Source organism: Weizmannia sp. FSL W8-0401, assembly GCF_038009125.1.
Classification (GTDB): Bacteria; Bacillota; Bacilli; order Bacillales; family Bacillaceae_C; genus Weizmannia; species Weizmannia coagulans.
Genome location: NZ_JBBPAG010000001.1, coordinates 2,186,248 through 2,299,358 on the forward strand (window position 1 = coordinate 2,186,248; position 113,111 = coordinate 2,299,358).

Annotated in this window: 102 protein-coding genes, 24 tRNA genes, 3 rRNA genes, 1 other RNA gene, 4 pseudogenes, 1 riboswitch and 1 other annotated feature (2 of these 136 only partly in view); of the genes and pseudogenes, 44 read left to right on the plus strand and 90 right to left on the minus strand. The window is 48.0% G+C overall.

Annotation, left to right across the window (positions count from 1 at the left end):
- From NSU00_RS10670 to NSU00_RS10695, 6 genes are all read right to left on the minus strand, one after another.
- Positions 1-402: the 5' end (the start) of a putative polysaccharide biosynthesis protein gene (locus NSU00_RS10670; protein WP_340703666.1), read on the minus strand. It extends 1,224 nt beyond the left edge of the window; 402 of the gene's 1,626 nt are visible here — the first part of the coding sequence; its start codon is at positions 400-402; the stop codon falls past the left edge of the window.
- 228 nt (positions 403-630) lie between these two features.
- Entirely contained in the window at positions 631-816 is a 186-nt protein-coding gene (locus tag NSU00_RS10675; protein ID WP_013860005.1) for a sporulation protein Cse60, read from the minus strand.
- A 52-nt stretch (positions 817-868) separates the two neighbouring features.
- Entirely contained in the window at positions 869-1,018 is a 150-nt protein-coding gene (locus NSU00_RS10680) for a hypothetical protein (protein WP_019720669.1), read from the minus strand.
- A 125-nt stretch (positions 1,019-1,143) separates the two neighbouring features.
- The gene (gene leuS, locus NSU00_RS10685) at positions 1,144-3,558 is read right to left on the minus strand and encodes a leucine--tRNA ligase (RefSeq protein WP_340703667.1); all 2,415 of its coding nucleotides are present in this window, start codon (positions 3,556-3,558) and stop codon (positions 1,144-1,146) included.
- A gap of 69 nt (positions 3,559-3,627) precedes the next feature.
- Positions 3,628-3,834: a binding site (T-box leader), on the minus strand.
- Positions 3,835-3,888: 54 nt separating this feature from the next.
- Positions 3,889-5,076: an MDR family MFS transporter gene (locus NSU00_RS10690; RefSeq protein ID WP_013860009.1), complete on the minus strand. Its 1,188-nt coding sequence runs from the start codon at positions 5,074-5,076 to the stop codon at positions 3,889-3,891.
- Between the two features lie 330 nt (positions 5,077-5,406).
- Entirely contained in the window at positions 5,407-5,682 is a 276-nt protein-coding gene (locus NSU00_RS10695; protein WP_013860011.1) for a YtzC family protein, read from the minus strand.
- 380 nt (positions 5,683-6,062) lie between these two features.
- Between NSU00_RS10695 and NSU00_RS10700 the strand changes: the two genes are divergently transcribed.
- Positions 6,063-6,635 (plus strand): class I SAM-dependent methyltransferase, encoded by a 573-nt coding sequence (locus NSU00_RS10700; protein WP_061567104.1) that lies wholly within the window; start codon positions 6,063-6,065, stop codon positions 6,633-6,635.
- Between the two features lie 154 nt (positions 6,636-6,789).
- On the opposite strand, the gene NSU00_RS10705 is transcribed toward NSU00_RS10700, so the two are convergent.
- Both NSU00_RS10705 and NSU00_RS10710 read right to left on the minus strand, forming a co-directional pair.
- Positions 6,790-7,884 (minus strand): tetraprenyl-beta-curcumene synthase family protein, encoded by a 1,095-nt coding sequence (locus NSU00_RS10705; RefSeq protein ID WP_340703668.1) that lies wholly within the window; start codon positions 7,882-7,884, stop codon positions 6,790-6,792.
- Between the two features lie 10 nt (positions 7,885-7,894).
- Positions 7,895-8,701: an alpha/beta hydrolase gene (locus tag NSU00_RS10710; protein ID WP_013860014.1), complete on the minus strand. Its 807-nt coding sequence runs from the start codon at positions 8,699-8,701 to the stop codon at positions 7,895-7,897.
- Positions 8,702-8,859: 158 nt separating this feature from the next.
- On the opposite strand from NSU00_RS10710, the gene NSU00_RS10715 reads away from it, so the two are divergent.
- Entirely contained in the window at positions 8,860-9,375 is a 516-nt protein-coding gene (locus NSU00_RS10715) for a gamma carbonic anhydrase (protein ID WP_013860015.1), read from the plus strand.
- A gap of 213 nt (positions 9,376-9,588) precedes the next feature.
- On the opposite strand, the gene asnB is transcribed toward NSU00_RS10715, so the two are convergent.
- Positions 9,589-11,487 carry an asparagine synthase (glutamine-hydrolyzing) gene (gene asnB, locus NSU00_RS10720; RefSeq protein ID WP_340702810.1) on the minus strand — a complete coding sequence of 633 codons (1,899 nt, stop codon included), beginning with the start codon at positions 11,485-11,487 and terminating at the stop codon, positions 9,589-9,591.
- A 425-nt stretch (positions 11,488-11,912) separates the two neighbouring features.
- Entirely contained in the window at positions 11,913-13,124 is a 1,212-nt protein-coding gene (gene metK / locus NSU00_RS10725) for a methionine adenosyltransferase (RefSeq protein ID WP_340703669.1), read from the minus strand.
- A gap of 144 nt (positions 13,125-13,268) precedes the next feature.
- Positions 13,269-13,417, minus strand: a riboswitch (SAM riboswitch).
- Between the two features lie 176 nt (positions 13,418-13,593).
- Here metK and pckA point away from each other — a divergent pair.
- Positions 13,594-15,180: a phosphoenolpyruvate carboxykinase (ATP) gene (pckA, locus tag NSU00_RS10730; protein WP_181980992.1), complete on the plus strand. Its 1,587-nt coding sequence runs from the start codon at positions 13,594-13,596 to the stop codon at positions 15,178-15,180.
- A gap of 18 nt (positions 15,181-15,198) precedes the next feature.
- Here pckA and NSU00_RS10735 read toward each other — a convergent pair whose 3' ends face one another.
- Both NSU00_RS10735 and NSU00_RS10740 read right to left on the minus strand, forming a co-directional pair.
- A complete protein-coding gene (locus NSU00_RS10735; protein ID WP_235962371.1) occupies positions 15,199-15,597 on the minus strand; it encodes a DNA mismatch repair protein MutT in 399 nt (132 codons plus the stop codon).
- Positions 15,598-15,784: 187 nt separating this feature from the next.
- Positions 15,785-15,925 (minus strand): ribbon-helix-helix protein, CopG family, encoded by a 141-nt coding sequence (locus NSU00_RS10740; RefSeq protein ID WP_003352379.1) that lies wholly within the window; start codon positions 15,923-15,925, stop codon positions 15,785-15,787.
- An 87-nt stretch (positions 15,926-16,012) separates the two neighbouring features.
- Between NSU00_RS10740 and NSU00_RS10745 the strand changes: the two are divergent.
- A pseudogene (locus tag NSU00_RS10745) lies at positions 16,013-16,732 on the plus strand (RNA-guided endonuclease TnpB family protein); the annotation flags it as partial.
- A gap of 12 nt (positions 16,733-16,744) precedes the next feature.
- Here NSU00_RS10745 and NSU00_RS10750 read toward each other — a convergent pair.
- Positions 16,745-17,794: an IS630 family transposase gene (locus NSU00_RS10750; protein ID WP_340703670.1), complete on the minus strand. Its 1,050-nt coding sequence runs from the start codon at positions 17,792-17,794 to the stop codon at positions 16,745-16,747.
- Between the two features lie 437 nt (positions 17,795-18,231).
- Here NSU00_RS10750 and NSU00_RS10755 point away from each other — a divergent pair, with 437 nt between their 5' ends.
- Entirely contained in the window at positions 18,232-18,495 is a 264-nt protein-coding gene (locus tag NSU00_RS10755; RefSeq protein ID WP_328221470.1) for a glycerophosphodiester phosphodiesterase family protein, read from the plus strand.
- Between the two features lie 130 nt (positions 18,496-18,625).
- Here the strand turns inward: NSU00_RS10755 and NSU00_RS10760 are convergent.
- Both NSU00_RS10760 and NSU00_RS10765 read right to left on the minus strand, forming a co-directional pair.
- Positions 18,626-19,248 (minus strand): annotated as a pseudogene (locus NSU00_RS10760) (superoxide dismutase); the annotation flags it as partial.
- Between the two features lie 75 nt (positions 19,249-19,323).
- Positions 19,324-19,533 carry a hypothetical protein gene (locus NSU00_RS10765; RefSeq protein WP_340703671.1) on the minus strand — a complete coding sequence of 70 codons (210 nt, stop codon included), beginning with the start codon at positions 19,531-19,533 and terminating at the stop codon, positions 19,324-19,326.
- A 348-nt stretch (positions 19,534-19,881) separates the two neighbouring features.
- On the opposite strand from NSU00_RS10765, the gene NSU00_RS10770 reads away from it, so the two are divergent.
- Positions 19,882-21,150, plus strand: coding sequence for a radical SAM/SPASM domain-containing protein (locus NSU00_RS10770; protein ID WP_235601913.1), 1,269 nt, complete (start codon positions 19,882-19,884; stop codon positions 21,148-21,150).
- 659 nt (positions 21,151-21,809) lie between these two features.
- Here NSU00_RS10770 and ltrA read toward each other — a convergent pair.
- The 3 genes from ltrA to NSU00_RS10785 all read right to left on the minus strand — a co-directional run bounded on the left by ltrA (position 21,810) and on the right by NSU00_RS10785 (position 25,839).
- Positions 21,810-22,697, minus strand: coding sequence for a group II intron reverse transcriptase/maturase (gene ltrA, locus NSU00_RS10775; RefSeq protein ID WP_445684490.1), 888 nt, complete (start codon positions 22,695-22,697; stop codon positions 21,810-21,812).
- A gap of 438 nt (positions 22,698-23,135) precedes the next feature.
- Positions 23,136-24,413, minus strand: a complete 1,278-nt coding sequence (locus NSU00_RS10780; protein WP_340703672.1) for a glycoside hydrolase family 3 N-terminal domain-containing protein — start codon at positions 24,411-24,413, stop codon at positions 23,136-23,138.
- Between the two features lie 19 nt (positions 24,414-24,432).
- Positions 24,433-25,839 (minus strand): zinc ribbon domain-containing protein, encoded by a 1,407-nt coding sequence (locus NSU00_RS10785; protein ID WP_237348345.1) that lies wholly within the window; start codon positions 25,837-25,839, stop codon positions 24,433-24,435.
- Between the two features lie 184 nt (positions 25,840-26,023).
- Between NSU00_RS10785 and NSU00_RS10790 the strand changes: the two genes are divergently transcribed.
- The 4 genes and pseudogenes from NSU00_RS10790 to NSU00_RS10805 form a co-directional block, all read left to right on the plus strand.
- A complete protein-coding gene (locus NSU00_RS10790; RefSeq protein WP_340703673.1) occupies positions 26,024-26,530 on the plus strand; it encodes a zinc ribbon domain-containing protein in 507 nt (168 codons plus the stop codon).
- The gene (locus NSU00_RS10795; RefSeq protein WP_340703674.1) at positions 26,527-28,074 is read left to right on the plus strand and encodes a zinc ribbon domain-containing protein; all 1,548 of its coding nucleotides are present in this window, start codon (positions 26,527-26,529) and stop codon (positions 28,072-28,074) included. Before NSU00_RS10790 ends, NSU00_RS10795 begins: the two co-directional genes overlap by 4 nt.
- Positions 28,075-28,157: 83 nt before the next feature.
- Positions 28,158-29,207 carry an IS630 family transposase gene (locus NSU00_RS10800; RefSeq protein ID WP_340703670.1) on the plus strand — a complete coding sequence of 350 codons (1,050 nt, stop codon included), beginning with the start codon at positions 28,158-28,160 and terminating at the stop codon, positions 29,205-29,207.
- An 11-nt stretch (positions 29,208-29,218) separates the two neighbouring features.
- Positions 29,219-29,620: pseudogene (locus tag NSU00_RS10805) on the plus strand (RNA-guided endonuclease InsQ/TnpB family protein); the annotation flags it as partial.
- A gap of 450 nt (positions 29,621-30,070) precedes the next feature.
- On the opposite strand, the gene NSU00_RS10810 reads toward NSU00_RS10805, so the two are convergent.
- Positions 30,071-31,114 (minus strand): DUF2584 family protein, encoded by a 1,044-nt coding sequence (locus tag NSU00_RS10810; RefSeq protein ID WP_235601649.1) that lies wholly within the window; start codon positions 31,112-31,114, stop codon positions 30,071-30,073.
- A 15-nt stretch (positions 31,115-31,129) separates the two neighbouring features.
- Positions 31,130-31,669: a flavodoxin family protein gene (locus tag NSU00_RS10815; protein ID WP_340703675.1), complete on the minus strand. Its 540-nt coding sequence runs from the start codon at positions 31,667-31,669 to the stop codon at positions 31,130-31,132.
- A gap of 220 nt (positions 31,670-31,889) precedes the next feature.
- Between NSU00_RS10815 and gntK the strand changes: the two genes are divergently transcribed.
- The 4 genes from gntK (at position 31,890) to NSU00_RS10835 (ending at position 36,545) form a co-directional block, all read left to right on the plus strand.
- Positions 31,890-33,425 carry a gluconokinase gene (gene gntK, locus NSU00_RS10820; RefSeq protein WP_340703676.1) on the plus strand — a complete coding sequence of 512 codons (1,536 nt, stop codon included), beginning with the start codon at positions 31,890-31,892 and terminating at the stop codon, positions 33,423-33,425.
- Positions 33,426-33,936: 511 nt separating this feature from the next.
- On the plus strand, positions 33,937-34,944 hold the full coding sequence (locus tag NSU00_RS10825) for an ABC transporter substrate-binding protein (RefSeq protein WP_019720654.1): 1,008 nt from the start codon (positions 33,937-33,939) through the stop codon (positions 34,942-34,944).
- A 37-nt stretch (positions 34,945-34,981) separates the two neighbouring features.
- Entirely contained in the window at positions 34,982-35,752 is a 771-nt protein-coding gene (locus tag NSU00_RS10830) for an ABC transporter ATP-binding protein (RefSeq protein ID WP_013860027.1), read from the plus strand.
- On the plus strand, positions 35,739-36,545 hold the full coding sequence (locus NSU00_RS10835; protein ID WP_340703677.1) for an ABC transporter permease: 807 nt from the start codon (positions 35,739-35,741) through the stop codon (positions 36,543-36,545). The genes NSU00_RS10830 and NSU00_RS10835 overlap by 14 nt, the downstream gene beginning before the upstream one ends.
- 14 nt (positions 36,546-36,559) lie before the next feature.
- Here the strand turns inward: NSU00_RS10835 and ytkD are convergent, their stop codons facing one another.
- Positions 36,560-37,024, minus strand: coding sequence for an RNA deprotection pyrophosphohydrolase (gene ytkD / locus NSU00_RS10840; protein ID WP_340703678.1), 465 nt, complete (start codon positions 37,022-37,024; stop codon positions 36,560-36,562).
- Positions 37,025-37,193: 169 nt separating this feature from the next.
- On the opposite strand from ytkD, the gene NSU00_RS10845 reads away from it, so the two are divergent.
- Complete coding sequence (locus NSU00_RS10845; protein ID WP_013860030.1) at positions 37,194-37,442, plus strand: DUF6154 family protein; 249 nt, start codon at positions 37,194-37,196, stop codon at positions 37,440-37,442.
- A 72-nt stretch (positions 37,443-37,514) separates the two neighbouring features.
- Here NSU00_RS10845 and NSU00_RS10850 read toward each other — a convergent pair whose 3' ends face one another.
- On the minus strand, positions 37,515-37,964 hold the full coding sequence (locus tag NSU00_RS10850; RefSeq protein WP_017551858.1) for a Dps family protein: 450 nt from the start codon (positions 37,962-37,964) through the stop codon (positions 37,515-37,517).
- A 116-nt stretch (positions 37,965-38,080) separates the two neighbouring features.
- Between NSU00_RS10850 and yidD the strand changes: the two genes are divergently transcribed.
- The 4 genes from yidD to NSU00_RS10865 all read left to right on the plus strand — a co-directional run bounded on the left by yidD (position 38,081) and on the right by NSU00_RS10865 (position 39,766).
- Positions 38,081-38,317, plus strand: a complete 237-nt coding sequence (gene yidD / locus NSU00_RS10855; protein ID WP_013860032.1) for a membrane protein insertion efficiency factor YidD — start codon at positions 38,081-38,083, stop codon at positions 38,315-38,317.
- Between the two features lie 30 nt (positions 38,318-38,347).
- Positions 38,348-38,536, plus strand: a complete 189-nt coding sequence (locus tag NSU00_RS16070) for a DUF4021 domain-containing protein (protein WP_155759648.1) — start codon at positions 38,348-38,350, stop codon at positions 38,534-38,536.
- Positions 38,537-38,656: 120 nt separating this feature from the next.
- A complete protein-coding gene (locus NSU00_RS10860) occupies positions 38,657-39,547 on the plus strand; it encodes a metal ABC transporter solute-binding protein, Zn/Mn family (protein ID WP_071451983.1) in 891 nt (296 codons plus the stop codon).
- Between the two features lie 60 nt (positions 39,548-39,607).
- Positions 39,608-39,766, plus strand: coding sequence for a DUF1540 domain-containing protein (locus NSU00_RS10865; protein WP_013860036.1), 159 nt, complete (start codon positions 39,608-39,610; stop codon positions 39,764-39,766).
- A gap of 265 nt (positions 39,767-40,031) precedes the next feature.
- Here the strand turns inward: NSU00_RS10865 and menC are convergent, their stop codons facing one another.
- The 6 genes from menC to NSU00_RS10895 form a co-directional block, all read right to left on the minus strand.
- Positions 40,032-41,135, minus strand: coding sequence for an o-succinylbenzoate synthase (menC, locus tag NSU00_RS10870; protein ID WP_118498333.1), 1,104 nt, complete (start codon positions 41,133-41,135; stop codon positions 40,032-40,034).
- A complete protein-coding gene (locus tag NSU00_RS10875) occupies positions 41,132-42,586 on the minus strand; it encodes an o-succinylbenzoate--CoA ligase (protein ID WP_340702817.1) in 1,455 nt (484 codons plus the stop codon). The genes menC and NSU00_RS10875 overlap by 4 nt, the downstream gene beginning before the upstream one ends.
- Positions 42,587-43,215: 629 nt before the next feature.
- On the minus strand, positions 43,216-44,034 hold the full coding sequence (gene menB, locus NSU00_RS10880; protein WP_013860039.1) for a 1,4-dihydroxy-2-naphthoyl-CoA synthase: 819 nt from the start codon (positions 44,032-44,034) through the stop codon (positions 43,216-43,218).
- Positions 44,035-44,074: 40 nt separating this feature from the next.
- Entirely contained in the window at positions 44,075-44,878 is an 804-nt protein-coding gene (gene menH, locus NSU00_RS10885; protein WP_013860040.1) for a 2-succinyl-6-hydroxy-2,4-cyclohexadiene-1-carboxylate synthase, read from the minus strand.
- Entirely contained in the window at positions 44,875-46,620 is a 1,746-nt protein-coding gene (gene menD / locus NSU00_RS10890) for a 2-succinyl-5-enolpyruvyl-6-hydroxy-3-cyclohexene-1-carboxylic-acid synthase (protein WP_340702818.1), read from the minus strand. The genes menH and menD overlap by 4 nt, the downstream gene beginning before the upstream one ends.
- A gap of 1 nt (position 46,621) precedes the next feature.
- Positions 46,622-47,953 carry an isochorismate synthase gene (locus tag NSU00_RS10895; RefSeq protein WP_019720645.1) on the minus strand — a complete coding sequence of 444 codons (1,332 nt, stop codon included), beginning with the start codon at positions 47,951-47,953 and terminating at the stop codon, positions 46,622-46,624.
- A gap of 500 nt (positions 47,954-48,453) precedes the next feature.
- Between NSU00_RS10895 and NSU00_RS10900 the strand changes: the two genes are divergently transcribed.
- A complete protein-coding gene (locus NSU00_RS10900; protein WP_019720644.1) occupies positions 48,454-49,377 on the plus strand; it encodes a 1,4-dihydroxy-2-naphthoate polyprenyltransferase in 924 nt (307 codons plus the stop codon).
- A gap of 154 nt (positions 49,378-49,531) precedes the next feature.
- Here NSU00_RS10900 and NSU00_RS10905 read toward each other — a convergent pair.
- The 25 genes from NSU00_RS10905 to NSU00_RS11025 all read right to left on the minus strand — a co-directional run bounded on the left by NSU00_RS10905 (position 49,532) and on the right by NSU00_RS11025 (position 58,326).
- Positions 49,532-49,603: transfer RNA gene (locus NSU00_RS10905), tRNA-Glu, on the minus strand.
- 5 nt (positions 49,604-49,608) lie between these two features.
- Positions 49,609-49,700 (minus strand) — tRNA-Ser (locus NSU00_RS10910).
- A 3-nt stretch (positions 49,701-49,703) separates the two neighbouring features.
- Positions 49,704-49,778: transfer RNA gene (locus tag NSU00_RS10915), tRNA-Asn, on the minus strand.
- 5 nt (positions 49,779-49,783) lie between these two features.
- Positions 49,784-49,857, minus strand: a tRNA-Ile gene (locus tag NSU00_RS10920).
- A 4-nt stretch (positions 49,858-49,861) separates the two neighbouring features.
- Positions 49,862-49,935: transfer RNA gene (locus NSU00_RS10925), tRNA-Gly, on the minus strand.
- Between the two features lie 7 nt (positions 49,936-49,942).
- Positions 49,943-50,015, minus strand: a tRNA-His gene (locus tag NSU00_RS10930).
- Between the two features lie 24 nt (positions 50,016-50,039).
- A tRNA-Phe gene (locus NSU00_RS10935) sits at positions 50,040-50,115 on the minus strand.
- Between the two features lie 8 nt (positions 50,116-50,123).
- Positions 50,124-50,196 (minus strand) — tRNA-Asp (locus tag NSU00_RS10940).
- A 2-nt stretch (positions 50,197-50,198) separates the two neighbouring features.
- A tRNA-Met gene (locus NSU00_RS10945) sits at positions 50,199-50,272 on the minus strand.
- Between the two features lie 16 nt (positions 50,273-50,288).
- A tRNA-Ser gene (locus NSU00_RS10950) sits at positions 50,289-50,381 on the minus strand.
- A 24-nt stretch (positions 50,382-50,405) separates the two neighbouring features.
- Positions 50,406-50,482: transfer RNA gene (locus NSU00_RS10955), tRNA-Ile, on the minus strand.
- A gap of 13 nt (positions 50,483-50,495) precedes the next feature.
- Positions 50,496-50,569: transfer RNA gene (locus tag NSU00_RS10960), tRNA-Met, on the minus strand.
- Between the two features lie 15 nt (positions 50,570-50,584).
- A tRNA-Ala gene (locus tag NSU00_RS10965) sits at positions 50,585-50,660 on the minus strand.
- A gap of 16 nt (positions 50,661-50,676) precedes the next feature.
- Positions 50,677-50,753, minus strand: a tRNA-Pro gene (locus NSU00_RS10970).
- Positions 50,754-50,766: 13 nt separating this feature from the next.
- Positions 50,767-50,840 (minus strand) — tRNA-Arg (locus tag NSU00_RS10975).
- Positions 50,841-50,857: 17 nt separating this feature from the next.
- A tRNA-Leu gene (locus tag NSU00_RS10980) sits at positions 50,858-50,943 on the minus strand.
- Positions 50,944-50,952: 9 nt separating this feature from the next.
- Positions 50,953-51,027: transfer RNA gene (locus NSU00_RS10985), tRNA-Gly, on the minus strand.
- Between the two features lie 16 nt (positions 51,028-51,043).
- Positions 51,044-51,125 (minus strand) — tRNA-Leu (locus NSU00_RS10990).
- A 12-nt stretch (positions 51,126-51,137) separates the two neighbouring features.
- Positions 51,138-51,213 (minus strand) — tRNA-Lys (locus tag NSU00_RS10995).
- A gap of 170 nt (positions 51,214-51,383) precedes the next feature.
- Positions 51,384-51,456 (minus strand) — tRNA-Val (locus NSU00_RS11000).
- A gap of 8 nt (positions 51,457-51,464) precedes the next feature.
- Positions 51,465-51,580 (minus strand): 5S ribosomal RNA (rrf, locus tag NSU00_RS11005).
- Positions 51,581-51,793: 213 nt separating this feature from the next.
- Positions 51,794-54,725 (minus strand): 23S ribosomal RNA (locus NSU00_RS11010).
- A gap of 319 nt (positions 54,726-55,044) precedes the next feature.
- Positions 55,045-56,598 (minus strand): 16S ribosomal RNA (locus tag NSU00_RS11015).
- The 16S, 23S and 5S rRNA genes sit together here with 20 tRNA genes alongside, the layout of an rRNA operon.
- A gap of 288 nt (positions 56,599-56,886) precedes the next feature.
- On the minus strand, positions 56,887-57,201 hold the full coding sequence (locus NSU00_RS11020; protein ID WP_237342451.1) for a hypothetical protein: 315 nt from the start codon (positions 57,199-57,201) through the stop codon (positions 56,887-56,889).
- Between the two features lie 219 nt (positions 57,202-57,420).
- Positions 57,421-58,326 (minus strand): DMT family transporter, encoded by a 906-nt coding sequence (locus tag NSU00_RS11025; protein WP_340703679.1) that lies wholly within the window; start codon positions 58,324-58,326, stop codon positions 57,421-57,423.
- A gap of 91 nt (positions 58,327-58,417) precedes the next feature.
- Here NSU00_RS11025 and NSU00_RS11030 point away from each other — a divergent pair, with 91 nt between their 5' ends.
- On the plus strand, positions 58,418-59,107 hold the full coding sequence (locus NSU00_RS11030; protein WP_029142729.1) for an MgtC/SapB family protein: 690 nt from the start codon (positions 58,418-58,420) through the stop codon (positions 59,105-59,107).
- Between the two features lie 135 nt (positions 59,108-59,242).
- On the opposite strand, the gene NSU00_RS11035 is transcribed toward NSU00_RS11030, so the two are convergent.
- The 6 genes from NSU00_RS11035 to NSU00_RS11060 all read right to left on the minus strand — a co-directional run bounded on the left by NSU00_RS11035 (position 59,243) and on the right by NSU00_RS11060 (position 65,209).
- Entirely contained in the window at positions 59,243-60,310 is a 1,068-nt protein-coding gene (locus NSU00_RS11035) for a DUF1646 family protein (protein ID WP_340703680.1), read from the minus strand.
- A 566-nt stretch (positions 60,311-60,876) separates the two neighbouring features.
- Positions 60,877-61,263 carry an MFS transporter gene (locus NSU00_RS11040; protein WP_340703681.1) on the minus strand — a complete coding sequence of 129 codons (387 nt, stop codon included), beginning with the start codon at positions 61,261-61,263 and terminating at the stop codon, positions 60,877-60,879.
- A 303-nt stretch (positions 61,264-61,566) separates the two neighbouring features.
- Positions 61,567-63,978, minus strand: coding sequence for a heavy metal translocating P-type ATPase (locus NSU00_RS11045; protein WP_340703682.1), 2,412 nt, complete (start codon positions 63,976-63,978; stop codon positions 61,567-61,569).
- Positions 63,979-64,071: 93 nt separating this feature from the next.
- Positions 64,072-64,278: a copper chaperone CopZ gene (gene copZ / locus NSU00_RS11050; RefSeq protein ID WP_029142726.1), complete on the minus strand. Its 207-nt coding sequence runs from the start codon at positions 64,276-64,278 to the stop codon at positions 64,072-64,074.
- A gap of 14 nt (positions 64,279-64,292) precedes the next feature.
- Positions 64,293-64,637, minus strand: coding sequence for a metal-sensitive transcriptional regulator (locus NSU00_RS11055; RefSeq protein ID WP_013860052.1), 345 nt, complete (start codon positions 64,635-64,637; stop codon positions 64,293-64,295).
- Positions 64,638-64,798: 161 nt separating this feature from the next.
- Entirely contained in the window at positions 64,799-65,209 is a 411-nt protein-coding gene (locus NSU00_RS11060; protein WP_017551011.1) for an Lrp/AsnC family transcriptional regulator, read from the minus strand.
- 106 nt (positions 65,210-65,315) lie between these two features.
- Here NSU00_RS11060 and NSU00_RS11065 point away from each other — a divergent pair, with 106 nt between their 5' ends.
- From NSU00_RS11065 to NSU00_RS11090, 6 genes are all read left to right on the plus strand, one after another.
- On the plus strand, positions 65,316-65,735 hold the full coding sequence (locus NSU00_RS11065; protein WP_041819301.1) for a carboxymuconolactone decarboxylase family protein: 420 nt from the start codon (positions 65,316-65,318) through the stop codon (positions 65,733-65,735).
- Between the two features lie 27 nt (positions 65,736-65,762).
- Positions 65,763-65,945, plus strand: a complete 183-nt coding sequence (locus tag NSU00_RS11070) for a hypothetical protein (RefSeq protein ID WP_340703683.1) — start codon at positions 65,763-65,765, stop codon at positions 65,943-65,945.
- 70 nt (positions 65,946-66,015) lie between these two features.
- The gene (locus NSU00_RS11075) at positions 66,016-67,203 is read left to right on the plus strand and encodes a M20 family metallopeptidase (RefSeq protein WP_340703684.1); all 1,188 of its coding nucleotides are present in this window, start codon (positions 66,016-66,018) and stop codon (positions 67,201-67,203) included.
- Between the two features lie 60 nt (positions 67,204-67,263).
- Positions 67,264-67,458, plus strand: a complete 195-nt coding sequence (locus tag NSU00_RS11080) for a DUF3311 domain-containing protein (RefSeq protein WP_013860056.1) — start codon at positions 67,264-67,266, stop codon at positions 67,456-67,458.
- A complete protein-coding gene (locus NSU00_RS11085) occupies positions 67,455-68,924 on the plus strand; it encodes a sodium:solute symporter family protein (RefSeq protein WP_019720164.1) in 1,470 nt (489 codons plus the stop codon). Before NSU00_RS11080 ends, NSU00_RS11085 begins: the two co-directional genes overlap by 4 nt.
- Before the next feature lie 151 nt (positions 68,925-69,075).
- Positions 69,076-69,159, plus strand: a tRNA-Leu gene (locus tag NSU00_RS11090).
- Positions 69,160-69,458: 299 nt separating this feature from the next.
- Here NSU00_RS11090 and NSU00_RS11095 read toward each other — a convergent pair.
- The 3 genes from NSU00_RS11095 to NSU00_RS11105 all read right to left on the minus strand — a co-directional run bounded on the left by NSU00_RS11095 (position 69,459) and on the right by NSU00_RS11105 (position 72,164).
- Positions 69,459-69,782 carry a four-helix bundle copper-binding protein gene (locus NSU00_RS11095; protein ID WP_340703685.1) on the minus strand — a complete coding sequence of 108 codons (324 nt, stop codon included), beginning with the start codon at positions 69,780-69,782 and terminating at the stop codon, positions 69,459-69,461.
- Positions 69,783-70,578: 796 nt separating this feature from the next.
- The gene (locus NSU00_RS11100) at positions 70,579-71,232 is read right to left on the minus strand and encodes a YkyA family protein (RefSeq protein WP_029143012.1); all 654 of its coding nucleotides are present in this window, start codon (positions 71,230-71,232) and stop codon (positions 70,579-70,581) included.
- Positions 71,229-72,164, minus strand: coding sequence for a polysaccharide deacetylase family protein (locus NSU00_RS11105; protein WP_029143011.1), 936 nt, complete (start codon positions 72,162-72,164; stop codon positions 71,229-71,231). Before NSU00_RS11105 ends, NSU00_RS11100 begins: the two co-directional genes overlap by 4 nt.
- A 777-nt stretch (positions 72,165-72,941) precedes the next feature.
- On the opposite strand from NSU00_RS11105, the gene NSU00_RS11110 reads away from it, so the two are divergent.
- The 3 genes from NSU00_RS11110 to NSU00_RS11120 all read left to right on the plus strand — a co-directional run bounded on the left by NSU00_RS11110 (position 72,942) and on the right by NSU00_RS11120 (position 74,284).
- Positions 72,942-73,015: transfer RNA gene (locus NSU00_RS11110), tRNA-Pro, on the plus strand.
- Between the two features lie 672 nt (positions 73,016-73,687).
- Positions 73,688-73,795: a YjcZ family sporulation protein gene (locus NSU00_RS11115; protein ID WP_073193886.1), complete on the plus strand. Its 108-nt coding sequence runs from the start codon at positions 73,688-73,690 to the stop codon at positions 73,793-73,795.
- Positions 73,796-74,122: 327 nt separating this feature from the next.
- Positions 74,123-74,284, plus strand: a complete 162-nt coding sequence (locus tag NSU00_RS11120) for a hypothetical protein (protein WP_340702823.1) — start codon at positions 74,123-74,125, stop codon at positions 74,282-74,284.
- 248 nt (positions 74,285-74,532) lie between these two features.
- Here NSU00_RS11120 and NSU00_RS11125 read toward each other — a convergent pair whose 3' ends face one another.
- The 4 genes from NSU00_RS11125 to NSU00_RS11140 all read right to left on the minus strand — a co-directional run bounded on the left by NSU00_RS11125 (position 74,533) and on the right by NSU00_RS11140 (position 75,902).
- Positions 74,533-74,808: a hypothetical protein gene (locus tag NSU00_RS11125; protein ID WP_328192642.1), complete on the minus strand. Its 276-nt coding sequence runs from the start codon at positions 74,806-74,808 to the stop codon at positions 74,533-74,535.
- A gap of 210 nt (positions 74,809-75,018) precedes the next feature.
- Positions 75,019-75,213: non-coding RNA, 6S RNA (gene ssrS, locus NSU00_RS11130), on the minus strand.
- A gap of 46 nt (positions 75,214-75,259) precedes the next feature.
- Complete coding sequence (locus NSU00_RS11135; RefSeq protein WP_029143018.1) at positions 75,260-75,556, minus strand: rhodanese-like domain-containing protein; 297 nt, start codon at positions 75,554-75,556, stop codon at positions 75,260-75,262.
- Between the two features lie 85 nt (positions 75,557-75,641).
- Positions 75,642-75,902, minus strand: coding sequence for a metal-sensitive transcriptional regulator (locus tag NSU00_RS11140; protein ID WP_133537383.1), 261 nt, complete (start codon positions 75,900-75,902; stop codon positions 75,642-75,644).
- Positions 75,903-76,390: 488 nt separating this feature from the next.
- Here NSU00_RS11140 and NSU00_RS11145 point away from each other — a divergent pair, with 488 nt between their 5' ends.
- A complete protein-coding gene (locus tag NSU00_RS11145; RefSeq protein ID WP_061565791.1) occupies positions 76,391-77,173 on the plus strand; it encodes a thermonuclease family protein in 783 nt (260 codons plus the stop codon).
- A gap of 99 nt (positions 77,174-77,272) precedes the next feature.
- Here NSU00_RS11145 and NSU00_RS11150 read toward each other — a convergent pair whose 3' ends face one another.
- The gene (locus NSU00_RS11150) at positions 77,273-77,782 is read right to left on the minus strand and encodes a PTS sugar transporter subunit IIA (protein WP_019721441.1); all 510 of its coding nucleotides are present in this window, start codon (positions 77,780-77,782) and stop codon (positions 77,273-77,275) included.
- Positions 77,783-77,880: 98 nt separating this feature from the next.
- Positions 77,881-78,033 (minus strand): annotated as a pseudogene (locus NSU00_RS11155) (helix-turn-helix domain-containing protein); the annotation flags it as partial.
- 320 nt (positions 78,034-78,353) lie between these two features.
- Here NSU00_RS11155 and NSU00_RS11160 point away from each other — a divergent pair.
- Entirely contained in the window at positions 78,354-79,136 is a 783-nt protein-coding gene (locus tag NSU00_RS11160) for an SDR family oxidoreductase (protein ID WP_340703686.1), read from the plus strand.
- Positions 79,137-79,414: 278 nt separating this feature from the next.
- Here the strand turns inward: NSU00_RS11160 and NSU00_RS11165 are convergent, their stop codons facing one another.
- The 7 genes from NSU00_RS11165 to NSU00_RS11195 form a co-directional block, all read right to left on the minus strand.
- Positions 79,415-79,885, minus strand: coding sequence for a divergent PAP2 family protein (locus NSU00_RS11165; RefSeq protein WP_017554802.1), 471 nt, complete (start codon positions 79,883-79,885; stop codon positions 79,415-79,417).
- A 61-nt stretch (positions 79,886-79,946) separates the two neighbouring features.
- Positions 79,947-81,089: an N-methyl-L-tryptophan oxidase gene (solA, locus tag NSU00_RS11170; protein WP_340703687.1), complete on the minus strand. Its 1,143-nt coding sequence runs from the start codon at positions 81,087-81,089 to the stop codon at positions 79,947-79,949.
- A 75-nt stretch (positions 81,090-81,164) separates the two neighbouring features.
- Positions 81,165-82,331 carry an NAD(P)/FAD-dependent oxidoreductase gene (locus NSU00_RS11175; RefSeq protein WP_340703688.1) on the minus strand — a complete coding sequence of 389 codons (1,167 nt, stop codon included), beginning with the start codon at positions 82,329-82,331 and terminating at the stop codon, positions 81,165-81,167.
- Positions 82,332-82,343: 12 nt separating this feature from the next.
- Positions 82,344-83,813 (minus strand): aldehyde dehydrogenase family protein, encoded by a 1,470-nt coding sequence (locus NSU00_RS11180; protein WP_340703689.1) that lies wholly within the window; start codon positions 83,811-83,813, stop codon positions 82,344-82,346.
- Positions 83,814-83,827: 14 nt separating this feature from the next.
- Complete coding sequence (locus NSU00_RS11185) at positions 83,828-84,757, minus strand: ornithine cyclodeaminase family protein (RefSeq protein ID WP_340703690.1); 930 nt, start codon at positions 84,755-84,757, stop codon at positions 83,828-83,830.
- A 230-nt stretch (positions 84,758-84,987) separates the two neighbouring features.
- A tRNA-Ala gene (locus NSU00_RS11190) sits at positions 84,988-85,060 on the minus strand.
- Between the two features lie 18 nt (positions 85,061-85,078).
- Positions 85,079-85,151: transfer RNA gene (locus NSU00_RS11195), tRNA-Ala, on the minus strand.
- A gap of 165 nt (positions 85,152-85,316) precedes the next feature.
- Here NSU00_RS11195 and NSU00_RS11200 point away from each other — a divergent pair.
- Positions 85,317-86,318 carry a potassium channel family protein gene (locus tag NSU00_RS11200; protein ID WP_017553444.1) on the plus strand — a complete coding sequence of 334 codons (1,002 nt, stop codon included), beginning with the start codon at positions 85,317-85,319 and terminating at the stop codon, positions 86,316-86,318.
- 298 nt (positions 86,319-86,616) lie between these two features.
- Here the strand turns inward: NSU00_RS11200 and NSU00_RS11205 are convergent, their stop codons facing one another.
- The gene (locus NSU00_RS11205; protein WP_013860095.1) at positions 86,617-87,966 is read right to left on the minus strand and encodes a glucose-6-phosphate isomerase; all 1,350 of its coding nucleotides are present in this window, start codon (positions 87,964-87,966) and stop codon (positions 86,617-86,619) included.
- Between the two features lie 156 nt (positions 87,967-88,122).
- Here NSU00_RS11205 and NSU00_RS11210 point away from each other — a divergent pair, with 156 nt between their 5' ends.
- Both NSU00_RS11210 and NSU00_RS11215 read left to right on the plus strand, forming a co-directional pair.
- A complete protein-coding gene (locus NSU00_RS11210; protein WP_013860096.1) occupies positions 88,123-88,353 on the plus strand; it encodes a DUF378 domain-containing protein in 231 nt (76 codons plus the stop codon).
- 141 nt (positions 88,354-88,494) lie between these two features.
- Entirely contained in the window at positions 88,495-88,974 is a 480-nt protein-coding gene (locus NSU00_RS11215; RefSeq protein ID WP_340703691.1) for a GyrI-like domain-containing protein, read from the plus strand.
- A gap of 314 nt (positions 88,975-89,288) precedes the next feature.
- Here the strand turns inward: NSU00_RS11215 and yugI are convergent, their stop codons facing one another.
- Entirely contained in the window at positions 89,289-89,675 is a 387-nt protein-coding gene (gene yugI / locus NSU00_RS11220) for a S1 domain-containing post-transcriptional regulator GSP13 (RefSeq protein ID WP_013860098.1), read from the minus strand.
- Positions 89,676-89,949: 274 nt separating this feature from the next.
- On the opposite strand from yugI, the gene NSU00_RS11225 reads away from it, so the two are divergent.
- Positions 89,950-90,159 (plus strand): helix-turn-helix domain-containing protein, encoded by a 210-nt coding sequence (locus NSU00_RS11225; protein WP_019721420.1) that lies wholly within the window; start codon positions 89,950-89,952, stop codon positions 90,157-90,159.
- 373 nt (positions 90,160-90,532) lie between these two features.
- On the opposite strand, the gene NSU00_RS11230 is transcribed toward NSU00_RS11225, so the two are convergent.
- On the minus strand, positions 90,533-91,564 hold the full coding sequence (locus NSU00_RS11230) for an NADH:flavin oxidoreductase/NADH oxidase (RefSeq protein ID WP_017553439.1): 1,032 nt from the start codon (positions 91,562-91,564) through the stop codon (positions 90,533-90,535).
- Positions 91,565-91,761: 197 nt separating this feature from the next.
- Here NSU00_RS11230 and NSU00_RS11235 point away from each other — a divergent pair, with 197 nt between their 5' ends.
- Positions 91,762-92,619, plus strand: coding sequence for an aldo/keto reductase (locus NSU00_RS11235; protein ID WP_013860101.1), 858 nt, complete (start codon positions 91,762-91,764; stop codon positions 92,617-92,619).
- Positions 92,620-93,002: 383 nt separating this feature from the next.
- Positions 93,003-93,845 carry an aldo/keto reductase gene (locus NSU00_RS11240; RefSeq protein ID WP_013860102.1) on the plus strand — a complete coding sequence of 281 codons (843 nt, stop codon included), beginning with the start codon at positions 93,003-93,005 and terminating at the stop codon, positions 93,843-93,845.
- 196 nt (positions 93,846-94,041) lie between these two features.
- Here NSU00_RS11240 and NSU00_RS11245 read toward each other — a convergent pair whose 3' ends face one another.
- The 3 genes from NSU00_RS11245 to NSU00_RS11255 form a co-directional block, all read right to left on the minus strand.
- The gene (locus NSU00_RS11245; protein WP_340702828.1) at positions 94,042-95,292 is read right to left on the minus strand and encodes a L,D-transpeptidase family protein; all 1,251 of its coding nucleotides are present in this window, start codon (positions 95,290-95,292) and stop codon (positions 94,042-94,044) included.
- A 331-nt stretch (positions 95,293-95,623) separates the two neighbouring features.
- Entirely contained in the window at positions 95,624-95,830 is a 207-nt protein-coding gene (locus NSU00_RS11250; RefSeq protein ID WP_207369070.1) for a hypothetical protein, read from the minus strand.
- Between the two features lie 137 nt (positions 95,831-95,967).
- The gene (locus NSU00_RS11255; protein WP_328013867.1) at positions 95,968-96,567 is read right to left on the minus strand and encodes a peptidylprolyl isomerase; all 600 of its coding nucleotides are present in this window, start codon (positions 96,565-96,567) and stop codon (positions 95,968-95,970) included.
- 134 nt (positions 96,568-96,701) lie between these two features.
- On the opposite strand from NSU00_RS11255, the gene NSU00_RS11260 reads away from it, so the two are divergent.
- Entirely contained in the window at positions 96,702-97,085 is a 384-nt protein-coding gene (locus tag NSU00_RS11260; RefSeq protein ID WP_207369071.1) for a kinase-associated lipoprotein B, read from the plus strand.
- A 617-nt stretch (positions 97,086-97,702) separates the two neighbouring features.
- The gene (locus NSU00_RS11265) at positions 97,703-98,911 is read left to right on the plus strand and encodes an MFS transporter (RefSeq protein WP_207369072.1); all 1,209 of its coding nucleotides are present in this window, start codon (positions 97,703-97,705) and stop codon (positions 98,909-98,911) included.
- Between the two features lie 66 nt (positions 98,912-98,977).
- Here the strand turns inward: NSU00_RS11265 and NSU00_RS11270 are convergent, their stop codons facing one another.
- Positions 98,978-99,364, minus strand: a complete 387-nt coding sequence (locus tag NSU00_RS11270) for a PaaI family thioesterase (RefSeq protein ID WP_013860109.1) — start codon at positions 99,362-99,364, stop codon at positions 98,978-98,980.
- A gap of 90 nt (positions 99,365-99,454) precedes the next feature.
- Between NSU00_RS11270 and NSU00_RS11275 the strand changes: the two genes are divergently transcribed.
- A complete protein-coding gene (locus NSU00_RS11275; RefSeq protein ID WP_340703692.1) occupies positions 99,455-99,826 on the plus strand; it encodes a hypothetical protein in 372 nt (123 codons plus the stop codon).
- Positions 99,827-100,142: 316 nt separating this feature from the next.
- Here NSU00_RS11275 and NSU00_RS11280 read toward each other — a convergent pair whose 3' ends face one another.
- The 4 genes from NSU00_RS11280 to NSU00_RS11295 are packed head-to-tail and all read right to left on the minus strand — an operon-like array spanning position 100,143 to position 104,402.
- On the minus strand, positions 100,143-100,337 hold the full coding sequence (locus NSU00_RS11280) for a hypothetical protein (protein WP_237342387.1): 195 nt from the start codon (positions 100,335-100,337) through the stop codon (positions 100,143-100,145).
- A gap of 60 nt (positions 100,338-100,397) precedes the next feature.
- Entirely contained in the window at positions 100,398-101,519 is a 1,122-nt protein-coding gene (locus NSU00_RS11285) for a GerAB/ArcD/ProY family transporter (protein WP_340703693.1), read from the minus strand.
- Positions 101,520-101,535: 16 nt separating this feature from the next.
- Positions 101,536-102,747: a Ger(x)C family spore germination protein gene (locus NSU00_RS11290; protein WP_340703694.1), complete on the minus strand. Its 1,212-nt coding sequence runs from the start codon at positions 102,745-102,747 to the stop codon at positions 101,536-101,538.
- Positions 102,744-104,402, minus strand: a complete 1,659-nt coding sequence (locus NSU00_RS11295) for a spore germination protein (RefSeq protein WP_340703695.1) — start codon at positions 104,400-104,402, stop codon at positions 102,744-102,746. The genes NSU00_RS11290 and NSU00_RS11295 overlap by 4 nt, the downstream gene beginning before the upstream one ends.
- A gap of 117 nt (positions 104,403-104,519) precedes the next feature.
- Between NSU00_RS11295 and NSU00_RS11300 the strand changes: the two genes are divergently transcribed.
- Positions 104,520-104,747 (plus strand): hypothetical protein, encoded by a 228-nt coding sequence (locus tag NSU00_RS11300; protein ID WP_017552793.1) that lies wholly within the window; start codon positions 104,520-104,522, stop codon positions 104,745-104,747.
- 226 nt (positions 104,748-104,973) lie between these two features.
- On the opposite strand, the gene NSU00_RS11305 is transcribed toward NSU00_RS11300, so the two are convergent.
- From NSU00_RS11305 to NSU00_RS11320, 4 genes are all read right to left on the minus strand, one after another.
- Positions 104,974-106,647, minus strand: coding sequence for a M17 family peptidase N-terminal domain-containing protein (locus NSU00_RS11305; protein ID WP_340702832.1), 1,674 nt, complete (start codon positions 106,645-106,647; stop codon positions 104,974-104,976).
- Positions 106,648-106,721: 74 nt separating this feature from the next.
- Positions 106,722-107,336, minus strand: coding sequence for a 3D domain-containing protein (locus NSU00_RS11310; RefSeq protein ID WP_017552791.1), 615 nt, complete (start codon positions 107,334-107,336; stop codon positions 106,722-106,724).
- 232 nt (positions 107,337-107,568) lie between these two features.
- On the minus strand, positions 107,569-107,886 hold the full coding sequence (locus NSU00_RS11315) for a YuiB family protein (protein WP_013860119.1): 318 nt from the start codon (positions 107,884-107,886) through the stop codon (positions 107,569-107,571).
- 80 nt (positions 107,887-107,966) lie between these two features.
- On the minus strand, positions 107,967-109,187 hold the full coding sequence (locus NSU00_RS11320; RefSeq protein WP_029142469.1) for an NAD(P)/FAD-dependent oxidoreductase: 1,221 nt from the start codon (positions 109,185-109,187) through the stop codon (positions 107,967-107,969).
- A gap of 353 nt (positions 109,188-109,540) precedes the next feature.
- Here NSU00_RS11320 and NSU00_RS11325 point away from each other — a divergent pair, with 353 nt between their 5' ends.
- Positions 109,541-110,536 (plus strand): NAD(P)/FAD-dependent oxidoreductase, encoded by a 996-nt coding sequence (locus NSU00_RS11325; protein WP_019721405.1) that lies wholly within the window; start codon positions 109,541-109,543, stop codon positions 110,534-110,536.
- 1,197 nt (positions 110,537-111,733) lie between these two features.
- On the plus strand, positions 111,734-113,111 hold the 5' portion of the coding sequence (gene istA / locus NSU00_RS11330) for an IS21 family transposase (protein ID WP_340703696.1). Its footprint extends 128 nt past the window's final position; the window shows 1,378 of its 1,506 coding nt (coding positions 1-1,378); it begins with the start codon at positions 111,734-111,736; its stop codon lies beyond the right edge, outside the window.

The window sequence follows — 113,111 nt, forward strand, 5'->3', positions numbered from 1 at the left end:
CCGGATCACCACCGTCACATCGGCTTTTGAGAAAACCTGCGCTTCCTGCTTGCCGGCCATCGCCAAATCCGTAAAATACGGGGCAAAAACATACATCACAAGAAAGCCGGCAATACCGGTCACAATCATTAAATACATGCTCGACCTGAACAGCTTCCGGCTGACCGCATATTCTTCCAGCGCATTGTATTTTGCCACATATTTTGCGACAGCAAGCGGGACGCCTGCCGTGGAAATGCTGATAAAAATATTGTAAGGGACATATCCGAACTGATAGAGTGCCTCCGGTCCCGATCCGCCGATAATCGCATCAAACGGAATCACATAGAATACCCCGAGAATTTTCGAAATGATCGTCCCAAGTGTTAAAATAAACGTGCCGCGCAATAATTTTGAAGACATAAAATCCCTTCCCGCCCGAAATGATCTTCCGGCCGCCCCTGATGCGGACGGGCCTTTTTTCACACACTATAATGTAGTGTACCGCGAACATACCCGCTTGACAATTTTTTTATGAAGAATTTTTTTCGCGGACAGGCGGCGGGATGGATGGCAATTGGGGCTGCAGCTGCCATGGATCATATTTTACAATCGTGTGGACGAAAAAAATCCGGGCCAGGCAACCCCGCTTTATTTATGGTATAAAATCATCGCCGAAAAACAGTAAATCTGGTCGTCGTCCTCCGGCTCCACCATGGCGGCAATATTATATTTGACATCAATGAGCTGGTCTTCGCTGATTTTTTCCAAAAACGTATTCATGCTCTCCTCAAGGTCTTTCTCATGTTCACAATCAAAAAGTTTAACCTGTACCATTGTGGCCCCTCCCTGTTTTATTTATTTCTATTATCTCCAATTTCAGAACATTTTAATCAGGCGCTTCGATTTTTAAAAAATTGATTGTCCAGTAATATAACCATAAGTAAAGCAGCAATGATTTCATTTTTTCTGCCTGAAACAGCGCGCGGGATAAATATGCCAGTCCCGCCCCTGCCAAAAGTGAAAATAAAAGAACCATCTTTTTTCCCCTTTTTTGTGGTTGATAGTCCTAGTTTGCTATTTCACAAACAAATTATGAATTTCACGCATAAAAAATGGGGCTTACGGCCATTTCACCGTAAAGCCCCGTTTTCCGGAAATCCATTAGTTTGCCACAATGTTGACAAGTTTGCCCGGCACGGCAATGATCTTGCGAATCGTTTTTCCTTCCGTAAACTCTTTGATTTTTTCATCCGCAAGCGCGAGTTTTTCCATGTCATCGCGGCTCATGTTGCGGTCGATCTTCACTTTGTTACGGACTTTGCCGTTCACCTGGAGGACAATTTCCACTTCATTGTCGACGAGTTTTGAAGCATCAAAAGAAGGCCATGCTTCATATGTGATCGTGCCGCTGTGGCCGAGTTTTTCCCACAGTTCTTCGGCAATATGCGGGCAAAACGGCGACAGCAGCTTGACGAAGCCTTCCACATACGTTTTCGGTATGACTTCCGCTTTATAGGCATCGTTGATAAACACCATTAATTGCGAAATGGCCGTGTTAAAATGAAGGGCATCGATATCTTCCGTCACTTTTTTGACCGTCAGATGATACGTTTTTTCAAGTGCCGGATTGGCCTTGTCCTGGATTTTTTCTGACAGGCTGCCGTCTTCATTCACAAACAGGCGCCAGATCCTGTCAAGGAAGCGGCGGGAACCGTCAAGGCCGTTTGTCGACCATGGAATCGAAGCATCCAAAGGGCCCATGAACATTTCGTACAGCCTGAGCGTATCTGCCCCGTGCGACTCAAGAATGTCATCCGGATTGACGACATTGCCGCGCGATTTGCTCATCTTTTCATGGTTCTCGCCAAGGATCATGCCCTGGTTGAACAATCTTTGGAATGGCTCTTTCGTCGGCACAACGCCGATATCGTACAAAAATTTATGCCAGAAGCGGGCATACAGCAAGTGAAGCACCGCATGCTCAGCCCCGCCGATGTAAAGGTCAACCGGCAGCCATTTTTTCAGTTTTTCCGGATCGGCAATCGCTTTGCGGTTTTTCGGATCGATGAAACGGAGGAAGTACCAGCAGCTTCCTGCCCATTGCGGCATCGTGTTTGTTTCGCGCCGGCCTTTTTTCCCTGTTTCCGGATCCACAACATTGACCCATTCTTCAACATTTGCAAGCGGTGATTCGCCTGTTCCGCTCGGTTTGATTTCCCTCATTTTCGGAAGTATGAGCGGCAGCTCTTCTTCCGGCACGGCAGTTATGGTCCCGTCTTCCCAGTGGATGACCGGGATCGGCTCGCCCCAGTAACGCTGGCGGCTGAACAGCCAGTCACGCAGGCGGTATGTCACTTTTTTCTGCCCAATCCCTTTTTCTTCAAGCCATTCGATCATGCGTTTAATGGCTGCCTGCTTGCCCAGCCCGTTTAAAAACCCGGAATGGACGTGTTCGCCGTCGCCGGTATAGGCTTCTTTTTCAACATTGCCGCCTGCGACGACTTCTTTTATCGGCAAATTGAATTTGCGGGCAAATTCATAGTCGCGTTCGTCATGGGCCGGCACCGCCATGATTGCGCCTGTCCCGTAGCTCATTAATACATAATCGGCAATCCAGATTGGCATTTTTTCGCCGTTGGCAGGGTTCACGGCATATGCCCCTGTAAATACGCCGGTTTTTTCTTTCGCAAGGTCGGTCCGTTCGAGGTCGCTTTTTGACTGCACCTGGGCAATGTAAGCCTGGACCGCTTCGGCCTGCTCTTTCGTTTTAATTTTATTCACAAGCGGGTGTTCCGGCGCAAGCACGGCGTAGGTCGCCCCGAACAGCGTATCCGGGCGGGTCGTGAAGACGGTGAACGTTTCATTTGTGCCTTCAACCTGGAATGTCACTTCCGCCCCTTCCGAACGGCCGATCCAGTTGCGCTGCATATCCTTAATGCTTTCCGGCCAGTCCAGTTCCTCGAGGTCTTCAAGAAGGCGGTCCGCGTAGGCGGTAATTTTCAGCATCCACTGGCGCATCGGTTTGCGGATGACCGGATGCCCGCCGCGTTCGCTCTTGCCGTCAATGACTTCTTCGTTTGCAAGCACGGTTCCGAGCTCAGGGCACCAGTTGACCGGCACTTCATCAATATAAGCAAGCCCGTTTTTCCACAGCTGCAGAAAAATCCACTGCGTCCATTTATAATATTCCGGATCAGATGTGTTGATTTCCCTGTCCCAATCATAGGAAAACCCGAGCGCTTTGATCTGGCGGCGGAATGTATGGATATTTTGAATCGTGAAAACAGCCGGATCATTGCCGGTATCAATCGCATACTGCTCAGCCGGAAGCCCGAATGCATCCCAGCCCATCGGATGGAGCACATTATACCCTTGCATCCGTTTCGCCCGCGAGATGATGTCGGTCGCCGTATATCCTTCCGGGTGCCCGACGTGGAGGCCCGCCCCCGACGGGTACGGAAACATATCCAGGCAGTAAAATTTTGGTTTATTTTCGTCTTCACCGGCACGGAACGTTTGATGTTCTTCCCAGTAATGCTGCCATTTCTTTTCGATTTTCCGGTGGTCAAAACTCATGACAGACTCCTCCTTTTTTATGTATCGACATTGACAACAAAGCAACACAAAAAACCTCCCATCCCACGAAAAAGGGACGAGAGGGTTCTCCCGCGGTACCACCCAAATTAGTGCAAGCACTCACTTTAAGTCCTTAACGCGGAATACGGCAAATACTAAAACGGGTTCATATTTGCAACTCAAAGGCGAGTTCACGGGGTTCCCTGATTGGCTTGCACCTCCCGCCAATTCTCTTGTTTCAGTGCCGCCGTTACTGCTCCTTGTCAACGTTCTTCTATCGTTTATTCAATTTATATCCTATTTTACAGAAATTCATTCCCGGTTTCAACATTATTTTCCTGCCACCTCAGAATGCGGTTTTTTTGCGAGCGGGCGGTCATACAACAAGGCCAGTAAAAGGGAAACGGCGAGAAAGAAAATGAGCAATCCGAACAATGCCTTCATGCCGAATGCATCTGCGACAAACCCGCCTACAACAGGGCCAATCATTCTGCCGCATGTTGCGACACTGTTAATGATGCCCTGGTAAAACCCTTCCCGCCCTTTCGGCGAAAGCGTATTGGCAACTGCGGGCACAGCCGGCCAGACAAGCATTTCCCCGACCGTTAAAATGCCCATTGCCACTGCAAAACCGGGAAAATGCCCGGCAAAGGCAACGACAGCGAATGACAGCATAAAAATGGCCGTCCCAGCAACAATTTGCTGTTTTACTTCCGGCAAGAACCGCTTTAAAAACGGCAAAAGGAGCGGCTGGCCGAGCACGATGATCGCGCCGTTCAATGTCCAAAGAAAGCTGTACTTGTTCAGCGATATATGAAGCGTCTGCGTATAAGTGGAAATCGTAGCCGTCCATTGCGTGTACGCCGTCCATGCCAGGAAATAAGCAAAGCATAATATGATGAGGGATGCCACTTGCGCCCTTCCTGCACTTTTGGCAGAAACAGCGGCTGCTCCCGCATACCCAGCATGTTTTTCGGCAATATTCCGGTAGCCGAAGATGGCAATCGCCATAAAAACGAGAAAAAGTGCAAGATTCGCTGCAAAAATAAGGTCAATGGAATAAGAGGCAATCACACCGCCCAGCGCGGCACCGAGTGCAACCCCGATGTTGTTGGCGACATAGATGGCATTGAACGCTTTTCTCCCTCCGCCTTTCCAAGCCGCGCCCGCCATTGCAAGGATCGCCGGGCCGATCATGCCGGAACCGAGCCCGATTGCGCCGAGGAAAAATACATAATCCGGCCAAGCGTGGTTCCATGTCAAGCCGGCAAGCGCAACGGCGGAAATCAGGCCGCCAAGCAGCACGGAACGATAACCCCCGATTTTATCATGCAAATAGCCGCCCAAAAGACTGCCGATGACGCTTGTAAAATGATTCAGCATGAGCACGAGCCCGGCGATAAACAGCGATTTGCCGAGATGATCGTGAATATAGATTGAATTTAACGGCCACAAAAAAGAAGCGCCAGTCATATTGACAGCCATGCCAATGACGAGCAGCCACACAGTTTTTGGCAAAATGAATGCCCCCCTGCTAATGAATCGGTCAAAGGAAATTGTAGGGATTTTTCCCGGCAGTTACAAGCATTCTTGCAAAATATAAATATTATGGCAATTCCCGCCCTCTGTTTGCGCCGCCATTTGCATGGAAAGCGGGATAAGGCCCGTGCCTTATCCCGCTTTCATGAATCCGGCCGGCTTTACTTGCTGTTTTTCCCAAGTTGCCGTGCCGAAACCGTTCCCATATTCCCGTTGTTCACGCCGGATTTTGCGCAGGAGTATCTTGCCTGGCTTTTCTGTTTTGCTTATCGGCAATTTTGCTCCCGCAAGCTTCGTTTTTGCCGGCAATTACATGGTCGGTTCATGTTCCTGCAAAATCATCTCGTTTTGCAGCTGCTGAATCACAAGGCGCATACGGTGGAGGCGCTCGCGCTGCTGGGAATTGGCACTGATCGCCAGTTTGCAAAGCTCGTTATAAGCGTCTTCCAGCTCTGTTAACGGCTCCGAAAAATCATAATAGCCGTAGTTTTCCTGGCGGTTGCCTTCCGCAAATTGCTCACGTGCCGATTGAACGGCTTGCTCGCATCGGTTGATACAATTTTCGACTGCTTCCCGTGTGGCCATCACGATTCCCCCTTTATGCTTTGAAGCGTACAAGCTTCATTTGTATGATGCCCCGTGCAGAAAAATTGTTTCCCCTGCGCATTGGGAGTTTCTTCCGGACAGCAATTCCGAATCCGCCCACCTTTGCACCTGCATCCGTTCATGGTAAAATGCAAAAGAGCGCGCTGCAGAAAGACGGTTTATTACCATTTTGGCGCGCGAGCCTGCATGTCTGAAGAATAAGAACGATTTTGCCGTGTTCATTCCGGCATTCCTGTTAGAATGGAAATTTGATGTAAAACATGATTTTTAACGTGTCACTTATGCCTTTTTACGGTAAAAAAGAAACAGGCGTTCAACTTCCGCCTGTAGACCAATCAAAAAATGGAGATGTTGCAAAGATGAATATGCTTCCTGTTCTTCCATTTGCCCATTCACTGTTGGAAAAAGCCGTGAAAGAAGGCAGTTTTGCCATTGATGCCACGGCCGGGAACGGGCATGATACCGTTTTTCTCGCCAAACGGGTTGGAAAAAGCGGAAAAGTGTTTGCTTTTGATATCCAGCCGGAAGCGGTAAAACGGACAAAGGAACGCCTGGAGAAAGAAGGCCTCGTTACGCGCGCCGAACTTTTCTGCACCGGCCATGAACATGCCGGCGAATGCATCCCGGCATCGCTGCACGGCAAAATCAGCGGAGCGGTGTTCAATCTTGGCTACTTGCCGGACAGCGACAAAACGGTCATTACCCGGCCGGAGTCAACCATTGCCGCACTCGGGCAGATTTTCCCCATGCTTGAAACCGGCGGGATCATCGCAGTTGTGGTTTACCACGGGCATGAAGGCGGCGCATACGAACGTGACCGGCTCCTCGATTATGTAAAACAGCTCGACCAGAAAAAGGCGCATGTGCTCCGGTATGAATTCCTTAACCAGGCAAACCATCCGCCTTTTCTCATTGCCGTCCAAAAACGGTAACAAAGCGGACGGGTACGAATCCCTTTTTTCAATCGCGTATAAACACGGCCGGCTCCTGGTTAGCAAAAAGCCCGGACGGAAAAAATGCATGTGCTCCGGTATGAATTCTGTAACCAGGCAAACCATCCGCCCTTTCCCGTTTCCATCCGCCGGCTTATTTTACAATTGTTTTTGCCAGGCTGGCCGGGATCATGTTTTTGATGGCGCGGTACATTTTTCCGTTAACATAAAAGAATAAACTGATCGAGCCGGCAAATTTGATCATTTTCCGCGACAATTTCTGAACGTTCCGCTGCTTCCTCACCTTTTCATCTGACAAATAAACAGCCAAAAGCCCCCGGTTAATCAGCTTATGGAATTTTTCATTCGGAAGCCGGGCCGTATGTTTATCCGCCTCCTGCAAGAAATGCTTCAGCCGCTTAAACAGCTCTTCTTCTCCCGGGTAATAAAAACAAAAATTCAAATCCCCGCCTTTTTTGTCTTCGTCCTGGTCGATAAAATAATCCAGCAAAATATGCAGCCCCTGAATATAAGGAAAATACCCGTCACGGATAATTTTCGCATATTCAGGGCGGAAATCATCCCGGAGCGCATAGGAAACAAGGCAGAAAATCCCGAGGGTCGAGCCGGAACAGGCGGAAAATTCATACCATTCCATATCCGGAAAATCCGCCTTGTAGTGCAAAAACCATTCCTTTAGCCGCGGCACCCGTTCCTCTACGCGCACATGTTTATGTACCTGCAGATCCGAATAATAACGGCAAAGTTCCAGTAAATAAGGCTGAATGGCTTTATATTGGGGGATGCGGCTCAACACAACCTGGCATGTCCGCACGAGTTCATGCAAATAACCGCCGTCATCCTGGTCCTGCCTGTGCCGGTAATAATTTTTCAACGGTGCGCCGACCGTAAGCGCATCGGACATGGACTCGTGCAGCGCCCGGAAATCAACCGGGTCAAGCGATGTGCTGCGGTCGCATAAATTATCAAGATAGTCGCTGATCGTCTGGTATGCGACAATAAACCGGAAAGCCGCTGTCCGCTCTTCCATTGCCAAAAGGCCGAGAATCGACCCGCCTTCGCAGTGGAACGTTTTATGCTGAATGCTGGCGAGCGCCTGTGTCTTTAATTCATCATTGGGAATCCGGCGTGCCTTTTCCCGCCAGTAATGGAGTTCATGGTGGACAGCCGGCATCACCCGGCGGTAAACTTGCGCCATTAATGAGATCGGATAGGATGGGATTGTCACAAGCGTCACCTCATTCTAATATATAGCCTAACGTGCGGAGCCGGTTTTCCACAAAATTTTTCGCATAAAGGAAAACATCTTCCCTCTCCGGTTCATTGAAAATTTCATGGTAGCATTTCGGCCATTCTTTGTATAATTTTTCGGACACGGAAGTTTGGTTAAACCAATTCACGACAGCTCCCTTGTCCACAATTTTATCACTTCCGGCCTGCATGACAAGAAACGGGACGTCCGGCAGCCGCACGGTATCCATGTGTGCCTGCCGCATGGCTGCGAGCAGCTCGCGGTACCAGCGGACAGACACTTTTGTCAGCATCAATGAATCGTTGACCGCCTGCATTTGAATATCCTTATTCCGTGTTGCCATTTGCACGGTCAGCGGGCTGTTAAAGCGGAGGCCCGGGGCAATCCGGTTTAACCCGATTGAAAGCAGGCCGAGCAGCTTTGAAGGATACTGGACAAGCCCGAGGCACGGCGAGGAAAGCATAACCCCCGCAATTTTCAGATGTTCCTTCTCAAGCAGCCGGATGACCGCCAGCCCGCCCATGCTGTGGCCGAGGAGAAAAATCGGGAGGTCGAACTGGTATGCTGCCGTCACCCACTCTTTTATCTCTGTTGTATATTCATCAAAGGAATCAATATGCCCCCTTTTTGCTCTCGACGTCATCCCATGGCCGGGAAGATCGCCCATCACGACATGATAGCCGCTTGATCTCCACATCTCAATCAGCCAGCTGTAGCGGCGGTGATGTTCCATCGCGCCATGGACCATAACGATGACTGCTTTTGGGTTTTCATCTGCTTCCCATTTCCACATGTTCCTGCCTCCTTCAAAACCTGCGAAACCATCCTGCTTTTATTTTACCCATAATCCTTCTGTTCTGAAAAACATATGCCATTTTTAACTCGATTTATTCACAATTTGTTCCCAATTCTTTAAGATAAAAGAAAAGATCAAAAATAGGAGGGTACGAAATGATCTATGCTTACAATGGAAAAACCCCTTTGATTGCGCCGACTGCTTATATCGCAGACAATGTGGCCATTACGGGGGACGTTGAAATCGGCGGCCAGTCCGGCATCTGGTTCGGGACCGTCATCCGCGGCGATGTCGCACCGGTAAAAATCGGGCAAAAAGTGAATGTCCAGGATAACTGCGTCCTGCACGAAAGCCCGCAAACGCCGCTCATACTGGAAGATGAAGTGACGGTCGGCCACCAGGTGATTTTACATAGCTGCCATGTCCGGACAAAAGCTTTGATCGGCATGGGTTCAATCATCCTTGACGGCGCCGAAATCGGGGAAGGCGCTTTTATTGGCGCCGGCAGCCTTGTCACGCCCGGGAAAAAGATCCCGCCGCATACGCTTGCATTCGGCCGCCCGGCAAAAGTGATCCGCGCGCTTACCGAAAAAGATATCCAGGATATGCGCCGCATCGTCCGTGAATATGCTGAAAAAGCGCAGTACTATAAAAATGCCGCCGGGCGCTGACAAAGGTTAACGGCGGGCACCGGCAGCCGCATTGCTTTAAGCCGCAAACAGGCGAAAAAAGCATGATAAAAATAGGGCCATACTGCTAACCGGGTTTAAAAACCGCCGCGATGCAAAGCTTGCGGGCATGTGCGAAAAAAAGCGTTATACGATAAAGGGCCTGCCCCCGTTTCCGATTGATTACGGAAGCGGGGCCAGACCCCCTTTTTTCTGTTACAGAGAAGCACCCGTAGGCCGCCCTTGTGCTCCTTTTTGAAAACCGTACTTGTCTTCCATATACACGGCATGCCACAGCATGAAAATCAGCACGGTCCAGATTTTCCGGCTGTAATCCAGCTTGCCTGCACAATGGTCTTCCAGCAGTCTTAATACATATTGTTTGTTGATGATATCGTCCGTCGGGCTCGTTTTGATGATCTCTACCGCCCAATCATGCATTTCATCTTTCAGCCAGTGGCGGATCGGAACCGGGAACCCGAGTTTTTTCCGGTTCAGCACATGGTCCGGCACGATGCCTTCCACTGCTTTTCGCAAAATATACTTCGTTGTGTTATGGGACGTTTTTAAGCCCGCCGGAATTTGTGAAGCGACCCGGAACACTTCTTTATCCAAAAACGGCACACGCAGTTCAAGCGAATGGGCCATCGTCATCCGGTCCGCCTTCAGCAAAATATCGCCGCGCATCCACGTATGGATATCGATATATTGCATCCGGTCAACCGGGTCGTAGCCTTTCGTTTCATCGTACAGCGGCTTTGTGATATCGCGGTAGTCAAGGCTGTTGTTATAAGTCAACAGCAAGTCGCGTTTTTCTTCTTCCGTGTACATTTTCGCATTGCCGATATAACGGTCTTCCATTGGCGTGACACCGCGTTCGATAAAGCTCTTTCCTTTTACCCCTTCCGGCAGCACTTTCGCCAAAGCCTTCAAAATTGATTTTCCGGCAGCCGGAATTTTATCAAAAACTTCAAGCGACTGCGGTTCACGGTAAATATTATAGCCGCCGAACAATTCATCCGCGCCTTCGCCGGACAGGACAACGGTCACATGCTTTCTTGCTTCGCGCGCCACAAAATAAAGGGGAACACAAGCAGGATCTGCGAGCGGATCGTCCATATGCCAAATAATTTTTGGCAGTTCTTTCATATATTCCTCCGGCGTGATCACATAGCTGATATTTTCAACACCGAGTTTTTCCGCCGTTTCTTTGGCAACATCGATCTCGCTGTAGCCATCACGTTCGAATCCGACGGAGAATGTTTTAATGCCCGGGTGGAACTGTTTTGCAATCGATGCCGTAATCGAGGAATCGATCCCGCCCGACAGGAACGCGCCAACCGGTACATCGCTGCGCATATGTACCTTTACGGAATCGATAAGCACATCGCGTACTTCTTTTACAAATTCGTCCTCGCTCTTATGGACCGGGTGGAAGGAAGCTTTCCAGAACTGTTTGATTTCCATCGGTTTGCCGATTTTTTTCATAAAATAATGGCCCGGTTCGAGTTTTCGGATGCCACTCGTCATGCTGAAAGGTTCCGGCACAAATTGATAGGTTAAATAGTATTGGACAGCATCATAATTGAGTTCCGGTTTTTCCATGGCAAGCAAAATGCTTTTCTTTTCGGAACCGAAATACATTTTATCGCCGTCTTCATAATAGAAAAACGGTTTAATGCCGAACGGGTCGCGCGCGCCGCACAGCGTTTGTTCCTGCTTATCCCAGATCGCAAATCCGAACATCCCGCGCAGGCGCCCGATTGCTTTTTCGCCGTAACGGCTGTACATGGCAAGGATGACTTCCGTATCCGAATTCGTTTCGAATGCCATCCCTTCTTTTAATAATTCTTCACGCAATTCAACATAATTATAAATTTCGCCATTAAAAATGATCCAGTACCGTTCGTTTTCGTATGTTAAAGGCTGGTGCCCCGCCTCGATGTCGATAATGCTCAGGCGCCTGAAACCGAACTGGATATGTTCGTCTTCATAAAAGCCTTCATCATCCGGGCCACGGTGCTCGATCATATGGTTCATCTGTTTAAACCGTTGCCTGTCTTCGTCTGATAATGTAACGGGATGGTCATGGACGCAGCCAATAAATCCGCACATGTAAAAAGTCACCTACTTTAATCATTTCGATATACTTCTATTGTAAATTTATTTCTTGAAAAAACAAATCCATTTCCGCCAAAATTTGACGGCCAAAATCTGCACATGTAATATAGTTTAGCATGTTTTCCGGCAGTTTGCAGGGATTTTGTTAAAAAAGGGACATACAGGATTTCTAATAAATGGGCCGGACCGCATCATCCAAACTTTGCGCCGGTCGGTTCTTATGCCCGCGTTGCAGACGCTCATCATAAGCGCCCCGGTTCTGTTCCCGGTCTTTCTGTCAAACAGCCCCATCCGTTGTATTCTCTGCCCCCGCATGTGGGCGCTTCCCGTCACCGGCGTTTTATCCTCCGAATGCCTCCCTTATTCCCCCCGCTGCATGAAAAAGAGCGGCCTGTATACCAGGCACGCTCTTTTTCCCATTATTTTCCGATATGATTGCGGACGAATTCATTCAACGCCCCGGCTTTGTCCGTTTTTTCCCAAGGCACATCCAAATCATCGCGGCCGAAATGCCCGTACGCAGCGGTCTGTCTGTAAATCGGGCGGCGCAAGTCGAGCATTTTGATAATGCCGGCCGGGCGCAGGTCAAAATGGGCTTCAACCGCCTCGATCAGCACTTCTTCCGGAACTTTTCCAGTCCCAAACGTATCGATGGAAATGGAAACGGGCTTCGCCACCCCGATCGCATACGCAAGCTGTACCTCACATTTTTCCGCAAGGCCGGCCGCAACAATATTTTTCGCAACATAGCGGGCGGCATAAGCAGCGGAACGGTCCACTTTCGTCGGGTCTTTCCCGGAAAATGCGCCGCCGCCGTGGCGTGCATAGCCGCCGTACGTGTCGACAATGATTTTGCGGCCGGTCAGCCCGGCATCCCCTTGAGGGCCGCCGATAACAAAGCGGCCGGTCGGATTAATCAAATACTTTGTATCCGCATCGAGTAAGTCTGCCGGCACAACCGGTTCAATGACGTATTTTTTCATATCCTCCTGAATTTGCCCGGCACTGATGTCAGGATTATGCTGCGTTGAAATGACAATCGTATCAATCCGGGCAGGCTGGTTGTTCTCATCATATTCAACTGTCACCTGTGTCTTCGCATCCGGGCGCAAATACGGGATCACTTCATGTTTGCGGAGTTCAGCAAGACGGCGGGCAAGCTTGTGGGCAAGCGAAATGGGAAGCGGCATCAGCTCTTCTGTCTCATTGCAGGCAAACCCGAACATCAGGCCCTGGTCGCCGGCTCCGATTGCCTCAATCTCTTCATCGCTCATCCCGCCTTCGCGGGCTTCCAAAGCCTGGTTAACGCCGCGCGCAATATCCTCGGACTGTTCGTCAATCGATGTCAAAACAGCGCAGGTTTCCGCATCAAAACCGTATTTCGCGCGCGTATAGCCAATCTCTTTAATGGTCTTGCGCACCACTTTCGGAATATCCACATATGTATTGGTGGAAATTTCCCCCGTGACGAGCACGAGCCCTGTCGTGACGGTAGTTTCGCAGGCAACGCGGGCATTCGGGTCTTTTTCTAAAATGGCATCCAAAATGGCATCGGAAATCTGGTCGCAAATTTTGTCCGGATGGCCTTCCGTCACCGATTCCGATGTGAACAAATGCCGTCCTTTTAACATCCGCTTTTCCTCCTTATATGGTTACATATTGGAAACGGTACTCATACCCTAAACTCGATTCATTTTAAGTACAAAGCCAAAAATAAAAACCTTTCCCATTCATATGAGTGGAAAGGTTTTGACTTCAATCAATCGCGCCTTTCACTCTTATCGTTCAAGGAAACATTCCTTGCTGCAGGTTAGCACCTTTGCCTGGAAGTCAAGCGGCAGCTGCGTTGCGAGCGCATTGCCTGTTCCAGAGGCGGGTTGCTGGGTTTCATCGGGCCCGTCCCTCCACCAGCTCGGGATAAGAGTATCCGTTCAAAGTAAAATCATACGCAATTTAGCAGGCGCTGTCAATGCTTTTTTCACCATTTGCCCTTTTGCCCCCTGCATTTTTCCCGGAAAAAAGTATGTAATAAACGGATGAATATGTTATACTGATATCGTTTAAAGCGAAATAAGTTATTCAAAGGGGCGGTTTATGAAAATGGATCTGATTGGCGCTTCTGACGATTTAAAGTTTTTGTTGTCGGGGGAAAATGTGCGCATGCAGCTTTCCGTGCCGCAATTAATGGAAAAAATTATTGAACGGAAAGAAGCTGTGCTGACAACGGAAGGGGCCATTTCTGCTACAACAGGAAAATACACAGGAAGGTCTCCGAAAGATAAATTTATTGTCGTCGACTCCGAATCAAAAGACCGTGTCGACTGGGGCAAAATCAACCAGCCGGTATCTCCCGGCGTGTTCAACAGGCTCTATGAAAAAATGGTCCGGCATTTAAAAGGGAAAGACGAAATTTTTGTGTTTAAAGGTTTTGCGGGTGCCGATCCAAAAAGCCGCCTTCCGATCCAGACCGTGAATGAGTTCGCCTGGCATAATTTATTCGCGCATCAATTGTTTATCCGGCCGGATGCGGAGGAACTCAATCAACACGATGCGCAATTTACCATTCTTTCCGCGCCGCTGTTTAAAGCAGACCCGGCGCTTGACGGCACGAATTCCGAAGCGTTCATCATGATTTCACTTGAACGCCGGATGATTCTGATCGGCGGAACGGAATATGCAGGCGAAATGAAAAAAAGCATTTTTTCCATCATGAATTATTTGCTGCCGCAAAAAGGCATCCTTCCCATGCACTGCTCCGCCAATACCGGGAAAAACGGCGATACGGCCCTGTTTTTCGGCTTGTCCGGGACCGGGAAAACGACACTTTCCGCCGATCCGGAGCGCGCGCTTATAGGGGACGATGAGCACGGCTGGTCCGACAGCGGCGTCTTCAATATTGAAGGCGGATGCTATGCAAAGTGCATCGGGCTTACAGAAGAAAAAGAACCGCAAATTTACCGGGCAATCCGGTTTGGGACCGTACTTGAAAATGTAGTCGTAGATCCGGTGTCCCGTAGGCCGCAATATGGCAACAATGCACTGACGGAAAATACAAGGGCTGCTTACCCGATTGAAAACATCGGCAATATTGCCCGTTCCGGCATGGCCGGCCATCCGTCAACCATTATATTCCTGACGGCTGATGCGTCCGGTGTCCTGCCGCCGATCAGCAGGCTGACAAAAGAGCAGGCCATGTACCATTTCTTAAGCGGTTACACTTCCAAACTGGCCGGCACCGAACGCGGCGTCACGCGCCCGGAAGCTGTGTTCTCCACTTGCTTCGGCGCGCCGTTTTTGCCGCTTGAGCCCGCCGTTTATGCGGAAATGCTCGGAGAGAAAATTGGCAGGCACAACGTCCAGGTATTTCTTGTCAATACCGGCTGGACAGGCGGCCCGTACGGAACCGGTTCCCGCATGAAATTAAGCTATACGCGGGCCATGGTCCGGGCTGCGATAAACGGCAAACTGAAAAATGTGGAAACGCGGCAGGATGATATTTTCGGGCTGCACATCCCGGCCCGTATTGAAGGGGTGCCGGAGAAAGTCCTTTATCCGCAAGATACATGGGTGGACAAGCGGGCTTACCGTGAAAAAGCGTTCGAACTTGCAGCCCGGTTCAAAGAAAATTTCCGGCAATTTTCATCAGTGCCGGATGATATTGAAAAACTCGGCGGCCCGCTTATTTAAGCATAAGCGGGAGCCCGGCTAAAACCAGGTACTTGCCTGGACGGCGCTGATTCCTTCCTGCACTGCCCATTGGTGGTGGGCGCCGGCCATTTTTTCCGCAGCCTCGTGAAGGTTGAGCCATTCCAGGTTATGGCTTCCTTTGCGGGGCTGTCCCCATTTTCCTAAATAAAACAGGCCTTCATCCATGGACCGCGCGCCCGTTTCCTGTGCCGCTTTGCCTAAAAAGCCCGCGATTTCAAGATCCGCGCCGACTGTCCGCATCAGGCAGGCAAGTTCAGATTCCCCGCGGCTGATTTCCCCGCCCGGCAGCCTGTAGCCGCTGCCCGACGGCACCACCCCGACTTTTTCTTTTTTCGCATCAAAAATGACGGCATATGCGCCGCAAGCTTTTTTGTAGCCCGTTTCCATCTTTGGCATTCCTCCTCCTTTTTTAGCAAATGCAAAAGCCGGCCCCTTTTCCCTCAAGTATTCCATTGTGGCGGACGCTTGGGCCGGCCCTTTTTAACGGCTTTCCGAAAGAAATCTCCCATCCTCAAGGAATGTGAAGGTGCGAATCGCACCAATGAGTAGGTGGGAGATGAATTTCGGTTGGCTTTAGCCAAAGTTATTTTTCCAATCCTTTTCTCAACAATTCTAAGATTGCGGCTGTTCTAGTTGGAATCCCATTTTCTTTTTGATATTGCTCCAATTTTTCTAATATCGTCTTAGGCATACGAATTTCTACACGTTCTTTCTCTTCTCTCATGATTATCACCTCATATTGATTGTACGGATTTTTTACGATATAATCAATATATACGAAATTTTTCCGCACAAAGTGAGGTGAATTGATATGGCCAAGCAAAACAAAGCTTTCAAGTTTCGTTTGTTACCAAACAAAGAACAATCCGCATTATTAGCTAAGACATTTGGTTGTGTTCGCTTTGTCTACAATAAGATGTTAGCTGAACGCAAAGAAACGTATGAAAAGTTCAAGGATGATAAAGAATTGCTTAAAAAGCAAAAGTTTCCGACCCCTGCAAAATATAAAAGTGAATTTCCATTCCTAAAAGAAGTGGATTCTTTAGCTTTGGCAAATGCACAAATGAACTTACAGACTGCTTATAAGAATTTCTTTGAAGGAAATGCGGATTTTCCAAAGTTCAAAAATCGTAAAGCAAAACAATCCTATACAACTAATATGGTCAACGGAAATATTAAGCTAGAAAATGGTCATATCAAACTGCCAAAAATCAAAAAGCCAATAAAAATGAAACAGCATAGAGAGATACCTGCTGATTATAAAATCAAATCTTGCACTATTTCTAAAACAAAGACAGGCAAATACTACATTTCAATTTTGACAGAATATGAGAAAGATATTCGTCCAGTTAAAATACAGAAAGTTGTTGGTTTGGATTTTGCTATGGATGGTCTATATGTCGAGAGTGAACAGGGTAAGAAAGCCAATTACCCACGTTACTATCGGCAAGCCTTAGATAAATTAGCAAAAGCACAACGAATTCTTTCTCGGAGAAAGAAAGGTTCTGCACGTTGGAACAAGCAACGACTATATAAGATGAACTTAAGTTTTTGACATCTCTAATCTAACAAGCAGCCGGTCAATGACTTCTTGGCTCTTTTGGCTGGCTTGTTTCATAAATTCCGCCACGTGGGAGCGAATTTGGTAAAATTTGCTGAAAAAGACGTTGTTTACGACATCTTGCTTTAGCCACTTCCATAATCCTTCCACTGGGTTCAACTCAGGGCTGTATTTAGGAAGAAAAACAAATTCCATTCGTGGATTTTCTTTCAGGAAATCCTTGATAATTTGTGATTGATGCACTTTGCTGTTGTCCAAAACCATTACAATTTTACCTTGCGGGTATTTACTTAAAATGAGTTCTACAAAACGTCTAAAGGCCAAGGAATTACTTTTTTCTTCTTCATAGTGCGTAATTTCGCCGGTTTCATAGTTTATGGCAGCGAACAGCTTTGCACCCTTATGCTGGCCGTATGTTTTGATTTTTCGCTGCTGTCCTTTTGGGAACCAGTTATACTGCAGAGCCTGATAAGCACGGATGAATGCCTCATCTTCGAACAACAAGTGATCGATGATCCCATTCTCCAGTTGCTGTTTTAGCTTTGGGAAAGTGACTTCTTTGAATGCTTTTTGCTCTTCAGGATCTGCTTTTGCCAAAGTATATGTGGCCTTTGTATAGCTAAACCCAAGCCGGTGTAACATTTTAGAAACGCCCCTTGGGGTATACGACTGTTGAAATTCACGCTGGATCCAATCGGCGATTAACGGGAGCGTCCAAGTGTATTTTGCTTCGAACCCAACTTCTGCAGGGGTTTTGTTTCTAATGGTTTCGGCCAACTGCTTTTGTTGATCTTCCGTTAATTTCTCAGGTTTACCTGTTGGTTTTTTCATTTGAAGGCTGGAGATTCCTCCTTCTTCATAAGCATGACAGTAATTCATGACCGTTTGCCGGGTACGTCCTATAATCTTGGCAATTTCTGGATAAGTCCGGCCTTCTAAATGTAACAGCACAGAGAGATAACGCTCATAAAGACGTTTATCCCTTGTGTTTTGCATAGCGTTTCGCAATTGTTCAAGTTCTTGATTCAACATTTTTTCTCCGCCCTTTTTAGGATAGTTACAATCTATATACCCAAAAAAGGACCGAGGAAGTGAGCAAAAATGATTAATTCGTTTTATATAGTAACCAAAATAAAAACCCCCTCAAAACAGCCAAGTTTAATTAGGGCTTGCTGAACGAATCAAATTTTAGCTTGTATTCGACTTGTCACTAAGCCATGCCAAAATATTCGTCCAGCAAGCTCTAATTATTTAAATTATTACATATTTAGCCGCATTTTTGGGGGGGGAATAGTTAAATTATCACGAAAAATTTTTACTCCTCAGAGCTGATCCCTATTATATCGAGATCAAAAATTCAGGCAATGCAATGGTACAGAAACTTATGGAAGTTCTTTGCCCCCATGGCTTATCCGGGAAAAACAGCCGTGAGGGGAAAGTTGTTATCGAGTCTTTCCGCAAAAGCCTGAATGCTTTCTGTTAAAAAATATCCGGATACAGAAATGACCCAGCTTGACGGTCCGTTGAAAATGAACTTTGATGAAGTGAAAACCTATGCGGATGGAGTCGGCCCGAGTCTGAATCATTTGAGTGAAACTTTTGTCAAACACGCACACGATAACGGGCTGTCCGTTCACGTTTGGACTGTAGACAACCAGACAACCGGGAAACGAAATAAAAACTGCAAAAATGGCAAGTCGACGCCATCTTCGCAGATTTTACGCAATTGGTGAAGGAATAAGATAAAGGCATTTTCGCGCCACACCATTAGTCGGAAACATTTTTTGTTCAATTTACACAATAATCAGGACTTGACTTCCAAAGCCTCACTCAAGGGGATATTTTTTATTTTGGCAGAGGCTCTTAAAAAGGCTGCCACTTTAATTTCACTGCTTCTTTGAAACGATTCTCCACCTCTTGCCAATTGACAACATGCCACCAGTTTTCAATGTATTTCTTTCTTTCATTTTTGTATTGGAGGTAGTAGGCGTGTTCCCATACATCCAGAACAAGTAGCGGTATGACATCCCATTGGCTGAGATTTTGATGTTTTTCAGCCTGCAGAATTTCAAGCCGCCTTGCACGTGGGGACCAGACCAATATGGCCCATCCGACACCTTCCACCTGATTTGCTGCCTCTGAAAAATGTTTTTTAAAATGAGCAAAGCCACCAAACGTTTGCCGGATTGTTCTCTCTAAATCTCCCTTCGGCTCCCCTCCGCCATTGGGGCTCATTATATTCCAAAAAAGGGTGTGCAAATAATGGCCGGCACCGTGAAAAGCAGCTTCTCTTTCCCATGCTTAAGGAGCCCGTAGTGATTGGTTGCCCGGGCTTTTTGCATTTCTTTTTCTGCTCTGTTTAAACCATCCACATAGCTTTGATGATGTTTATCATGATGCAGCCTCATTATTTCACGCGCGATATAGGGTTCCAATGCATCATAAGCGTACGGAAGCGGCGGAAGGGTATGCCCGCCAATTGGCACCACATCCTTCAGGGCCGCTGCACCGCCATTTCCATCCGGCTTAGCAACACTGCTTTTTCCCAAAAAAGAATTGAATTACGTATACAATTTGTTCGCCCGGTTGTAAATATCCGCATCCTGCAAAGGTTCTTTGGTTGAAAGAAGTTTTTGGAATTCGCGGAGATTTTCCTGCCATTCATCCAACCTTTCTTTCTGGACGTTTTCCCGCAATACATCTTCAGATTTATGAAAAGTCTTTGCGATCTCTTCACTCCACTGTTTTAATGACGCATGATATTCTGACAATGAAGGCCCTCCCCAATATTAGTCGTTCATAATATATGCCGGATAACGGAAAGGTTGAATGCCTTTCAAACATTCAATCGTGCAAGAACAGGATGCTGATTGCACAAGGGCGGAACCGCTTGATCTTTTCATCGAGATCGTTTTGATAAATGGAGATTGTTTTTTCATTAAATTGTAGAAAAGGAGAGCAGAAAGGATATTGCTATTTTTAAAAAAAAAAAATACCATTAGCCTTGGTATATGTTGGTAAGCGGGGAGTATTCATATAGAAAGAAGGTTCATCACATTTTGGACACACATTATGTTCCATCAAGATTTAACGTATTATCTTGTACGGATGATCATGGCATGATTTTATACAATAGTTATACAGGAGCTATTGTCAGTTTTTCAGAAGACGAAAAGCCCGAAGTCATGGCTTGTCTGAAAAGGGCCGGGATTACGGAATTGGATTCGGATGTTAAAAAGTCTTTATATGATCATGGTTTTATCGTTCCCGGCCATGTGGATCAAAAACGGAGGGCATTGTTCCTGCATGAATCCATGCACCGAACAGATATGATGCACCTGATTCTGTTGGTAACGGAAGCCTGCAATTTCCGCTGTACATACTGTTATGAAAAATTTGAGCGCGGGAAAATGAAACCCGGGATTGTTAATGGTGTAAAAGCACTCGTAAAAGACAGGGCCGGCACATTGTCAAACTTACATATCAGCTGGTTCGGCGGTGAACCGCTGTTGCAAATGCCTTTAATTGAGGACTTGTCCCATACGTTTTTATCCATTGCGCAGGAAAACCAGATTCAGTATTCTGCCGATGTTGTCACGAATGGCTATTTTTTAACAAAAGAAGCATTTGAAAAATTGCTTTCCTGGAATGTCCGGCAGTTCATGGTGACCATTGACGGTGTTGGTGAAATGCATGACCGGACCCGGCATCTGGCTGGCGGCGGCGGTACTTTTGATCAAATTATCGAAAACCTGAGGGCGGTAAAAGAATGTAGTGCGGATTTTGATTTCACGATCCGCGTGAATTTCGACCAGGAAAATATAAAGGAAATCAGCAATCTGATTGCCTGCTTAAAAGCCTACTTTGCACATGATAAGCGCTTTGGCCTCTTTTTCCATCCGGTGGGCAGATGGGGAGGGGAGCATGATGATGAACTTCCGATTTGCAACCACATTATTTCCAATCAAAAGATTTGGGAATTTACCGAAGAAGCTGTCGATGGAGGGCTTGGCATGAGTTCCCTTATATCAGGATCCATGATGCCAACTGCTTCCGTCTGCTATGCAGCCAAACCAAATTCATTTGTGATCGGTGCTGACGGACAATTATATAAATGTACGACCTGCCTTGATGAGGAGATCAATAAAGTGGGCAAACTCCATGAAGATGGTAGCTTAGCAATTGATTTTGACAAACTTGCCACATGGGTAACATCAGGAGAAGAAACCGACTCCGGCTGCCAGTCATGCTTTTTCCGGCCGGCATGCCAGGGAAACCACTGCCCGTACTACCGGATGCTAACCGGAGAAAAACCTTGTCCCTATGAAAAGAAAAATATGAGAAAAGTATTATCTCTGATTTGGAAAGACAGTTTACAAGAGACATAATACCGTGTTCCGGCAATATCCGTCTGATTCATCTGAAGCGGTGAAAGGTGGTGAGAAAGAATGAAAGTGATTCGTCCTGCAAAATCTCCTGTTGAAAATGCTGCATCCGGCAGAATTATGAAATCCATACCGGGAAACTTAAAATAAGTTGGTTCCCGGCCTCAATGGGTGCATTATCTGTATCATATTGATGCAGTAAATGTGTCCAATGTAAAAAAGAAACCTGTTACAGCAGAATCTATGTCTGACAGGTTTCTTTTTTATAATTTTGCAGTCAAACAGGAAGAAAAAGAGTTTAAACACTGATTCAAGTAACGGCGTATGGTGAGGAGATTCATGTACCTATCGTTTATCTTGTTTGCAATTGGTCTGCTGCTGCTGAATCAGGTGTGTAGGGGAAATGGGATGACGCGCACTTTCACTTAAGTGTATGCTGACTGGCTGTTTATTGCAAAATTAAAGTGCAGAGATGTGCAAAATTTCTATGCAAATGGTTATGCAGAGGGGCTTTACATGGAGGGGTAGCCATGATAACCTGTTTGGGTTTGCCAAATCTGTTACAGCTGGCCGCTTGGCAAAAGAATCATGGCTGCAGAGGCTCCATGTCAAGCCCTTAATAGCGAGAATTCAGATTGAATTTTTATGCGGTATAAACGAATTTATATACTGCAATACTCTGCACTTTTTTCTTGCAAAAAACATCTTCGGCTTTTGCAGAATATGATCACATCATCAGCGTAACGGACAAATCGGTGATTTCTTGCTTCCATTTCTTTATCCAATTCGTTTAACATTACATTGGCAAGAAGCGGACTTAGTGGTCCTCCTTGTGGAACACCGAAATCATTTGTTGTCCTTACCCCTTTGATCATAACACCTGCATTTAGGAATTTATGGATTAAGGAGATTACACGTCCGTCGTGAATTGTTTCACTCAATATCTGGATAAGCTTACTATGGTTTACCGTGTCAAAGTACTGTTCTAAGTCCAGATCTACTACATACTGGTATCCTTCATTTACATTCCTTTGGCACTTGAGAAGTGCCTGATGTGTACTTCTATGTGGTCGGAAACCATAGCTATTGTCTGAAAACTTTCTTTCATATATAGGGACTAGGACCTGCGAAATGGCTTGTTGGATGACTCGGTCCACTACCGTTGGTATTCCAAGTTTCCTTGTTTTTCCGTTGTCTTTTGGTATTTCTACCCTTCTAACGGGTTGGGGCTTGTATGTCCCATTTCGAATGGAGAGGACGAGTTCCCTCTGGTGTTCAGTTAGGTATGCCAAAAGTTCACCTGTTTTCATTCCATCGACACCGCCCGCACCTTTGTTTTTCTTTACCTTTTTATAGGCACGGTGCAGGTTATTACTTGAAAGGATTCGTTCAAGCAACCATTCGTTCTGTCTGTTGGTGTTAGTGGTGTTGTTTTCGGTTATCCTCTTGAAACTATGCCCTCTGTCATATCCTTCCTGTTCCGCAGTATCTTTTTGACAGCAGGTTTCTTCCTGTTTTCTGCATTTGTTCGTTTCTTCGGTAACTTTCATTGACTTCCACTTCCTTTAGTTCAGCCCTTCCTTCGATGCCCCAGGCATCTCCGTACTATGGCTTCTGCTGACTTCTCACGGCAAATCTTGTTTCAACCAGGTTTCATACTCTGTTTCCACCTGTCCGTGAGACCTCCCGTGGTAAGGTGATTCACTTTCATTCCATGTACCCGCACCATTTACGTTTCCACATCCGGATAGCTTTTGGGCTTTGACTTGTTCAGCAGCCTTACCCTGTGAGAGTACGCCTAATGATGTTCGTGTTCCTCGGGTCAGAATTTTGCCTCCAGCTTCCTTCAGATTCCATCTCACGATGGACACCCTTGCTCTTGGCTAATGGTTGGTCGCTACCTACCCCCATAGCGGACTTACACCGCCTAGCGAATCGCCATGCACGGCGCACTGAAAAAAGCACGGTTTTGATACCGTGCTTTAGGTTCATGAATGGTTTTCTTCCACCAATTTCTTATGGGCGCTGCTTCCTACCGTTTTGGCGGCTGTAGCAGGATTCACTTTAACGGGATACTGATTTTGCAATTTGTATGTGACAATACGTCTGACGGATTCGTCAATTCGTGACTCCTTGATTTCCCCGGAGCGGACAGCGGAAAGAATGCCTTGGTAGACGGCTTTCTGATGTCCATATTCATGGCAGACAAGCAAAATGTCGACGCCAGCTTTTACTGCTTCCTTCCCCAATTTCTGAAACGAATAATGATTGCTGACGGCGCCCATTTCGAGGTCATCGGATATGACAATGCCCTGGTATTTTAAGCGATCCCGCAAGAGACTCTGGATAATGGCAGGGGAAATGCTTGCCGGTTTCACCGCATCGTAAGCGGGATATTTCACATGGGTGACCATCACGAAAAATCGGCTGCCGTTTTCATTCTGGATCATTTTTTTGAATGGGACCATGTCTGTTTGTTCCAGTTCCGTGCGGCCGGCCTGCACCGTTGAGGTATCAAGATGCGGGTCGGTCTTTGCCCGGCCATTGCCGGGAAAATGCTTCAAAACAGCTGTGACACCTGCATCATTAAGCCCTTTTACAGCCATTTGCCCAAACTGGTACGTTTTAAGCGGGTCGCTGCCAAATGAGCGGCTGTCCTGATCTGATACATCAAGGACCGGTGCAAAATCGAGGTGGATCCCCATTGCAGCCAGCTCGCTGCCGTTTATTTTTGCGATATTGTAAGTGCCCCGTGCAGTGGCCGACTTTCCAAGTACTTGTTGGGATGGGATTGGCGAAACTTTGCTTCTCATCCGCAAAATTTCTCCCCCCTCTTGGTCAGTGCCGAAAAGGAGGGGGAGGTGATGGGGCTGGCCGGCTGCGGCGGTATGCTGCAAGGTGTTGCTCAGTTCAGCAACTTGCTTTGGCGATTGCATATTGCGGTCAAAATAGATCACACCACCAATTTTTTGCTCCCGGATTAAGTTGTTGATAGCGTAATCTGGTTTAGTACCGTAAAAGCCAACCATCATCATTTGCCCGATTTTTTCTTTTAGTGTCATCTTCTTGACAAGTGCATCAGCTTGCTCGCTAATATTTACCGGATTATTGTCCGGAGTCCTTTCAACTTCTGACGCCACCGGTTTTTGCACCGTTTCTTTCGCGCGTGCCGGTTTCGGGTTTTCGCTTTTTCTGCCGTGTTGTAAGGCTGCGACCACCCCTGCAACCACAATCACACAACATAATAAAAAAGAAATTTTTTTCATGGTTTCAAGTTCTTTCTACTTAATTTGTTTGCTTAATGCTGGAGTTGCCTAATTTCCATTCGCCGTTTTCTTTAACAAGGTTCCATGTGCCCTTAAAATGCTTGACCGTTTTGTTTCCGTCTTTTTCATCAGTTGAAACGAGATAGATGCTGGCCGTTGCCTTGTTGCCGTTGATCGCGTCGACACTGACGGTTACATCATTGGAAACATTGCTTTCAACGCCGGATTCCCATTTGTCAAAATCCATTTTTGACTGGCGTTCAGCGGAGAACATATCGTATGCTGCATAATAGGAGCCATTTGAAATATCCGTGTAATGTTCTTTGATCGTGGAAATGATATCAGCTTCATCCGTATCGCCTGACCCATTATTGCTGTCACCAATGTCATCCGCGAGCGATAAACCTGGAAATGTAAAATCAACCTCGTCCGTATCATCTTTAATAGTAACCGTATTGCTTTTTTTCGAACCAAGGTTGGTATCGAGTTTCGCGAAAAGTTTCATCGATCCGTCTGTTGAAACAGGACCGAACGTATCGATATCACGCAGTTTTTTCCCTGTACTTTTATCATTGACATACAAAACAGCGTCATCGTAATCGGAATAAATCGTGATCATCTTGCCCTCCAAGTCAAGATCGGCTGTCAGATTTTGGTTTTCAGCCTCGCGCGGATCCAGTTCATCCGAATCCGATACCGTTGTATATGTGCTTGGGCGTGTCGCCTTCACTTTATGAATGGCAGGCAGATATGGGCCGTATGTATATGTCTTATCCTTTTTTATTTTATCTTGTTTTACGTTGTCAATATAAACTGTTGCGTTGCTCCGGTTGCTTCTAACTTTAATAAAAAGTGGTTTGGCTCCAATGCCGTAGCGGTCAAAAATCAGCCACTTTTTCCCGGCCTTTTTAACCGAAAAAAGATCGTTTGATTTGCTGATATTCGTTCCGCTTTCTTCCATAGAAGAAGCTTCACTGCGGAGACTTTTGGACAACGATAAAAACATGTCTGGGTTCTTTTTATAATAGTCGATCACTTGCTGGGCGGAATTTTTATCCGCTTTTACCTCGTTTTGGCTATTGTTCAGTATCGACGCGACCTTTTCCGCCTGGTTCTTTTGAATGGCTGAGATAAATTGCTCAGCGGTTTTGGAAGGCTTGCTCATGGCCTGGACAGTTTTAAAACCGGCAAAACCAAGTGCAAGGACCAGGACAACGGCAAGAGCCACCCATTTCGTATAGGGCGGCAGCTGTTTCAGTTTTGCCCCTGTATTGGATCTCGTGCCCGTTTCTTCTTTACGAAGCTGGCTACTCTCCCCGCTGGCAGCCGCTGTTTCCCGTTTTGAAGCTTCAACAGACGCACCGCAGTGGGTACAAAATGTCTGGCCGGGCTTTAGTTCATGCCCGCATTGTTTACAATAACGCATAATCCTCCCCCTTTTGGATGAATGTAGATTTAGGACTTTTTATAAGGATATCTACCAATATATTACATGATTTGTTACTTTTCTACCATAAATTTTTACAGTTTTTTTTATAAATTTTATCTTGATTTTCAATTTCTTTCATATTATGGTAAAGAAGAAACAATAAAAAATAGGAGGCACATTTATGGGGGAGATTCAAGAAAGAGTAGGGGAAGGATTGAATAAGATCCAGGATCAAATTTATCAAGGCAAGAAAAAACTGCAAACTGTACAGCAACTCAGCCGCTTGCAAAAACAAATGCAGGAGACGGGTGCCAAGCGTGCGGCATACATCCTCCAGCTGGGCGAAGAGGCCTATCGGGAAATACGCAACGGCAGTCGTGCAGATCCAAAGTGGCTGAAAATGGCTAAACCAATTGCCGCTCTCGATAAAACTCTTTATCATATCAAACAAGTTGTCCAGGAATTAAATGGCGGATCTGAGCAAGGTTTTTCCTGTCCGAATTGCGGCGCGCCGCTTACGGTTCATGATAAATTTTGCGGGTCGTGCGGTGCCAAAGTCGAGTTGCAGAAAAAAGAGAAATCTGCCACAGTAACCTGCCCGTCTTGTGAAGAACAGAATATAGCCGGTGCACATTTTTGCACTTGTTGCGGAACGAAACTTGAACCGGCCCAAGAGGGGGAAGCATGACAATGTATTGCAGAACATGCGGTACTGATAACCCTGAATTAAACAATTACTGTTGGTGGGACGGCACAGTTTTAGAGAACGAGGCCCCGTCTTTAAAATTTGTCCAATCCGAAACGCGTTTCTGCTCAGGCTGCGGGCACCCGATTGAAGAGGCCGGACAATATTGCCCGCATTGCGGTACGGCGCTGTTTCATTATGAAGCTTCAGCAGTGGCCAGTTTGAACAAGGAAACACCGTTTAAGAGTGATGAACGCGCAAAATTTAAATTGCAGGCATTTTCCACCGGTTTTATAAAAAAAGCCATAATTCCCGCAGTCCTTGCTTTTATCATCATGTTGGCATTATCCGGTATCACCGCGTTCATTACGCGGACTTCTTATCAGGATCTTTCTGCAATTTTACAATCCGATGAGCTGGAAGATTTGCTTGGTCAAACTGATATCTCGAAGCATCCCTTTATTTTCAACTATCAAAATACCGTGATGTCCGCTCATGCCGCACATCCGGTGTTTTCAGTGGAGGGCGAGGGGAGCGGCGTCGCATCGGGAAGCATTGAGTTTGCCTATGCTTTCAATTTCTGGCTGCTCTTGCTGATCCCGATTATTTCCACATTTGCAGCAGGGGTTTTCTATCAGCGGAAACATGGAACGGCTACCGTTGCTGAAAAACTTTATCCGGCGCTTGCCATTGGTGTTTTTTACACTGTTCTGGCTGTAATCCTCAGTCTGTTTTGCCGGAATACATATGAGCCGGTGGCCGGGGCTGCTGTCAAATTCCATTTACATTATGCGGTATTTGGCCTGATCGTGGCATCCCTTATCATTGGTTGCTTGTTTAGTTTGTTAGGTATGCTGTTTGCCATTGATTACCGTCATATGTTGAAACATCTTGCACGGGAAATCCCGTTTGGTGCGGAAATCTGCGAAGCCGTCCGGACTTTTGCATTTGGTCTGGGTGCCGTTACCATAATTTCAATCATTGTGGTAGCTGTAAAAATCCACAAATGGCTCGGCCAGCTCGAAATGGAAATTCCCCATTTTCATTTCAGTGTAGGAAAAATCCTTTATACTGATATACTTGCCGGCTCGCAAATGGGGTCTTATGTGTTGGGGCTCCTCCACTTTGCACCGCTCCAATACAAGTTGGGAACGGAAGGGCAGCATACTGTTTCCTATTCTTTACTCGGCGGGCTGAAGGGGACGGGAGATTATGGCGGATTAACGATGCTTTTGACGGGTGCGCATGATTTTTCCGTTTGGCTTTGGATTGCCGCCATTATTCCAATTGGATTGCTCATATATGCTGGGTGGAGACTGATGAAAATGAATGGCTTACTTTCTTACCGATCGATTGCCGTTTTGAGTTTGGTCTATAGCCTTTGCTTGTTTATGCTGATGCTGGTTGTCCGTTTTTCAGCAGAAGGGACATATTTGGCATCCTATCAATTCTCGTTTGGTTTATCGCCGTTAAGAGTATTTATTTCCAGCTACATATTGTCGTTTGCCAGTGTGCTTGTCGGCAGAGCCATTTATCTTTCTATATAAAACGAATTAATCATTTTTGCTCACTTCTTCGGTCCTTTTTTGGGTATATAGATTGTAACTATCCTAAAAAGGGCGGAGAAAAAATGTTGAATCAAGAACTTGAACAATTGCGAAACGCTATGCAAAACACAAGGGATAAACGTCTTTATGAGCGTTATCTCTCTGTGCTGTTACATTTAGAAGGCCGGACTTATCCAGAAATTGCCAAGATTATAGGACGTACCCGGCAAACGGTCATGAATTACTGTCATGCTTATGAAGAAGGAGGAATCTCCAGCCTTCAAATGAAAAAACCAACAGGTAAACCTGAGAAATTAACGGAAGATCAACAAAAGCAGTTGGCCGAAACCATTAGAAACAAAACCCCTGCAGAAGTTGGGTTCGAAGCAAAATACACTTGGACGCTCCCGTTAATCGCCGATTGGATCCAGCGTGAATTTCAACAGTCGTATACCCCAAGGGGCGTTTCTAAAATGTTACACCGGCTTGGGTTTAGCTATACAAAGGCCACATATACTTTGGCAAAAGCAGATCCTGAAGAGCAAAAAGCATTCAAAGAAGTCACTTTCCCAAAGCTAAAACAGCAACTGGAGAATGGGATCATCGATCACTTGTTGTTCGAAGATGAGGCATTCATCCGTGCTTATCAGGCTCTGCAGTATAACTGGTTCCCAAAAGGACAGCAGCGAAAAATCAAAACATACGGCCAGCATAAGGGTGCAAAGCTGTTCGCTGCCATAAACTATGAAACCGGCGAAATTACGCACTATGAAGAAGAAAAAAGTAATTCCTTGGCCTTTAGACGTTTTGTAGAACTCATTTTAAGTAAATACCCGCAAGGTAAAATTGTAATGGTTTTGGACAACAGCAAAGTGCATCAATCACAAATTATCAAGGATTTCCTGAAAGAAAATCCACGAATGGAATTTGTTTTTCTTCCTAAATACAGCCCTGAGTTGAACCCAGTGGAAGGATTATGGAAGTGGCTAAAGCAAGATGTCGTAAACAACGTCTTTTTCAGCAAATTTTACCAAATTCGCTCCCACGTGGCGGAATTTATGAAACAAGCCAGCCAAAAGAGCCAAGAAGTCATTGACCGGCTGCTTGTTAGATTAGAGATGTCAAAAACTTAAGTTCATCTTATATAGTAGTGGCTAAATTACATGAGAAAGTGGCGAACCAACGCATGAATTTTCTTCATCATAAGTCAAAAGAATTAGCTTCTAACTTTGATGCTGTCGTGATTGAGGACTTGAACATGAAAGGGATGTCTCAAGCCCTTCACTTTGGGAAAAGCGTTCATGATAACGGCTGGGGAATGTTCACTACTTTCTTAGCGTATAAGCTAAAAGAACAAGGGAAACAACTTGTGAAAATTGATAAGTGGTTTCCCTCCACTAAGAAGTGTTCATGTTGCGGCAAGGAAAAAGAAATGCCATTATCTGAACGTGTATATAAATGTTCTTGCGGCTTTGTATTAGATCGCGATCACAATTCAGCAATCAATATCAAAAATGAGGGATTACGCTTATTAGCGTTATCATAAGTAACAAAACTCTTGGAACAAGAGGGTTAGCTCGGTCAGTTTTCGTTGGCTAGTAAAAGCAACGATAAGTCGAGAAGCCCCCACTTCAATCAAACCGTAAGGTTGATAAGTGGTGGGTAGTTCACTCGCTTCGGCCTGTTCCTTTTTCCAGCTTCAGAAGCCGGCCTTTTCTCTTACGATTAGTATTTTCAATCTTGCCCATTTCATCCCGAAAAACCAGGCTGGCGGCGCACTTGCAAGGCGTGTGTTGCGTCTGCCAATATTCCGCCGCCGGATCCGTTTTTTCTCCGCGCTACTCGCAAGCTGATCCAGTTCCGTTCACCAGGCATGGCCCTTTGGCCGGATCCCGGCGTTCTCCGGTAAAATCAGCCGGGCATTGCACTTGTAAAATTCCCTTCCGCCCGTCCTGATAAACCAAACAGGCGCCGCGGATCATGGTGCGGCGCCTGTTTAATTCGGCGTGTTCAAAGAAACCAGTTCATAATGAACGATCGTTGTATTGTTTTCCCATTCCAGTTTGCGGATGACAGCGCTCCCGCTCGGCCCGTGTTCCTTCTTTTTCCGGATTTCAACTGGCGTATCAAGCGGATACACGCAGTAACCCGGTTGCTTCAGCAAAAAGAGGTTTTGCTCAATACGCTCTTCTTTCCCGTTCGTCACGAGCATCGTATCGAGTTCCATCGGCATTCCCATTCGGCTCACCTCCGTCGTTGCTTCTATTGTATCATGTGCGGAATGCCTTTTCATCCAAACGCTGGCATCATGGACAACCCGCCGGTTTACAGGCGGCGGGAAATGGTGGCCAAGCTCCGGGAAATACCATGTTTCAACCGGTTTTCCAAGCTGTTTGAGCCCGCGTTCGAGACGAATGGCGTGTTCCACGGACACATTTTGATCCTGCTCCCCGTGGATGACGAGAACGGGGCAACCAATTTGCCCGAGCTTATACAGCGGCGTCCGCACCCGGTACCGTTCTGGATATTTTTCCGGCGTGCCCCCGATCACGCGCTTCATCATTTTTCGCAAATCGACCCGTTCCGCATAACAAAGCGCAACATCCGAAACGCCGCCCCACGTGACAAGAGACGCGGCCGGCCGGGCTTGGGCGGTGCCGAGTGCCATGATGCCGCCGCGGGAAAATCCGAAAACGTGGACACGCCCGCTTACCCGCTCATGCTCCATCAATACGTCAAAGCCAAAATAGGCATCATGCATATCATCTCCGCCAAAGTCTTCATCGCCTTCCCCGCCCCGGTTGCCGCGGTAAAAAGGCGCGAAAACGATAAACCCTTCCGACGCAAACTCGCCGATCCTTGCAGGCCGCACCATGCCGACGCTTTTGATGCCGCCGCGCAAATATAAAAACCCGTCATAAATGCGCCCGTCATCCGGCTCTGCCAGCAACCCTTTCACTTTCAGGCCGTCCGACCAGTATGTCACCAGATACATGCGCACATGCGGATTCGGGGACGGAAAAAGCTGCTTTTCGATCACGGTCTTCAAATTGCATCACCTTTTCAGTGTTTCGTTTAATTGATCCGCTGCAAAGATTGCCTCTTTATCATGTACAATATCGCCGGGTTTATTGCCCTCTCCAAGAATGTAACCGTCAAAACGCATGCCTAAAAAGCCGAAAATATATGCAAACTGCTGGATCAGCGGCAGCCCCTTGACACGCGGCATATCCCCGCCGGCTGCAATCACATAAATTTTTTCCGACATTCTTTTTTTAAAGTCCGGAAACTGCGGATCCCGCAATGTTTGTGACCAGCGATCGATGAAGTTTTTCATCAGCCCCGACATCCCGTACCAGTAAATCGGCGTTGCAAAGATAATCGTATCGCACATTAAAATATGCTGGATGAGAATGCTATAATCATCCTCCACTTTCGAAAACCCTGAATCCGTGTGGCGTTTGTCTTCGGCCGGAAGAATACGCGCATCTTTTAAATAAAAGCGCTCCACATGCATGCCTTCCACAGCGCGTTCTGCGAGCAGCTCTGTATTGCCGCGCGGGCGCGAACTTCCGTAAATCACTGCAATCGTCATGGCTGTAACCTCTTTTATCCATTTACTTTTTACTTTCTATGCCAGTATGTCGGCCGCAGCCGGCGCCTGTCAAGCAATTCGGATTCCGGCGGTTTTCCAAAAAACTTTTAAAACCCGTGCGCTTTCAGTTAAAATAAAGGTATTGGAAAAAATTTTTAAAAAACACTGAACTGTAAAAATTATTTTGAAGCAGCAGGTTCATAAAGGAGATTGACTTTCGATGACCTATTATTTAGGCGTAGATATCGGTACAACATCAACAAAATCTGTTTTATTCGGCGAAAAAGGAAAAGTCATCAGCATGCACCATGCAGGCTATCCGCTTTACAGCCCGTCCCCCGAGGTCGCCGAGCAGCATCCGGATGAAATTTTCCGCGCCGTCATTGACTCGATGAAAACAGCGATCGCCAAAAGCGGCGTTGATCCTTCCGAAATAAAACTCGTTTCGTTCAGTTCCGCAATGCACAGCCTGATTGCAGTGGACAAAGGCGGCAAACCGCTAACCAACTGCATCACCTGGGCTGACGCGCGCGCGGCAAAATGGGCGAAAAAAATAAAGGATGAATGGCACGGCCAGGACATTTACAGGCGGACCGGCACCCCTATCCATCCGATGTCCCCCCTTTCCAAAATGACATGGCTCCGCCACGATGTACCGGAGCTGTTCAAAAAAACGTTCAAGTTTATCGGCATTAAAGAGTATATTTTTTATCGCTTTTTCGGGCAGTATATCGTCGATTATTCGCTTGCCTCTGCGACCGGCCTTTTTAATCTCCACGGCCTGGACTGGGACAAAGAGGCGCTGGATGTGGCCGGCATTACGGCAGAACAGCTGTCAAAACCTGTGCCGACAACCTTTTACCTCACCGGGCTTGCGCCGGAATATGCGGCCGAAACCGGCATTCCGCAAGACACGCCGTTTGTTGCCGGCGCAAGTGACGGGGTGCTTTCGAATCTCGGCGTGAATGCGATCGACCCCGGTGTTGTCGCGATCACGATCGGGACAAGCGGCGCGATCCGGACCGTTACGGATAAACCTGTGACCGATCCAAAGGGAAGGATTTTCTGCTATGCGTTAACGGAAAACCACTGGGTCGTCGGCGGGCCGGTCAATAACGGCGGCATGACGTTCCGGTGGGTGCGCGATGAACTGGCCGCAGCCGAAGTCGAGACGGCAAAACGGCTCGGCATTGATCCGTATGAAGTACTGACGAAAATTGCCGCCCGTGTTGCCCCGGGATCGGACGGGCTCATCTTTCATCCGTACCTGGCCGGCGAGCGCGCGCCGATTTGGAACGCGGATGCAAGGGGATCGTTTTTCGGCCTCGGCCTGCACCATAAACGCGAGCATATGGTCCGCGCCGTGCTGGAAGGCGTGATTTATAATCTCTATACGGTTATGCTGGCGCTTCAGGAAATGATCGGCATCCCGAAAAAAATCCAGGCGACCGGCGGCTTTGCCCGCTCCGATTTGTGGCGGCAAATGCTCGCTGATATTTTCAACCAGGAAGTCGTCGTGCCGGAAAGTTTTGAAAGCTCCTGCCTCGGGGCGATCGTCCTTGGCATGTATGCGCTCGGCGAAATAGATGATTTCTCGGCCGTCTCAGACTGGATCGGCGCCACGCACACCCATCGCCCGATTCCGGAAAATACTGCGGTATACGAAGAGATCCTCCCGATTTACATCCGGATCTCCCGCCTGCTTGAAGGGGAATACACCAACATTGCCGCATTTCAGCGGAAATGGGTGAAATAACAATGGCGTGAAGGGCAAAAACAACGGACACGCATGGTTTTGACGGGAGACAATGGAGCTGTGCCATTTGCTTTTGGGCCGATTTGAAATCGCGGCGCTTTTCGCAAAACCAGGTCGTCCGCTTTGCGCATGGAACAATTTAGAAGATACAGACAGGGATGGATGGAACACGGCCATTCCGCTTTAAAATTTGCGAAGGACCGGCGTTTCAACTGGCCATGGACACGCGGCAAGCGACGGTATCCTGCTCATAAAAAAGGCTGCCCCTTTAGCTGTTTAAAGGGTGCAGCCTTTTTGAATATTGCCCCCGATCGCGGACAGAAATGTGCTTTCCCGGCCCCAGCCAGGAACAGGTTCAAACGCAACATCCCGATCCGGCTGGTCTCCGGCACCGTTCTCGTTTTATCTTTTCTCCCCCAACCCGGCAAAATAGATTTTTAATTGATTAGGCGTTCACACAATCAACTCACGCGGCATAGGCTGTAAAAAAGCCCAATGAGGAGGTTGCATGATGAAAAAGTGGCTCAAATCCGGATTCACGCTTCTGCTTGCCGTATTGCTTGCATTCAGTTTAAGCGCGTGCGGGAGTAAAGGTTCAAAGAAAAAAGCATTGCAAAAAGTGCGGGTTGCCGAAGTGACGCGTTCCGTCTTTTACACCCCGCTTTATGTCGCGCTTGCGAAAGGCTATTTCAAAGAGGAAGGGCTTGATATTAAGCTGGCGACCACATGGGGCGGGGACAAAACGATGACTGCCCTGCTTTCAGGGGGAACCGATATTGCGCTCGTCGGATCGGAAACGTCCATCTACGTATACAAACAAAAAGCGGCAGACCCGGTTATCAATTTTGCGCAGCTGACGGCGACAGACGGAACATTTCTCGTCTCGCGCAAAAAAATCGGCCATTTTTCGTGGGATATGTTGAAAGGCACCACTTTTCTCGGCCAAAGGAAAGGCGGAATGCCGCAGATGGTCGGCGAATATGTCCTGAAAAAGCACGGCATTGACCCGCACAAAGACACGAAGCTGATCCAAAACATCGATTTTGCCAATGTCGCCAATGCTTATGCATCCGGCACAGGGGATTTTGTCCAGCTGTTTGAACCGACCGCATCCACAATGGAAAAAGAAGGAAAGGGTTATATTGTGGCTTCTTTCGGCAAAGAATCCGGCAAAGTGCCGTACACCACCTTCATGGCAAAGCAAAGCTATTTGAAAGAACATGAAAAAACAGCGGTGAAATTTGTCCGCGCCCTGCTGAAGGCCGGAAAATGGGTGCAAAAAACCGATGCGGAAACGGTCGCAAAAACAGTCCAGCCTTATTTTAAAGACACGAATACCGATATGCTCGCCTCCTCTATTGAACGGTACCGCAGCCAGGGCTCGTTTAGCAGCGATATGATTTTAACCAAAAGCGGCTGGAACACGCTCCAGGACATCATGAAAGAAGCCGGCGAACTCGACCATACTGTGCCGTACGACAAACTGGTCAACGCATCCATTGTGAAAAAAGCAAAATAACGGAAAGGGGGTGCGCCCCTTCAGGCGGGCAGCACATATGCGTTTTTTGACCGTTCAAAACGTCAATCACACCTATTTTACGGCTAAACAGGCCACAAAGGCGCTTGAAAACATTTCGTTTCAAATGGAGGAAGGCGAGTTTGTCTCGCTTTTGGGCCCGAGTGGCTGCGGAAAAACAACGCTGCTTTCGATTCTTGCAGGGCTTCTGCAACCGACTGCGGGGATTGTGCAGATTGACGGCAAATTGCCAGGTTCCCGGCAATCTTCCATCGGCTATATGCTTCAGCAGGACTATTTGTTTCCGTGGAAGACGATTGAAGAAAACATCATGATCGGGCTGAAATTGGAAAAACGGCTGAATCCGGCGTCAAGAAAACATACACTCCGGCTTTTGCAAACGATCGGCCTTGCCGGCACCGAAAACCAATACCCGCGCCAACTTTCGGGGGGAATGCGGCAGCGGGCGGCACTTGTGCGGACGCTCGCGGTCGATCCGAAAATCCTGCTGCTGGATGAACCGTTTTCCGCCCTTGATTTTCAGACGAAATTAAAACTGGAGGACCTGGTATTTGACACGCTGAAGCAATTTCATAAAACAGCAGTGCTTGTCACGCACGATATCGGCGAAGCCATTGCGATGAGCGACCGGATCCTGCTGTTGGCGTCAAAACCTGGCAGGCTCCATAAAATTTTTGATGTGCCAGAAGAGCTCCGCCGCCTCCGCCCGTTTGAAGCGCGGAGCCGGCAAACCTATTCCGAACTTTTCAACGACATATGGAAGGAGCTGGAGTCCCTTGAAAACAGCTGAAAATACAGCGCTCCGGCATGAAGATTACCTTGCCGCGATACGCAAAGAAAAACGCCGGGTCCGCTTTTTCCAGCTTTTCATTTTAATTGTCTTTTTCTGCCTTTGGGAAGTGGCGAGCCGTCTCCATTGGATTGACCCGCTCATTTTCAGCTCCCCGTCCAAAGTGTGGGCGTTATTGGTGGCAAAGTTGGAAGACGGCTCGCTTTACGTCCATTTGGGGATTACCGTTTTTGAAACCGTCATGGGCTTTATCCTCGGGACTGTGCTCGGCGCGGCACTTGCCGCCGTTCTTTGGTGGTCGCCGTTTTTATCGAAGATTCTTGACCCGTATCTCGTCGTCCTGAACGCCATGCCGAAAGTAGCGCTCGGGCCGATTTTAATTGTCAGCATGGGCCCGGGATTTTCTTCTATTGTTGCCATGGGCGTCATTATCTCCGTCATTGTGACGACAATTGTGATTTATACGGCGTTCCGGGATTTCGACCCAAATTACACGAAAGTGCTGCACTCGTTCGGCGCCTCCCGCTTGCAAGTGTTCCGGGAAGCCATTTTTCCGGCATCGATTCCTGTGATCATTTCCACGTTGAAAGTCAATGTCGGGCTTGCATGGGTTGGAGTCATTGTCGGCGAGTATCTCGTATCTTCAAAAGGGCTCGGCTACATGATCATCTATGGTTTCCAGGTGTTTAATTTTACGCTCGTCATGCTTTCGATGATCCTGATTGCCATTGTGGCAACCATTATGTACCAGCTTGTCGGGTGGCTGGAGAAAAAGCTGGTAAAAGACAGATGAGGGTTCCCCCATTCTTATTTTTCAAGATGTCTGAGCGCTGTTTCGACAACCCCGTCTTTCATGAGAAAACTGAATGACGGGGACTGCAATTTTTCAACAAGATCGCCTTCCACAAGCACAGGTCCATCCGTTTCCAAATAGTCATGCTTGGTTTCAAGCCGGCCGATGTCCGCGTAAAAAACCGCCTTCACAAACGGCCCGCGCACCCGATCATCGACGCAGTATTCCCCGATATATTGAAGGTTTTCCGGAATGCCGCCCGTTTCTTCATACAGCTCGCGTCGAGCCGCTTCCCGGACCGTCTCGCCCGCTTCCCTTTTTCCGCCGGGAAACTCAAGCCCCCGCTTCGGATGCCTTGTCAAAAGCCAGTTTCCGCGGTAGCGTGCGAGCACGAGCACATGCTGCGGCTCTATGGAAAAAGCATTTTTTTCAAAAATAAGTGTAACTGGGTTGCCGTTCAAATCTGTAAACCGGTACACATCAAATCCCTCCTGTTCTTCATTATACGCAAGCGGGTGCAAAAATTGGCGAAATTTTTATTGAAACCTCTTGCATTTTTCGAGGTACATCGCGTGAAAATAATCATAAAATGTTTAAAAAGGCCCCATTGCGGATAGTGAATAAGAAATAAATAAAGGAGGAGACGGCATGAGGCTAGTCGATGAATTGTTTGAGCTGTACCGGGACCGGCTGACGGGGGATGAAGAAGACTTGGACGCCATTTCTGCAGCGGTCGTCGAAAATTACAACCGGAAAGACCTGCTTGGGATTGTGCGCGAAATGAGCACAGCCGAACTGGAACATTTTATCGGATTATACATACTGGAGACACTGAAAGATAAATTTTCCGATTATGCAGGCTTTGACGCTTACCCGACAACAAAATATTTGCAGTAATAAAGGCTGTTCCGCTTTGGCGGGACAGCCTTTATAGCGGGGGGCGGCTCCATTTGACCTCCCGCTTTTTCGTTACCGTCTTCCAAGAAAGGCGTTCAGCATCCAAATGTTTTTATCGAGCGTTTCCTGGATGTTGATAAACATGTCGGCGGTTGCATCATCGCCAATCCTGTTGGCAAGCCCGATCGCTTCCTCCAATTCTTTCGCGATCATCGCAAAGTCATTGGCAGTCGCTTGCACCATTTCCTCCGTGCTTTCATTGCCGCTTGCTTCCTGTACCGATGACAATTCAAGGCTTCCTTTCAATGTCGCTACCGGATTGCCGTTTAAAGCGAGAAGACGTTCAGCCAGTTCATCGAGATAGTCATTTGCAAGATTGTACAATTCTTCAAATTTGGCGTGAAGGCTTAAAAAATTCGGTCCCTTCACATACCAATGGTAGTTGTGCAACTTTGTATAAAGCACTGTCCAGTTGGCAACCTGCTTATTCAAGATTTCCATCAATTGTTCGTTTTCTGCCATGTTTCATCAACCTCCTGCTTTGTTTGTACCCTTTTCCCGGGCCTTCAAACACCCAATCATATGTTGCACATCTTTTTTGAAAACATGCTAAAATAAACGAAGAAAGGGGCAGATCGATGCTGAAGTTCATTTTTATTAAATTGATCCGTTTTTATCAACTTGCGATTTCCCCGCTGTTCCCGCCAAGCTGCCGGTTTCAGCCGACCTGCTCGAATTACGGGCTTGAAGCGGTAAAACGGTTCGGCGCACTCCGCGGCGGCTACCTGGCAATCAGAAGAATCTTAAAATGCCACCCATTCCACGCCGGCGGGTACGATCCCGTTCCGGACCAGTGGCCGGTGAAAAAACATTGAACACCATTCGGTTGCTATTCCGCCGTACCGGTGAAAAAACAACCCCTCCCCCGTATACGTTTCCCATTTCCGGAAAACGCTACAGGTGGAGGTGTTTTTTATGGAAGAGAAAAAAGAGCAGCAAAAAAGAGCGGCGATTTCGGCGCTGATCCCGACGAACAGGCCATAAACGGCGATTACGGTATGCTTGAAACCGAAGAAGAAGACAAAAAAGATTAAGGGGCAGCATTTGCTGTCCCTTAAAAATTTTTCTTGCCATATGAAGCGGAGTTTAGTAATATATTTTTTGTGAGTAAATCGTAATCATTACGAATAAAAAAAAGAAAGGAATCGTCCGCTTTGAAAAAACTTTTTCCCGTACTGCTCGCTTTTACCATGCTGTTTGTTACGGCATGTGCAAACAAACAGGAAAGCAAGCAGGATCATAAAATTTCGGTTTATACTACCGTCTATCCACTCGAATATGTTACACAGCAAATCGGCGGGAAGTATGTGTCGGTTAAAACAATTTATCCGCCAGGCACGGATGAACATACATACGAACCGTCACAGAAAGATATCCTGAAGCTCGCCGATTCCGACTTTTTCTTTTACATCGGGCTCGGGCTTGAAGGTTTTGCGAACAAGGCAAAACAAGTGCTTGAAGGCCAAAATGTGAAAATGATGGCGCTCGGGGACCGGCTTCCTGTTCCGGATAAAACAAGTGCGAAAGCCGATCCGCATGTCTGGCTCGATCCCATTTACGTCAAGCAAATGGCCGGCATGATTACAGCACAACTTTCGAAAAAAATGCCGGAACAAAAAACGTATTTCAAGAAAAATTATGACCAGCTGGCAAAGAAACTGGACCGGGTCAATGCGGCATACAAACAGGCGGTAGAAAAGTCGGACAACAAAGAACTTGTCGTTTCCCATGCGGCATACGGCTACTGGGTAAAACGATATGGCATCAAACAAATTCCGATTGCTGGGCTCTCCACTTCGGATGAACCGTCGCAAAAACAGTTGGAAAACATCATCCAGAAAGTAAAACGAGACCATATTTCCTACATCGTATTTGAAAAAAATGTGCCTTCCAAAATTGCGAAAGTGGTCCAACAGGAAACGAATACAAAAGCGGTTTACATCCACCATCTTGGCGTCCGAACGAACGAAGAAATCAAAGCGCATAAAGATTACTTTACTTTGATGGACGACAATTTAAAAGGATTGGAAAAAGCTTTGCAGTAATGGTTTGCCGCACGCTGCAGAAACTAAAAGCGTACGGCATGTTTTAAGGGGGTGTCCCGCATGGCAAAAGATGTGTTATGCGAAGTCAGGAACTGTGTGTTCTGGGAGGAGGGCAATCTTTGTTCTGCCGAGGAAATTTACATCGTGAGCCATACAGGAACCCAGGCTGAAAACCAGCAGGAAACCGATTGTAAAACGTTTGAATCGATGTTTTCATGAAACCTGGCATGAAGGGCCATTTCACTGATCAGACACTTGAATGAAAAAACCTCGAGCTTCCAGCCGTGTGGGCTGATTTCATTTTCAAAATCGATGTTTTATAAAAAAAAACCAAGCGTTCACCTGTAAAGGCCAATTTCACTTATCGGTCATTTGAATCGAATGTCTTCATGAAAAGGTCTCGAACGTCCAGCCGTAAAGGCACTTATAAGACATTCGAATCGATGTTTTCACGAAAAAACTGCCGTCTTGTGCGGCAGTTTTTTCATATCGTTTCGGTATATGTCCGGATTTTTTTTACATAGGCGCGGTCGATCTCAAACCCGGTTCCCGGTCTGTCCAGCAGGCGGATTTGCCCGTTTTCCGCCGTGATTTCCGGTTCAATGATATCTTTTTCCCAAAACCGGCTGGATGAAGAAATATCGCCCGGAATCGTAAAGCCCGGCAAAGAGGCGAGCGCGAGGTTAAAGGCGCGCGATACGCCAAATTCGATCATGCCGCCGCACCAGACCGGAATGCCACGGGATGCACAAAGGTCATGGAGCCGGATCGCCGGATAGAGCCCGCCGACCCGCCCAATTTTAATATTGAGCGCCCGGAAGCTGCCGAGCCGGAGCGCGCTTTCCGCATCATGATATGTTACGATGCTTTCATCCAGACAAACCGGCGTCTCCAGCTGCTTTTGCAATGCCGCGTGCTCCACAATATCATCGGCGGCAAGCGGCTGTTCAATCATCAGGAGCCCGTACCGGTCGAGCCTTTTCAAACGCGGCGCATCCGCCAGCGTGTACGTGGAGTTCGCATCCGCCATCAGCGTGAGATCAGGAAATGCATCCCGGATTTCGCGGACAAACGCTTCATCATGGCCGGGCTTGATTTTGACTTTCACCCTTTTATAGCCCTCATCAACAAACGCCCCGATTTGCCGGAGCGCATCCGCTGTATCATGGCTGCCGACCGCAACGCCGGCAGCCACGCGGTCCCGTGCGCCCCCGATTAACCGCCAAAGCGGCTTTTGCTTCTTTTTCGCGTACAAATCCCAGATAGCCGTTTCGATTGCCGCCTTTGCCATATGATTGCGCCGGACGGACCGGAACCGGCCGCTCACTTCTTTTGGGTGTGCAACCGGCTTTTCCCGAAGAAGCGGGACGAGCACATCTTTCAGCATGTGAAAGCATGTCTGCACCGTCTCTTCTGTGTACCACGGGGTTGAAAATGCAACAGCTTCCCCGAAACCGGCCACCCCTTCCTTATCTAATACTTCAAGCAGGATTGCTTCCCGCTCCGTTACTTTTTCGAGCGCATTTTCAAACGGGGACTTAAGCGGCATTTTGATCACAGAAAGCGATACTTTTTCAATCCCGATCATGACGGCAGCAGCTCCAGCAGCTTCCTGCGCACCAGCTTATTCGATGCATTCCGAGGCAGCGCGGGAACGGCATACACTTTTTTCGGAATTTTAAATTTTGCGAGCCGCGTTTCGCAAAAAGCCTGCAGCTCCCTCTCCCGGACTGCCCTTTTTGTGACAATAAACGCAGCCGGCACCTGGCCCCACTTTTCGTCCTCCACGCCGATGACCCCGGCTTCAAGAATATCCGGATGGGCAAGGAGCACCTCTTCAATTTCAGCCGGATAGATATTTTCGCCGCCGGAGATAATCAGATCGGAGCGCCTGTCCAGTACGTATAAAAAGCCTTCATCATCCAGATAACCGATATCGCCGGTGAAAAACCAGCCTTCCCGGAAACTTTTCCGGTTCGCATCCGGGCGGTTCAGATAACCGATTGTCACGTTCGGCCCTTTTACCGCAATTTCCCCGTGTTCAAACGGCCCGCACACTTTGCCATCGGAAACAATCCGAATTTGCGCCGGGAATAACGGTTTCCCCGCCGACCCGATTTTTCGCAGACTGTCTTCCGGGGCAAGCGTCACGGTTTGCGAGGCCGTTTCGGTCATGCCGTATGACTGAAAAACCGGGATATTCTTTTCGGCACACGCTTCAAGCAGCGGGCGCGGCGCCGGCCCCCCGCCGAGCAGGAGGCAGCGGAAGTTCGGATGAAGGCTGTCGTGTCCGAGTTCACGAAGCAAACGCTGCAGCATGTTGGCCACAACCGACATCGTTGTAATGCGGCCGGACTTCAGCAGTTTGGCCGTCTCTTTTTCATCAAATTTTTCCATTAAATAAACCGTCATGCCATAAAAAACAGAACGCATCAGGATCGAAAAACCGCTGATATGAAAAAGCGGCACTGCGCACAGCCACGTATCGTCTTCCCGCACGCCGAGATTGAGCGCAGAACCGGCGGCGCTCCACCAGTGGTTGCCGTATGTTTGCAGGACGCCTTTTGGTTTGCCAGTTGTGCCGGATGTGTACATGATCGAGCAGACATCCCCGAGTGCAAACTCCGCACGTTCTTCGTAGCCCGCAGCCGGCAAATCGCCAAGTGCTTCGCTTTGAATCACGGTTGCTGTTTCGTTTAACACTTCTGTTTTTTCTCGGAACGCTTTTTCTGTAATCAGCCATTTCGCGCCGCTGTCGGTGAGCTGGTACTGCATTTCCGCCGTCGTTAAACGGTGGTTGAGAAAAAGGGTGCGGACACGGAGCTGCTGCAGCGCATGGAGAATGACCGCCGTTTCCGCGCGGCTGTTTAAAAGGACCGCTGCCGTATCTTCCGCCTGCATGCCGCAGCCGGACAGCTTCCGCGCCGTTTCTTTCGCCTTTTCGTACAGCCCGGCAAACGTCAGGCTTGTACCTTGACTGATGAGCGCAATCCGGTTCGGCGTTAAATACGCGCGCTGTTTTAAAAAATTGGGTAGCATAACATCACCTGATAAAAATCTATTTTGAACATGCCACTTTTGCTTTTTCAACAGGACAGTTTATCCCTATCCATTGCAAGATCGTCTTTTAAAAGCGCCTTAAAGGACATTACGGGCTTCTTTATTTGCGAAATTGTCCTTTTGAACCCTTCTAAAGGACATTTTGCTTTTTGTCTCTCCCGGAATTGTCCTTTTGGAACACGCTAAAAGACAGTTTGACCTTTGTCACTTGCCGAAATGTCCTTTTGAACCTCTCTAAAGAACAATTTGCTCTTCGGCTTTCCCCGAATTGTCCTTTTGAACCTCTTTAAAGGACAATCTGCGCTTCATTTCTACCTGAATTGTCCTTTTGGAACACGCTAAAAGACAGTTCAATCTTTGTCAGTTGCCGAAATGTCCTTTTGAATCCCTCTAAAGGACAATCTGCGCTTCGTTTCTCCCTGAATTGTCTTTTTGTAACCCGTTAAAAGACATTTCTACCTTTGTCAGTCGTTAAAACGTCTCTTTGAAATACGTTAAAGAACATCTCAACCACTTGCTGAATTGCCTTTTTGAATCATGGACCATTCAGCAAAAATTTCCCCGTGAAAAAATTCAGGCTGCCTCAATCGAGACAGCCCATTTTCCAATCACGGGAAACGCGGGAACTGGCCGAAGTCTGGTTTGCGTTTTTCCTTGAATGCATCGCGGCCTTCTTTTGCTTCGTCCGTTGTGTAATACAAAAGGGTTGCATCGCCCGCAAATTGCTGGAGGCCGGCAAGCCCGTCCGTATCAGCATTGAATGCGGCTTTCAGGAAACGGATCGCCATTGGGCTTTTCTCAAGGATTTCCTCCGCCCATTTGATCGTTTCTTCTTCCAGTTTTTCATAAGGCACGACTGCGTTGACAAGCCCCATTTCCAACGCTTCCTGCGCGTTGTACTGGCGGCACAAATACCAGATTTCGCGCGCTTTTTTATGGCCGACGATCCTTGCAAGGTAACCTGCGCCGTAACCGCCGTCGAAGCTGCCAACTTTCGGTCCGGTCTGGCCGAAAATGGCATTGTCGGCCGCAATCGTCAAATCACAAACCACATGCAGCACATGCCCGCCGCCGATCGCATAACCTGCTACCATGGCAATGACCGGTTTCGGAATCACACGGATCAAACGCTGCAAATCAAGCACGTTCAGGCGCGGAATATTGTCGCTGCCCACATAGCCGCCATTGCCGCGCACTTTTTGGTCGCCGCCGGAACAAAAGGCCTTTTCCCCCATACCGGTTAAAATAATGACCCCGATATTGGCATCATCGCGCGCCCGGGAAAACGCATCATACATCTCGGTTACCGTTTCCGGCCGGAAAGCATTGCGCACATGGGGACGGTTAATCGTAATTTTGGCAATGCCGTTATAGGATTCGTATAAAATATCTTCATACTCATGCTCAGTTTTCCATTCAACTGCCATGATGATTCCTCCTTTTTTATGTACATTTTACGACAATTTATCAACAATTTTTTAAAAATCCCTTTACCATTGTACCAAACTTTTTCGGATCTTCCACATGAATTGCATGGCCGGCATGCGGAAAAATAATTTTTTTGGCATTCGGGAGCCGCTCTTCCATCTCTCCGGCAATCCGGCAAAACTTGGCATCCCATTCGCCAGTTGCAAGCAAGACGGGGAAATGAAGTTCAGAGAGTCTTCCCCACCATGATGGCTGCGCGCCTGTCCCCATGCCGCGCAGGCTGTTCGCCAAACCAGCCGGGTCATTTTCAAGGCGCTGTTTGCGGATTTTCCCCCGCACCCCAGCCGGCAGCTGTTTCTGTGATGCAAACAGCGGGAGATTTTCCCAATGGCTGACAAATGCTTCAATGCCCCCGGCCAAAATCCGTTCCGCCAGCTGTTCATCCCGCTCTCGCCGCGCCAGCCGTTCCGCTTCCGTTTTCAAGCCGGGAGACGCGCTTTCCAGTACAAGTTTATCTACCATTTGCGGATACCGGACGGCAAACGTAAGCGCCAGCCGCCCGCCCATCGAATAGCCGAGGACAGACGCCCGGCGGATGCCAAGCGCCTGAAGCACCGCACGCAAATCAGCGGCAGCTTTTGTAATGTCATAGCGGCCGGGATCATCCGGTTTTTCGGTTTTGCCGTGGCCGATGATATCCACCACAATGCAGCGGAATTCGTCCCGCAGCATCGCAACCGTATCATTCCAGGTATTCCCATTTCCTGTAAAACCATGAAGCAGCAGCAACGGTTCCTCGTCACCAGCCGTTTCTACATGGTATTCCAATCCGTTAATTCTCATTGTTGCTCACCTTGAAAATACCGTTCCATTTCCCGGGAAACCTGTAACCAGATTTTCCGGTGGCTTTCGACATTTTTCGCCCGGTTTGTCCGGACTTCAATCACCTGCAGCCCGCCTTTATAAGCAGAAAGCGCCGCCCGGAATTGATCCCAGTTTTGCGGCTGGACGTAGCTCCCGCCATACATTTTAACCGCATATTCAAATGCGAGGTCCGTCGGCGTGCCGAACAGCTGCTCAAATTTTTCCGGCTCATCCGCCTGGGGCAGGAAAGAAAAAATGCCCCCGCCGTTATTGTTGATCAAAATCACACAAAGATTGAGCTTGTGCATCTTCGTCATCAACAGGCCGTTTAAATCATGGAAAAAGGACAAGTCGCCGATCAGCAAAAAGGCTTTGCCGCATCCCGCGCTCACGCCGGCCGCACTAGACACAACGCCGTCAATGCCGTTCGCGCCACGGTTTGCCAGAATCCGGATCTTTTTATCTGTTGCCTGGAAAAATGTGTCGACATCCCGGATTGGCATGCTGTTGCCGACAAAAAGCGTGCTGCCATCCGGCAAAGCAGCAGCAAGTTCGGTTACCGTTTTTCCTTCATCAAAGGTTTCTTCCGCCTCCAGCGAAGCTGTAACAATCTGCCGCGCTTGCTGATTCAATTTTCGCCACATGGCAAACCATTCCGAAAACGGGTTCATCACAATTGCATTTGATAATTTTTTACAAAACTCAATTTCATCCGAATAAACAACCGTTGTTCCCCGCTTCACGGGATCTCTCCAGCCGTTTCCGCCATCAACAATATAATGGGCGGCTGTTTTCACTTTTTTCAGCAGAAGGGTCAGCGGTTTGGAAACCGGCATGGCGCCGAAACGAATCACAACATCCGGTGCAAGGCGGCCGGACCATTTCGGATCTTTCAGCAAGGAATCATAATTTTCAATGATCCTTTCTTTCCCGTGCCGGCCGCTCCGCAGTTGTGACAACGGATCTGCCAGCACCGGGTAACCCGTTTTTTCGCTGAGCGCCACAACCGCCTCCGCAAAGCCAGGAATATCCATCGGCCCACAAATGATCAGGCCCCGGTCCTTTTCCCGGATCTCTTTTGCCGCGATTTCAACCGTTTCTTCTGAAAGCTGCAGGGTGCCGGAAAAATTTTCAATTGCCGCTACCGGTACTTCGCCGGCAAAAGGAGACGGCTTAAGAACCGGAACAAGCGGCTCGCGCAACGGAAAATTAAGATGCACGGGGCCCGCCGGCTGCTGAAGAGACGTTACTACTGCCCTGGCCGCTGTCTGCCGGACAAATTGAAGCATTTCTTCCCCTGCTTCCGGAAGCGGCATTTCCTCAAACCACTTGACATGGGTGCCGTACAGACGGATCTGGTCAATGGCCTGCGGGGCACCGACATTGCGTAGTTCATGCGGCCGGTCTGCCGTCAGCACAATGAGCGGCACGCGTGAAATATTGGCTTCCGCAACCGCCGGATAATAGTTGGCGGCAGCCGTGCCAGACGTGCACAAAAGCACAACCGGTTTGCGTTTTTCTTTTGCAAGCCCGAGCGCAAAAAAAGCGGCTGACCGTTCATCAATATCCATGTAAATTTGAAAATCCGGGTGTTCTGCTAACAACATCGCAATCGGCGTCGACCTTGACCCGGGGCTTACCACCGCATAGCGGATCCCCATTGCGGACAATTGCCGGATAAAAGCTGCCAAATAAGTTGTCATGATCTCCTGGTGTCCCACTCTATTTGCCTCCTAAAGCGCGCAGCATCGGGGTAAATTTGACGCTTGTTTCTTTATATTCTTCTTCAGGTTCCGATTCCTTAACGACACCGCATCCGGCATAAAGGGATGCATGGTCCCCCTTTAACAGCCCGGAGCGGATGCCGACGCAAAATTCGCCGCTTCCCCTGTAATCCACCCAGCCGATCGGCGCGCCGTATAAACCGCGGTCCATTTTTTCAAGAAGCCGGATCGCTTCCATGGCCGGCTGCCGCGGAATACCGCCAAGTGCCGGCGTCGGATGGAGCGCCTTGACCAACTGAAAAAGGGTGGTGTTCTTGTCTTTCACTGTCCCGGTAACCGGGGTGTACAGATGCTGGATATCGCGCATCCGCATTAAAACAGGCGCACCCGGCACATTCAGCCCGTTGCAAAAAGGTTCAAGCACCTGCCGAATCATGGATACGACAAAACCATGCTCGCTTAAATTTTTCTGATCCGAAAGCAGCGCTTTTCCAAGTTCCAAATCCTCCGCCTCATTGCGGCCGCGTTTGATCGAACCGGCAAGGCACGTCGATAAAATATGCCGGCCCGTTTTTTTTACCAGCCTTTCCGGCGAAGCCCCGATAAAACTTTCACTGCCTTCTTCCAGTACAAATAAGTAGCTGTCATTTTGCTGGGCGGAAAGCGCCGCAAGCACCGCATCCGGGCTTGTCACGCCGTCAAAAGCAAGCTCCAGTTTTCTTGCCAGGACAACTTTGTCCATTCTCCCTTCCCGGATGAACTGCACGGCTGTTGCGACACTTTTTTTCCATTCGTCCGCACCCATTTCCTGTACAGCTTTTAAAGGCGGAAGTGCAGGGAAAGCTGTACTGCCGTTTAAAAGGCTTCGTGCAGTTTTCTCCGCTTCCTGCACGCTCTCTGTTCCGCCGCATCCGTTTACCGTAAGAAAGACGGCATCTTTTTTAAACGTGAAAAGAATCTGCGGCACGCGGAAAATGCCTTGGCCAAATGTTTTCCACTCCTGCTTGGCAACCGTCCCGTCAAACGCAAAACCGCCGAAAAGCACAGGCCCTGTTCCGGTTTCCGCGGTTTCCGGATAAACTTCGCCCGCCCCCTTCAAATTTCGCCATTCGTCTTCCATTTGGGCAAAACCGTCAGAGGCTGTGACCGTACAGGACCAGACGCGGCCAAAACCGACAAATACAGTTTCGCGATTCTTATCCTGCCAAAAAAACCGGCTGCCGTAAAAACGTGCGGCACCCGCTGTAAAAAGGCGGAGCGGATCCGGTGCAGTGCGGCATTTTATAATCCTGCTTGCCAGTTTTAATGCCGGCGCCGTTTTTTCTTTCATTAATATATCCTCATTAGCCAAAAGATCTCCTCCAAACCTCTCTTGCTTTTTGCCGAGCCATCTATCACAGTTTTCGTATGAAAACTTAACATTTTTATGAACATACCTCATCTATTATATAAAATTTGCCGGTTAAATTCAGCAAAACGGCTTAAAATAAGATTCCTGAATCCGTGACGAAAATATAACAAACGCCGTTAATAGGTAGATTTCCCAAGAGTAAGGATATAGTGGTGTCCGACTATTCGATAAATGCACTTTTAGTGATTCAGTATGTAAAAATTTCCCTAGATCACCTGAATGTGGAATGAATTTAATTTGTCTGATATACCAATTATACTAAATTTTATGCGATTTGTTTGCCTTTAAGCGGAAATTTCGTCACGGATTCAGGAGATTGTCAACCAAATACATTGACACATAGGCCTGATTTCCCTAAACTTTAAATGTACTAATTTCGCCATATTTCTATAAGAATAGCATAAAAGGAGAGTAAGAAGATGAATGCGCAATCTTCTCCAGCAATCGGCCCTGACAAAGGCTGGCGGATCTGGTGGCAATTGACACGGCCCCATACCTTAACGGCCGGTTTTGTTCCTGTCATCCTCGGGACAGTACTGGCTTTAGGCATTGCCCGCATCAATCTGCTGCTGTTTGCTGCAATGCTGGTTGCAACCCTGTTGATTCAGGCAGCAACCAATATGTTTAATGAATATTACGATTACAAACGCGGCCTTGATACCGAGCACTCCGTCGGGATCGGCGGGGCAATCGTCAGAAACGGCATCAAACCGAAAACGGTGCTCCACCTCGCCTTTGCTTTTTTCGGCGCAGCCATGCTGATCGGCGTTTATATTTGCTCGCAAAGTTCCTGGTGGATTGCTGTAATCGGCTCTGTCTGCATGCTTGTTGCGTATCTTTATACTGCAGGGCCTTTTCCAATTTCATCGACGCCGCTCGGCGAACTGATTTCCGGCTTTTTTATGGGTGTAATCATTATATTAATATCGTTTTTTATCCAAACAAAAACGATCACATGGCCGATTGTATTTGTTTCGATTCCGATTATGATTTTAATCGGCGCTATTATGCTGTCGAACAATATCCGCGATCTGGACGGCGATAAAGCAAATGGCAGAAAAACGATTGCCATTCTGCTCGGCCGGAAAGGGGCCATCCTGCTTCTGGCCGTGATGTTTGCCCTTTCCTACCTCTGGATGGCTGGCCTCGTTTTGTTCGGTGTTGTAACCCCGTGGGTACTGCTCGTTTTTGTCAGCACACCGAAGCCGGTCCGGGCCATTAAAGGCTTTATTGGAAAAAGTGAACCGTTGCAAATGCTGCCTGCCATGAAAGCAACCGCACAGACAAACACGATTTTTGGTTTGCTATTATCCATCAGTTTTTTAATTGATCATTTTATTTGAAAAAACGGCGGAGTGTTGCACTCCGCCGTTTTTTTGCGCTTTTCCCCACCGGGGCCCGGAGCCTCTGGCGGGATGCAAAGAGGTTTGCAGAAGTGAAAAAACACGCAAAAAAAAAGCTGCTCCGGCAGTTTTCGGAACAGCTTCGTGACCAGTATGACCCGTACGGGATTCGAACCCGTGTTACCGCCGTGAAAGGGCGGTGTCTTAACCGCTTGACCAACGGGCCAGAAATGGCGGAGAAGGAGGGATTTGAACCCTCGCGCCGCTAATCGCGACCTACACCCTTAGCAGGGGCGCCTCTTCAGCCACTTGAGTACTTCTCCATATGGCTCCGCAGGTAGGATTCGAACCTACGACCGATCGGTTAACAGCCGATTGCTCTACCACTGAGCTACTGCGGAATAGATGGGCCTAAATGGACTTGAACCATCGACCTCACGCTTATCAGGCGTGCGCTCTAACCAGCTGAGCTATAGGCCCAAAGTGGAGCGGGTGATGGGAATCGAACCCACGACAACAGCTTGGAAGGCTGTGGTTTTACCACTAAACTACACCCGCATCAAAGGGCGGATGATGGGAATCGAACCCATGAATGCCGGAGCCACAATCCGGTGCGTTAACCACTTCGCCACAACCGCCATATATTTTTCATTGAAAACCAATGGTGGCTCGGGACGGAATCGAACCGCCGACACAAGGATTTTCAGTCCTTTGCTCTACCGACTGAGCTACCGAGCCAAAACAAGCGGTCCCGACGGGAATCGAACCCGCGATCTCCTGCGTGACAGGCAGGCGTGATAACCGCTACACCACGGGACCAATTGCGGGGGCAGGATTTGAACCTGCGACCTTCGGGTTATGAGCCCGACGAGCTACCAGACTGCTCCACCCCGCGATGATAAATAATGAAATGGCGGAGGAAGAGGGATTCGAACCCCCGCGCGGTGTAACCCGCCTGTCGGTTTTCAAGACCGATCCCTTCAGCCAGACTTGGGTATTCCTCCGTATGATAAGCGAAAAATAAAAAATGGTGGACCTTGTAGGACTCGAACCTACGACCGGACGGTTATGAGCCGTCTGCTCTAACCAGCTGAGCTAAAGGTCCGATATACGAAATATAGCGGCGGAGGGGATCGAACCCCCGACCTCACGGGTATGAACCGTACGCTCTAGCCAGCTGAGCTACGCCGCCGTTATTTGACCTGTTTGGTGGAGCCTAGCGGGATCGAACCGCTGACCTCCTGCGTGCAAAGCAGGCGCTCTCCCAGCTGAGCTAAGGCCCCACTATGATCATCTTCATGGTCGGGAAGACAGGATTTGAACCTGCGACCCCATGGTCCCTAACCATGTGCTCTGCCAAGCTGAGCTACTTCCCGAAAGAGGAATAAGCGCGCCCAAGAGGAGTCGAACCCCTAACCTTTTGATCCGTAGTCAAACGCTCTATCCAATTGAGCTATGGGCGCATTTGTCATGGTACTGATGCCGAGGACCGGAGTCGAACCGGTACGGTAGTCACCTACCGCAGGATTTTAAGTCCTGTGCGTCTGCCAATTCCGCCACCCCGGCGGGATAAAATGGAGCGGAAGACGGGATTCGAACCCGCGACCCCCACCTTGGCAAGGTGATGTTCTACCACTGAACTACTTCCGCATATCGTGCTAAACAGTGCGGGTGAAGGGAGTCGAACCCCCACGCCTTGCGGCGCCAGATCCTAAGTCTGGTGCGTCTGCCAATTCCGCCACACCCGCAGATAAGATAAATGGTGAGCCATGCAGGATTCGAACCTGCGACCCTCTGATTAAAAGTCAGATGCTCTACCAACTGAGCTAATGGCTCATATTCCGATAACGACATTACTTGTCACAAAGAAAATTATACTATATTGGGTTAAATATGTACATATCTATTTTCTTTCAGGATTCCCGCGAGTATGTGCCGGTCACAAGGCAGTATCCCCGAACTTCCGATAGAAAGCCGGTTGCCCCTGAACCGGGATGGCATAAAAATGGAGGATGACGGGATCGAACCGCCGACCCTCTGCTTGTAAGGCAGACGCTCTCCCAGCTGAGCTAATCCTCCGTATTATGGCCCGGCAACGTCCTACTCTCGCAGGGGGAAACCCCCAACTACCATCGGCGCTGGAAAGCTTAACTTCCGAGTTCGGGATGTATTCGGGTGTGACCTTTCCGCCATCATCACCGGACCAGTATAATTTTGGGATATGTTCCCTGAAAACTGGATGGGAGAAAAAAACTGTAAACGGAGAATGCGTTTCTGCTTCTAACTTTGAGAATTGTCCAGCTTCGGTGCCTAGCCCCTCGAGGTCGAATCACCTGCCCGCCACGGAGCCAAAAGACGGCTTCATGCCGGTCAGAACATTCGCTTGTCGGGGCTAAACAAGGCACCTTCGCTTTTCGTGGTTAAGTCCTCGATCGATTAGTATCCGTCAGCTGCACGCGTCGCCGCGCTTCCACCCCGGACCTATCAACCTGATCATCTTTCAGGGATCTTACCAGTTAAACTGTGGGAAATCTCATCTTGAGGGGGGCTTCATGCTTAGATGCTTTCAGCACTTATCCCTTCCGCACATAGCTACCCAGCGATGCCTTTGGCAAGACAACTGGTACACCAGCGGTGCGTCCATCCCGGTCCTCTCGTACTAAGGACAGCTCCTCTCAAATTTCCTGCGCCCGCGACGGATAGGGACCGAACTGTCTCACGACGTTCTGAACCCAGCTCGCGTACCGCTTTAATGGGCGAACAGCCCAACCCTTGGGACCGACTACAGCCCCAGGATGCGATGAGCCGACATCGAGGTGCCAAACCTCCCCGTCGATGTGGACTCTTGGGGGAGATCAGCCTGTTATCCCCAGGGTAGCTTTTATCCGTTGAGCGATGGCCCTTCCATGCGGAACCACCGGATCACTAAGCCCGACTTTCGTCCCTGCCCGACTTGTAAGTCTCGCAGTCAAGCTCCCTTATGCCTTTACACTCTGCGAATGATTTCCAACCATTCTGAGGGAACCTTTGGGCGCCTCCGTTACCTTTTAGGAGGCGACCGCCCCAGTCAAACTGCCTGCCTGACACTGTCTCCCACCCCGGTAAGGGGTGCGGGTTAGAATTTCAATACAGCCAGGGTAGTATCCCACCGATGCCTCCGCCGAAGCTGGCGCTCCGGTTTCCAAGGCTCCTACCTATCCTGTACAAGCTGTACCAAAATTCAATATCAGGCTGCAGTAAAGCTCCATGGGGTCTTTCCGTCCTGTCGCGGGTAACCTGCATCTTCACAGGTACTATAATTTCACCGAGTCTCTCGTTGAGACAGTGCCCAGATCGTTACACCTTTCGTGCGGGTCAGAACTTACCTGACAAGGAATTTCGCTACCTTAGGACCGTTATAGTTACGGCCGCCGTTTACTGGGGCTTCAGTTCAGAGCTTCGCCTTGCGGCTAACCCCTCTCCTTAACCTTCCAGCACCGGGCAGGTGTCAGCCCCTATACTTCGCCTTGCGGCTTCGCAGAGACCTGTGTTTTTGCTAAACAGTCGCCTGGGCCTATTCACTGCGGCTTCCCGGGGCATACACCCCAAAAAGCACCCCTTCTCCCGAAGTTACGGGGTCATTTTGCCGAGTTCCTTAACGAGAGTTCTCTCGCTCACCTTAGGATTCTCTCCTCGCCTACCTGTGTCGGTTTGCGGTACGGGCGCCTTTCACCTCACTAGAGGCTTTTCTTGGCAGTGTGGAATCAGGAACTTCGGTACTTTAATTTCCCTCGCCATCACAGCTCCGCCTTGGCGCGAAGGATTTGCCTCCGCACCGGCCTAACTGCTTGGACGCGATCAACCAGTGTCGCGCTTGCCCTATCCTCCTGCGTCCCCCCATCGTTCAAACGGTGAAGAGGCGGTACAGGAATATCAACCTGTTGTCCATCGCCTACGCCTTTCGGCCTCGGCTTAGGCCCCGACTAACCCTGAGCGGACGAGCCTTCCTCAGGAAACCTTAGGCATTCGGTGGAAGGGATTCTCACCCTTCTTTCGCTACTCATACCGGCATTCTCACTTCTAAGCGCTCCACCGGTCCTTCCGGTCCGGCTTCAACGCCCTTAGAACGCTCTCCTACCACGGACACCAAACGGTGTCCATCCGCAGCTTCGGTGATACGTTTAGCCCCGGTACATTTTCGGCGCAGCGTCACTCGACCAGTGAGCTATTACGCACTCTTTGAATGATGGCTGCTTCTAAGCCAACATCCTGGTTGTCTAAGCAACGCCACATCCTTTTCCACTTAACGTATACTTTGGGACCTTAGCTGGCGGTCTGGGCTGTTTCCCTTTCGACCATGGATCTTATCACTCACAGTCTGACTCCCAAGCATAAGTTTTTGGCATTCGGAGTTTGTCTGAATTCGGTAACCCGATGAGGGCCCCTCGTCCAAACAGTGCTCTACCTCCAAAACTCTCCGCTTGAGGCTAGCCCTAAAGCTATTTCGGAGAGAACCAGCTATCTCCAAGTTCGATTGGAATTTCTCCGCTACCCACACCTCATCCCCGCACTTTTCAACGTGCGTGGGTTCGGGCCTCCAGCAAGTGTTACCTTGCCTTCACCCTGGACATGGGTAGATCACCTGGTTTCGGGTCTGCGGCCTCATACTCTTTCGCCCTGTTCAGACTCGCTTTCGCTGCGGCTCCGCTTCTTCAGCTTAACCTTGCATGAGACCGTAACTCGCCGGTTCATTCTACAAAAGGCACGCCATCACCCGTTAACGGGCTCTGACTACTTGTAGGCACACGGTTTCAGGATCTCTTTCACTCCCCTCCCGGGGTGCTTTTCACCTTTCCCTCACGGTACTGGTTCACTATCGGTCACTAGGGAGTATTTAGCCTTGGGAGATGGTCCTCCCGGATTCCGGCGGGATTCCTCGTGTCCCGCCGTACTCAGGATCCACTCGGGAGAGAACGAAGTTTCAGTTACAGGGCTTTTACCTTCTCCGGCAGGCCTTTCCAGGCCGCTTCACTTACCCCGTTCTTTTGTAACTCCCATATGAGTGTCCTACAACCCCGGAAGGCAAGCCTTCCGGTTTGGGCTGTTTCCTGTTCGCTCGCCGCTACTTGGGAAATCGCAATTGCTTTCTCTTCCTCCGGGTACTGAGATGTTTCAGTTCCCCGGGTGTGCCCTTCCTGCCCTATGGATTCAGGCAGGAATCCTGTCCGATTAAAGACAGGGGGTTTCCCCATTCGGAAATCTCCGGATCAAAGCTTACGTACAGCTCCCCGGAGCATATCGGTGTTTGTACCGTCCTTCATCGGCTCCTAGTGCCAAGGCATCCGCCGTGCGCCCTTTCTAACTTAACCATAAAAGGTTTAAATCCAAAAATAAGCGATTCTCGGTTTACTTGGTTTATTTCTCCTATCCAGTTTTCAAAGAACACATACTGAAGGATTGGACCTTCAAAACTGAACAAAACGAAAACGCCAAACTTAATTTCGGAAAACCGAAGGTTTTCCTTTTATGTCTAGCTCCGGGCGCTATCGGCTAGCGTATTTCTACGTCTTCTCCCTACGATAAGCGGGCATCGATTCGCCTTTAAGGCTCATCGTGTTTCCTTTATCTCAGTCGAAGACTTCGAAATCCGTACGCCGATGAACGAGCGCCCTACGCTTTTCCCCTTAGAAAGGAGGTGATCCAGCCGCACCTTCCGATACGGCTACCTTGTTACGACTTCACCCCAATCATCTGTCCCACCTTCGGCGGCTGGCTCCGTAAAGGTTACCTCACCGACTTCGGGTGTTACAAACTCTCGTGGTGTGACGGGCGGTGTGTACAAGGCCCGGGAACGTATTCACCGCGGCATGCTGATCCGCGATTACTAGCGATTCCGGCTTCATGCAGGCGGGTTGCAGCCTGCAATCCGAACTGGGAATGGTTTTCTGGGATTGGCTTAACCTCGCGGTCTCGCAGCCCTTTGTACCATCCATTGTAGCACGTGTGTAGCCCAGGTCATAAGGGGCATGATGATTTGACGTCATCCCCACCTTCCTCCGGTTTGTCACCGGCAGTCACCTTAGAGTGCCCAACTCAATGCTGGCAACTAAGGTCAAGGGTTGCGCTCGTTGCGGGACTTAACCCAACATCTCACGACACGAGCTGACGACAACCATGCACCACCTGTCACTCTGTCCCCCGAAGGGGAAGGCCCTGTCTCCAGGGAGGTCAGAGGATGTCAAGACCTGGTAAGGTTCTTCGCGTTGCTTCGAATTAAACCACATGCTCCACCGCTTGTGCGGGCCCCCGTCAATTCCTTTGAGTTTCAGCCTTGCGGCCGTACTCCCCAGGCGGAGTGCTTAATGCGTTAGCTGCAGCACTAAAGGGCGGAAACCCTCTAACACTTAGCACTCATCGTTTACGGCGTGGACTACCAGGGTATCTAATCCTGTTTGCTCCCCACGCTTTCGCGCCTCAGCGTCAGTTACAGACCAGAGAGCCGCCTTCGCCACTGGTGTTCCTCCACATCTCTACGCATTTCACCGCTACACGTGGAATTCCACTCTCCTCTTCTGCACTCAAGCCTCCCAGTTTCCAATGACCGCTTGCGGTTGAGCCGCAAGATTTCACATCAGACTTAAGAAGCCGCCTGCGCGCGCTTTACGCCCAATAATTCCGGACAACGCTTGCCACCTACGTATTACCGCGGCTGCTGGCACGTAGTTAGCCGTGGCTTTCTGGCCGGGTACCGTCAAGGCGCCGCCCTGTTCGAACGGCACTTGTTCTTCCCCGGCAACAGAGTTTTACGACCCGAAGGCCTTCTTCACTCACGCGGCGTTGCTCCGTCAGACTTTCGTCCATTGCGGAAGATTCCCTACTGCTGCCTCCCGTAGGAGTTTGGGCCGTGTCTCAGTCCCAATGTGGCCGATCACCCTCTCAGGTCGGCTACGCATCGTTGCCTTGGTGGGCCGTTACCCCGCCAACTAGCTAATGCGCCGCGGGCCCATCTGTAAGTGGCAGCCGAAGCCGCCTTTCCTTTTTCCTCCATGCGGAGGAAAAAACTATCCGGTATTAGCCCCGGTTTCCCGGCGTTATCCCAGTCTTACAGGCAGGTTGCCCACGTGTTACTCACCCGTCCGCCGCTAACCTTTTAAAAGCAAGCTTTTAAAAGGTCCGCACGACTTGCATGTATTAGGCACGCCGCCAGCGTTCGTCCTGAGCCAGGATCAAACTCTCAGTAAAAATGTTTGATAAAAGCTCAAAAAGAATTTGACGTTTCGTTTTGTCCAGTTTTCAAGGAACAATCTGTGTCACATCTTTATGACTGCGACTTTTCTATTATATCAAATGCCAGACAGCTTGTCAACGTTATGTTGTTTGCTCGCTATCGGACGAGTATTAATATATCATGCCGTGAGCATTTGTGCAATAGTTTTTTTGAAATTCGCGGGCAAATTTTAAACCCGGCGCCTCCATTTCCTTTCTGTATAAAACAGGACAAACATACCATGCGGCTTTATCGATTTAGTTTTACCAATAACGGCCCTTTTCTTTTCCTGTGCGGAAAATCAACATACCCCAGGCAAGGACCACTAACAAGTTGTAAGCCTTAAGCCAGCGGGGGACAGGGCTAAGGATCATATTGGCAATGAAACCTGCCGCACTCAAAATTAAAAGGATCGCTAAAAAAATTTGGTTTTTCTTGCTCATTCTCCATCCTTTCCTCTCCGAAAGAGACTTGCAACCCCCGATTAAGACGCGGAACTTCTTTTTTCGTTCTTGTTGCGCTGCTCCTTTTTTCCATTCGCCTTCTTGATTGAATGCCAGAAATTCGCCAGCATCCATTGGGAATAATCGTTTGCCGGCCAAATCCCGGGGTGCACAAGTAAATCCCCAAAACAGCCTTTAGCTGCTGCAAGTGTATCAGTTGTAGGCCAAGTACCCGGCACGGTATACTATTTTTATATACAAAACTTTCTTGCGTTTTTGTGTTCTTCGCTTTATCACGGGGTGCACGAAGCTTTCAACGCTCGCAAGTGTGGCGAAGTCTTAAGCGTTCCGGGGCTAACGGGCCGGTTCGCTTTTTTCATTCAGCCTGACAGCGCGGCGGTTTTCAGCATGATCCCGGGCCAAAAAATAGGCAATGCTCAGCAAAATGATGATCCCGCCAATTGCCTGGAACCAGGATATTTTTTCGCCAAAAAGCAAATATGCCAAAATGGCTGCGCCTACCGGTTCAAATAAGATCGCGACAGAAACAACCGATGCACTGATCCATTTGATAACCCAGCTAAAAACAGAGTGCCCGGCAAGCGTTGGCAAAACGGCCAATAGGAGAAAACAGATCCAGTTGCGGGCGGAATACGGGTAAAAAGCTTCTCCTGCAAAAAGCACATAGAAAAACAGCACCACCGTTGATGCGAGGTAGACGATAAATGTGTATGGAACTACATCTGCCCTTTTCCGCACGTACTGGCCGATCATCATATAAGCTGTCACAAAAAGGCAGGAGACGAGCGCCAAAACATCGCCGTATAGCGCTTTTCCGCTGATGAAAAAATCGCCCCAGCTGATCAGGATGCTCCCGAAAATGGAAAATGCAGCACAAACAATCGCCTTAAGAGAGAGCGGTTCCCGGAAAATAAAATAGCTGCCGGCAAATGCAAAAACCGGCTGCAATGTCACAAGGATAGTCGAACTTGCAACCGATGTCAAATCCAGCGATTCAAACCATAAAATAAAATGGAAAGCGAGCAATGCCCCGGAACTGATGGAAAAGAGCAAATCTTTTTTCAGCATGCGCATTTTCGCTTTCTTTCTGGCTGTCAGAAAGATTGGCAGCATGATGATGGTGGTAAAGAATAACCGGTAAAAAGCAATCACACCGGCATCCGCCGTGCTGTATTTTACCAAAATGGCGGAGGATGTGACAGCAAGTACGCCCGCGATTAAAGCAATATAAGGATTCAAATTGCGAATTCTCCTTTTTTTGATTATTTACTTTTATTTTATAGCGCAGAAGCAGCATTGAACAGTATTTTTTACAAGGGGGGGAAGCCGGATGGTTTTTGGGGATTTGGAAATTTTATATAAACTGGGAATTACAGCCGTGCTGGGGCTGATTATCGGGCTGGAAAGAGAATTAAAACGGAAACCGCTCGGACTGAAAACCAGCCTTGTCATCTCAATTATCAGTTGCCTCCTTACCATTGTTTCCATTCAGTCTGCCTATCTTTTCAACCATGCCCATAGTGTGCAGATTACAATGGACCCGCTCCGGCTTGCCGCACAAATCGTTTCCGGGATCGGTTTTCTCGGGGCAGGGGTGATTTTAAAAAAAGACAATGACACCATTACAGGCCTGACCACCGCCGCCATGATTTGGGGGGCGAGCGGCATCGGGATTGCTGTCGGGGCCGGTTTTTATATGGAGGCGATTGCCGGCGTCGTGCTCATTATCATCAGCGTGGAAATCATCCCTTATTTAATGGGCAAAGCAGCGCAAACAAAGTTGCGCAATAAAGACCTGATTATAAAAGTTATCGTCCGCAACAGGGATGCCATACCATGCGTCCTCGATGCGATTGAGAAGCAGCAAATTACAATTGAAAATATCCGGATCAAAGATTTAAAAGATCAAACCCATTTAGTCGATTTAAAGGCGCGGGCGAGCTACAAACATACAACGGTGGATGTATACCGCCATATTTCCGGCATGGATGAAGTTGCAGCTGCAGAAGTAGAGAGCTGAATTGAGCTTTTTACTGGGCAAAAACCGCTTGCTTTTCCCGGCCAGGCCCAAGGGTTCCGGATATTCAGCAGCAGCCGGATTTTCTCCATCTTTGCCCCTGCCGGCAAATAAGGACTTCGTTACGAAGCCCTTATTTTAAACCAGGAAAAGCATGATCACAAAATAAACGACCATTGCTGCCAGGCCAAGCGGGAATGCAAAGCGCGCATATTCAAGGCTTGAGATTTTTAATTTTCCCGCGGCAATGATATTCGGAATATTCCCCGGCACAAGCATTCCGCCGCTTATCAGCAGGCCCATCAAAATATCTTGAATCGCCTTATCATTCATCGCCGGGCTGATTTCGGCTGCGGCAAGGGTGGCATTATCCAAAACAGCGGAAACCATATTGATCCAATACAGGACACGCGGGCTGAGATCCAGCAAATAGGCTTCAATAAATGGTTCAAATCCTGCCCCGAGCAAAGTGAGCGCCATTACAAACAAGTAAATCTTGAAACTGCGGATGACAATTTCCTTGTATGATTCTGAAGCCGCTTCAGCTTTTAACCCTCCATCCTCCGTGGTGGCCATGCCCGGTTCTTTTCCCGCCGCGGTTTCCATGGCGCTTGAATACTGCCCCGGTTTGACGATCAAAGCAGCCAGCACACCGAAAACAATGACAGCCGGGATCACTGAAGTGCCGGTAAGTCTCAGCAAGTAAAAAAAGTCTGCATCCAGTTTGCTCACGACAATGGTGGAAAGCGGCTCCCCGATCGGCGTGAGCACAGCCCCGAGGCCAATGGCGAAACAGGCAAGGACAACCAAACGGACTTCCGTCTTCCGGTCAAGCCGCAAAAAACGGATGACCGCTACAAGAATGATGGCGGCAACAATGGCGGTGATGACGCTCGACAGCAAACCGAGTATGATGACAAAGAGCGCAATAAACAAACGAAACGGCATCGCATGGCTGATCCGCCTGATCCCTTTTTCGATCGGTTTCTCAAACCAGCGGAACAAAAGCCCCATCGCAAGCACAGCAATCGTGATATTGAGCGGGTGGACAAGAGCTTCCTGCACTAGATGCCAGGAAAATGACCGGCTGACAATACAAGCTGCCACGCCCATTACGAACAAAAAGGCTTCCAGATTCCTTTCCACTATTTTTGTAAACGGCAGGAACAGGACCAATAACAAAATAACCGTCAATCCCATTACCATCAAACCACTCCCTTTCATTTTTTTCGGAAAGCAAAAAAGCCTGCCACCGCGGGACATACGTATCCCTTGGTGACAGGCTCCTCCTTTAAGACAATCTATTCCATTGTCAAAACCATCCGCGTTTCACGGTAATGCTCTATCTATGATAACATCTATCCCGCATTGGCGCAATGGTGTACATTCCATCAATTGCAAAAAAGTTTGATCTTCTTTTATCTTAACGGATTGATGATACGAATGATTCATTTCCCAATCATTAGGGTTTGCTGAACGAATCCGATTTGCCAGCAAGCTTTGCCTCAATATTTAAAATCAGGCATCTGCGAAAATGCATGGTGATGCTGAATCAGCTTTCAAGTGCCTGCTTGTTTTTGTTCCACCGGCGCCGGTTCTTTCATAAAGAATACGGCTACGGCCATGGGGCATAAAAGTAAAATAGCCCCCGCTAAAACAGGATAGCTAAAATCGATATTCCCTAAAACTTGTGTACCAACATATCCCGCTAATAAGGTGAAAGTTGTCCCGAATACTTGGTTATTAGAAAATACTTTTTCAAACGGATAATCCTATTCTTCCTCACGAATGCTATCTATCATCCATGAATCCACTGTGCCCGATCTTAAAGATTCGCCAGGCAAGGTAAAAATCGCACTTAGAATAAGAAAAACCATATTTCCCCAATCAAAAAACAGCAGGAACAGGCCAATACTCCTGATCACGCAACTGCTAATCAGCGTTTTTTTCCTTCCAAAAGTATCCGCAATCACGCTGGACGGGATTTCCGTAATAAAACCAACAATCCAAAAAATGGATAAAAACAGATTAATATCAGCATAACTATCATGGATGGACTTCATATATAAATATAACGTCCCGCCAAACAACATAATCCCCATGTTATACAAAATATTGAACGCATAATAGGTGTTTTTAATTCTTTGAATCCTATTCAAGTTTCATTCACCACTCCCAGGATATCCAGTATCATATGAGAAACCGCCGATGCCCGCTATGATTGCTTGCCCGTATGCAATCTTCTCCACAACGAGTGCCGCGGTTAAAACAAACATTGTTAATCCATTTGGACATGTCCATTCTGTTATCAGCAAATTTCAAATCATTTTTAAAAGCAAACTGATCTGATATATTATTGCATACAGAGTACGGATTAGGTGTCTCCATTCAAAAAAATGAAACAAAAAAGCCGTTATTTTGATCGACCAAAATAACGGCTTATTTATTTTCTATATGTCGTTTTATACCGGCTGCCATTTGCGCAAGAACAGGGTATTGCCCACAACTGACACAGAACTGAAGGCCATGGCAGCTCCGGCCAGGATCGGATTTAACAGCCCGAATGCTGCCACCGGGATCAGAACCACATTGTAAGCAAAAGCCCAGAACAGGTTCTGGCGGATTTTCCGCATCGTTGCCTTCGACAAGCGGATTGTGTTGACAATCCCCATCAGGTCGCCGCGCATTAAGGTAATATCAGCGGCCTCCATCGCAACATCCGTCCCGGTTCCAATCGCAATCCCGACATCGGCTGCAGCAAGAGCTGGGGCATCATTGATCCCGTCGCCGACCATTGCCGTAATGTTGCCGGCACGCTTCAATTTTTCCACTTCTTTGGATTTATCTTCCGGTAGCACTTCCGCGAGCACATGGTCTACGCCGACCTGCCGGGCAATCGCTTCTGCAGTGCGGCGGTTATCGCCTGTCATCATGACCGTTTCAATGCCCATTTCTTTCAACATGCGGATGGCTTTTGCCGATGTTTCTTTCACCGTGTCAGCAACGGCAATCAGCCCGGAAAGCGCGCCATCCATTGCAACCAGCATGGCCGTTTTGCCGTCTTCCTCAAGTCTTTCCATTTGGCTGATCACATCATCAATCCGGATACGTGCATCCTGCATCATTTTTTTATTTCCGATCAAAACTTCTCTATCCTCTATTTTAACCCGGATGCCATGGCCTGGTACCGCTTCGAATTCCGCAACATTCGGCAGTTGCAGGTCTTTTTCAGCCGCTTTTTTTACAATGGCTGCACCAAGCGGGTGTTCCGATCCTTTTTCGGCTGCAGCGGAAATGGCGAGCAGTGCTTCCTCTGAAAAACCGCCGTATGGGATGAGATCCGTTACTTCCGGCTCTCCTTTTGTAATCGTGCCGGTTTTATCGAGTACAACAGTCGTAATGCGATGGGCGATTTGCAAATGCTCGGCGCTCTTAATCAGCACGCCGTTTTCGGCACCGAGGCCGGTTCCGACCATAACAGCTGTCGGGGTAGCAAGCCCGAGGGCGCAAGGGCAGGCGATGACGAGCACAGCAACCATGCTGATGATCGCCGGGGTGAATCCGGCCGCAAAATACGTCACCGCAAATGTCGCCAGTGCAATCAATATGACGATCGGCACAAAAATACCCGAAATCTGGTCTGCCAGATGCTGGATCGGCGCTTTTGAACCTTGCGCCTCTTCCACCAGTTTAATGATCTGGCTGAGCGCCGTATCTTTCCCGACTTTTGTGGCTTTAAAGCGGAACGAACCGGTTTTGTTCAATGTCGCCCCAATGACGGCATCGCCCGCTTTTTTTGAAACGGGCATGCTTTCGCCGGTCAGCATGGACTCGTCGACAGAAGAGGCCCCTTCTGTAATGACGCCGTCAACCGGAATTTTTTCCCCGGCGCGGACAAAAAGAATATCGCCGGGGACGACTTCTTCAACCGGTACTTCAACTTCTTTGCCGTCCCGGTTGACTCGGGCCGTTTTTGCCTGCAGGCCCATCAGTTTTTTCATCGCTTCTGATGTTTGGCCTTTAGCCCTGGTTTCCATCAGTTTGCCAAGGACGATCAGCGTCATCACAATGGCGGATACCTCAAAGTAAAGCATGCGCCCGGAACCGAGGATGGTAAGGACAAGGCTGTATAAATAGGCCGTGGACGTCCCAAGCACAACCAAAACGGCCATATTGGCACTCCCGCCCCGGATGGCATGGTAAGCATCCCGGTAGTAATGGCCGCCGACAAAAATTTGCACAATGGTAGCAAGCAAAAGCTGTAGCCATGGATTCATATGGAAAGAAAAGCTGCCGCCGTAATGCATAGCGATATCCGAGATCATTTGCAACAAGAAAAAGACGGAGATGACAGCACCAACTGCAAATTTTATTTTTTGCTTTTTATATGCTTTCTCACGCATCTTCTTTTCATAGTCCGGATCCATTTCGCCTTTTATTTTTGCGTCATAGCCGGCCTTTTTTACAGCTACAATCATTTGTTCAGCGCTTGCCTGTCCCGGCAGGTATGTAACACTTGCCGTTTCCGTCGCTAGGTTGACGGCGGCGCTAACAACACCGGGGATTTTTTTCAGCGCCCGCTCCACGCGGTTGGCGCATGCCGCGCATGTCATGCCCATAATATCCAGCTGCGCTTTTTCTTCTAATACGCCATAACCCGTTTTCTCCACTTTTTCGATCAAATTTTCGACAGTCGCCTGTTTCGGATCGTATTGAACGGCGGCTTTCTCTGTCGCCAGGTTGACATTTACCTTTTTGACGCCTTCCACTTTCGATAAATTCTTTTCAATCCGGTTGGCGCATGCTGCACACGTCATGCCGGTAATGCCAAGCGTGACGCTTTCGGCCTTTTTTTCCTGTAGTGATGCGGCCATATCCATTCCTCCTGACGCCTTTTATACCCTCTATAGGTATATTTTTTTGAAAAAAGAGAGCGTGCCCGAAAGCACAGCCCGTTTTGCCCGGATTTACGCTACTTCATAGCCTTGGTCTTCAATGGCTTCTTTTACTTTATCAAGCGTCACTTCATTCGGATCGAATTCAACATCCACTTTTCCTTCTGCCAAATGAACGTCTACATTTTTCACGCCTGACAAGTCGCCGACGCTTCCTTTAACCGCTTTGACACAATGTTCGCAAGACATGCCTTGTACATTTAAGGTTACTTTTTCCATGATCAATCGCTCCTTTATTTTCGCATTGTTTTTTGTATGGTCACTAAAAATTCATCCAGCACATCGAGATCCCCTTCTTGAATCCGTTCCAAGACACAATTTTTCAAGTGGCCCTCGAGCAGGATCTTCGACACGCCGTTTAAGGCAGATTGGATGGCAGCAATCTGGGTAATGACATCGTCGCAATAGGTATCTTTTTCGATGAGGCCTTTGACCCCTCTTACCTGCCCTTCAATACGGTTCAACCTGCTGACCAGGTTCTTTTTCACTTTTTCCGAATGGTGGCTTTTCCGTTCACTGTGGGCGGGGCAAACGGGAGCTTCATCCCGGGCATCCATCATGATATCCAATTCCTCCATCTCCTTGCCTCCTTCGCAATTTCAATATACCATCCCCCCGTATACTATGTCAACATAGATGCTCCATTTTGAACATTATTTCAGCATGCCTGGAGCGTACGTCCATTCATTTGGCAAAAGGCCCTGGAATTTTGATACCTGTTGAAATAGGCGCACTTGTTTTAAACCACTTTGGAAAAAACAAAGCTCGTTTTAGAATGTGCAAATAACTGCAATTCATCAATGAATTGCTCTGCGTCTTCAAATGAGTGGAAGCGGGCTTTTAACATAAAGCATGCCTCGCCAGCAATACGATAACAAAAATCGACATTCGAGTACTGGCATATTTGCTTTTTAAAATCCTCGTAACGATTATTTTTAATTGTCGCTTCAATGATGGCTTCAATGGGATATCCCAGCTTTTTTTGGTTCAGTTCAATTGTATAGCGTTTAATGATGTCCTGTTCTTCTAATTGCCGTACCCGTTCTCTCACAGCCGGGGCAGATAGATGAACACGCCTGCTGAGCTCGCTCATTGATAAGCGGCTGTCTTCTTTCAATTCATGTATGATTTGTTCATCAATGAAATCCATTTCTTGAAATTCCTTTCCATTTTTAAATTTAAATCAATCAAATACCTTTTAATCGATATGTAAAAGCTGCATGCTTTATTTTACACTATTTTTGGGAGGGATGAGCATGACACTGATACCATTACATGAAAGGGGGAATACGCCTTTTCAACAATTGCTGGGATATAACGCGTCCATTCTGAAATACTGGAACAAACTCAGCCATGAATTTGAAAAGGATGGCCGGTTGCCAGCGAAGTTAAAAGAAGAAGTCCGGCGTACACTTGCACAAAAAAATGGCTGCCTGTATTGTAAAGCAAAAGGCAAACCGAACCCCGTTGATTATGATGAAAAAACAGCGGTATGTACCGGATTTGCAGAAGCTTTTCTTGCGGGCAAAGGGCAAACCTCTCCAAATGTAACAGCGGTTTTGAAGGAGTATTTAACAGATGCGGAAATAAGTGAGCTGATTGCTTTTATTTGCTTTACAACAGCATCCCAATATTTTGGCGCCCTCATGCAGCTGGGGGAGCACCAAGATAAGTGAAATTTCCATCAGTGGGAAGTCCCGCTGATGGAACCAATGGTTATTAGAAAACATGCATTGTACGTAATCTTTCCAAAACCAAACTTCTATTTGCGCGGTGACTATTTTTTGCAGCAGGCAACAGAGCCAAAATATTCCGTTCATTTTATACTTTCTTGGAAAAAAGCTAAACATGAAACCAACTTGTTATTGCAATATAAGACTGCGTGATGTTATAATACTCTAAATTCTTTAAATAGATAAAGAAAATAGAAATATAGGATAAGAAAGGGATTCTGATATGGCATTATCTTTGGAAGTCGAAAAAATCGATGCATTGGTCGAACAAGTCAAGGAAGATGTAATCCATTGGCGGAGGCATTTGCACCAAAACCCGGAGCTTTCTTTCCAGGAAGTCGAAACATCGCAATTTATATATGATACGCTTGCATCTTTCGGGGGTTTGGTGTTGTCCCGCCCGACAAAAACGAGTGTGGTAGCCCGGCTGAAAGGAGCAAAGCCCGGCCGTGTTTTAGCCATTCGCGCCGATATGGACGCGCTCCCCATTCAAGAAGAAAATGCATTTGATTTCGTCTCAAAGCATGATGGTGTGATGCATGCTTGCGGCCATGACGGGCATACCGCGATGCTGCTAGGGGCCGCGAAAATTCTGGCCGGCTTAAAAGACCAAATCGCCGGTGAAATCCGTTTTCTGTTTCAACATGCCGAAGAACAATTGCCAGGCGGTGCCGAAGAAATGGTCCAAGCCGGTGTCATGGACGGCGTGGACCAGGTGATTGGCGCTCATTTATGGTCACCGCTTGAAGCTGGAAAAATCGAGTTGGTGTCAGGACCGATGATGGCAGCACCAGATGCTTTCTACATCACGATTAACGGAAAAGGCGGACACGGGGCACAGCCGCATTTAGCAATAGACAGCATTGCAATTGGCGCACAAGTTGTAACAAACCTTCAACATATTGTTTCAAGAAATATTGATCCCTTAGATCCCGTTGTTCTTTCCGTGACCCAGTTTATAGCCGGTACTGCGCATAACGTCATTCCCGGTTCGGTTTTCATCAGCGGCACCGTCCGGACGTTTAAGCCGGCGTTGCAGGAAGAAGTGATCCGGCTGATGGAACGCGTCGTGAAAGGCGTAACAGAAGCGCACGGGGCGACTTATGATTTTCAATACGTGAAAGGTTATCGTCCCGTTATTAACGATCCGGAAGTCACGGCAAAGCTGCGTGAAGTACTGGTTGAGACGTTTGGTGAAGATGCCATTCAAGACGGCGTTCCAACCATGGGCGGGGAAGATTTTTCCGGATTCCAGCAAAAGGCACCCGGCACATTCTTTTTTATTGGAGCCGGAAATGCGGACAAAGGCATCGTTTATCCCCACCATCACGCCCGCTTTACTGTGGATGAGGATGTATTGCCTTACGGGGTGAAAGCGTTCGTCGCCGCCATCCTGACGTTAACTGCCTGAAAAGGATCAGCCGCTTTTTCACCGGTTGGCCTTTTACACTAAAAAAAGTGAGGTTTTCAAATGAAATTCGTCCTTGCATCACTCCCATTTCTTGCTTTAATCATTGGCATGTTTTTTGCAAACCGTACCAATCCGATGATTCTCGGAATGCCTTTTATCATGTTCTGGACCGTGTTGTGGGTTGTTTTATCGACGGTTGTAATGTTCATTATCTATAAAACCGATCCGAAAAACCAAAGGGGGGATGCCGAATGAACAGCGCACTTCTTGTTATCCTCATCTTTTTGCTGGTGTCACTCTATCTCGGCATCCGGGCGCGCCGGGGCAAGCAAATGAACCTTGAACAGTGGGCAACCGGCGGCAGAAGTTTTGGAACATTGTTTGTATTCTTGCTGAGCGCCGGTGAAATTTACACGACTTTCACTTTTCTTGGCGGCAGCGGATGGGCTTACGGCAAAGGGGGGCCGACGCTTTATATACTCTGGTACGGCTCATTGGCTTATGTTCTTTCCTATTGGCTGCTTCCGGCCATTTGGCGTTATGCAAAAGAACATAAGCTGTTGTCCCAATCCGACTTTTTCGCGAAAAAATACAATAGTCCCGCACTCGGTGTCCTTGTTTCGATTATCGGCATCATTGCCATGATCCCGTACCTTGTTTTGCAGTTAAAAGGGCTCGGCAGTATCGTCAGCATTGCTTCTTACGGCTCGATTTCTTCCGGCGTCGCCATCTGGATCGGCGTGATTGCGGTAACCATTTACACCACGATTTCAGGCGTACACGGAACAGCCTGGACATCCGTCATGAAAGATGCATTGGTTTTGGCCGTCGTCGTTTTTCTCGGCATTTATCTCCCCGTTCATTATTTTGGCGGCTTTTCAGATATGTTTCATGCCATTGACCAGGCAAAACCCGGCTTTCTTGCGCTCCCGCACCAAGGGATGAGTGTATATTGGTTCATTTCGACCGTTTTGCTGACGGCACTCGGTTTTTACACGTGGCCGCATTCTTTTGCCGCCTCCTTTACAGCGAAAAATGAAAAAACGTTCCGCCGCAATGCGGTGATTTTTCCGCTGTATCAGTTGATCCTGTTGTTCGTATTCTTTGCCGGTTTTGCGGCGATTCTGACTGTAAAGCCGGCACTTGAAGGAGCAGCAACCGACAATGCCCTGCTCGTTCTTTCTATTGAAAGCTTCCCGCACTGGTTTGTCGGTGTCATCGGCGCCGCCGGTCTGTTATGTGCGCTGGTACCGGGGTCGATGCTGTTGATGAGCGCATCCACAATGATTTCGAAAAACTTGTTTAAAGTATTTAAACCGACCGCCAATGAAACACAAGTGGCCAATGTTGCCAAATATTTGGTTCCGGTCGTATCTTTAATTGCCCTCTACTTCACATTTAACGGCGGGCAAACCATTGTTGCCCTGCTGTTGATGGGGTACAGCATGGTTACGCAATTTTTCCCGGCGATCGTATTCAGCTTTATGAAAAATAACCCGATTTCAAAAGCAGGCGCATTTGCTGGAATTGTTGCGGGCGAACTTGTCGTTTCCTATGTGACGATCACGAATCAGACGGTTGCGACGCTGTTGCCGTTTATGCCGCAAGCAGTCAAAGACTTAAATACCGGGATCATCGCCATGGTTTTGAACTTGATTGTAACCTTTGCCGTGAGTGCTTTTACAAGAGACAGACAAAAAAGCGTTGAAATGGCTGCGTAAACTATTTCCCAAAAAGGAGCCGTGCATGCACGGCTCCTTTTTTAACAAGCTTTCCAGGGATCCAAAAAAATTTTAAAAAAGGTATTGCTTTTTTCCACCGGGCATTATATAATAAATTTGTCGCTGATGAGGCGAACAAAAATAAAACAATGCGGATGTGGCGGAATCGGCAGACGCGCTAGATTCAGGTTCTAGTGGTGGAAACACCGTATGGGTTCAAGTCCCTTCATCCGCATCACAAAAAGCAAGGATTTCAGTTTATGGCTGGGATCCTTGCTTTTTTATTTTGATATTAAATTTCCTGCCGCATTGTTCCGGAGACCAAGAAATATAAAACAAATACATCGAATTGTTTTCTGCCGGCCATCCATTTCATGATGTTAGGAGCGCCATGAGAAAAATTGGTTTTTACCTTTTTAAACCGGCGATCCAATTTTTATTTTCTTCCGTTCGCTTAAACTTAAACACATCATTCCCGTTTTATTGATTTTGCCAAAAGCCGGTTCCCTTTTTGATAAGGGAACCGGCTTTGTGTCAGGCCATTTTCCGGCAAGCTTCCGCACAGCGCAAGCATGCTTCGGCGCATTTTTTACAATGGTCATGGATGTATTTCCTGCATTCCTCCCCACATGCTTCGCAAATTTCTGCACACAAATTGCAAATTTGTTTCACAAACGGGCTGTTGCTTTGCATCGCTTGCAATGCCAAAGCACAAATATTTGCGCATTCTCTGTCCATGCAGATACAGCCAGCCATCATTTTCAAATTATCTTCCTTTAAACAGGCACTGTAGCACTGATTACAGGCTTCCATACACTCCTGGCAGGCTTTGATGCATTCTTCATAGGACGTGTCCATTTTTATCCACCTCCAAATTGTCTTCCCCTATTTTTTGCCCGTTCTGTTGAACATCCAAACTGCATCATTTCTGCACATTTTCTTATTTATGGATGAAGTTTTAAAATCTTTATTTTCGCTTAATTAGGGCTTGCTGAAAAAGCAAAATTCCTAGATTTGGCAAGGATGCTGACAGCTTTGGCATAAATTTACTGCAAGTGTTTTATAAAAAATGCAGGGAAAAGCTTGCACTTGAAACGCGTCCTATGTGAAGGAAGACCGTCAATTTTTCGCGCTTTCTTAACGTAGAGCTCCTCTAAGGAATTGCGACTGGACCCAAAATGTCTTTTTGAAGCCGTCAAAAAGACAAAACACGCTGCATCCAGGCTCGAAATGTCTTTTTGAACCTGCCAAAAAGACAAAACAAGCCGCACCTAGGCTCGAAATGTTCTTTTAAGACAAAACACTGCAAGGATGCTGACAGCCTTGGCAAAAATTTAAATGCAAGGGTGTTATAAAAGCTTGCACTTGAAAGCTGATTCAATGCATAGAGAAGACAGAATCGCATTTTCAAAGATGGATTCTTCTAGAGCTTGCAGGCAAATTGGGTACAAACTCAGAATCGGATTGGTTCAGCAAGGCCTAATTAAAGACCGATAAAGCAGATTTCTTTTAAAATATACAGGCTTCCATTCCAAATCAAAAACGGTCCATCTCATCGTATCACCCAATTTTCCAGCCGTTTTCCTGTCCCCAAAAAAAGAAGCCCGGGACCGGCATAATGCCGGTCCCGGGCCTCTTTAAAAAAGCGCCCAATTTAATAAAGCCCTGCTTTTTTAAAATACTTGTCTTTTTCGCGGTTATACCGTTTCGTATCCTGGTTGAATTGGCGAATCGTTTGTTCCATTTCCCCATTGTATTCATTTATTTTTTTTATTTGATTATCTAACTCGTCCGGGCTGAACTTCTCCAGATTTTTATAAAATTTGCCTTGTAATGCCAATTGTTTTTTATAATCACCAAAAAAAGTGTTCATATATTTTTTGCGCTCATCCATGATGGTAAGCAGCTTCTGCGCCTGTTTCCGCTGCCCGCCGTCTTTAATTTTTTCCACATTTTCTTTTATGGATGTCGATTGTTCATATGCCTTTTGGAAATTCTTTTTGGATTTCCTCAGCTCTTTCCACTGCTTTTCGGTATAGCTGTCCGCCGTTTTTAATTTCCGCTTCACTTCCGGGCGGTTTTCGTCATTCAGTTCAAGTTGGTTTAAATCAGCATAAATGGACGCCACTTTTTCTTTATATTGGTCCAGCTTCTCCTGGTTCGCGACAAAATCTTTTTCATAGGATGCGGATTTCTTTAATTCTTCGTATATGCTGTCCGCTTGTTTTTTGTCTGAATGGCACCCGGCAAGAAGCAAAAGAAGCCCCGGCAACATCATTCCGAATACAATAAATCTTTTCACCCTCATCTTCTCCCCGTTTCAACTGGATGACGGATTGGATGACAGCGGCCTTCACACGGAAACGTTACCGCGGGCGTTTTATTGGTCAGTACTTTTGTTTTATAGCCCTGCTTCTTGATAAACTTTAGTAACTTCGGCAAATATTTAACGGTTTCCGGTTTGTCATGCAAAAGGATGACCGGCGTTTCCCCTGCCTGTTTTTTTTGCCGGATTTGCTGAATCGTATACTGGACATACCGTGCATCTTTTAACTCCCAGTCGCTGCTGTCCACATTCCAATCCCAAATATGGAACCCATTTTTATCCAGTAAATCGCGCATTTCATCTGTTAAATACGGAATACTTCCATACGGGAGGCGTACCATATAAGATTTTACACCCGTGACGTTTTCCAATATTCTTTGATCCTCAGCCATTTCGTGTAATGGCGCGGATGTATTGCTGTAGATCGCTCTTGCTTTATGTGTGATCCCGTGCAAGGCAAGCCCGTTTCCATTTTTGTACATGCGTTTTACGACTGCCGGATGCTCTTTTATTCTTGGCCCGAGCATGAAAAAGGTCGCTTTCATCTGATAAGCTTCCAACAGATCCAATAACTGGTTGGCCGCACTCGACGGGCCGTCATCAAATGTTAAGTAAATGGCATTTTCTTTCAAATCTTTCTCGTTTTGCTTCGCCACTTCTTTCTGTCTCTCCGCTTCTTTTTTCTGCCGCTGTTGCCCGATCATCGATTTGTACAAAGGAGAACCCGCAAACACTGTCATTGGCGCAGGCGAAAAAGATAAAGTGCGCAGTGATACAGCATGCGCATCTTTTCCTTTGTCTTTCGCTGACATCTTTTCCCCTTTGCCAACGAGTCCGGCCAAAACAACAACAATCAACGTAAATAAGAGCGCCGACACAACTTTTCCCTTGAAATTTAATTTCCTGCCGCGCATATCTCTCTCCCCTGCTCAAAGGCTCACCGTATTTTTCATTTGCTGCCATCTTCCGACATCATCCGCAAAAACTGTCAAACATATATGATTCAGTATACACGAATATCCACAATTTTACCATACTCTACAAAATCTTAATTGTTTGATCATTTTATTCTACATCTTGCTGCAGTCAAATTTCGACAGAGTGAAACGCGAATAGCGTGCTTATCCCTGCTATGGCCGTTTTTTTGTTTTTATTCCCTTAGAATTTTTGAAAAAACGTTCCACTTAAGCACCTTCCCTTATTCCTGAACCCTCCCGCCTTTCCCCCTGCCTGTTTGTAAAAGGCAGCACAACCCACTCATGGCGAATGATAAAGCTGAAGGTGATGAAAATGAAGGTCATTTTAAAAGCACGATGCGTGATTTTTTATGGCCTTTCAGTTTCCGGATTGCCCGGCGTTAGCTGCATGAATTTTACTGGACCGCGCCATCAAACATAAAGAAATGCCGAATGAAGAAACAATGTTGGCTTCGCTGGAAAATACGGGAATCGACATCATACCGGCGGCGGTGATTCCCGATGATATTCCCCCTAAAAAAACCTTTAAGCTTTTCCCAAGCGGCAAAACCTTCTTATTTTCCAGTTGAAAAAGGAATGGCTGCCGGCCCGAAACCAAGCCGGAAAAAATTTCTTTAAAAAAAATAAAAAAAGGCTTTGACAAACGAAATTTATTGTCGTAGAATAATATTTGTCAGCAAGAGCTAAGGAGCTGGCAAGCAAAAATAAAATAATCGGGAAGTAGCTCAGCTTGGTAGAGCACTACGTTCGGGACGTAGGGGTCGCAGGTTCAAATCCTGTCTTCCCGACTACTAAAAACCTTGATGTATCGCGGATGCATCAAGGTTTTTTTCGTTTTCAGCCGGGGTGATTTGCCCGTTGTTTACGCATTCCGTCAACAATTCAGCATTAAAACTGAATGCCCCTTTGATTAAAATTCCAGTGGGGATAAAAAGCCACTTTTTTCTTCACCCATTATGGCCCATCATTCCTTCATGCTTTATGCGTATTAACTTCTTGCTGCTTGTCCGGATGGAATGCCCCCTGTCTCTGTCCTTCCATCCATCCATAAACGTATATTTCTTTTTCATTAAGATGTTTGTCCATTCCAATCCAGTGATTCATTCATTTAATGTAGAGAATTTACGATGAGGAGGTGTGTCAATTGTATTGCAGACCAATAATTGCTACCCCAAGATACATAATTCACAATTGTTTTGTCCCGCGTTTCCAACCCATCATCCATCCACTCGTGGAAGTGAACCGTACAAATGTCGTTACAGTTCCTAGGCATATGTTGAAACCGATCAGAAAAAATGAAGTGGTCTATCACAATCGTCCTTTTCCATGCCGGCATTTTTGGTAGTGCCAGCAAAGCCACTTCGCCTTTTCTTCATCCCTTTCACGTTTGTCCTTTACACCTTTCTTCGAAACATCATATTTTAAATACAAGATATCTTAAGGAAAGGAGGTGAAAGTCAATGACAGATGGTGGTTACAGCACGGGCACATCTTTTGCCCTGATTGTCGTTCTCTTTATCCTGCTTATTATTGTAGGAGCGTTTTATATGGGTGGCTCCGGATATTAAGCATAATCAGCAAACTAGAGAGAAAAAAGTCCCCCTCCACTCAGGCAGCCTCCATTTTGAAGCGTATCATTACGCTTCTTTTTTATTTGCTTTGTCATTGACAAAAAGATCCATGCCATGATGAAAGCACACCAAAAAAGGATAAAAAGCAGTTGGCACAATGATTCGGAGCAGAGCCGATGAGGGCAATATGGCGTTGTCTACGTACTTAGTGAATAAATGTTCCGCTATATCGCATTTTTAATAGGCTGGATAGAAAACCGGTTAAGCCATAAATTGGTTAAAAAACTTCCGATTAACACACCCTATGTTTGGGAGGTGATAAAAATGGAAGAAGAAAAAAGTTACAAATCCAATACTTACTCGTACAATAACCAGCTCGAAGGAAATGTCCAGTCGCAAAATACCGGCAGCGAAGAGGAAAAAGGGCTGGCTGATACCATTCAAAATGTGATGAACAAAGTCACCGGACTCGGGGAAACCGAGTAAAGCGAGAAGGCTGCCGCAAAAACCGTTGAGACGATCCTCAACGGTTTTTTGAACGCTTCTTGCAAAAGATCAGCCGGTCCGCGAAGTTCTTTTACGCAAAACTGCCCAACGTTAAGATTGGCGCGATTTTGGCACGCTTCTTTTACGCAGAATCTGTTAAGAAGACGCGCATTTCAGCGGCCTTTCTTTTCTTAGGGCGTCTGTGCGTAAATATATAGTACCCTTCCTCTGTGCAGAACACTCCTATGTCAAGATAGGCGGAAAACTTGGCAGGCTTCCTTTATATAGAGCGCCCCTGGTTTCATTTTATACAACAACAGGCCGTTCAACAGGCCGCCAACCGGAAGCAGCAGCATCTTATAAGGCACGGGCAACGCACCTGTTTTTCCGCTTAAAAAATTTAAAGCTTTCAAAAACAAACCGACCGTGGTTCCGGCCACAATGCCAATCAGTACGGCTATAGCGACATAGACGATCATGGTAATAAACATCACGGCAGGCTCAATGTATTTCATTTGGTTCACGTTTTCCCACTCCTGCATGTCAAAACATTGTTAGTTTTATTATACACCCCGTAATACCGAGCGCAGATAAACGTGAAAAAAATGGACCGGGCACTGCATCCGGGGCGCAAGGATAACAGGCTCAGGTAATGCCTCCGGTTTGCTTGGAATATCCGGTTCTTGAATGGGAAAACCCCGCCCTTCTAAGAAGGACGGGGTTTAACAAATTATGTATGTGCCGCAGTTGCCGTAATCAAACTAAGAAAGTTTTAGAACCACACTCCTCAAAGTGGGTGTCCGCAAAAGCGTTCTTGCCATCCTCCCTGCCAAACGGCAAAAGGCCCGGCATTCCCGCAATAATGTTAAACTCCCTATAACAGTTTAAAGGTTAAAACTTTATTAATATTACGTACAACGCAGCTTGTACTCTTATACTACGCTTTATGCGCCGCAAGATCAAGAGGAAAATTTTTCATTCCGTTTCACCGGTCCAGGCCATCATGCCGCCTTCCAGGTTTGTGACATCAAAACCCTGGCTTTCGAGAAACTGGCATGCCATATAGCTCCGCCCGCCGGAATGGCAAACGACAATATAGTCTTTGGAACGGTCAAGATCCTCTAGGCGGAATCCCAGCAAACCGAGCGGAATATGCAGCGCGCCCGGAATTTTCCCTTCCGCCACTTCCTCCGTTTCGCGCACATCGATAATATTGAGTTTTTCACCCTTGTTCAGTTTTTCCTCGACTTCCTTCGCAGAAATTTCTTTCATCAAAATTCCTCCCTCGTAAAACAAAATCCCCTCTTTTTCGAAAAGTGCAGGCCTTGCCAGCGATGATTTTGCGGAAAAGCCGATGTCAGCGGCTTTTCACAAGCAGGTTGACCGCTTCTTTTACAAGGCTTCCCGCGTCTTCCCCGTTTTGTTCGGCATTTTTCACACATTCCACCAGATTGGTGCTGACAATGACGCCGATCGTCCGGTCAATTGCCGTCCGGGCGGCAGACAATTGGGCAATGACCTCTTTGCAGTTGTCCTTTTCTTCCATCATCCGCAGTACTCCCCGCAATTGCCCTTCGATTCTTTTGACACGGTTTTTGATTTGCGCATCGTATTCCACCTTTTTCCCTCCCCGGTTCCAAGATAGTATAAGAATGAATATGAAATCCTTTTCTGCGTAATAAACGGATGCTGAAATTGGCTTCAAGCCGGCTGGAAGCAATGAGGTGAAGACTGCCTTTTGGAATTTCGCCGGAAAACCGCTTTAAATAAGCCGTCGGAATCACAATGGCATCCCCGGTACCGCTTCCGGCATGCTGGTAATCCCTCACATCGACCACCACTTTATTTTCAATCACATCTTTTCTTAAATCCGCCCGCACGGTACCGCGAACGGGAACGTAACGTGTATAGCCGGTTTTCGTGAGAATGAGCGCAAGAACGAGCAAAACAATATACATTTATACGGATGACCTCCTGCCCGTAGTTCGGTTACAACCCCTATCATATACCCCAGGTGGTATTATTGTCAAATGGATGGCTTAAAGAAACCCGCTTGAAATGGTAAAATAAGGGCGCTACATTTTTTAAAAGCAAGGAGAAGGGGAAATGAAGACAAAAACAGCAGGCTGGTTCACGCTCTTTTTGGCTATGATGCTCGCCGTTGCAGGGTGCGGGCTGCATCAAAACAGCACAAAAACGGGCACAGAACCAAAAACAGTGCAACAAACAAATACCGGGCCGGGAGAAAACCGGCAAACGGCAGGCAAGCAAATTGCTGTTAAACTTGCCGGTGTTACCGATGGGGACACGATTAAAATTTATTATCATGGAAAAGAAGAGACGGTCCGCTATTTGCTCGTTGACACGCCGGAATCAAAAAAACCGGATATGTGCGTACAGCCGTATGCAAAAGCGGCCTATTACCGGAACAAGCAGCTCGTTTCAAGCGGCAAACTGACGATCGAATTTGATCACGGGGCAAAACGCGACAAATACGGGCGGCTCCTCGCTTATGTATTCGTAAACGGCAAGTCCGTGCAGGAAAAGCTGCTGAAAGAAGGGTACGCGCGCGTGGCCTATGTGTATGAACCGCCCTATCAATATTTGGGCACTTTCAAAAAAGCCGAACAGCGGGCTAAAAACGAAAAGCTCAGGGTCTGGTCGCAACCCGGGTATGCAACAGACCGCGGTTTTAACGGGTGCGAAAAAGGCAGTTCCGCATCCAGTGCTTCCGGCGGGGAGAGCCGTTCCAGCAACGGGAGCAGTGGTTTCCAAAACTGTACAGAACTGCGCAAAAAATATCCAAACGGCGTACCGCGTTCAAACCCTGCTTATCGCTCCTATATGGACGGCGACAAGGACGGATACGCATGCGAACCATACAAGTAAGAAGCAGGCTTGCACAAGCCTGTTTTTTCTTTTTGCGGCGCAGGGCACCCCGGCTTGCACCACCTTCCCCGCCGCTTGCTTCGAGCCTGTTTTTTGGTTTCACAGACAAGCCCGCATGATTTCCGTCTGCCCGGCAACCGCCTCAACCCCGGTGCTTTTTTCGAGCGATTTTACAAGCTCTCCGTTTGTAATGATGATCGCTGTAATCGTATCCGCTGCATTGGCTTTGATAAATTCCAGATTAAAGCGAATCAACGGATCGCCTTTTTTAACTGTGTCCCCCGCCTGCACAATCGTTTCAAAACCCTTTCCTTCAAGCGAAGCCGTTTCCAGTCCGATATGAATCAGAATTTCCAGCCCTGATTCCCCGCGCAACCCGATTGCATGCTTTGTCGGAAATACTTGGATCACCTCGCCGTCAAACGGGGAAACGGCACGCCCCTCTAACGGCCTGATTGCCACGCCGTCTCCAATCATTTTTTTGGAAAAGATGGGATCGGGCACATCCTCAATCGGCGTCACCTCTCCTCCCATTGGCGCAAAAATATGCTCTTCCTTTCTTTTTCGATGGAAAAAAGGAAACAAAACGGACACCTGCCTTGTTTTCAACTAAATACACCTTCTATTTTAACATGTATGAAAAAAAAATCCGGCAGTTTTCATTGAAAATGCCGAATTCATCATCTGTTCTTACTTGCAGGCCGGACTTTATCATCCTTGAACTTTTCATACGTTTCTTTGCGTTCAGCTAACATCTTATTGTAGACAAAGCGAACACAACCAAATGTCTTAGCTAATAATGCGGATTGTTCTTTGTTTGGTAACAAACGAAACTTGAAAGCTTTGTTTTGCTTGGCCATATCCATTCACCTCACTTTGTGCGGAAAAATTTCGTATATATTGATTATATCGTAAAAATCCGTACAATCAATATGAGGTGATATTGCTCCGGTGCATGGAAACGGCCGTTTTTCCGAACGCTAATGTCTTATTCATAAACGGCAGCGCGTGCCCATTTGCCCCGGGAAAACACCCAATCGAATGGTCCCCTTCTTCCATTTTGACCCCTTCGTCATGCTTTTCCGGCAAAGCCCGGCTTCTCTTTTCGATCCTGTATGTTACAAACAGTTGAAGAACGGGTAAACTACTGTCGTATTCCATCGGAGAGGAGTAAGTGAAGATGAGATTGAAAGATAAAGTAGCGATTATAACCGGCGGCGGTTCCGGCATCGGGGAAGCGTCCGCTTTGAAACTGGCTGCAGAAGGCGCAAAAGTTTGCGTAATGGATATTGAACAGGAACGGGCGAATGAGGTGAAAAGACGGATTGAACAAAATGGCGGGGAGGCAATGGCTTTGGAAGTCGACGTCGCTGATCCGGAACAGGTGAAAGCGGCTGTTGACAAGACAGTCGGAGAATGGGACCGGCTGGATATCGTGTTCTCCAATGCCGGCATTAACGGGACAGTGACACCGATTGAAGATTTGTCCCCGGATGACTGGGATCAAACGTTGTCGACCAATTTAAAAGGGACTTTTCTCCTGACAAAATATGCAATCCCGCATATGAAAAATAGCGGCGGCAGCATTATCATCACAAGCTCGATCAACGGCAACCGCATTTTTTCCAACATCGGCATGTCCGCCTACAGCAGTTCAAAAGCAGGGCAGGTAGCATTTATGAAAATGGCCGCTTTGGAACTTGCCCGCTATAAAATCCGGGTCAATGCTGTTTGCCCGGGGGCGATTGAAACAAAAATCGAGCAAAACACGAACCGTACGGAAGCGCTCGAGAAAGTGCAAATTCCGGTTGAATTTCCGGAGGGCGACCAGCCGCTTTCCGAAGGGCCGGGAAAACCGGAACAAGTTGCCGATCTCGTTTTGTTCCTTGCATCGGACGATTCCAACCATATTAGCGGCACAGACATCTATATCGACGGGACGGAATCGCTGCTGCGGGGATAACGTTTATTGACGCATCCGGCCCCGGACATCCGCATGTTGAAGGTGCGCAGAGCTTTTCCTAAAATCATGTTTGGCATCCTTTCCAAGCCCAATTTAAAAGGCGGCGTTGTCTCTTTGAAGCCACTGAAAAAGCACTGCAAAAATAAAAAAGACGTTGACACACTCCTGCTATTTGTGTTTCAACGTCTTTTTGCATTCTATATGTTGTATGCACGGTAATACAAAATCACTTTTTTAATGGCGTTGTCTCTTTTCGCCGCCTTTCTTTTTTTGCGATTTTAAAACGGATAAAATATGAATGCCAACACGGCAGTGAGGATGCCCGTAATGATCCCGAAAAATACTTCTGCCGGTTTATGCCCTAAAAGTTCTTTCAGTTTCTGCCGGGATTCCGCATTTGTTGTCTCCGGATCTTTCATTGTCTCCATGAGGCGGTTAAAGTCGGCGAGCAGGCGGTTCAGCACTTCTGCATGGAAGCCGGCCTGCCTGCGCACACCGGTGGCATCGTAAATGACAATGGATGAAAACACGATGCTGATGGCAAAGGCATTGGAACCGAATCCGGAAGTCAGCCCGATCGCCGTTGTAAGGGCAATGACCATCGAGGTATGCGAACTGGGCATTCCGCCTGTACTGAACGCCATTCTCCAGTCAAATTTCCCTGATGTGATGAAATGAATGGGCACTTTTATGATTTGTGCTACAAGCATTCCAAGTAAAGCGGATAAAATCGGATACGATAAAAACATTTTTCCTCCTTCATGAAAAAAACTATTTTTTTCTGTCCGGCTGTGTACGCTGCGATGATGATCATGCAAGAGCCGCCCGGTTAATTGAAAAAAGCGGCAATGGGCTTTCGGCATTTTCTTTTAACACCATTTGGCTGAGCATCTCTCCGACACTGCTTGCAAATTTAAAGCCGTGTCCTGAAAATCCTGCGGCTATGGCCACATTAGGATATGCAGGATGGGTATCGATGATGAAATGTCCATCCGGCGTATTGGTGTACAAGCATACTTTTCCCTTTTTTAAGCGACCGGCTGCCCCCCGCATGTATGTTTTCAAAAAGGCCCGGATATCTCCTTCGTCTTCACGGTATGCGCCAAATTCCCGGTTCATTGTATCATGGTCAGCCGCCTGCCCGCCGTCATGGCGCCCGACTTTCACGCCGCTTCCATTAAAACTTGGAAAACCGTAGTATGTTCCTTCGTATCCGTCCATTGTAAAAGCCGGAAACACATCTGCATTGAACAGCGCTTCGTCCGCTTCAAACCAGCCGACCGTTTTCCGGACCGGCTGAAGCGGCAAACTGAGCCCTAAGTTTTCAAGCAGTTTCCCGTTCCACGCACCGCCGCTGACAATGCATTTTTCAGCGGTGAATGTGCCGCTTTCTGTTACAACAGTGACAGTCCGGCCGTCGGTTTTCAGATCTGTAACCTGGGTATTGAGCAGGCGCGCACCCTTTGCTTCCGCCAGTTTACGGCAGGCGCGGAGGCAGTTTTCCGGAAACAGGACGCCGGCATCCGGTTCATAAATGGCACGGTAGCCCGCGGGAAGCGAAATGCCGGGCCAGCGTTTTTCCACTTCCACGCCGGCCATCGTTTCAATCGGGAGGTTGTATGTATTTGCGCTTTCGACTGCTTCGTTTAAAAAGGCCGCATGATCCTCCGGGCTGAAACTGAGGACGCCGGTTTTGGCAAAAATCTTTTCTCCGGAGGCCTTTTCCAGTTCATCCCAAAGCGTTTGCGCCCGCAACACGAGCGGCACGTAATCCCGCCCTTCCCCGTAGGCATGGCGGATGATTCTCGTTTCGCCGTGGTGGCTGCCGGATGTATGCGGCGGGTCAAAAGCATCCAGCAAAAGCGTTTTTACACCCTGGCTTGCCAGAAAATAACCGGCTGCCATTCCCATTGAACCGGCACCAACGACAATAACATCGTAATGTTTCTCCATTGTATTCCCTCCCTCTCCGTTATTATAACTATAACATGTAGTTTGGAAAATTTGGCAAAAACAGAAGATGCCCTTTTAATAAATGGCATCTTCTGTAACAAGGTCGTTTTCCGCAAACCGTTCGACCCGGAGCGGTGTAAGATCAATGGTTTCATACTTTCCGGTCCGGATCAGCTCCGACAGCCCCTTTCCGACGGCCGGCGCCTGCTGCATACCGTGCCCGCTGAACCCGAACGCGGCAAAATACCCTTTCATTTCCGGATGCTCGCCGATGATGGCATTATGGTCGGCAGTATTGTAGTCATAAAGGCCGGCCCAGCCGCGTTCGACTTTTACCTTTTCAAAATTCGGGATGCGCTGCGCAAGAACAGGCCAAATCTGCTCTTCAAATTCGGACCGCTTCCAGCTGAAGTCGATCGCCGGCTTTTCCTCTTCCCCGTATCCGGCAATGATTTTGCGCCCCTCGTGCCGGAAATAGACACCAGTCGGATCCATTGTCAGCGGCAACGGTTTTGTAAGCGGTTTTTCCACATCAAACATAAAAATCCGCCGCGGTACCGGTATAATCGGAAGCGGCAATCCGGCTTTGCTGCTCAATCCGGAAGCCCAGGCGCCCGCACAGTTCACGACAACAGGCGCAAAAAACGCCCGGCCATCTTTGAGCCGCACGCCTTTTATCCGGCCCTCTTCCGCCAAAAAGCAGTCCGCTTCTTCATAAATATATTCCGCGCCGAGATGTTTCGCATTTTTTATAAACCCTTGCATCGCCGTGTACGGGTCCAAATACCCGCTTTCCGCACAGTACAGCCCGCCTGCAAGATCACGCGTGATTAATTCGGGAATGAGCGCCACAAGCTCTGTTTTCCCAAGCCATTCAGATAAGACGCCGTTTTGGTGCTGGAGCTTTAACTGCTTTTCAAAAAGCGGCCTCATTTTTTCTGCCGCTAGAAATAAGTATCCGCGCTGTTTCAAATCGATTTCAAAAGTTTCGTTCCCGATGGCCATGTTACGGGTGAAATTTTGATAGGCTTTAAGGCTGTACCGGCTCATTTTAATATTAATCCCCGTTGTAAAAAGCTGCCGGATGCCGCCTGCGCTCCGCGGGGTTGACGCATATGCATAGGAGGGGTCCTTTTCAAACACAATGATCCTGCCGGTAAACCCGTCCGCGAGCAAATGGTACGCCACACTCGAACCGATAATCCCGCCGCCAACAATGATCACATCCGCCTTGTTTTTCATCCCATCCCCCCTTTAATGATTGTCGATCTGGGCGCGCTGCAGTTTCCCGCTGAAATCGACATACACGGCTTTCCATTCCGTGTATACATCAAGCGCTGCCGGCCCCGAGTCGCGGTGCCCGTTGCCCGTTCCTTTTGTCCCGCCGAACGGGAGATGGATTTCAGCCCCCGTCGTCCCGGCATTGATGTAGACAATCCCGGTATCCAAATCACGCATCGCCTGAAAAGCTTTATTCACATCTTTTGTAAAAATGCCGCTCGATAACCCGAACGTGACGCTGTTGTTAACGGCAATCGCTTCTTTGAGGCCTGCTACCGGAATGATCGAAACAACCGGGCCGAAAATTTCTTCCTGTGCAATGACCATTTCCGGGCTGACATCCGTAAAAACGGTCGGCGCATAGTAATATCCTTTTCCCGGCAAAATGCGCCCGCCTGTAAGCAGCCTTGCCCCTTCTTTTTTGCCGGTTTCAACATACTGGTGGATGCGGTCGAGCGCTTCTGCATTGATAACCGGGCCGACTGCCACCGTTTCATCGAGGCCGTCGCCGATTTTCAATTCCGCCGTTCGCCGGATCAGCTTTTCTTCTAGTGCATCTTTGATCTTTTCATGGACAATGACCCGGCTTGTAGCCGTGCATCTTTGCCCGCTCGTGCCAAATGCACCCCAAAGGATGCCGTCCACCGCTAGATCAAGATCCGCATCGTCCATGACAATCACTGCGTTCTTCCCGCCCATTTCAAGCGAAGTCCGTTTCAGAAGGCCGCCTGCCCGTTCATTGATTTTACGCCCGACTTCATTCGAGCCGGTAAAAGAGATGAGGCCGATGCCCGGATGTTCCACCATCGCTCCGCCAATCACGGAACCGGAGCCGTGGACAAGATTGACAAGCCCTTTTGGGAGTCCCGCTTCTTCATAAATTTTTACAAATGCGCATGCTGTGGCCGGCGTTTCCGTAGCTGGCTTCCAAATCACCGCATTCCCCGTTACAAGCGCCGGCAGTGATTTCCAGGAAGCAATGGCGATCGGAAAATTCCACGGCGTGATCAGCCCGGCAACGCCAACCGGCACACGGATGCTCATTGCAAATTTATTTTGCAGCTCAGATGGCACGGTATCACCGAATTGGCGTCTCCCTTCCCCTGCCATGTAAAATGCCATGTCGATCGCTTCCTGCACTTCCCCGCGCGCTTCATCGATCACCTTGCCCATTTCGCTTGTAAGCGTGCGCGCGATCTGTTCTTTTCTTTGTTTTAACAGTTCTCCGACTTTGTATAAATAGTTTGCGCGCTCAGGTGCCGGAACGAGCCGCCACATGCTTTGCGCGCTTTTGGCAGCCTGGACGGCGCGGTCAAGGTCCGGTGCTTCGGACTGCGCCACTTCGCCCAATGTTTTCCTGTTTGCAGGATTTACAACCGGGGCAAATTTTCCCGTTGACGGTTTGCACCACTCGCCGTCAATGTAATTCAAATATTTTTCCATGCGCTGTTCCCCCTTTAAAAATCGAGCATTTGCCCGATCCCGAGCTGTATGGCTTTTTCGTAAACCGTTTCTGCAGCCACCAGGTCAAACAGGGCCATGCCCGTTGATTTAAAAACCTGTAGCGTGTTTGGATCCGGCTTTACTTTTTGCGTGACAATTTTGGAAAACGGAATGGTTTCAAGCCGGCTGTCCACATCCCCACTTTCCTTTGCGGCATCGTGCGAGTCGAGATATATCGATTTCAAGTTTTTCAAAAGCGCATCAGGAAATTCGCGCATATGCGGCTGGTATGAACCGATGCCAATGACAAGCTTTCCGTCGTAAAGGTCTTCTTCCGGCAGTACAGGTGTGGCAGATGATGTTGCCGTAATGAGGATATCGGCGTTTTCGGCAAGTTCGCGGGCGGATTTGGCTGTATGGACCGGGATATTTGGAATGAGCGTTTTGAACCGGCGAATAAATGGGGGAATGTGGGAAGGTGTCCGGTTGAATAAAAAAATGTTTTCGATGTTGCGTGCGGTGCAAACGCCGGCAAGCTGATACAGCCCTTGATAACCCGTGCCGATAAGCCCGGCCGTTTTGGCATCGCCAGGCGCAAGATATTTTGCCGCCGCCCCGCCGATTGCCCCGGTCCGGAGCCCGGTTAAAACCGTGCCGTCCATAAGCGTTTTCATGGATCCATTCCTGCTGTCAACCAAAATGACAGCGCCCTGTGTCACCGGCCGGTCCTTGTTGCCCGGGTAAACCGAGACGATTTTTGCGCCGGCTGCCTCATTTGTGCTGCACGGCATAAAAAGGACGGAGTGGTTCCGGATGGTAAAATGCGTGCGCAGCGGCATTTGATAACCGTTTTCTTCATAGATGCGGTATGTTTCTTCTACAGCTGCAACCATTTCCTGCATGGAGGCCGATTTGAGGACATCACTTCCGTTAAGGACAAGCAAGGCCGCACCTCCTTACTTCAGGGATTTGGTAAAAATATATGTGAGGCAAAGCAGGATCATGATAAAAAAGGATTTGGCAGCCGGGGAAGCAGCTTTGGGTCCCGGACCTCAAGCTTTGTCGGATTGGGGGCTATAACGGGACAGTTCCTCAGGGGTTAATTTTATTTTTCCTCAGGGGCGCATATACGAAAAAACGCCCAAACCTGTAACAGGGTGGACGTTTTGTGTGATGGAGCATAGCGGGTTCGAACCGCTGACCTCTTGCATGCCATGCAAGCGCTCTCCCAGCTGAGCTAATGCCCCGTGATATAAAGTTGGGAATGGAGCATAGCGGATTCGAACCGCCGACCTCTACAATGCGAATGTAGCGCTCTCCCAACTGAGCTAATGCCCCGTTTTGTCATGATCACCGTTTTTCATCAGCGACAATGTTATTATACAATGCAAAAAATGATTGTGCAACTATTTTTTTAAAAAATAGTTTCCCGTTTGCCGCCTTGTTTTTTCGCATTGCGGCCGGGGAATACTAATGAAGATACCAAAAAAGGAAGTGGACGGTATGTTTCATTTCTTTTATTACCGTTTTTTACGCTGGCCGATCATTGTCCGGATATTGAACCTGGCCCTTGCTGTGATCTTTGTATTCGGGCTGGCCATCCATTTTGTCGAACCGAAAACTTTCCCGACGGTGTTTGATGGTGTTTGGTGGGCAGTCATCACGACAGCAACAGTCGGTTACGGGGATTTGTACCCGGTCACTTTTGCGGGCCGGGTGATCGGCATCATCCTCATTTTATCGGGTGCCGGCATTCTGTCTGCTTATTTCGTGGCGCTGGCCGGTGCAACGGCTAAACGGCAAAACGCTTTTTTGGAAGGAAAAGCGGCGTTTACGGGAGGAAAACAAATGGTCATTATCGGCTGGAACGAACGCGCCAGAAAAGTAATCGGGCAGCTCATGGAATTAAAAGAGCGGCAGCCCATTGTATTGGTGGATGAAACACTTGAATCCAACCCTTATCCTTATGATAATGTGTATTTTATAAAAGGAAAGCCGTATCAGGACGAGACGCTGAAAAAAGCAAATGTCCGGGCGGCGAAGGCAGTGCTGATCACGTCCGACCAGCATAAAACGGAGACGGAAGCAGACATGGGCGCAGTCCTGACACTGCTTGCTGTCAAAGGCTTGAACCCGGATGCATATTGTATTGTGGAAATCCAGACAGCCGACCAGGTAGTAAATGCCAAGCGGGCGGGCGCGGATGAAGTGATCCAGGCAAATATACAGGCAAGCTTTGTCATGCTGAACAGCCTGATTTCAAACGGGATGTCCGATACGCTTTTGTCGTTATTGAACCAGCAGGAAAAAAACCATCTTGACTTTATTCCGGTGAAGCCGAAGTGGCGGAATTTGACGGTAAAAGATTTGAGCCGGCAGCTGCAGAAAGAGCGAAAAATTTTAATCGGCATCCAATCGAGGGATGACACCATGATCAATCCGCCCTTGGATTATACCATTACGGATGAAGAGCATTTATTTGTCGTTTTGGAAAAAGGCAAGTAACCATTCAAAAGTTTGCCAGGAAAATTTTCCAGCGAATTGGCGATAAAATAACCGAGAACCGGTGCAGGCGGATGTTCAGCAGTGGACGGCCAAATTGGAAAAGCAGCTGATCCCGTGCCTTGCAGATTGCGCATTTTTATAAAGCGGCTTGCACCTTATGCTACATCTGATATGCTGCACTACGAAGATTGCTTCGTTTTGAGAAGCGGCTTCATCTGAATCAGCTGGAAGTTTTGGCTTGCGTTTGCCTTATCCAAGAAAAAAAGCAGGGCTGGCATTGCCCTGCTTTTTTTCTGCATTATTTCAAACGTTTTTCGAGTTCTGCTTTCAAATCTTCATAGCCCGGTTTGCCGAGGAGTGCGAACATGTTTTTCTTATATGCTTCCACACCAGGCTGGTCGAACGGGTTGACGCCGTTCAAATAGCCGCTTACCGCACAGGCTTTTTCAAAGAAGTAAACGAGGTAGCCGAATGTGTATGCATCGGTTTTCGGAATGGAGACCACCAGGTTCGGTACGCCCCCGTCTGTATGGGCAAGCAATGTGCCTTCAAATGCTTTGTTATTCACAAAGTCAACGGTGCGGCCGGCCAGGTAGTTCAAACCATCCAAATCGTTTTCTTCTTTTTCAATTGTCAGTTCTTCGCGCGCCTGCTCTACTTTTACAACCGTTTCAAACAAGTCGCGGCGGCCTTCCTGTACATACTGGCCAAGGGAATGCAAGTCGGTCGAGAAGTTTGCGGAAGAAGGATAGATGCCTTTTTGGTCTTTCCCTTCACTTTCACCGAATAATTGTTTCCACCATTCAGAGAAATATTGCAGCCCCGGTTCGTAGTTGATCAGCATTTCGATCGTTTTGCCTTTGCGGTACAGGATATTACGGACAGCCGCATATTGGTAGGCAATGTTTTCCGCTACTTCAGGGTTTGAGAAATCATCAACGGCCTTTGCTGCTCCGTCCATCATCGCTTGGATATCAACGCCGCTTACTGCGATCGGAAGCAGACCGACAGGCGTTAAAACAGAGTAACGGCCGCCGACATCATCCGGAATCACGAATGTTTCGTAACCTTCCGCATCAGCCAGCGTTTTCAATGCTCCTTTTGCGCGGTCCGTTGTCGCATAGACGCGGCCTTTTGCTTCTTTTTCGCCGTATTTTTCAATGAGCAGTTTGTTGAAAATACGGAAAGCAATCGCCGGTTCTGTCGTTGTTCCGGATTTGGAAATGACATTGATGGAGAAATCTTTGCCTTCCAGAACGTCCATTAAATCTTTCATATAGGTGGAGCTGATGCTGTTGCCGACGAAGAAAATTTGCGGGTTTTTGCGCTTTTCTTTCGGCAGCACGTTCATAAAGCTGTGGTTGAGCATTTCAATTGCGGCACGGGCACCAAGATAAGAACCGCCGATGCCGATCACAAGCAGCACGTCGGAATCACTTTGGATTTTTGCCGCTGCTTTTTGGATACGGGCGAATTCTTCTTTATCATAATCTTTTGGTAATGTCAGCCAGCCGGTAAAATCATTGCCGACACCGGTTTTTTCATGTAAAAGCTTGTGGGCCAATCGAATCGGTTCGCTTAAGTATGTAATTTCATGTTCGTTAAAAAACGCGAGCGCTTTTGAATAATCAAACTGAATATGCGTCATTGTCCAGATCCTCCTGTTATCGATTTACCATCTCCACTTTATCGAATCTTTACCCTTTTCGCAAGGAATGTAACGAATTTCTCACATTTCCTGCATGCATAATGTTTGCGGATTCTTGCCATGCTATTCCTGTACATTGAACAAGGAGGTAAAAAAATGAGCATTGTACAAAGAATTGCGTTAATTTTCACGATTATCGGCGCGATCAATTGGGGCCTTATCGGTTTTTTCAACTTTGATCTGGTAGCGGCCATTTTTGGGGACAATTCCGCGATCTCCCGGGTCATTTATGGCATTGTCGGCATTTGCGGCCTGATTAACCTCGGCCTGCTTTTCAAACCGGATGCCGAAGTGGAACGTACTACCCAGGCAAAACCGACGAGATAAGTTATCCGGCCGTTGGAAACCGTATTCATTGTAGCAAAGGCAGTGCAGCATGCCTGCCTTTTTTTGTGTTTTTTTATCTTTTTTCCCTTTACGCCCGCTTCTTTTTTCATTTAAAATGAAGCTATAAAGATTAGCGGGGAAGTGTGCAGCTTGGAAATTCAAATTGTTCAGAAACACGCATTTAACGCGGTCGGGAGCAAATGGACCGGTACCTTCGAGCAGGCGGCAAACGGGGATATCAAAAGATTTTTCCATCAATTTAAGCAAAAAATGGGGGAAATCCGCCATTGCACCGATCCCGGTGTTGTGACCGGGCTTTCCTACCACCCGCAGGATGATGATGGCTTGTTTTCCTTTTACCTTGTCCGCGAAGTGGCCTACATAGAAGCGGTTCCGGAAGGCATGACAGCCCTGACTGTTCCTTCGTATACATTTGCGGCTGCGAAATATAAAGGCAAAGGCGTGCAAAAAGCGTATGCCGAATTGTATAAATGGATCAGGAAAAACGGCTATACCGTCTTTCAGGGGCAGCTTGAGCACCGTGAAGATTATCCGGCAACATACGAACCTTTAAGCGATGAACCGGAATTGACCATTTATATCCCGCTATATATAGAATAATACGCGGGCAGATTTCCCCGCGTTAGGCAAACTATTCTGCATAGCAGCATGGCACGTGGTTTCAGACGGATTCACCCGGCAAATCGTGGTAAGAAACTATTCTGCATAGAAACGGCGGCGCCCGCCATTCATCCGGCGGGCTTGCGCGTACAAGCGGTTTGCATCGCACTTTAAATTGGGCAGCGGCGTAAGCGGGATTTGCAGCCAGCTCACGGCGGAACTGAGATCCATACACCGGATTTATCCCCACAGGCAGACCCGGCGTTTTTCGGATAAAAAAAATCCGGACAATCTGTATGCCCGGAATCGCCCGATTATTTTTTAATCAAATCTTCACGTTTTGATTTTTCAATCCATTCTTTTAACTTATCGCGCAGCGTGTTGAAACCTTCTCCGGACTCTTCGGCGGCTTTCACGGCACCTTGGCGCCGGCGCGGTTTCCTTGTGTCTTGATGCGGCGCTTCTTCTGTTGCTTTCATGGAAAGACTGATTTTGCCGCTTTCTTCGTCTACCGACAACACTTTTACTTTGACTTCATCCCCGATGTGGACATAATCGTGAATATCTTTGACATACCCGTGTTTAATTTCGGAAATATGGACAAGGCCTTGTGTCTCTTCATCAAGCGCTACAAACGCGCCGAACGGCTTAATTCCAGTCACTTTTCCGGTGTATACATTTCCTGCTTCATAATTTGACATGAAAACACTCCTAGTATTGTTTTTTTTCCTGTTATACGCAATGAAATATTATATCATAGTCACGAGTGCATGTCATTCCCCAAATATTTTTCAGGCCTGGCCCCGGCAGGCACCCGGAACCTTTCTTTATTTATCATTTTTATCGTGCCCGTGTTTAAAAAAGTTCAAAAATTTGCTTCAGCCTGCCACCCGCCCATATGCTACAATAAAATAAAGAAATGAATATGGAAAGGAAGTATTTTTATTTAAAATAATCGTTAAGGGAGGGCGTCTCATGAATAGCTTTGGTGAGAAGTTGAAATTTTACCGTGAATTAAACGGGATGAGCATCGAAGAACTGGCCGTGAAAGCCCGGATTGGCAAACATACACTCGAACAGTACGAAACCGGGGAACAAATTCCGACCACACAGACAATATTAAAACTCTCCACTGTTCTTGATGTAGCCGCTTCCGTATTTTTGGAAGCGCTCGGAAAAAAATAATTTTATAAGAGGTTTAAATTTCATTCACAACGGCTATCCTAATACTACAATGCTTTCCTTAGTGAGGGCGACTTTCGGGAAGCCGCACTATCATAAGTATTCCCCCTTTTTTTATTTTTGCGGGTCCCGTTTTCCGGCCCCGTTTTTTGTATGCTGTAAAGAGAAAAAACAGCGCCTCGTTTAGAGCGCTGTTTTCCTGTTTTTTGGATTCGCTTTTTATCCTTTCAGCCAGAATGCACGGGCGGCCGCTGCAAACAGACTTCCTTACCGTTTTGAAAATTCCCTTGTATATTGGACCGTTTTTCCAGCGCGGTACCGGCTTCAAGTGTTCGCTTCGGGAACTTCTACGGGCGGCCGCTGCAAACAGCCTTCCTTATCTTTTTGGAAATCCTCTTGTATATTGGACCGGAATACCTGCGTCTTTGCGGAGCACGATACCGGCTTCGAGCGCCCAGTACGGGTTGCGCAGCATGCCTCTGCCGACCGCAACAAGATCTGCTTCTTCGTTTCCGATTACCGCATTGGCAAGAACCGGGTCTTCCAGCCGGCCGACAGCAATGACCGGAACGTTTAAAGCCTCTTTGATCCGGCGTGCAAGCGGCACCTGGTAAGCAGCGTGCGTCCCCGGGCGCCCGTCTGCACCGATAGGGCCCTCGCCTCCGGAACTGATATGAAACAGGTCAACACCCGCTTCCTTATACGCCTTCGAAAATGCAATGCTTTCTTCAATGCCATACCCGCCATCGACATATTCACGGGCTGAAATGCGCATAATAAGCGGCATGTCAGCAGGCATTTCTTTTTTGGCAGCGGCGATGACTTCTTTTCCGAATAATGCCAAATCCTGTCCGTATTCATCTGACCGTTTGTTTGTATAGCGCGACTGGAATTCATGGATCAGATAACCGTGCGCGCCGTGGAGTTCGATCGTGTCAAAGCCGGCCTGGACGGCGCGGCGGACAGATTCGCCAAATTTGCGGACGACTTCTTTGATTTCTTCCTTCGTTAATGCCTTCGGTGTTTTTGCATTGTCATCAAAAGGGATAGGGGAAGGGGCAACCGGCTGTTTTGCGTCCTGTGCTTTTCTGCCGGCATGTCCGATTTGAATCCCGACTTTGGCGCCGTACTGATGGCACGCTTCCACAATTTTGGCAAGCGGGGCGATCTGTTCATCAGACCATAAGCCGAGATCGTTGTCGGTAATTCTGCCGTCCGGCTCCACATCGGTCATCTCAATAATGATCAGGCCGGCACCCCCGATGGCACGGCTGACGTAATGGACATAATGCCAGTCAGTGGCAACGCCATCTTTTTTCTCAACGGAGTATTGGCACATAGGGGGCATGACAATACGGTTTTTCACTTCAAGCGATTTCAGCTTGTACGGGGTAAATAAATCATTCATTGCAAAACTACTCCTTACGCCTGATATTTTTGCACCTGAACCGCTATGTAAATGGCGGAAAAGTTCGTTCCAAATATAACAAACCGGTGTTCCAACCGTCAAAACTTGCGCTCACAGTCCTTGTGCGTGCAAAATTCTGCCTGATTGTGTTAAAATCCTCATACACTTACATATCTAAGCGAAAGAAGGAATGAAGGATGGCTCAAACGATTCCAAAATTAACATTCAATAACGGCGTTGAAATCCCGCAACTCGGCCTCGGCGTTTTTCTTGTAAAAGAAGAAAATGAGTTGAAAAACGCTGTGAAAGCCGCGCTGGAAACCGGCTACCGCCATATTGATACTGCGATGATTTACGGGAATGAAACATATGTCGGCGATGCAATCCGGGAAAGCGGCGTAGACCGGAAAGAAATCTTCATTACGTCGAAAGTGTGGAACTACGACCACGGCTATGAAGAAACAAAAGCCGCTTTCCAGGCGAGCCTCGACCGTCTTGGCACCGATTATTTGGATCTTTACTTGATCCACTGGCCGTCACCGAAATATATTGAAACATGGAAAGCAATGGAAGAACTTTACCATGAAGGCAAAGTAAAAGCGATCGGCGTATCGAATTTCCAAATCCACCATTTGGAAGATTTGCTGGCCCATAGCGAAGTGGTGCCGGTGATCAACCAAATTGAGACACATCCGGAATTTCCGCAAAATGAACTGCATGCATTTCTGAAACAGCATCATATTTTACATGAAGCATGGGGCCCGCTCGGCCAGGGCAAAAACAACCTGCTTGAGCAGCCTGTTTTGGTTGAGCTTGGGAAAAAATACGGCAAAACCCCGGCGCAAATTGTGCTGCGCTGGCACGTGGAACGAGGCATTGTCGTCATTCCAAAATCGGTGACCCCGAGCCGGATTAAAGAAAACAGCGAGATTTTCGATTTCTCGTTAACCCCGGAAGACATGGAAAAAATCGCTTCATTGAACACCGGGAAACGGTACGGAAGGAATCCGGATGACGAAGAATTTTTAGCACAAACTTCCGTAAGGCCAGAATAAAGACGGGCAGCTGTCCTCTGGGCAGCTGCTTTTTTAATTGCTTTTCCGGAAATGATACCGGTTTCTCCCGGAGCGCCTCCCATCGCCAATTTCTTGCGGCTTTCCGGCGATTGATTGATTTTTCCAGAGATCCCCTTTGGTTTTGCTGTACCTTTCATGCCGGCTGCTTTTTTTTCAGCGAATGCGAAGCCACCATGGGAGGTTCATGCCCGCCGTTTCGCGGGGGGCTGTGCCTGTTGTTTTGGATCTTTTCGCCTGAACCCGCTGGTTTAAATTTTACGCTGGTTTTTCTCTGCCCCAAGGCAGCAAGATCAATCATCAAAATGGATGCATTTTCCAGCCAATGGTATACTGATTACAAAATACGAAAGGAGCGATAGAAATTGTCCATTTCCATTCCTGAAATCAAACTGAACGACGGGATGACCGTTCCGGCCGTCGGATTCGGCACATACAAACTGAACGGGGCGGCAGGCGTCCAGGCGATCGTAAGCGCCATTGATGCGGGTTACCGCCTGATTGATTCGGCATTTAATTATGAAAACGAAGGAGCGGTCGGCGAAGCGGTCCGGCGCTCTTCCGTTCCGCGTGAACAGCTGCGCATCACTTCGAAACTCCCGGGGCGGCACCATGCTTATAAAGAAGCGGTCCAGACCATTCAGGAATCATTGTACAGGTCCGGCCTCGATTACTTTGACCTTTACCTCATCCACTGGCCGAACCCAAGCAAAGATTTATATGTGGAAGCGTGGCAGGCGCTTGTCGATGCGCAAAAATGGGGGCTTGTCCGCTCGATCGGCGTTTCCAACTTTTTGCCGGAGCATTTGCAAAGGATCATAAAAGAAACCGGGGTTGCGCCGAGCATAAACCAGGTGGAACTTCACCCTTATTTCGCACAGGAGGAGCAGCGCGCCTGGCATGAAGAACACGGAATTGTAACGGAATCATGGAGCCCGCTTGGAAGAGCGAACCATCTGCTTGAAGATCCGGCGATTCAAAAAATTGCTGCGGCCCATCAGAAATCCGTTCCACAAGTGATTTTGCGCTGGCATACACAGCTTGGCGCCATTCCGCTCCCGAAATCGGCTTCCCCGGAAAGGCAGCTGGAAAACTTGTCCATCTTTGATTTTTCGCTTTCTGAAGAAGAGATGCGCACCATATCCGGATTAAGCCACCCGGACGGCAGGACTTTTGGGCAGGATCCGGCAACCTATGAAGAATTTTAAACCCATGTAAAAAAGGGGCTGCCCCAAAAACCGTTAAACGGCTGATGGGAGCCCCCTTTTTTGATACAAGCGTTTATGAATTTCCGTCACTATGCCCACAAGAGCTTCATGAATTTTATGATCCAAATAAAGGGGCTTTAGGGACAGCCCCTTTATCTAAAACAGTAACCGGCCCGTATAGAAGCCGTCCCGGCCATTAATAAACGATGACCGGTTCATTCTGTTCCAGGTTGTCATAGACGGTTTTCATGACACTTGGCGGCGTGTTCACACATCCGCCGGAGCCGTGGTGGAGATAGGCGTCCATGGCCCAGTTCTTCCGCCAGCCCGCATCATGGAAACCGACACCGCCGAGCGTGAAAGGTGCCCAATATTTTACCTTGACGGAATAATTCGGGTTGCCCGCTTCACTGCCCTCCAGTACAGACGGGGACTCTTTGTATTCGATATACCAGACCCCTTTTGGCGTATCTTCATTTGTGTCATGCCTTCCCGTTACAACCCGGGTTGTGACTTTCAGCTTGCCATCCTTATAAATCCAGATGCGCTGGTCGGAAATCGACACTTCCGCATACGTATCGCCAATCCCGTTTTTGGCCAGGACATGGTAGCCGACGCCGATCGTGCTGTACCCTTCGCCGTAAATATTGTAGGCCTTGACGGTGTCCTTGCCGTTTTGGAAGGCGTCCGCAATCCGTTTCGCTTCCGCTTTCGTATCGATCGCCCAGCCATACGACTGGCCTTTTACGGAAATGACGGAGCCCGCATGCGTTTTGAAACTGAAGTTTTTATGGAGCGTCGATTTCTCCTTGTTCAACTCTTCCAGCCGCGACTGGATGCCGGACGGGTCAATTGCCAGTTTCATATCTTTGGAGATGGATGCATTTTGAATCAGTTCGCTTGCCTTGAACGGGTATTTCTTTTCCTGCAGGAGATAGTTGACCGTCTTGTTTGAGAGTTCTTCAAGCTTTTGCTTTTCCTGCTTTACAATCCTGCTGTTTTCCCGGACCGGCTGAAGTTTCACCGGGCGCAAATGAATTTCACTGTTGTATTTTTGCTTGTCATATGCCTTTAACATGGCGGAAATGTCGTATTGATTGCCGTTTTTGCTTTTCGATACGCCGATTTTTCCGTCCTTCATATAAGCCTGTGCATCTTTTGGCGCCTGCAGATTTTTATTTTGCTGTTCCAGTTTTTTGGAAACTTCCTGCTTCAGTGTCACATTGCGGTAGTGGTCCGTCCGCCCCGGCATGATCATATAATCTTTCTCTTTAAAAGACGGAATCCATGTGCGCTGGGTTTTGAAAACGCGTTTAACCTTCGCCATATCGCCGTCTGTAAAACGGACCTTTGTATCTTTTCCGTCCACCAAAACTTTGTTTCCGACATAAACTTTATTTGTTAATGTCATAGACTTTAATTTTTCCATCGCCTGTTCAGTGGTCATGCCGCCGACTTTGACGCTGTTGATTTTGACATGCGGGTTAAAACGGGTAGCCTGGTAATAGCCGGCACCGCCTAAAAGAATGATGACAACTGCCGCAATGATGCCAATGAGAAGACCTTTCTTCCTGGTTATGGCCGATCACCCCAATAAAGTAGTTTATGTTACAAAAAGATTACATCATTTACATATAAGATATATGAATCCGCCCGGTTATACAAGCCATTTATTTCATTTCATCCAACGTTCACAACTCATCGGGGAAGCAACATGACACCCTTTCCTGCCTTTTTACCGGAAACGCCGGGCATCTGCCGCCTATAAAAAAGAAACGCTAATCCGAATGTGGAAAGCGATTTTTCTTCATGATTTCTTCTTCCAGTTTTTTTGCCTGCTTTACCTGCTTTTCATTGATTTTCCGGAAAATGAAAAACACGAGTACCGCAAGCAGCACAAAAAATGAAAGTGAAATCAAAGCCGGGATATAATACTTTTTCTCCTGCGGAAATTGAACCAGAAATCCGATGAGGTATGGAAACAATGGCATCTCCCCCTTTTAATCGATTATAACAGCCGAAAGCCACAAAGAAAACGGATACAGCACCGCATTTTTCATGCGGTGCTGGTGGCCAGGTTTCCGGAAAGAGCTGCAGGGAAGGCCGACAATAGCATCAACGATTAACGGATGGTGATTTTTTCAATGATGACATCGTGCACCGGTTTATCCTGCAGGCCTGTCCGGACGCCGGCGATTTCATCGACAACCTCCATGCCTTCAATGACCTGGCCAAATACGGTGTGGCGGAAATCAAGCCACGGGGTCCCGCCTTTTTCCATATAAGCTTCCACGACTTCAGCCGGGTAACCCGCCTGTTCCATCTGCCCTTTCATGCTGGGATCGACCGTTTTGCTTTGGACGATGAAAAACTGGCTGCCGTTTGTGTTCGGGCCGGCGTTGGCCATGGACAAAGCCCCGCGGAAATTGAAAAGCCGCTCTGAAAATTCGTCTTCGAACGGGGCGCCGTAGATGCTTTCGCCGCCGGTCCCGTTTCCGCTCGGGTCCCCGCCCTGGATCATGAACCCGTCGATCACACGGTGGAACGTCAAGCCGTCATAATAACCGTTTTTGCTGTGCGTGACAAAATTTTCGACCGTTTTCGGCGCAAAGGCCGGAAACAGCTTGATCGTAATGGTGCCCATATTTGTCTGCATGTCTGCGACCGTTTCGTTATCACGCATTTCCGCTTGAAGCTGCGGATACATTGTGTCTTCTGCCATATGCTTGAAACCTCCATTTGTTTCACTATTCTTGTCTACTTTACTAAAATCCGAGCAAAAAGCCAAACGTTTTCTTTTGCTTCTTTCCGGCTTTTTCACCATAATGGTAGTAAAAGCGCAAGGGGGGAATTGGTTTGGAAGTTGGCGATAAGCTTGTGACAACGAAAAAAACCGGGAAATATATTGGCGAAATTACGCAAGTGTTTCCCGACCATTATGTATTTAAGGTGCTGGCCGTGTTAAAGCATCCCGCCCAGGGGGATTTGCACCACCCGAATGAAGGGGATGTGCCGTTTTTTCACGAGCGGAAAGCTTTGGCCTTCGGGGAACAGGCGAATATTCCGCGAAAAACGGCAAAACCGTACAACGGCGAGATTCCGGATTATGACGCGTCATTGAAAACCGCTGTCTGCGAACTGATGGAAAAGCTTGAAAAAGAGGACACACTTTACAGCCGGAAAAGCATCGCCGCGTTAAAAAGTTTGATGAAAGAATATGGCATATCACCCGTTGGATGATTTTCCCAGCGGGTTTTCTGATGGCAGGGGCAATGATACTGTTAGGGAAAACGTGATATCCCCTTTTTTCTGCGGCAAAAAGGGAATCGGGGAATGCTTCTTTTTACTTCCTTCCTGTAAGCCGCGTGTAAATATCCAGTGCCAAATGCCGATGCCCAAATCCGTGGATCCGGATTTTGCCTTCCATGTTCTGATATACCAGCCTTAAATCAGCCGGATGCCTTTGTATTCGTTTACTTTGAAAATGATAGGATATCCTCCTTCATCATTCCCTTTCAAACACGATCCAACATTTCTCTGCCGTTTTACTTGATAAATTGCGCGTACATGGCCCGGCCGGAACTGTTTGTGGCAAAACGGGCGGGATCCAAACTTTTCCAAAATGGGGTTCGGATTTCAAACATATACTAGATGTGCGGGCCATCCTATACAAAAGTGCGTTTCAAGCATACGATGCAAGGGTAAAGTTCCTCCGTCAAAAAACGGACACCTTTTTTACAAGCCGGTTTTGTTGAAGTTTCGGTGATAAGTTTTATAATAATATTTAGGTCAACGAAATATTTACTCTATATACTTTTATCTTTTTTTATTGCGCAAGGAGGCGATTTTCTCATCTGATGAGCCAGGAAAAACGCAATTTGTATATTATGTTCGTCTGTAACTTTTTAGTAGGTGCCAGCTTAACGATGGTCGTTCCGTTTTTATCGTTATATATTCAAACATTCGGCCACTTCAGCGACAGCTACGTCCAGCGCTGGGCCGGATATATTTTTGGCGTGACCTTTCTGGTTGCTTTTTTTATGTCGCCAATCTGGGGGCGCATCGGCGACAAATACGGCTTTAAACCGACGCTTATTATTACCGGGTTCGGCATTGCCGCGAGCCTGTTGTTTATGGGGCTTGCGGACAATGTCGCCACTTTATTTTTGACCCGGATTTTCATGGGGATCGTGACCGGGTTTATCCCGACTTCCATGGCGCTCATTTCCAAGCAGACCTCGAAGGAGGAAGCCGGCAAGGTGCTCGGCACTTTGCAAATGGGCAATGTTTCCGGAAACTTATTCGGGCCGCTGATTGGCGGATCGATTGCGGACAATTTTGGTTTTAAATACACTTTTATGATTACAGCCGTTGCCATTTCGATTGCCGCGCTTGGCGTTGTTTTCGGCATTAAAGAAAAACGTGCCGATCCTGCCCGGCGAAAAGGGAAACCTGTTTCTCCCCTCGCTGTTGTGAAACAAATTGTCAGCCGCCGGATTTTGATTACTGTTATGGTGATTGCACTCTTGATCCAAATGGCGAACTTTTGTGTTCAGCCGCTTTTGGCACTGTATGTCAGCCATTTGACAAGTTCAGGCAATATTGCATTTTTATCGGGGCTTGCTTTTTCCGCCACCGGCTTCGGCAACCTGCTTTTGGCAAGGCAGTGGGGCATGCTTGGCGATAAATACGGGCATGCAAGGATTCTTTTGATTTTGCTTGTGCTTGCCTGCGCCTTCATGGTGCCGCAAGCTCTCGTAAGCCATTTATGGCAACTGATTATTTTGCGGTTTTTGTTCGGCATGGTGATCGGCGGGATGAACCCGAGCATTGTGGCGTTTATCCGCCTCGAAGCGCCGCTCAGCATGCAAGGCGAAGTGCTCGGTTATAACCAAAGTTTCCGGTTCCTCGGGAATGTAACAGGGCCGCTGATTGGCGGTTACGTATCCGTCATCTCCGGCATTTCATCTGTGTTTTATGTAACCGGAGTTTTGTTCCTGTTCGCATTTGCGCTCCTTCTTTACAGTGTAAAATCAGAACAGCGCCGCACCGCCCGGGAAAGCTAAAACGGCAAGATACCAGTTTGGTGGTATCTTGCCGTTTTTACTTTTTCTTGCCGGGCCGTGAAACTTTTAGCTTTTTTTCGGTACGACCGCAATCGTACAGCGCGACAGGCAAATTAAGTTTTCGTCTTCGTCTTTGATTTTGATCTCCCAAACCTGGGTACTTTTGCCCCGGTGCACGGCTTCGGCAACTGCGGTTACGGTGCCGTTCCGTTTTGAACGGATATGGTTGGCATTGATTTCAAGCCCGAAGCAGACTTCTTTTTCTAAATCGATCAGCATCGCAGCCCCTAGGCTTGCAGCGGTTTCCGCGAGTGCGACGGATGCGCCGCCGTGCAGGTATCCGAGCGGCTGTATCGTTTTTTCATTCACCGGCATGGTCGCCACCACTTTCCCGGGCTCCATTTGGACAAGTTTTATGCCAAGCGCGCCGATCATTGTATGTTCCAGTTCCATCTCTTTCCCCCCGGTCCGGATTGTCCATACATCTTTCAAGCCTTTCTTTCATACTATGTAAAAAATGATGTTTCCCACCTGAGAAAGAAGGTGAGAATATTGTACTACAATCCGTATTATGTTGTTCCTTCCTTTCCATACTATTCCATGCCTTACCGCCAATATCCTGCCGTCCACCCGAAAAAATTTATGGATTCGGCCATACACACGCACGAACTCTTGGCAGATGCACAGCTTTTGCTTAACCGGATTTCCCGCTCTGCGGCTTTTGCCGGACAACTCATGTCTGCCGCACAAAAATCAGATTCAGCTGGTGTCGGCCGCATGCTGGTGGGAACCGGTATCCAGCATATTCCGCGCGTTTTTTATACACCGGACGGCCTTGTATTGCAGTTTGTCCAAAAGGCCCCGGGCAACAAGGAACCTTGCTGCGAACTCCGGATGAAAATGCGCTGGTCATAACTTGCGGCTTGTCCATTGCCCCGGGATCCCGCACCCCAAATTGTTTTTCATAAGCTGCATGAAGGACAAAAACTAAGGCTTCGTGCTCCGAATTGTCCTTCATCAACCAGATGAAGGACATTTTTCAAAACTCAGGCCGGTGCATTGTCCTTCATAAGCTGTATGAAGGACAAAACCAAGGGCTCCGCTCCCCCGAAATGTCTTTCATTTTCTTTAATTTGAATCCGTTCCAACAAAATCTGTGCTTCGGAACTTCCTGCAAATGGGCCGGGTGCCTTTCCAAAAAACCCCCCCGCTCTTCAAGCGGGGGGATTTTTTAATAATACGGGAATGGCGGATATCCTCCGTACGGAACCGGCGGGTATGGCACCGGAGGATATGGCACCGGAGGATATGGGAAATACGGGCGCGGCCTTACAAGTGCGCCGCCAAGCAAGCCTCCGAGAAAACCACCCAGAAGCGGTCCGGCAAAAAATGGGGAACGAGCCGGGTAATGTGCATGCGGATACATCAAATGACCTCCTCTCTTTCTATTCTTAGTGTATGCATCCCGGCACTGCCGGACTGGGCGTTACGCAGATGCTGGCTTTTGCCTGTTCTTTTTCTTGCGCCTCTCTTTCCACAAAATCAGCAGAAGCGTTATAACCGGAAAAACCACTTGTGCAGGGAGGTGAAAGAAAACAGGCACCACTTTGATGCCCTCGTCGATATGTTCCGCATACGAGGACGCAATCATCGATGATGCGCCCAGCATGATCACACCGAGCGGATAGACTGTTTTTCTGTAGCTGCTTACATGGAACAGCTCCGTAAACGTAATACAAGCCGCATATAAGAAAATCCCCACTTTAAAAAACCCGCCAACGATTAAAGTCACCATAAACAACACATCCAACCGCTCCAGAAAATGGGCAATTTGAATTTCCTGAATGGTCGCAAGCAACGGAAACGGAGATCGCATCATGGCATCCACGCCAAGCACACAGATATTGATCAGCATCGAGATCGCCAAATTTGTGCCGCTTAGCCACATAGCTGACAGCCCGGCTACTTTTACACTTTTTATCTTATCTACAAGCGGAAAAATGGACAAAAACGCAATCGTTTCGCCAAAAGGAATATAAATCGTCTCCTTCCCCATTGTTTTTAGGACAGGCATGGGCCCGTTTTCCAGTACTGGTTTCAAATAATTGAGCTTGACGAGCCCTGATGAAGTAATCAATACGAAACTCGCAATCGCCAGAAAATAAAAGAAGATAATAAAGATCTCCCCGGTTCTGGCCATCACTTCCATTCCTTTTTTTACTGCATACATGACGCACAAAGCCAAAATCACCGTGATAATAAACAGCGGTGTTTCCGGATAAGCCGATATGATCAGCATTTCTCCAAAGTCGCGCAGCACCCTGGCAGAAAGGTACAGGAAGTAAATGCCCATCGCAAAGCCGAAAAACCAGCCAATACCTTTTCCGTAAATCGCCCGCAACCATTCGACCGGCGAAATGCCAGGATAAAAGGAAAATATTTTGTAATAAACGTAAAACAGGAAAAACCCGACGCTCAGGCCGCTTAAAATCGCAAGCCATGCATCCTGTTTTGCGCCGCTTCCGATTCCCAGCAAAAGGGCACTGCCAAGTTCAAACATAAAGATTAACACAAATAATTGGTACGAGGAAATTTTTTCCTTTTCCATATATCACCAGGCCCTGTTATTTTAAATTTGAATGGAATGGATTTGTCCATATTCCAGAATTGGCGATGACGACGTTTGCATGCACCTTCACATTTAAATGGGCAAAGCCCTTTTCATTCCAATGGTGCCTTAAACTGTGCCACTCTTTCGGGTACTGGCGGTAAATCATTTCCCCGAAGCCGAACACATCACATTGGTCGTGCTGCATATGGCGAATGCCATGGTTAATTTGCTGCTCCACATTTTTTTCGTATGCTTTTTCAATCCGGGCCATTTCCTTTGAATCCATTACATCAAGCGGTACATTGATTTCTTGCAGCTGGCCCACAAGGCTGATGTGGATATGCATTTCCGGTTTTCCGTTTTTCATGGCCGGTTTCATACCGATAATCGTTTTTCTTACCTGCAGCCCGAGCGCATGTGGATGATGCGCCCAGTCTAAATCAAGATAAGTCATTTTTGTTTTTTTCAATAGCCATGTAATCGTAAGCGCATCCTGTCCGCCTACCCAGTCAATCAGTTTTCCATGCTTTAGGATCCCGATCCCCCCGCTCGTTAAGTATGCGTCCAGTTCTGTCTGATTTAGGCTTTCCTGCATCTCTCCTTTTTTCTTATCCCCTATCAGCTTGAAGCTTCCTACTACTGCTTCTTTTCCTTCCGTTGTAAGATCATATAGGAGATCTGAAAGATCTGTTTTTACCCGCCCGCCGACATCTTCTTGTGCATATTCCAATGTTTTATTGATTTTATTGGTAGGAAGACGGTCAAGCGGAGTCAGCACTTTAAGGACATCCTCTGCCTTGCCGTTGCGGGCAATCAGAACGGAAGCAGTGTTGCGGAATTCTTTATTTCTGTCAAAAATATCAATAATCGGATAAATTCCATTTTCCGCCGTGCTTTTGCCAATCAGGAGAACGTTTGTATGGGAAAAATATAACCTCCTCGAAATTTCCCGGCCTGCAGCGAGAAATGCGTCCTCAACCGTTTTGCCTTCCGTTTGGTAGATGGTGACAGTGGGGCCCTGCCCGCCGCTTGTTTGCATGCCGCTTGGAATATTTAAGGAATTGACAATTTGATAGGTCAGCAAATAATTCCCGTTTTCAAGCCGGTCAATGCCGATGGCGCTTACCAAAGCAATATCCGTTAATTCTTTATGGCTCCAGCAGCCTGCCAGCAAAAAAGATACCGTAAAAAGGGCAACGGCCGTTTTCCATCGTCTTCTTCTCATGGTTGCTCCCCATTTTTCACACTTTTTTGTTTCGGCGGCATCGGCTTTTGGTTTTCGGCCTGGCGGATGATATTTTTCTGGCTGAAGAGCCGCGGCCTGGCGCTCATCGACCAAATCGGCACCCGGATCACTGTATCACCGGAGTTAGAACGGATGAAAGGGGCAATCGGCGCCGTGTATGGCACGCCGAACGACCGCAAGCTGGTCAAATGGACAGCAAGCGTAATCATTCCGATAATGATGCCAAAAAAACCGAAAGTGGCCGCCAGAAACATAAAAACAAAACGGTATAATCTGGCTGAAATGGCAATGAAAAAAGACGGGGTGGCAAAACTGGCAATAGCCGTAATCGAGACGACAATGACCATTGCGGGCGAAATAATCCCGGCCTGCACTGCCGCCTGACCGATGACAAGCGCCCCGACAATCGACACCGTCTGGCCGATCGGGCGCGGCAGGCGGAGTCCGGCTTCCCGGAGGATTTCAAATACAACCTCCATCCCCATCGCTTCGACAACAGCCGGAAAAGGAATCGTCTCCCGCTGTGCCGCAAGAGTAAAAACAAGCTGGGTCGGGAGGAGCTCCTGATGAAAAGTGGTTATGGCGACATAGACAGCAGGCCCGACAAGCGAGATTAAGTAGCTGAGCACGCGCAAAAAGCGAAGCGCTGTCGCAATATCAAACCGTGTATAATAGTCATCCGCCGACTGGAAAAATTGGATAAAAACAGCAGGCGCGAGCAAAACGAACGGCGAACCGTCCACAATAATGGCGAAACGGCCTTCCAATAAATTGGCCGCCACCACATCCGGCCTTTCCGAATGGTACACCGTCGGGAAAATGGTATACGTTTTATCTTCAATAAGCTGTTCAATATGGCCCGAGTCCAGAATGGCATCGATTTTAATCATGTTTAACCGTTTACGGGCTTCCTCAAGCACTTTATCGTTTACGATCCCTTTTATGTACATAAGTGCAACATCGGTCCGGGTCACTTCCCCGATTTTAAAGTTCTCCATCCACAGATTCGGATCTTTAATCCGTTTGCGGATCAATGAGGTGTTCACACGCAGCGATTCGGTAAAACCATCACGCGGCCCGCGAACCGTCACTTCGGTTGAAGGCTCTTCAATCGCCCGCTGTTGCCCGCCCCTTGTGCTGATGCTTAATCCGCCGTATACCCCGTCAATCAGTAAAATGGACTGGCCACTCAACAGCTCCGAAAACAAGTCATTCCAATTCATGACCTTTTTTACACCGTCAATTTTAATGACGTGCTTCATGATGCTGTCGAGTATATTTTCACTTCCCAAATACCCGTCGATTTCCGGATTGCCCATCAAGACTTCAAGCAGGTTTTCATTGATCATTTTCGGATCATCCAGGCCATCGACGGAAATAACGGCAGCCGGAAAATCATTGCCGCTTCCAAGCATGATTTGATGGATGACAATGTCGGAACTGTTCCCGGTTGTTTTTTTCAACTGCCCGAGGCGCGTTTTTAAATCGGTGCCCATGGTCAAAAACGGGATATCCGTTACAGTCCCGCTCGTATCGTCTCCGCGCACAGGTGTTTTCTGCACGCCCCCGCTTTTCTTTTCATTTTTGTTATCAGTTTTTGCAGCGTTTCTCTGCTTTTTCCACCAATATGGCATACCGATCCTCCTTTTCGCCCGTGCATGGCTGTTTGTAACGGAGCGCAAACTACTGATGAAGATATCTTGTTGTTAGTATGTTTCGATTCGAAAAAAATATGAAAGGAATTGGCACGCATGAAAATCGCTTTTTTAACCGGCATTGCCGCACTGGTCCTCTATGCCTTCATTGCCGGAATCGATTTTTATATGACAAGGGACTTTATGGGATCTGTCCATCATCCGATCGGCATCCTCGATACCTTTTATGGTGTCGAAAAAGGCGTACTCCTGATATGCATCATGGTGCTTATTTTTAAAATAGCAATCGAGGTGTTGAAACAGAAAGGACGGACACAAAAATAAGGCAAAGAAGAGCGTAGTGCTCTTTTTTGCCTTATTTTTAATTTCAGCTTTTTAGCGGAAGGCCGGGCAAGATCCGGCCTGCACCATTTGCCGTTTCGTCTTCATTCGCGTGTATCTGCAGGCAGCCGGAGGGCGCTCCTTCGTTACAGCGCTTCATTAAAACTGCGGTCGTGGGGGCGGCACGCCTTTCAGCACATTCATTTCGCTTGGAGTAGCGCGCCCCCCTTTAATCCTGTTCTGCCATCTTCTCAGCCAGCAAGGCCAGTGTCCGTACCATTACGCCGGTTGCACCGGCCGGGCCAAGATCGGTTTCTTTCCCTGTTATGGCTGTTCCTGTAATCTCCAGATGGGCCCACGAGGTGTCTTCCACAAATTCCCCGATAAAAGCCCCGTTCACCATCACGCCGCCCTCTCTGCCTGGTGAACCGTTCAAGTCGGCGATCTTGCTGCTTCGTGCGTTTTCTTTGTCCGCTTCCGTTACCGGGAGGCGCCAGATGAATTCTCCTGCTTCTTTTGCGGATTCCAGCACCCGTTCAAAAAAAACATCGCAATTGGCGACAGCGCCCGTTTTATCGCGGCCGAGCGCCGGGATCACGTCCGCAGTCAAGGTTGCAACATCTACAATTTGACTTGCACCATATTGCTTCGCATACGTTACGGCATCCGCGAGCATCAGCAAACCGGCAGCACCGGTATCCCGCATTTCAATCGTTTTACCGTTCATGCTTGTGATCACAGCCGTTTCAGTGCGCATGTTGTCCTGCCCATTGGTTGCAGTGCCGGTGATGCGATTGCCGGCCACAGGAATCACCGCCACGACGTTTCGGGCCGGCTTTTGTTCCCCGATCACTTCCATGGCGCCCAGAACAGCTGCCGCCCCTGCCATGCCGGTGTTCTCACCTGGTGTGCAACAATCGGCTGCGGCACCGGGTCCGACAAGTGCGAGCACATTGCCCCATTCCCGTTTGCCCGCGTATTTCAGGATGACCAGGATCGGCGGCTCTTTGGATTCCCCCGCCGCAGCCAAAACCGCACCCATTCCAAGCTTCTCCATCTCCATTTTTTCAAGGATTTCCACTTCAAAAGGGTATTTTTTTTCAAGTGATGCGGCATATTCCGCGAGACGGGCCGGCGTCCATATATTCACCGGCATATTGGCAAACGTCCGTGCCGTATTCACGGCTTTGCCATACACGTACCCGCGGTGCAGGGCAGCGCCTGTTGTTTCTTCGGGGGAACCGTTATTTTTACGGTATGTACCCGTTTGAAGATTGGCGTTTTTAACCGGTTGGCCCTCTGTTTTCCCGGCGGCATTAACATGCTCGGCATTCCCCGGCCGGATCTCTGCTTCCTCGGCGACACTGGAATGGACCGGCGTGGCGTGTTCCGCCGGTTCCGGTTTTTTCCCGGCAGCCTGGATGTAAACCGCTACTTTTTCGAGCTGCACTTCCGGAATATTTGGTTGCCCTTTGTAACCGGCAAACCGGTATGTGGCCATCGGAACGGCTTCGCCAAGCATTTGCGCGGCTTCCTTCACGCTGACTGTGCCGGCGCAAAACGTATCGAGGAAAACTGCTGCCGTAGGCCATCTCATTTTCCGGATGTGTTTCACTGCTTTTCCAAACATCTTTTTCAAATGTTCTTTTCTAAGTTCTTTCGGGTTGCCAAGCCCGATAAACAAAAGCCGTTTTACTGGCAGTTTCCCGAGGGTGTGAATGACAGAAAGGCTGCCGGCGCGTGCGGACAGGTCGCCGGATTTTACCAGTTCCGTCAATGCCCCGCCGAAACGGTTGTCCAGGCCGCCAAGCAGGCCGCCAAACTTTTTAGGAACTTGCTGCAAGCCAATCACAAGGCAGTCTTCAAGGCATTCAAGCGGATCTCCTTTCCCCAGTTCAAACATACAACCACCTCTGTTCCATTATAGCCGCCAGCTTGAAAAAAACGCACAAAAAAAGCGCAACCGGCGATTTTGCGCTATTCTTTCGTTTCCGGCTTGATATATTGCTGCCGGAACACTTGCATCGTTTTGTTTTCGTTCAGTTCAGCCAGTTCTTTTTCCGTCAGGGACCCGTCCCCCATTTTAATAATATACACATCAAGCGTCTGTTTTCCCCATTTCTTGTAAACATCCGAAACCGTTTCAAAATACAGATCGAGCCGGTTCCCTTTTATGGCAGATCCTGTATCGGCAACAACACCGAAATCATAGCCCGGGATATAAAGGACCGTCCCGATTGGAAAAATGGATGTATCAGCGGCAATCGTTGAATATAAATCCCGTTTCACTTTCACCCCGGAATAGGTGATGCCGTAGCCGGGATGGTCTGGACTTTTCCCGGTCGATTCGGCCCCTGCCGTATACCCCGTTGCTGTCACTTTCTTTTTCGGGTAATTGCTCCAGTCATAGGCATCAAGGGATGGCTGCGGCTGGCTCGCGGCAATGGCGGCCAATCCTTTTTCCAATGCCCGGGCAGGTGCCGCTTTTGCAGCTGCTGCTTTTATCCCCGAAATGGCCTGGAAAGTGGAAATCATTGCCCATATGAACAAAATGGCCATCAATAAGCGGATCATCCATTTTTTCATGTTCAATTGGTCTCACTCCTCTTAGGGCTATTGTCTCCCACGCCGTTCCAAAATATGCGGGCATATTGGCAAAAAAACAGCTGATCCGTCTGCCCTTTTTCGCGCCGCCCATTCTCCTGTTCTGCAAATGGCGCTTCCAAAAAGCACTGGTTGTTTTATCCGGAAAATTTGCGCCGGCTTTTGCCGGCCGGCCCGCCTCCGATTTAAAGGCAAAAAAAAAGCTGCCCTCAAGGCAGTTTTAAAACATCCGGTATCCGTTTTTCCGGAGCGCTTTTATCGCAACACCAGCCAAAAGTGCCCCCGCAAGGCCGCTCGATAACACGAGGGCATCAGATAAATGGATGGAGCTAAGATGCTCCCCAAGTTGCCGGAAAGCCGTCCCGGGATCGGTAAAATACCGGGAAAAAGCGATCCGGTCAATCATCGAAAGCGCAATGACCGGGTAAATAAAACAGAGAATCCAGGTCATCCGCAAAAGCATATTGGCAATAAAACCGATACCGAAAAACAAAACAAGAAAAAGGACCATCGAAATAATCAATACCGGTATACTCATGAGCCCCTCCGCATCCCCGTTGTACATCTAGTTTACTGAAAAAACTGAATTTCGTCAAAAGTAACGCGATAATATTTTTGCTATATAAAATTAAATTTTCCTTTCTTTAAAACAAGCCTCGTGCCGCCGATCATAAACAGGGCACGGTCATCCACGACTTTTTTCATAACAGAAGCAGAAGTGCCTTTCAGCTTTTTGCCAAACACAATGCCGATCGCATTGTCTTCCCCGAGGGAGCAGACGGTGCCTTTGTCATTAAAAGTGAAAGCTTCCAGGCTTTCTTCACCGTGGATCTTTTTCAGGAGGTTCCGTGCGCATACTTCCCCATGCTGCATCGCCATCTGCGCTGTCGGCGGGTACGGGCGGTTTGTGTCCTTATTGATGATCAGCGCACAGTCCCCAATTACAAAAACATTTTCATACCCCGGAACGGTCAAATCCGGTTTGACTTTCACCCGGCCGCGCACCGTTTCAAACCCGGACGCATCAATCACGCTATTCCCGCGCACACCCGCGGACCAGATGACGGTGCCAGACTTGATTTCGTACGGCTCTCCGCCTTTTTTGCAGGCCCATACCCCGTCTTTTGTCGCTTTTTTGACCGCCGTGCCAATATGGAACTCGACGCCTTTGCTTTCCAAATACGAAAGGGCGTAATCGACAAGTTCACGGTCAAATTGCGGGAGAACGATAGGATTGGATTCAATCGAAACGATCCGCACTTTATCGCGTGGAATCCCGTATTCCTTGCAAAGCGCCGGAATCCGGTTCACCAGCTCGCCAAGAAACTCGATGCCGGTAAAACCCGCACCGACGACCACAATGGTGAGCCGGTTGTCATCTTTATCGTTTTCCCTCCGGTAGGCATCGAACTGGCGCTCAATATGTTCCCGGATTTTTTGGGCAGCGCTTACATCTGTAATCGAAAAAGTATGCTCTTTCAAACCTTCGATTCCGAATGTTTCCGCGTTGGAACCGAGCGCAATGACGAGATAGTCATATGGCAATTCTTCCCCGTCTTTTAAAACTACTATGTTCGCGTCTTTGTTTATCCGCTTGACTTCCGCCTGTTTAAATTGCACTTTATTCTTATTTAAGACGTTTTGAATCGGGTAGCGGACCCGGTCATGGTGCAATGTGCCGGCGGAAGCTTCATGAAGCCATGTTGTTTCGTAATGGTAATCATTTTTGTTCACGAGTGTGATGTCCGCTTCCCCTTTTGCAAGCTGTTTTTGCAGACGCGTCACGGTCATGAGCCCGCCGTAACCGGCACCCAGTATAACCACTTTCGGTTTCTCCATTTTTCTCACTTCCATCTCTTTATTTTGGACAGGCCGGCGCCTGTATGGCAACATCATCCATTATTTGTGATTTTATTCACGACAATTGGCACGCCAAATTTGTCACATGATCTCCATCAAATTGTCACAAAAAATACATATCTCCACTTCAATCATATGCTTTTTACCCGCTATTTTCAATTGAAAACTGTACTAAAATAATAATAAAAATATTCTAATATATAACATGGTGCCTAAAATTTTTTCCGGACGCAGGAACACCTGCCTGCCTTGCCCGCAGAGGTTTTTAGCCTGTGCGCTTGTGTCAAAATGTGCTATGATGAAGGAGAATGAAGCGTATTGGAGGGGTTTCGTTGAAGGAAGATCAAACCATTTATGATATAACTGTTATCGGGGGCGGGCCGACCGGCTTGTTTACAGCTTTTTACGCCGGATTGCGGAAAATGTCTGTAAAAATCATTGAAAGCCTGCCACAGCTTGGCGGGCAGCTGGCTGCGCTTTACCCTGAAAAGTATATATACGATGTCGCCGGTTTTCCAAAAGTGAAGGCAGCTGATCTCGTGCATCAATTAGAAGCGCAGGCCTCCATGTTCCAGCCGGTGATCTGCACGGGCCAGTCCGCAGAAAAGCTTGAAAAGAGTGAAGACGGCATTTTTACGCTGACAACTGATAAAGAAATCCACCATTCCAGAGCAGTCATCATCACTGCCGGTGTCGGCGCATTCCAGCCGCGCCGCCTTGAAGTGGAAAATGCTGCACAATACGAAGGAAACAATCTGTTTTATTTTGTAAATGATATGGACCAGTTTGCCGGCAAAAGCGTTGCCATCCTTGGCGGCGGCGATTCCGCGGTCGACTGGGCGCTTATGCTGGAACCGGTCGCCGAAAAAGTGACGCTCATCCACCGCCGTGACAAATTCCGTGCCCATGAACGCACGGTGGAACAGTTGAAGCAATCGCGCGTGGAGATTAAAACACCGTTTGTCGCGAGCGAAGTGATTGGCGACGGGGAAAACATTTCCCGGCTTGTGATTGAAGAAGTAAAAGGCGAGGCGAAAGAAACGCTTGATATTGATGCCCTTATTTGCAATTACGGCTTTATTTCGTCACTTGGCCCGATTAAAAACTGGGGCCTAGAGATTCAAAAAAATTCCATTGTCGTCAACTCCAAAATGGAAACAAACATCCCAGGCGTTTATGCGGCCGGCGATGTTTGCACGTTTGAAGGCAAAGTGAAGTTAATTGTAACGGGGTTCGGGGAAGCCACCACCGCGGTCAGCAACGCGAAAACATATCTTGACCCGAAAGCCCGCGTCCAGCCGATGCACAGCACTTCGCTGTTTGAATAAGGAAAAATCAAAATCCCGGATGGCTGCCCAACCGGGATTTTTGATTAAATATCGCTCTTAATGTGCAAACAGCAAAGGAAATTGGCGTGCCCGGACAGGAAGAAAACCGGAAGACAGGCGCTGGCTGGATTTTTTGAAAAGATTTTTGTGGGGTTTGCCACGCACGTCTCTAGCTCAGTCCGATTTACCGTTGGCACTTCCCCATAATTTGCTTTCTCCCGGCAAAAAAAATCGAGTAGGAGGAGGTGGACTAACCCCCAACCTCTCACACCACTTATCCCTACTTCTTAATTATCCCGACTTTTATTAGGTAGCCTTCAAAAAAACACAGGATTTCTGTATGTTTTTGATGACTCGTAGGTTAAAAAAACAGAATAACTTTTGGTTTCTTCGAGATTTCAGCAGTTACTGCAGGGCAAATTCCGGAAGAGGACATCCGGAAGGGACAGACTGACCATGGAATTTGTCCTTACGTGGGGAATAAGGCGGCGAACAGAAAGTCATTCAGGATTCCGCAGAAGACTTTCCACTTTAAGGGGATTCGGAAAATATCTGAATGCAATAGGTATCTAGAGCTATGAAATACCTTCTAACTCTTCAGCTGCCGATGCGAATATGTAACGTAGATCGTATACACGTACTGTGGCAGGAAAAAGGGATTACGCCATTATCCAACTTGGTATCCCCATGGACTCCGTGCAGGTGACATGACATCACAAACTAAAGCTGACGGATGTTGACTGGAAAAACAATGAGATTCATCTGATACAAGGAAAAAAAACAGCCGCTATCACTTCCTTTGGAAGAATATGCTAGCAATGCCATAATGATTATATCCTTAAAGGCAGACCAATGTCAGAATCCTCTTATATGTTTCTAAAAAGTCTCGGACCCTAACATACCAACAATGAAGAGGCAAATTTCTACTGGTGAGACACCCTCAATAGTTTGGCACCCTTGTGTCATCAGAAAAAGTAAGTACCTTTTTGCAATAGATCTATATATACTGATTCGGCGTATATCACTGAGACTTGAAAGAAACCTCTTCAGGATATGCTTGTTTAGTGCAAAATGAAAGTACAGAGTTCTGCAACAAAAAAGTGCAGAGCTTCATGGCATAAAAAAAGGCTTGCCAGCTCCTAAAATTCCCTCTACTGTTAAGGTTGTGAAGAACAAAACAGTGGAGGTAAAGAAAGGATGCTAGCAATGCCTGAAATTCATCATATCAAACATTTGCGTGAAAAGAAAGGGTTATCGCTTTCCGAAATTGTCCGCAGGACGGGATTTAACTGGAGAACAGTCAAGAAATATGCGGATGGAGACATTTCGGTCAGACAAAAAATAAAGAGAAAACGGGGAATGATGGAGGAAGAAGGATACGGTCAAATCATTGATGACTGGCTGGAGGAGGACGCCAAACTGCCAAGAAAACAACGGCGGACAAGCAAGAAGATGTACGAACAATTAAAGCAGGAACATGGCTTTAAAGGGTCTTATCGAACCGTTTGCGCCTACGTTCAAAAACGAAGACCTCAGCTTAAGCTGGAGAAGGAACGGCGTTACGAGAGGCTGGAACACCCTCCGGGGGAAGCGCAGGTGGATTTCGGCACCATGTCCGTTGTGACGAAGGAAGGAAAAGAGGAAGACCGATCAATTCTGATTTTGAGCTTTCCGTACAGCAACGCCGCGTATGCGTATCCATTGCCGGCGGAAAACAGCGAATGTTTTCTTTACGGGCTCACTCAGCTGTTTCGCCAAGCCGGAGGCGTCCCGAGAAAACTGCGCATCGACAATTTGGCGGCGGCGGTGGTTTCGATTCGAAAAGGAGGCGAACGTCAATATACTGAAGCATTTGAGCGATTCCGGCTTCATTATGGGTTTGACGTACAGGCGTGCAATCCGTATAGCGGACACGAAAAAGGGAATGTCGAACGGAAAGTTTACTATACTCGTCAACACTGCTTTGTCCCTGCTCCGTTGATCGAGGGGGATGAAGAACTGGCGGAGTGGCTGCATCGCAAGATGATCGAAGATCGAGCCCGCCCCCACTATGAAAAAGGGAGAACCATTGAGGAATTATGGCAGGAAGAACAAAAGGAGTTGCTTGTCCTGCCGGAGAGAGATCTCCCGATCTTCTCCTTCCACCACGCTAATGTCAATAAATACGGGGAAGTAACGGTGGATGGGGAGGCGTTTGTGGTTCATGGGATCCCGGTTCCCAACCGTGTCCTTGTCAAAAAGGAATGGGATCGTTTCATGGTTTTCTCCCAGGAAGGGGAGGTGTACCTGGAAGCGCCAAGGCCGTACACGAAAAAGCGACGGGAGCTCCCTTGGAAGGACATTTTGGCGGAATGGGCGCAAAAGCCCCGGGTGGTGGAGTATTCGCGGTTTCGAGTTTACTTGCCGGAGGCCATTAGGAAATACTTCATGGAACAACCGAAACAGACGGCATCACGCATTCGAGGAGTGCAGAAGCTGCTGGAGCGGTACACCGTCTATGAGATCGCCCAGTGGCTTGACAAGTATCAACGGTGGGATTTGACGCCCCATGAGATCGGGGTGTTGATGGAGGCGA

What these genes read in the sequence shown, in the direction of transcription:
- NSU00_RS10675 (WP_013860005.1), bottom strand. Translation starts at nt 816, where the DNA reads ATGGTACAGGTTAAACTTTTTGATTGTGAACATGAGAAAGACCTTGAG.
- NSU00_RS10680 (WP_019720669.1), bottom strand. Translation starts at nt 1,018, where the DNA reads ATGGTTCTTTTATTTTCACTTTTGGCAGGGGCGGGACTGGCATATTTA.
- leuS (WP_340703667.1), bottom strand. Translation starts at nt 3,558, where the DNA reads ATGAGTTTTGACCACCGGAAAATCGAAAAGAAATGGCAGCATTACTGG.
- NSU00_RS10695 (WP_013860011.1), bottom strand. Translation starts at nt 5,682, where the DNA reads ATGGCCACACGGGAAGCAGTCGAAAATTGTATCAACCGATGCGAGCAA.
- NSU00_RS10700 (WP_061567104.1), top strand. Translation starts at nt 6,063, where the DNA reads ATGAATATGCTTCCTGTTCTTCCATTTGCCCATTCACTGTTGGAAAAA.
- NSU00_RS10710 (WP_013860014.1), bottom strand. Translation starts at nt 8,701, where the DNA reads ATGTGGAAATGGGAAGCAGATGAAAACCCAAAAGCAGTCATCGTTATG.
- NSU00_RS10715 (WP_013860015.1), top strand. Translation starts at nt 8,860, where the DNA reads ATGATCTATGCTTACAATGGAAAAACCCCTTTGATTGCGCCGACTGCT.
- asnB (WP_340702810.1), bottom strand. Translation starts at nt 11,487, where the DNA reads ATGTGCGGATTTATTGGCTGCGTCCATGACCATCCCGTTACATTATCA.
- metK (WP_340703669.1), bottom strand. Translation starts at nt 13,124, where the DNA reads ATGTTAAAAGGACGGCATTTGTTCACATCGGAATCGGTGACGGAAGGC.
- pckA (WP_181980992.1), top strand. Translation starts at nt 13,594, where the DNA reads ATGGATCTGATTGGCGCTTCTGACGATTTAAAGTTTTTGTTGTCGGGG.
- NSU00_RS10735 (WP_235962371.1), bottom strand. Translation starts at nt 15,597, where the DNA reads ATGCCAAAGATGGAAACGGGCTACAAAAAAGCTTGCGGCGCATATGCC.
- NSU00_RS10740 (WP_003352379.1), bottom strand. Translation starts at nt 15,925, where the DNA reads ATGAGAGAAGAGAAAGAACGTGTAGAAATTCGTATGCCTAAGACGATA.
- NSU00_RS10750 (WP_340703670.1), bottom strand. Translation starts at nt 17,794, where the DNA reads ATGTTGAATCAAGAACTTGAACAATTGCGAAACGCTATGCAAAACACA.
- NSU00_RS10755 (WP_328221470.1), top strand. Translation starts at nt 18,232, where the DNA reads ATGCTTTCTGTTAAAAAATATCCGGATACAGAAATGACCCAGCTTGAC.
- NSU00_RS10770 (WP_235601913.1), top strand. Translation starts at nt 19,882, where the DNA reads ATGATTTTATACAATAGTTATACAGGAGCTATTGTCAGTTTTTCAGAA.
- ltrA (WP_445684490.1), bottom strand. Translation starts at nt 22,697, where the DNA reads ATGAAAGTTACCGAAGAAACGAACAAATGCAGAAAACAGGAAGAAACC.
- NSU00_RS10780 (WP_340703672.1), bottom strand. Translation starts at nt 24,413, where the DNA reads ATGAAAAAAATTTCTTTTTTATTATGTTGTGTGATTGTGGTTGCAGGG.
- NSU00_RS10785 (WP_237348345.1), bottom strand. Translation starts at nt 25,839, where the DNA reads ATGCGTTATTGTAAACAATGCGGGCATGAACTAAAGCCCGGCCAGACA.
- NSU00_RS10790 (WP_340703673.1), top strand. Translation starts at nt 26,024, where the DNA reads ATGGGGGAGATTCAAGAAAGAGTAGGGGAAGGATTGAATAAGATCCAG.
- NSU00_RS10795 (WP_340703674.1), top strand. Translation starts at nt 26,527, where the DNA reads ATGACAATGTATTGCAGAACATGCGGTACTGATAACCCTGAATTAAAC.
- NSU00_RS10800 (WP_340703670.1), top strand. Translation starts at nt 28,158, where the DNA reads ATGTTGAATCAAGAACTTGAACAATTGCGAAACGCTATGCAAAACACA.
- NSU00_RS10815 (WP_340703675.1), bottom strand. Translation starts at nt 31,669, where the DNA reads ATGACGATTGCAGTGATTTACGGAAGTTCGCGCCCGCGCGGCAATACA.
- gntK (WP_340703676.1), top strand. Translation starts at nt 31,890, where the DNA reads ATGACCTATTATTTAGGCGTAGATATCGGTACAACATCAACAAAATCT.
- NSU00_RS10825 (WP_019720654.1), top strand. Translation starts at nt 33,937, where the DNA reads ATGAAAAAGTGGCTCAAATCCGGATTCACGCTTCTGCTTGCCGTATTG.
- NSU00_RS10830 (WP_013860027.1), top strand. Translation starts at nt 34,982, where the DNA reads ATGCGTTTTTTGACCGTTCAAAACGTCAATCACACCTATTTTACGGCT.
- NSU00_RS10845 (WP_013860030.1), top strand. Translation starts at nt 37,194, where the DNA reads ATGAGGCTAGTCGATGAATTGTTTGAGCTGTACCGGGACCGGCTGACG.
- NSU00_RS10850 (WP_017551858.1), bottom strand. Translation starts at nt 37,964, where the DNA reads ATGGCAGAAAACGAACAATTGATGGAAATCTTGAATAAGCAGGTTGCC.
- yidD (WP_013860032.1), top strand. Translation starts at nt 38,081, where the DNA reads ATGCTGAAGTTCATTTTTATTAAATTGATCCGTTTTTATCAACTTGCG.
- NSU00_RS10865 (WP_013860036.1), top strand. Translation starts at nt 39,608, where the DNA reads ATGGCAAAAGATGTGTTATGCGAAGTCAGGAACTGTGTGTTCTGGGAG.
- menC (WP_118498333.1), bottom strand. Translation starts at nt 41,135, where the DNA reads ATGATCGGGATTGAAAAAGTATCGCTTTCTGTGATCAAAATGCCGCTT.
- NSU00_RS10875 (WP_340702817.1), bottom strand. Translation starts at nt 42,586, where the DNA reads ATGCTACCCAATTTTTTAAAACAGCGCGCGTATTTAACGCCGAACCGG.
- menB (WP_013860039.1), bottom strand. Translation starts at nt 44,034, where the DNA reads ATGGCAGTTGAATGGAAAACTGAGCATGAGTATGAAGATATTTTATAC.
- menH (WP_013860040.1), bottom strand. Translation starts at nt 44,878, where the DNA reads ATGAGAATTAACGGATTGGAATACCATGTAGAAACGGCTGGTGACGAG.
- NSU00_RS10895 (WP_019720645.1), bottom strand. Translation starts at nt 47,953, where the DNA reads ATGAAAGAAAAAACGGCGCCGGCATTAAAACTGGCAAGCAGGATTATA.
- NSU00_RS10900 (WP_019720644.1), top strand. Translation starts at nt 48,454, where the DNA reads ATGAATGCGCAATCTTCTCCAGCAATCGGCCCTGACAAAGGCTGGCGG.
- NSU00_RS11020 (WP_237342451.1), bottom strand. Translation starts at nt 57,201, where the DNA reads ATGGATGCTGGCGAATTTCTGGCATTCAATCAAGAAGGCGAATGGAAA.
- NSU00_RS11030 (WP_029142729.1), top strand. Translation starts at nt 58,418, where the DNA reads ATGGTTTTTGGGGATTTGGAAATTTTATATAAACTGGGAATTACAGCC.
- NSU00_RS11035 (WP_340703680.1), bottom strand. Translation starts at nt 60,310, where the DNA reads ATGGTAATGGGATTGACGGTTATTTTGTTATTGGTCCTGTTCCTGCCG.
- NSU00_RS11045 (WP_340703682.1), bottom strand. Translation starts at nt 63,978, where the DNA reads ATGGCCGCATCACTACAGGAAAAAAAGGCCGAAAGCGTCACGCTTGGC.
- copZ (WP_029142726.1), bottom strand. Translation starts at nt 64,278, where the DNA reads ATGGAAAAAGTAACCTTAAATGTACAAGGCATGTCTTGCGAACATTGT.
- NSU00_RS11055 (WP_013860052.1), bottom strand. Translation starts at nt 64,637, where the DNA reads ATGGAGGAATTGGATATCATGATGGATGCCCGGGATGAAGCTCCCGTT.
- NSU00_RS11060 (WP_017551011.1), bottom strand. Translation starts at nt 65,209, where the DNA reads ATGGATTTCATTGATGAACAAATCATACATGAATTGAAAGAAGACAGC.
- NSU00_RS11065 (WP_041819301.1), top strand. Translation starts at nt 65,316, where the DNA reads ATGACACTGATACCATTACATGAAAGGGGGAATACGCCTTTTCAACAA.
- NSU00_RS11070 (WP_340703683.1), top strand. Translation starts at nt 65,763, where the DNA reads ATGGAACCAATGGTTATTAGAAAACATGCATTGTACGTAATCTTTCCA.
- NSU00_RS11075 (WP_340703684.1), top strand. Translation starts at nt 66,016, where the DNA reads ATGGCATTATCTTTGGAAGTCGAAAAAATCGATGCATTGGTCGAACAA.
- NSU00_RS11080 (WP_013860056.1), top strand. Translation starts at nt 67,264, where the DNA reads ATGAAATTCGTCCTTGCATCACTCCCATTTCTTGCTTTAATCATTGGC.
- NSU00_RS11085 (WP_019720164.1), top strand. Translation starts at nt 67,455, where the DNA reads ATGAACAGCGCACTTCTTGTTATCCTCATCTTTTTGCTGGTGTCACTC.
- NSU00_RS11095 (WP_340703685.1), bottom strand. Translation starts at nt 69,782, where the DNA reads ATGGACACGTCCTATGAAGAATGCATCAAAGCCTGCCAGGAGTGTATG.
- NSU00_RS11100 (WP_029143012.1), bottom strand. Translation starts at nt 71,232, where the DNA reads ATGAGGGTGAAAAGATTTATTGTATTCGGAATGATGTTGCCGGGGCTT.
- NSU00_RS11105 (WP_029143011.1), bottom strand. Translation starts at nt 72,164, where the DNA reads ATGCGCGGCAGGAAATTAAATTTCAAGGGAAAAGTTGTGTCGGCGCTC.
- NSU00_RS11115 (WP_073193886.1), top strand. Translation starts at nt 73,688, where the DNA reads ATGACAGATGGTGGTTACAGCACGGGCACATCTTTTGCCCTGATTGTC.
- NSU00_RS11120 (WP_340702823.1), top strand. Translation starts at nt 74,123, where the DNA reads ATGGAAGAAGAAAAAAGTTACAAATCCAATACTTACTCGTACAATAAC.
- NSU00_RS11135 (WP_029143018.1), bottom strand. Translation starts at nt 75,556, where the DNA reads ATGAAAGAAATTTCTGCGAAGGAAGTCGAGGAAAAACTGAACAAGGGT.
- NSU00_RS11145 (WP_061565791.1), top strand. Translation starts at nt 76,391, where the DNA reads ATGAAGACAAAAACAGCAGGCTGGTTCACGCTCTTTTTGGCTATGATG.
- NSU00_RS11160 (WP_340703686.1), top strand. Translation starts at nt 78,354, where the DNA reads ATGAGATTGAAAGATAAAGTAGCGATTATAACCGGCGGCGGTTCCGGC.
- NSU00_RS11165 (WP_017554802.1), bottom strand. Translation starts at nt 79,885, where the DNA reads ATGTTTTTATCGTATCCGATTTTATCCGCTTTACTTGGAATGCTTGTA.
- solA (WP_340703687.1), bottom strand. Translation starts at nt 81,089, where the DNA reads ATGGAGAAACATTACGATGTTATTGTCGTTGGTGCCGGTTCAATGGGA.
- NSU00_RS11175 (WP_340703688.1), bottom strand. Translation starts at nt 82,331, where the DNA reads ATGAAAAACAAGGCGGATGTGATCATTGTTGGCGGCGGGATTATCGGT.
- NSU00_RS11180 (WP_340703689.1), bottom strand. Translation starts at nt 83,813, where the DNA reads ATGGAAAAATATTTGAATTACATTGACGGCGAGTGGTGCAAACCGTCA.
- NSU00_RS11200 (WP_017553444.1), top strand. Translation starts at nt 85,317, where the DNA reads ATGTTTCATTTCTTTTATTACCGTTTTTTACGCTGGCCGATCATTGTC.
- NSU00_RS11205 (WP_013860095.1), bottom strand. Translation starts at nt 87,966, where the DNA reads ATGACGCATATTCAGTTTGATTATTCAAAAGCGCTCGCGTTTTTTAAC.
- NSU00_RS11210 (WP_013860096.1), top strand. Translation starts at nt 88,123, where the DNA reads ATGAGCATTGTACAAAGAATTGCGTTAATTTTCACGATTATCGGCGCG.
- yugI (WP_013860098.1), bottom strand. Translation starts at nt 89,675, where the DNA reads ATGTCAAATTATGAAGCAGGAAATGTATACACCGGAAAAGTGACTGGA.
- NSU00_RS11225 (WP_019721420.1), top strand. Translation starts at nt 89,950, where the DNA reads ATGAATAGCTTTGGTGAGAAGTTGAAATTTTACCGTGAATTAAACGGG.
- NSU00_RS11230 (WP_017553439.1), bottom strand. Translation starts at nt 91,564, where the DNA reads ATGAATGATTTATTTACCCCGTACAAGCTGAAATCGCTTGAAGTGAAA.
- NSU00_RS11235 (WP_013860101.1), top strand. Translation starts at nt 91,762, where the DNA reads ATGGCTCAAACGATTCCAAAATTAACATTCAATAACGGCGTTGAAATC.
- NSU00_RS11245 (WP_340702828.1), bottom strand. Translation starts at nt 95,292, where the DNA reads ATGACCACTGAACAGGCGATGGAAAAATTAAAGTCTATGACATTAACA.
- NSU00_RS11255 (WP_328013867.1), bottom strand. Translation starts at nt 96,567, where the DNA reads ATGGCAGAAGACACAATGTATCCGCAGCTTCAAGCGGAAATGCGTGAT.
- NSU00_RS11265 (WP_207369072.1), top strand. Translation starts at nt 97,703, where the DNA reads ATGAGCCAGGAAAAACGCAATTTGTATATTATGTTCGTCTGTAACTTT.
- NSU00_RS11270 (WP_013860109.1), bottom strand. Translation starts at nt 99,364, where the DNA reads ATGGAACTGGAACATACAATGATCGGCGCGCTTGGCATAAAACTTGTC.
- NSU00_RS11280 (WP_237342387.1), bottom strand. Translation starts at nt 100,337, where the DNA reads ATGTATCCGCATGCACATTACCCGGCTCGTTCCCCATTTTTTGCCGGA.
- NSU00_RS11285 (WP_340703693.1), bottom strand. Translation starts at nt 101,519, where the DNA reads ATGGAAAAGGAAAAAATTTCCTCGTACCAATTATTTGTGTTAATCTTT.
- NSU00_RS11290 (WP_340703694.1), bottom strand. Translation starts at nt 102,747, where the DNA reads ATGAGAAGAAGACGATGGAAAACGGCCGTTGCCCTTTTTACGGTATCT.
- NSU00_RS11295 (WP_340703695.1), bottom strand. Translation starts at nt 104,402, where the DNA reads ATGCCATATTGGTGGAAAAAGCAGAGAAACGCTGCAAAAACTGATAAC.
- NSU00_RS11300 (WP_017552793.1), top strand. Translation starts at nt 104,520, where the DNA reads ATGAAAATCGCTTTTTTAACCGGCATTGCCGCACTGGTCCTCTATGCC.
- NSU00_RS11305 (WP_340702832.1), bottom strand. Translation starts at nt 106,647, where the DNA reads ATGTTTGAACTGGGGAAAGGAGATCCGCTTGAATGCCTTGAAGACTGC.
- NSU00_RS11315 (WP_013860119.1), bottom strand. Translation starts at nt 107,886, where the DNA reads ATGAGTATACCGGTATTGATTATTTCGATGGTCCTTTTTCTTGTTTTG.
- NSU00_RS11320 (WP_029142469.1), bottom strand. Translation starts at nt 109,187, where the DNA reads ATGGAGAAACCGAAAGTGGTTATACTGGGTGCCGGTTACGGCGGGCTC.